The organism is Marinimicrobium koreense (assembly GCF_003762925.1).
Lineage (GTDB): Bacteria > Pseudomonadota > Gammaproteobacteria > Pseudomonadales > Cellvibrionaceae > Marinimicrobium > Marinimicrobium koreense.
The window spans coordinates 631,910-747,252 of record NZ_RJUK01000001.1; the positions used below are offsets into that span (position 1 = coordinate 631,910).

Below are 115,343 nucleotides of genomic sequence, written 5' to 3' on the forward strand. Positions count from 1 at the left end.
AAGCAACCAATGAGCCTCCGGGGCCAAGGGTGTCCTTTTCAAACCGTCGCTTCATGGATGAAGCGATGGAGCCCCATGGATGGGTTCATGTGTTTTGAAAAGGACACCCTTGGCCCCGGAGGCGGACTTTCAGAACGGCACCCTCGAAGGGCGATTGATTGAACCAATGAACGAACTGGTATTGAGCGAACAACAACTGATGCAATTTATCGGTCAATACCTCTGGCCGATGCTGCGCATTGGTGGCCTCTTCCTCGCCATGCCCGTCATCGGCGCCCAGACCGTCACTGCAAGAGTACGCATCGTCCTCACCGCCTTCGTCACCCTACTGGTCGCGCCACTGCTACCGCCGCCACCCGACATCGACCTCGTCTCCATACAAGCCATGGCCATCGTCGCCAGAGAACTGCTCATCGGCATCGCCATGGGCTTCATGCTCCAGGTCTTTCTGCACATCTTCATATTGGCCGGCGAACTCATGGCCATGAAAATGGGCCTCGGCTTCGCCGCCATGAACGACCCATCCACCGGCGTCTCCACCACCGTACTGTCCCAATTCTACCTGCTGCTCGCGACCCTGCTGTTCCTCAGCTATAACGGCCATCTCATCATCATCGGCATGCTCGTGGACAGCTTCCAGAGCCTGCCCATCGGCGGCAGCGGCCTCGGCTCCGGCGCCTTCGCCACCATTGCCGGCATGGGCACCTGGCTGTTCAGCGCCGCCCTGGTGATCACCTTGCCGGTGTTCACCGCCGTCATGATCATCAACATGGCCTTCGGTGCCATGAACCGCTCCGCACCGCAGATGAACGTATTCACCGTCGGCTTTCCCATGACCCTCATCTTCGGAATCCTGGTCATGTGGTTTGCTTTGCCGGCACTGCTTCCCGTGTTCGAAGTCTTCACCCAGGAAGCCTTTGAACTGGTTCGACTGGTAATAGGACTGCCCTGATGGCCGAAGAAAACGACAGCAGTCAGGAAAAGACAGAAGAACCCACGGCGCGAAAACAGGAAAAAGCGCGCGAAGAAGGGCAGATCCCCCGATCCCGGGAACTGACCACCACCTTCATATTGCTTGCCGGTACCATAGGGCTGATGCTGTTCGGTCCCTTTATGGCGGGCAAACTCTCGGGGATCCTGAAATTCAATTTCTCGCTGGAGCGGGAAGTGGTGTTCAACACCGATGCCATGATCGAACACCTGACCGCGTCACTGTATCAGGGCACCCTCAGCATGATGCCCGTGTTCGCTCTGCTGCTGGTAGCTTCCATCGCCGGCCCCATCGGCCTGGGCGGCTGGCTGTTCAGTAGCAAATCCATGGCCCCCAAGGCCAGCCGGATGAACCCGCTGGCCGGTCTCAAGCGCATGTTCGCCCTAAAGGCGTTGATGGAGCTCGCCAAAGCGTTGGGGAAGGTAATGCTCATCATGGCGGTTGCGGTTGGTCTGTTGGTTGTACAGCAGCAGGACATGCTGCGGCTATCAGACCAGGAGCCGCTGACAGCGATCAAGAATTCGGTGTGGCTCAGTGGCGTTGCCGCTATCGCTCTGGCCGCGGTCACCATTGCCATTGCCGCGATTGATATTCCGTTCCAGATTTTTGAGAACAACAAGAAACTGAAAATGTCCCGGCAGGAAGTCAAGGATGAGATGAAGGACACCGAAGGTAAGCCGGAGGTCAAAAGCAAAATCCGTCAGTTGCAGAGAGAAATGGCTCAGCGTCGGATGATGTCGGAAGTCCCGAAAGCGGACGTGGTCATCACCAACCCCACGCACTATTCGGTGGCTCTGAAGTACGACCCAGATACCATGGCAACACCGATTCTGGTGGCCAAGGGGGCGGATCAGACAGCCATGAAAATCCGCGAAATCGCCCGCGCCCACAACATCGATATCATGGAATCTCCCGCCCTGACCCGGGCGATTTACCACACTACGGAAATCGATCAGGAAGTCCCGGCGGATCTGTACATGGCCGTTGCCCAGGTATTGGCCTATGTGTTCCAGCTACGCAATTTCCGCAAGGGCCGCGGCGAAAAACCCGCCTACCCAAGAAACATCCAGGTCCCCCGCGATATGCGCTTCGACTAGCTTAGGTTTTACTTGGAACGCCCGGCGGCTAAGGGGGTGATGCAAGGCGTAGGGTGGCATAAGGCCAAAGGCCGTCATCCACCGTTCTGTCGCGGTTTGTCTTGCAGTGGTGGAGGAGCTTCGTGGGGAATCCGGCGGCTACGGGGTATAGCCATTGGAGACCCGCCGTGAACCCATCCATGGGGGCTTCTCGTCGACATCCATGTCTCCGAGAGTCTCCAATGGCTATACCCCGCATCCGCCTCAGTGCCAGCCGAATACCATGGTCCGTGGAATTTCACTCGGAGGCGGATGCGGGGTGAAGCCTTCCGGGACCGTGGAGCGGGGGACCCGCGATGCGAGCCCCCAGGGATGGGTTTACGGCGTGTCCCGGAAGGCTTCACCCCGTAGCCGCCGGACTCTCAGATAACCACCAATCTCTCCACCGACTATCCTTCACCAATTGGTACGCTTCTTGCGATAAGACGGTCAACTAACGAAACCGTCAAAAAAGCGACCTACATGGCACTTCCCAGTTTCAGCCAACTGAACAACATCGACCGCCGCGCCGCCTTCAACCATATTCGCGGACTCGGTCGTGGCAACATCGGCATACCCGTGCTGCTGCTCATGCTGCTGGGCATGATGATCCTGCCCGTGCCGCCGATACTGCTCGACGCCTTCTTCTCCTTCAACATCGCCCTGTCCATCGTCGTGCTGCTGGTGGGCGTGTACGCCATGCGCCCGCTGGACTTCGCGGTGTTTCCCACCATCCTGCTGGTCGCGACCCTATTACGCCTGGCCCTGAATGTCGCCTCCACCCGGGTGGTGCTGCTCAACGGCCACGAGGGCGGTGATGCGGCCGGTAAAGTGATCGAGGCGTTCGGCGAAGTGGTTATTGGCGGCAACTACGCCGTGGGTCTGGTGGTGTTTCTGATTCTGATGATCATCAACTTCGTCGTAGTGACCAAAGGGGCGGGGCGGATTTCGGAAGTGAGTGCCCGGTTTACCCTGGACGCCATGCCCGGCAAGCAGATGGCCATTGATGCCGACCTGAATGCGGGGCTGATTGATCAGGATGAAGCCCGGACACGTCGAAAGGAAGTTGCCAGCGAGGCGGACTTCTACGGGGCCATGGACGGTGCCAGCAAATTCGTGCGCGGCGATGCCATCGCCGGTATTCTGATTCTGGTGATTAACATTATCGGTGGCCTGGGCATCGGGATGATTCAGCATGACCTGGATTTTTCCACGGCGCTGGAGAATTACATTCTGTTGACCATTGGTGATGGTCTCGTTGCCCAGATTCCCTCGCTGCTACTGTCTACCTCGGCGGCGATTCTGGTGACCCGGGTCAACAGCTCCGAGGACATGCGTGAACAGATCATGGGACAGATGTTTGCCACGCCCAAGGCGCTGGCCATCGCGTCGGGAGTTCTGTTGCTGATGGGTTCGATTCCCGGCATGCCTCATGTGGCGTTTCTGGGCCTGGGCTTTCTCTGTGGTGGCCTGGCCTACTTTATTCACTGGCGCAGTCAGCAGCCCGAGGCGGTGGAAGAAGATGACTATCGACCCGGTGGTGGGCGTCCCTCCGGGGGCGGTGGTAGCGGGCCGACGGTCACGCCGTCGGCACCGAACCCCGGACAGGCTTCTCTGCCGCCCGCCAAAGAATCGGCGGAACTGGACTGGGACGATGTCCAGCCGGTGGACATCATCGGGCTGGAGGTCGGTTATCGGCTGATTCCCCTGGTGGACCGGGGGCAGGGCGGGGAACTGCTCGGGCGGATCAAGGGAGTGCGGCGCAAGCTGTCCCAGGAAATGGGCTTTCTGATTCCCTCGGTTCACATTCGGGACAACCTGGATCTGCTGCCGAACAAGTACCGGATCAGCCTGATGGGCGTTTCGTTGGCCGAAGCCGAGGTCTATCCAGACCGGGAAATGGCGATCAACCCCGGCCAGGTCTTTGGCGAGCTCGACGGTACCAAAACCAAGGATCCAGCCTTTGGGCTGGACGCCGTCTGGATTGATGCCAGTCAGAAAGAGAAGGCCCAGACCCTGGGTTATACCGTCGTGGATGCCAGCACTGTCGTCGCCACCCACCTGAATCAGATTCTGCAGAAACATACCTGGGAGCTGCTCGGCCATGAAGATGTGCAGAAGCTGCTGGATATGCTGGCGAAAAACTCGCCCAAGCTGGTGGAGGAACTGGTGCCCAACACCATCAGCCTGAATGTGCTGCTCAAGGTGTTGCAGAATCTGCTACGCGAGCGGGTGCCGATTCGTGATATGCGCTCGATCGCCGAAGCATTGGCGGCCAATGGCAGCAAGAGTCAAGATCCCGCCGCTTTGACCAACGTCGCCCGGGTTGCGCTCTCGCGCCAGATCGTCCAGAACATCGTGGGTTCAGAGCCGGAGATGCCGGTCATCACCCTGGAGCCAGAGTTGGAACAGTTGTTGCTAAATACCCTACAGCAGGCACAAAAATCTGGCGCTGATGACAGTGCCTTTATCGAGCCGAGCCTGGCGGAGCGACTGCAGCGCTCACTCATGGAGGCGGCCCAGAAGCAGGAAGTGGCCGGCAAGCCCCTGATCCTGCTGGTCGCCGCGCCGCTGCGCAATATGCTGGCCCGGTTTGCGCGCAACAGCGTGCCGGATATGAACGTTCTGGCCTACACCGAAGTGCCGGAAAACAAGCAGATTTCCATTGATGCCACGGTGGGTGCCGGCCAGACCAACAACCGGTAACCCGGATGAGAGCCCGGGCCCGGATGATCCCGGCCCGAGTCCAAAGACTAACAGGCCCGTTTTTTGACGAGGAGTACAACGATGCAGGTCAAACGATTTCTCGCGGCGGACATGCGACGCGCCCTGGAAATGGTTCGTCAGGAGATGGGTCCCGATGCGGTCATCCTCTCCAGCAACCGCACGAAAGACGGGGTGGAGCTGTTGACCACCCAAGCCTCGGTGTCCCTCCCGAAAGCGGCCGAGAAGTCTGTGCCGGCCGCAAATTCCGAATCAGGCGAGTCACTCTCGACCGGACGCGCGTCGGAAACCGGGCAGCAGCGGGCCGATGCCATTGAGCGCGCCCGCCAGCGGCAACTGGCTCAGCGCGAGCTGGATGCCTCGGCGCGCGAGTTCCTTCAACCGAATCAGCGCGTCAATGCGGGTATTCGGGTGGAGCGCTCTTTGCTTGAATCCGCCGGGACTGACCGGGAGCCGGTCAGCGCGAGCAAGTCTGAGCTGAACACATCACGAGCGGCCGGCTTTGTCAGTGCCGCCGAGCGTTACCCTCTGCGGGATGATGAGCCGCCCGCGGGTCCGGTGAGTGCGGCGGGCGCGGAAGCGAGCGATCCACGGCTGGATAGCCTCCAGGCCGAGCTGGCCGAAATGCGCTATCTGCTCGAAGAACAGCTCTCACAGATGCTCGGCCCGAAGCCGGCGGCCCGGGCACCGGGGCTGGCGAGCATTGGCCGGCGCCTGGAGCGGATGGGATTGTCCCCGGAGGTCTCTGAAGCCATTCTCAACGACACTCCGGCCGGTCAGCCACTGGCGCAAGCCTGGACGGGTGCGTTGGCGCAGTTGGCGCGCAAGTTGCCGGCTGACGGCGCCGACCCGGTCTCCCGGGGTGGCGTCTACGCTCTGGTGGGCCCCACCGGGGCCGGTAAAACCACTACTATCGGCAAACTCGCCGCCCGTTATGTCATGGACCACGGTGCCCGGGATGTGGCCCTGGTGACCCTGGATACCCACCGAATTGGCGGCCATGATCAGCTTCGCTCCCTGGCGCGTATCCTCGGTGTGACCCTGCGGGTGGTGGACGATCAGTCCAGTCTGGAGTCGGTGCTGTACAGTCTGCGCCGTCATGCACTGGTGCTGATTGATACCGCGGGATTCCGTCAGGGCGACCCCCGGCTGACCGAGCAGTTAGAAACACTCCGTCGCCTGCCTCAGGTCAAACCACTGATGGTGCTGCCCAGCACCAGTCAGGCGGCGATGCTCAAGGCCTCAGTGCACGCCTACGGTGGTCAGGGGCTGACCGGCTGCATTCTCAGTAAGCTCGATGAGAGCGCGAGCCTGGGTGAGGCGCTGGGTGTGGTCATGCAGGCGGGGGTGCCAATCGTCTATACTACCGACGGTCAGGATATTCCCCGGGATATTCAGGTGGCTCGCCCGCACCAGTTGGTGACCCGAGCGGCCAGCCTGGTCGGTCGGCGTGATGACGCCGCGCGCCGCCCCCAGGGTGCCTCGGCCCCAGTCGCCCGCCGGGCCCTATAATCGACCTTGTCAGGGTCAGTCGAAGAACGTGAGGAGTAGAACGGCAGATGAGTCAAATGCGTCCGGTTCAAGTCATAGCAGTGTCCGGCGGCAAGGGCGGTGTGGGAAAGAGTAATATTTCCGTCAATCTCAGTATCGCTTTGGCCGAGCTTCGCCGCCGCGTGGTGCTGCTGGATGCGGACCTGGGGCTCGCCAACGTCGATGTGCTGCTCGGTCTCAAGGCCAAACATACCCTGTCCGATGTGCTCAACGGCGAAATGGGGCTTCGGGATGTGCTGGTCAACGGCCCCTCCGGTTTGAAAATTGTCCCCGCCGCCTCCGGCGTCCAACGCATGACCATGCTCGGGCCCCGTGAGCATGCGGGTCTGATCAACGCCTTCAGTGAACTGAGCGATCAGGTGGATATTCTCGTGGTGGATACCGCCGCCGGAATTTCCGATACCGTGGTGAGCTTCGTCCGGGCCGCCAATGAAGTGCTGGTGGTGGTATGCGACGAACCCTCGTCAATTACCGATGCTTACGCCCTGATCAAGGTTCTCAACCGGGACCACGGCCTGCAGCGTTTCCGGGTGGTTGCGAATATGACCCGCACCAGTCGCGAAGGGCAGATGATGTTCAACAAGCTCAACAGCGTGTGTGAGCGGTTTCTGGATGTGACCCTTCAATACGTGGGCCATGTTCCCTTTGATGAAAATGTGCGTAAAGCCGTGCAGAAACAAAAGTCACTGCTGGAGTTCGCCCCCCAAAGCAAGGCGGCGCAAGCGATTCGTACGCTCGCCAAAGAGGTGGATCAGTGGCCTCTGCCCAGTGCGCCCACTGGGCGGCTGGAATTTTTTGTCGAGCGTCTGCTCCAGGTCGCCAACAGTCGCTAGACGGTGTGAGGTAGCTGACAATGGCCGCAGCCGATGGATTAGCCATGTACGATAAAACCCGACAACTTGGCAACCAGATCCGGGTCGAGGACTACGCGCCCCTGGTGAAGCGCATTGCCCATCACATGATGTTGCGTATGCCCGCCTGCGTCCAGGTTGACGATTTGATTCAGGCGGGAATGATTGGCCTGATTGAAGCCTCCCAGAAGTACGATGCTTCCAAGGGTGCCAGCTTTGAAACTTATGCCGGTATCCGAATTCGTGGCGCCATTGTGGACGAAATGCGCCGGGGTGACTGGGCGCCGCGCTCGGTTCACCGTAACGCCCGGCGGATCAGCGAGGCCATCGGAGTTGTGGAAGCGCGCACCGGCCGGGATGCCCAGGATGCCGAAGTGGCCGACGAGCTGGGCATCGAGCTGGATGAGTATTTCGATATGCTGCGCGATGCCAGTGCCAGCCGGTTGTTCAGCTACGAAGAGACGTTCGGCGATGACGATACCAGCCAGCATATGGCGGGTCCCGGGTCCGAGCACGCCAGTCCTCTGGATGGAATTCAGCGCGCGGCGCTAAAGCAATCCCTTGCGCAGGCGATAACCCAACTACCGGAGCGGGAAAAACTGGTGTTGGCGCTCTATTACGATGAAGAACTTAACCTGAAAGAGATCGGGCAGGTCCTCGGGGTCAGCGAATCCCGGGTCAGCCAGATCCATAGCCAGGCGGCCCTACGCCTGAGGACCCGGCTGGCCGACTGGCAGGGTAATGATTGACGCGCCAGAGGTTTGTGGGTACTTTGCCGGGCCCGGCCTTGCTAGAATACCAATATCACCGGTGTGGTGGGCGCCCTGTGGCGCTGCTTCCCATTCTTGAAACCAGACTCCCGCCAGAGTAGACGGAGGTTGCATTGGATAAAAACATGAAAATCCTGATTGTCGACGATTTCTCGACAATGCGACGGATTATTAAGAACCTGCTCAGAGACCTGGGGTTCAGCAATACCCACGAGGCTGACGACGGGGTAACCGCCTTGCCCATGCTGCGCAGCGGCGACTTTGACTTCTTGGTGACCGATTGGAACATGCCTGGCATGACCGGTATCGATCTGCTGCGCGCAGTGCGCGAGGACGAGAAGCTGCATGCATTGCCGGTTCTGATGGTGACCGCTGAAGCCAAGCGCGATCAGATTATCGAAGCCGCTCAGGCCGGAGTGAACGGGTACGTCGTCAAACCGTTTACCGCCGCGGCGCTCAAGGAAAAGATCGAGAAAATTTTTGAACGCGTCGGTTAAACCGCGCGCCGTCGGTGTCTTGGGGCGCCGGCCCATAGCGACAATAAGGCTTATTCATGGCTTCAACATCCCAGTTGCATGAAAACGAGGAGTTCATCTCCGAGCTGAAAGAGTGCGCCAAGCTGCTGGTCGACAAGCTTCAGGGAGACCAGTATGAAGAGGCCTCCCAGCTGATCCACGCAATCACCGAAGTGCGCGACCGGCATATTTTCCAGTCCGTCGGACGTCTGACGCGCGGGCTGCACGATGCCATCGTCAACTTCAATGTTGATGGTGACCTCAGCTCCGAACCGCCCGATATCAAAAACTCCGAAATTCGGGACGCCTCCAACCGTCTGAACTACGTCATCGACCTGACTCAGCAGGCCGCCGAAAAAACCATGGATATGGTGGACGAGTCGGCGCCCATCGCCACCAATCTCGGGCAGGAAGCCGGCTCTTTGAAAGAGGAGTGGGCCCGGCTGAAACGCCGCGAAATGAGCCCGGATGAGTTTCGCGAGCTGTACCACCGGATGGACGATTTTCTGGGGCAGATGGTGACCGGTACCGAGACCATCGGTCGTAACCTGCAGGAGATTGTGCTCGAACAGGGATTTCAGGACTTGACCGGTCAGGTGCTCAAGCGGGTGATCGGGCTGATCAATGATGTGGAGCAGGACCTGGTCAGCCTGGTCCGGATTGCCGCCCAAGTGGAAGATGTTACAGGTTTTGTGCCCGAGGCCGATAGTGAAGAAACGGCAGTGAAAAAACGTGAACAGAGCTCCGGAGAGGGGCCGCAGATGAACGCCAGCGAACGGGCTGACGTGGTATCCAGTCAGGACGAAGTGGACGATTTGCTGTCGAGCCTGGGTTTCTGACCTGGATCGGAACAGGGTTCACCCGCAGGCGCACTGCGCGCCAGGGTGGTCAGCCAGGGGCGACCACCCGATGACAATAACCGGTGAGATAGGTTTGATAGGAGCGCTGAATGGGGTTCGGTGACGACGAAGAAATTCTCCAGGACTTCCTGGTCGAAGCAGGCGAAATACTGGAGAAGCTCTCCGAGCAGCTGGTCGAGCTGGAGCAGCGCCCCGACGACGCTGATTTGCTCAACGCGATTTTCCGTGGTTTTCATACCGTCAAGGGTGGGGCTGGGTTTCTCCAGCTCGATCCCATGGTGGAGTGTTGCCATGTGACAGAGAACCTGTTCGATGTGTTGCGCAACGGCCAGCGCCAGGTGACTTCCGAGTTGATGGACGTGGTGCTGCAGTCGCTCGATACCATCAACCAGCAGTTTGCGGAAGTGTCGCAACGGGAAGATATGTCGTCGGCCGATCCTCAGTTGATCGACACCCTGCAGCGCCTGGTGAACGGCGAGCCGATTGACGGTGGCGCCGATACCACCTCCGAAAGTGATCAGAGCCACGGGTCCGGTGAGCCGGTGGGTAACGACACACCCAAAGCCCAGGGTGATATTACCGACGACGAGTTTGAGCAGCTGCTGGATGCCATTGCCGATGAGCCCGGTGCGGCGCCCGCCAAAAGCGGATCCGACTCGAAGCCGTCGCCAGAGCAGGGTGATGTCATTCAGGAAGACGAGTTTGAAGCCTTGCTGGATGAGCTGCACGGTAAAGGCAAAGGCCCGGGTGCGAGTCAGCCGGCCAAACCATCCTCCGAAGCCCCCGCTTCAGAGAGCGATGAAATCGATGACGATGAATTCGAAGCGCTGTTGGATCAGTTACACGGTAAGGGCAAGGGCCCGGGGACCGGTACGCCGGCAAAGTCTGCAGCGCCAGAGCCGTCTGCACCAGCCCAAGCTCCCGCAGAAAGTGGTAAATCCGCATCGGGCAATTCGTCCAACAATGATCTGATCAGTGACGATGAGTTCGAGTCGCTGCTCGATGAGCTCCATGGCAAAGGGCAGGGGCCAACCCGCAAGCAACCTGACGCCTCCGGAAAGCCGGATACCAGTGCTGCGGCAAAACCCGATAGCGCCCCGTCGGCTCCAAAAGCCGCTTCACCCGCTCCCGCCGCACCGGCCGGAGGTGGCGCGGGCGATGGCAAGAAGCCGCCGGCGTCTCGACCCGCCGGCAAGCCGGCCGATCGGGACGGTGGTCCGGCGCCGGCCGAAACTACCGTGAGGGTCGATACCCAGCGTCTCGACGAAATCATGAACATGGTGGGCGAGCTGGTATTGGTGCGCAATCGCCTGGTGCGGTTGGGTGACGATATTGAAAACGAATCCCTGGCCAAAGCGGTCTCCAATCTCGACGTGGTAACCGCCGACCTGCAGACCTCCGTGATGAAAACCCGGATGCAGCCGATCAAAAAAGTGTTCGGCCGCTTCCCTCGGGTAGTGCGGGATCTGGCGCGCAACCTGAAAAAAGAAGTGAATCTGGAGCTGGTGGGGGAGGACACCGACCTGGATAAAAACCTGGTTGAGGCGCTGTCCGATCCTCTGGTTCACCTGGTGCGCAACTCAGTGGACCACGGTATCGAATTGCCCGACCTGCGCGAGGCGAATGGAAAACCACGCACTGGTAAAGTCGTTCTGGCGGCCGAGCAGGAGGGCGATCACATCCTGCTGTCGATCACCGACGACGGCGCGGGCATGGACCCTGACAAACTGCGGGACATCGCCGTGGAGAAGGGAGTCATGGATCGGGACAGCGCCAATCGCCTCTCGGACACCGAAGCATTCAACCTCATTTTTGCCCCCGGGTTCTCTACCAAGAAAGAAATTTCCGATGTGTCCGGTCGGGGTGTGGGGATGGATGTGGTCAAGACCAAGATCACCCAGCTTAACGGCACCATCGAAATCCAGTCTACCAAGGGTGAGGGCACCCGACTGAACATCAAAGTGCCGCTGACCCTGGCGATCATGCCGACGCTGATGGTGATGCTGGCAGAGCAGGCCTTCGCTTTACCGCTGGCCAGCGTGCAGGAAATTTTTCACATGGATATGTCCAAAACCCACACCGTGGACGGCCAGGAGTGCGTGACCATCCGCGATCGGGCCATTCCGGTTTTCTACCTGAAAGACTGGCTGATCACCGGACCGCGTAAGGCCCGGGAGCGTGAGGCACATGTGGTCATAGTTGCGATTGGTACCCGCATGGTGGGCTTTGTGGTGGATCAACTGATCGGGCAGGAAGAGGTGGTGATCAAACCCCTGGGCAAAATGCTTCAGGGCACCCCCGGAATGGCCGGCGCCACCATCACTGGCGATGGCACCATGGCATTGATCCTCGATATCCCGGGGTTGCTCAAGCGCTACGCGGGCGGCGTATAATCCCGATTGAACTCTGTGCTCCCCGACGAAGAGGAGCGGACGTACTGAACAGGCTGGAGTAAGCAACAATGCCATTGAGGGTGTTAATCGTAGATGATTCGAACTTCTTTCGTCAGCGACTGAAAGAAATGATCGATCAACACCCGGATCTCTCGGTCGTGGGAACCGCGACCAACGGCCGTGAGGCGGTGGAGCAGGCCCGCTCCCTGCGCCCGGACCTGGTCACTATGGATTTCGAAATGCCGGAGATGGACGGCATTACCGCCGTGCGCCATATCATGGCGGACCGGCCCGTCCCGATTCTGATGTTCTCGTCCCTCACCTATGAGGGAGCGCGCATTACCCTGGACGCGCTGGCGGCCGGGGCCATGGACTTTATGCCCAAGGATTTTGGGGAAGTGTCCCGCAATGCCCAGGGGCTGCGGGATAAATTGCACGAACGCCTGCTGACCCTCGGTCGGCAGGCCCGCGCCTCCGCGTCCGCCTCGCGCGAGGCAACTCGCCTGCAACCCGCCAGACCGGTGAAAAAACCCACGGAAAAACCGGTTGCCCGGGAGCCGCAGACGCCGGCACGCCCTCGTGGTAGCTATAAGTTGTTGGTTATCGGCGCCTCCACCGGTGGGCCGGTGGCGCTCACCGATGTATTGGTCAACCTGCCCGCCACTTTCCCGCTGCCCATTGTTCTGGTGCAGCATATGCCGGAGAACTTTACCCGCGCCTTCGCCGAACGGCTGAATCGCCAATGTCAGATTCAGGTGCGCGAGGCGCAAGAAGGGGATACCTTGCAACCGGGGGTAGCGTTGCTGGCACCCGGAGGAAAGCAGATGATGCTGGATGCCCGGGGCGGGCTACGCATCGTCGAAGACGAGCGCATGACCTACAAACCCTCACTGGATATCACCTTCGGCTCGGCCGCCAAGCACTACGGGAACAAAGTGCTGGGCGTGGTCCTGACCGGGATGGGGGCCGATGGTCGGGAGGGTGGTCGCATGCTCAAAAATGCCGGCTCGAGCATCTGGTCACAGGATGAAGCCAGTTGCGTGATTTACGGTATGCCCATGGCAGTAGCTAAAGCGGGATTGTCGGATAAAGTGCTCAGCCTGAAAGACATTGGCCCCAGACTCGTGCGTGAGGTCTGCTGACATGGATATCCTCAGCATACTCGGTGTCATCATTGGCTTCGCTGCGCTGATTGGCGGCAACTTTGCTGAGGGCGGCAGCCTCTCTTCTCTACTCAATGGCCCCGCTGCCGTGATCGTGATGGGTGGCACTCTGGGGGCGGCCATGCTCCAGACCCCCAAAGTCCATCTCAAGCGCGCGCTGCAGATTTTCCCGTGGATTTTTCGGCCTCCGGTCAATGCGTTTCGCGGTGGTATTGACCAGATTGTGCGCTGGTCGATAACAGCTCGCAAACAGGGCCTGCTCGGACTGGAGGAAATCGCCGACCGCGAAAAAGATCCCTTTGCGCGCAAGGGCCTGCAACTGATGGTCGATGGCAGCGAGCCGGACGTGATCCGCCGGGTCATGGAAAACGAACTGGTGCTCAGCGAGCAGCGCGATCAGGACGCCGTGCGCTTCTATGAAAGTATGGGTGGCTATTCGCCCACGATTGGCATCATCGGCGCGGTCATGGGGTTGATCCATGTGATGCGCAACCTCGCCGATCCCGAACAGCTCGGTCCGGGTATCGCCGTGGCGTTTGTGGCGACCATCTACGGGGTCGCGCTCGCCAATCTGTTTTTGTTGCCCATCGCCAACAAACTCAAGATGTGTATCAATGAGCGCTCCCATTACCGGGAACTGATGATCGAGGGCATCATTGCCATTGCTGATGGCGAGAACCCGCGCTCCATTGAAATGAAACTCAACGGCTACCTGCACAAGTAGAGGTTGCCCATGCCGCGCCGTCGCCCCACAGAACTGCACGTGAATCACGAGCGCTGGCTGGTGTCCTACGCGGATTTCATTACGCTGCTGTTTGCGTTTTTTGTGGTGATGTACTCCATCTCTCAGGTCAATGAGAGTAAATACCGGGTGCTGTCAGATACACTGATGGAGGCCTTTGAGCCGGCCCGCGCGGTCCAGCCCATTCAGGTGGGCCAGCCTTCGCGCTCACCGTCAGCCAGTGCTATCGATATTCGGGGCGACGATCGCGGAGATACCGAACACCCAATGCTGGGCGAATCCGGGGGCCTTGCGGGCGAAGAGGGCCTGGGTGAGCTGGGAGAACTGGCGGAACGTATCAGCGAGCGTTTTTCCGATCTGATTGGCGATGACCTGCTGGAAGTGTATGCCAATGAATACTGGCTGCAGGTCGAGCTGCGAGACAGTATTCTGTTTGAGTCGGGCAGCGCCGAGCTCAGTGGCCAGGCTCGGGATATTTTCGCGGAAATGGCCCGTCTGTTGGCCGAGTATGACAACCCGATTCAGGTGGAGGGACATACGGACAACCAGCCCATCCGCAATCTTCGCTACCCCAGTAACTGGGAGTTGTCCGCCGCGCGGGCCAGTGCCATTGTCAAATTGCTGTCTGGAGCCGGTGTCTCGGCGCAGCGTTTGTCGGCCGTGGGGTACGGGGAGCACCAGCCCAGTGCGGACAACGACACACCGCAAGGGCGAGCCCAGAACCGCCGGGTTGCCTTGATGATTGCCCGCGAAGCGATGCCGCGCCCGAGTGCAGCGCTGGATGGAAACGGGGCGGAAAGCGGAATCCTGCCGCCGCGCGAGGCCGGCCCGGAGGGTGCACCTCAAGAATCCGCTCCGGAGGCCGATAGCTCTTCGGGCGACAGTGGGGAATCCGCCGCACCGGTCGAGCCGGTGCAGTTGGAGGGCGGGGGGCTGCTCTTCAGTAGTGACCCGGATTTGCCACGGCAGCGATAGCCCAGTTTGAATGGATAATGCCAGCTCGAATGGTATGTCTGTTGCTTAATCCTGGTTCAACGTAACGTAAACCGGATTGGCCTGCGGAATTTTGGCGCTTTGCGCTGTTAACCGATCAGGCCATCGATAACGAGGATCGCATCTGTTGCGCGTCTGGAGCATTGCCAATCAGAAAGGCGGGGTCGGCAAGACCACCACCACCGTGGCCCTTGGCGGCCTTGCCGCCGAGCAGGGGCGGCGTGTATTGCTGCTGGACCTGGATCCGCACGGTTCTCTGAGCACCTACTTCCGTCAAGATCCTGACACGGCGCGTAGCAGCGTATTTACACTGTTCGAAGAGCGTAAACAGTTGTATCCCGAGCGGGTCAAACAGCTGATTCAGAAAACTGATTTCGATAACCTGGACCTGTTGCCCTCGGCTACGGCACTGGCGACACTGGAGCGCCATGCGGTTGGACAGGAGGGTATGGGGCTGGTGCTGACCCGCGCTCTGGCTCAGGTGTATGACGACTATGACCTGGTGCTGGTGGACACGCCACCGTTGCTCGGGGTGCTGATGATCAACGCGCTTGCCGCGGCTCACCGCCTGGTAATGCCGGTGCAGACCGAGTTTCTGGCGCTGAAAGGGTTGGAGCGGATGGTGAATACCCTGGAGATGATGAGTAAGTCCCGCAAGCGTCCCCTGGAATACCATGTGGTGCCGGTGATGTTCGATCGCCGTACTCAGGCGTCGGTCAGCAGTTTGCTGACCATCCGCAATACCTACCCGACTCAGGTCTGGCCCGGAATGATTCCGGTCGACACCAAGTTTCGGGACGCCAGCAAGGCGGGCGTGCCGCCACACCTGTTCGAGCCGGACAGTCGGGGTGTGGACGCTTATCGGTCCCTGTACAAGTGGTTGTTGAAGAAAGAACCCTCGACGGCCAGTGTTGCCGCAGGGAGTGCGACATGAGCCGGATGTCAAAGGATCCGCAGGGGCTTTTGCAGGCCTATTTAGATGATCTGCTGACGGTGCCGGAAGAGCCTCCCTATGCCGATCCGGTGGAGGAGCAGCGCGAGCGGCTGCAGAAGTTGCTATACAGCGCTGCCACGCCCCTGAAAGCCAGCAGCACAGCCTCTGTGCAAACGCCGACCCGGCCCGCTCAATCGCACAGTATTGCGCAGCCGGTCGTGGTCGAGCCCAAACTCAAGCCCGAGGTGTCCGCGCCGACCATCGAACCTACAACCGACGCCCCAGAGGCGAGGACGACGCCAGAACCTCGGGTCAAGTTGGCCGAACCGCTGGTTCCCAAAGCTGATACTGCTGAAACGGTGCCATCCTCTGCAGCACCGGACTTGATGCCCGAGCCGGAAGTCGGACAATTCCGCTTGAAAGACGTCGAATGGCTGGCCAACGGACGTCCCGCCTGGGCTCAGGAGCGGTTCGATGTGCTGTTGTTCAAAGTGTCGGGTTTGACCCTGGCGGTGCCGCTGATCGCCCTGGGACAGATTCAGCCGCTGACCGATGAACTGACACCGCTGTTCGGACAGGCGGACTGGTTTATGGGGCTGCTGCCGACTCCGACCGGCAAAATACGTACGGTTAACACCGCGCGGTTTGTCATGCCGGAGCGCTATGACGAGCGGTTTGTTGAAACTGCCGAGTATGTGATCTCTATCGACGGAGTGCCTTGGGGGTTGGCCGTGGATTCGGTCAACCAGCCCATCAGCCTGGACCCAGAAGATGTCAAATGGCGCACCGAACGCAGCCGGCGTCCCTGGTTGGCGGGAACGGTTAAAGAACACATGTGCGCGCTACTGGATATTCCGCGTATCGGGCAGTTGCTGATGGAGGCGGACCGCAAACGGGCCTGAGGTAGGCATGGCGAGCGTCGGAAACGCGCAGCGAACCGCCGTGATATCAGCTATAGTGCGTATCAATGCATAATGACGAACAGCAAGAGCGATTGAGGATTTGATGTATGGCGACTGAGACCAAAAACAGCAAGAAGAACAAAGACGGGGACGACCAGGTTCTGCAGTGGGTGACCTTCCGGTTGGAGGGTGAGACGTACGGTATTAACGTCATGCAGGTGCAGGAAGTGCTCCGCTATTCGGAAATTGCGCCGGTGCCTGGTGCGCCCCCCTATGTGCTTGGCATCATCAATTTGCGCGGCAACGTGGTCACGGTGATCGATACCCGTCACCGGTTCGGTCTGGCCGACGGGGAAGTCACGGACAATACCCGCATTGTGATTATCGAAACGGACAACCACGTGATCGGCATCATGGTCGATAGTGTGGCGGAAGTGGTGTATCTGAATCAGTCCGAGATTGAAACCGCGCCGAACGTCGGCAATGAAGAGAGTGCCAAGTTTATTCAGGGCGTGTGCCACAAGAACGACGAACTGTTGATCTTGATTGACCTGAACAAGTTGCTCACCAACGAAGAGTGGGCCGAGTTGGACGAGATTTAACGGATGAACTGGATGCTGCTGGCCATTGGTTTGAGTCTGGTGTTGAGCGTTGTGGCGATGGCGGTCGCCCTGGTGGCGCTGCGGGCCAGCCACCGCCAGTTGGATCAGGTACGCTCCAGTCATCGTCGTCTGGAAAGTGAGTTGGCGGTGTCCAACAGCGCCGCCATTGGCATGGGCAATCGCCTGATCGCCATGGAAAAGCGCCTGGCCCAGGGCGCGGGCGGATCGCCCGACGCACCAACGGAGCAGCCCTACACCGAAGCCAATCAATTGTTCCGCATGGGTGTCAGCGTCGAAGAAGTGGCCCGCCGCTGTGGCCTGTCCCGGGCCGAAGCCTCACTCCTGCAAGCCATGCAGGAACACCGATAAAGCTGTCGCGCGCTATCTGTAGGGCGGATCGGTCCGACGCTTCGGAGGGCGAAGCCCGCATCCGCCGTAACACCCCTTCGCTCCACCTACGGCGTAAAAATCTCCCCATTCACGCCCACAGAATCCTCTCCCATCAGATACAGATACAACGGCATATGCGATTCAGGTGTCGGCAGGGTGCGCGGATCTTCGGCCGGGTAGGCCGCCGCCCGCATCCGTGTGCGGGTGGCGCCGGGGTTGATGCTGTTGGCCCGGATCGGCAAGGCACCGTCGAGCTCTTCCGACAGGGTCTGCATCAGGTTGTCCTGAGCCGCCTTGGAAGCCGCGTAGGCCCCCCAGTAAGCGCGGCCTTTCCGGGCGACGCCGGAGCTGGTAAACACAATACTGGCGTTTCCGGATTGCTCCAGCAGCGGCAATAGCGCCTGAGTCAGCATGAAAGGCGCGTTGACATTGATCTGCATCACCCGCAGCCAGGTGTCGGTGGCGTAATTGGCAATGGGCGTTCGCTCACCCAGGTCGCTAGCGTTGTGCAGAATCCCGTCGAGCTTGCCGAACTCCTGATACAGGGTGTCGGACAGATCGCGATAGTCTTTTTCGGTGGCACCTTCGAGGTTCATGGGGTAAATCGCGGGCTGGGGACCACCGGCCTGTTCAATTTCATCGTAGACTTTTTCCAGCTTGGCCATGGTGCGCCCGAGTAATACCACCGTGGCCCGATGTTCGGCGAAGGTTTTCGCCGCGACCCGTCCTATACCGTCCCCGGCGCCGGTGACCAGAATGATTTTATCCTTGAGCAGGCTGGGGGCAGGTTGGTAATTGTCCGGTAGTGTCATAGTTCAACTCTTTTCGGTGTAACGCTCGGTGTTGATCGGTTGGGTGTTGACCGATAGCGCCAATGCTTATCGGAGCAGCGTGTCCAGAATGGGCAGAATCTCCTGGCCGTGGTCCACGCGGTAGTCCGCGCCCCAGGCATCGACATCGTCCCCGTCCTCAATGTAGCCATAGGCGGCGGCAATGGTGATGGCGCCGGCCTGTCGGCCGCATTCGATATCGCGCCGATGATCGCCAACATAAAGAATATGCTCGGGTTCACAACCCAGATGCTTGGCGGCCAGGAACAGTGACTCCGGGTGTGGTTTGCGCTCGGTAACGTGGTCCGGGCAGATGATGCTCTGGGGGGCGGGTTGTAGATCCATCTGCTCCATGAGGGGCAGGGTGTAGGCCGCCGGTTTGTTGGTCGCTACTCCCCAGGGAATCTGCCGTTCACCGAGGGCGTGCAACAGGGTTTGCAGGCCGGGGAACAGCGCGGTGTGCACCGCCAGGTGATCGCCGTAAAGCGCCAGAAGCCGGGTCCGGAGGATCTCGAAATCCGGGTGACCCGGCTCGACGCCAAAGGCGAGTTCAACCAGGGCCCGGGCGCCGTTGGACACGCTGCGCCGGATGGTGGAGTCGGCCAGGGGCGGGCGGTCATATTCAGCCAGGAGCCGATTCACTACAACCACAAAGTCGGGCGCGGTATCCAATAGAGTGCCATCCAGATCGAACATCACGGCTCGAATGGGAAGGTGATCAATCGTCGAGATTTTCTCGGGCTTCTCGGTCATCGGTCAGCCCACCTGACGGGCGTGCAGCAGGTAGTTGACGCTGACATCGTTCGGGTCCAGCTTGTAGGTCTTGGTCAGCGGGTTGTAAGTCATGCCGGTCAGGGTTTTCAATTCGAGGCTGGCCGCCCTCATCCAGCGCGACAGCTCGGATGGGCGGATGAATTTGCGGTAGTCGTGGGTGCCTTTAGGCAACAGCTTGAGCAGGTACTCGGCGCCCACAATGGCAAAAACATAGGCTTTGGGGTTGCGGTTGATGGTCGAGAAATACACGTGGCCACCAGGCTTGACCAGAGTGGCGCAGGCGCGGATCACCGAGGCCGGGTCCGGTACATGCTCGAGCATCTCCAGGCAGGTGACGATATCGTATTGACCGGCTTCCTGTTCGGCGAGAGCCTCGGCGGTGATCTGGCGGTAATCGATGGTCAGGCCTGACTCCTGAGCATGCAGCCGGGCGACCCCCAGGGGTGCCTCCCCCATATCAACGCCAGTCACCTCAGCGCCGCGCTGGGCCAGTGCCTCGCTCAGGATGCCACCACCGCAGCCCACGTCCAGCACCTTGCGGCCGGCGACCGGAGAGTGTTCGTCGATAAAGTTGGCGCGCAGCGGATTGATGTCGTGCAGAGGTTTGAATTCGCTCTCGCGATCCCACCAGCGGCTGGCCAGGGCCTCAAATTTGGCGACTTCAGCCGCGTCGACATTACTCATGTTTGATCTCCGCTTAATGTTGTCCCTTGATCTGCTTGGCCCACCAGCGGGCCTTGCCGATCAATTCGCGTTCATTCAGGGTCTGCAACTGGCGACTGAGCAGCAGGGCCTTGCCGGCCACCCAGACATGGCTGACCTTGTGGCCGCAGTTGGTGTATACCAGTTGCGATACCGGGTGATATACGGGTTGCGAGGGCAAATCGCTCAACTCGATAGCGGTGATATCCGCCGACTTGCCCACCTCCAGGCTGCCAATGTGCTCGTCCAGGCCCAGGGCGCGCGCGCCATTGAGAGTGGCCATACGCAGAGCGCTGTGGGCATCCAGGGCGTCGGCCCGACCGGCCACCGCTTTGGCCAGCAGGGCGGCGGTCTTCATTTCGCTCAGCAGGTCCAGGTCATTGTTGCTGGCGGCTCCGTCGGTGCCCAGCGCCACGTTGATGCCCTCGTCCAGAAACCGCTGTGTGGGGCAGAACCCGCTGGCCAGTTTGAGGTTGGATTCGGGGCAGTGAACCACCTGTGCGCCGCTGTCCCGGATCAGCTCGATATCGCCCTCGTCCACTTGGGTCATGTGCACGCATTGGGTCAGAGGCGACAAGAGCCCGAGCTCGGCCAGTCGTTGGATGGGGCGCTTACCGTGCTGCTCAATAGATTCACTGACTTCCTGGGCGGTCTCGTGCAGATGGATATGGATCGGGGCATCCAGTTCCTGTGCCAGGGTGGCGATGCGGGTCAGCGGTTCGTCCGAGAGGGTGTAGGGGGCGTGGGGCCCAAAACCGATCCGGACCAGTTCGCTGGCGCGAAAGTCGTCGTGCAGGGCCAGCCCCTTGCGGAAATAGTCCTCCGGGCCCTGGCCCCAGGCGCTGGGGGCGTCAAACACCGGAAAATTGACTTGGGCGCGCATGTGGGCCTGTTGGGCTGCCTGCGCCACCTGTTCGGGGAAAAAGTACATGTCGTTGAAGCAGGTGGTGCCGGAGCGGATCATCTCGGCCATGGCCAGTTCCGTGCCGTCGCGCACCATATCCTCGCTGAGCCACTGGTCCTCGGCGGGCCAGATATGGCCCTCCAGCCACTGTTTCAGGGGCAGATCGTCGGCATAGCCCCGCAGCAGGCTCATGGCCGCGTGGCCGTGGGCATTGACCAGGCCGGGGATCAGGAGGTGGTTGCCCAGGAAGATTTCCTGTTGGGCGTCGTAGCGTTTGTCGGCTTCTTCCTGGGGTACCAGGGCCTGAATGACGCCTTTATCGACGACCAGGGCACAGTGCTCAAACACCCGGTTTTCCGGCACCACGGGCGCAATCCAGCGGGCTTTGATGATCAGGCTGACGGTTTGCGGGGCTGACATAAAAGGAATCCTGAATACAACTTTGTCCAAAGGCCGCCAGTATACTCTTATTGGCCCCTGGCATGCAGGCCCTCTTCGCTCGAAAAACGCCCTGAAATCACCCCCTTAGCCGGTTTTTATGGTAGTATTCCGCCCTTTGTGCGGCAGCCTGGATACTGCCCCGACAGGCCCCAGAGGGCCCGTTGGGCACGGCTCAGGGGGCTTTATCGGCCTCTCTGGTAAGGGTTGCTTCTCCGACGTTTGATAATAAGGAACTCAGCGAGTCCATGGGCGAATTAGCGAAAGAAGTTTCACCCGTCAACATCGAAGACGAACTCAAACAGTCCTATCTCGACTACGCCATGAGCGTAATTGTGGGGCGGGCCCTGCCGGATGTGCGCGATGGCCTCAAGCCGGTGCACCGGCGCGTTCTGTTCGCCATGAGCGAGCTCAAGAACGACTGGAACAAGCCCTACCTCAAGTCGGCCCGTGTGGTCGGTGACGTCATCGGTAAATACCACCCGCACGGCGACTCGGCGGTGTACGACACCGTGGTGCGTATGGCTCAGCCGTTCTCCCTGCGCTATATGCTGGTGGACGGGCAGGGCAACTTCGGTTCCATCGACGGCGACAGCGCCGCCGCCATGCGTTATACCGAAGTGCGCATGGCCAAAATCGCCCACGACCTGCTGGCGGACCTGGACAAGGAAACCGTCGATTACGTCGACAACTATGATGGCACCGAGCGCATCCCCGATGTGCTGCCCACCCGTATTCCCAACCTGTTGGTCAACGGCTCCTCCGGCATTGCTGTGGGCATGGCCACCAATATTCCGCCCCACAACCTGAAAGAAGTGGTCCGTGGTTGTCTGGCGCTGATAGACGACGAAGACATCAGTATTGATGACCTGATGGAGCACATCCCCGGGCCGGACTTCCCAACGGGGGCGATCATCAACGGCCGCGCCGGTATCGTACAGGCTTACCGCACCGGCCGTGGTCGTATCTACGTGCGCGCCAAAGCGGAAGTGGAAGAAGATCCGAAAACCGGTCGCGAGACCATCGTGGTGCACGAAATTCCCTACCAGGTGAACAAGGCGCGTCTGATCGAAAAGATCGCCGAGCTGGTCAAGGACAAAAAGATCGACGGCATCAGCGAGTTGCGAGATGAGTCGGACAAGGACGGCCTGCGCATCGTGATCGAGGTCAAGCGCAACGAGTCCGGCGAAGTCCTGCTCAACAACCTCTACGCCCAGACCCAGCTGCAGACCGTGTTCGGTATCAACATGGTGGCGCTGGTGGATGGCCAACCGAAGCTGTTGAACCTCAAGCAACTGCTCGAAGCCTTCGTCCGTCACCGCCGTGAAGTGGTGACCCGTCGGACCGTGTACCTGCTGCGCAAGGCGCGCGAGCGGGGGCATATTCTCGAAGGTCTGGCGATGGCTATCGCCAACATCGACCCGGTGATCGAGTTGATCAAAGCCTCGCCGTCACCGGCCGAAGCGAAAGAAGGGCTGATGGCCCGGGGTTGGGATATCAGTCAGATGTCCGCCTTCCTGGAACGGGCGGGCGACGACGCCTGCAAGCCGGAAGATCTGGGCAAAGAATTTGGCGTGCACGACGGCGCCTATTACCTGTCGGCCGCCCAGGCGCAAGCGATTCTGGATCTGCGCCTGCACCGCCTGACCGGCATGGAGCACGACAAGCTGCTGTCCGAATACGAAGAGAAGCTCGAGCAGATCGCCGGCTTCCTGGATATTCTGAACCGTCCCGAGCGTCTGCTGGAAGTCATCCGCGAAGAGCTTGAGCAGGTGATGACCGATTACGGCGACGACCGTCTGACCGAAATTACCGCCTCTACGTTGGATCTGACCACCGAAGACCTGATTGCCGAGGAAAACCGGGTGGTGACCATTTCCCATAATGGTTATGCCAAAACCCAGCCGCTGGACGATTACCAATCCCAGCGTCGAGGTGGTATGGGCAAATCGGCCACGGCGGTGAAGGATGAGGACTTTGTTGAACACCTGCTGATCGCCAGCACCCACGACACCATTTTGTGTTTCACCAATGCCGGTAAAGTCTACTGGCTCAAGGTGTACATGATTCCGGTGGCAGGGCGTCAGTCCCGTGGGCGTCCGGTGGTGAACCTGTTGCCGCTGGAAAGTGACGAGCGGATCACCTCGATTCTGCCGGTCAAGAATTACGACGCGGATCATTTCATCTTCATGGCCACCCGTCGCGGTACGGTCAAGAAAACGCCGCTGGATCAGTTCTCCCGTCAGCGCAGCGTCGGCCTGAAAGCCATCGAGCTGGATGAAGGTGATTCGCTGGCGTTTACCGCCATTACCAATGGTGACTGCGATGTGATGCTGTTCTCCAGTAGCGGTAAAACTGTGCGCTTCAAAGAGTCCACCGTACGCTCCATGGGCCGTGTGTCACGTGGTGTGCGCGGTATTCGTATGGACGACGAGTATCAGGTGGTTGGCATGGTGATTCCGCAGGAGGGCGGTAAAGTGCTGACGGTCAGTGAACACGGCTATGGTAAGCGCACCCCGGTGGAAGAGTTCCCCACCAAAGGGCGCGGTGCCCAGGGCGTGATCGGCATGCAGACCACCGATCGTAACGGCTCGGTAGTGGGCGCCGTGCAGGTGCTCGACGGCGAAGAGATCATGATGATCACCGACATGGGCACGCTGGTGCGCACGCGAGTGGACGAAGTTTCGGTATTGAGCCGAAACACCCAGGGTGTCCGTCTGATTCGCCTGAAAGAAGGTGAGCACGTCAAAGGCGTGGAGCGCATCGAAGAAGACGAAGAAAGCGGCGAGTCCCTGGTAGAGGACGACGCCGAAAACTGATGCACCTCCGGAGCTTGGCGTAGGGGCAGAGCGCAGCGATTGGGCTGCGCACCCGCCATCACCCCGGAACCCAGGCGACAATGCACAAACACTACGACAGGCACCCAACGGGTGCCTTCTCAATGGTAAACGATGCTTCTATGAACGAATCTGAACAACTGAAGGTGCTGCGCGATCGCATTGATTCGATCGACGATCAGATCGGCAAACTGATTTCCGAGCGGGCTCAGTGCGCCCAGGATGTGGCGGAAGTCAAAAAGAGCGCAAACCCGGAAGAGGCAGCGAAAAGTTTTTACCGTCCCGAGCGTGAGGCCCAGGTACTGCGCAAAGCCATGGAGCGCAATCAGGGGCCTTTGAGCAACGAGGAAATGGCGCGCCTGTTTCGGGAAATCATGTCGGCCTGCCTGGCCCTGGAACAGCCGATCAAAGTGGCGTTTCTGGGGCCGGAGGGCACCTTTACCCAGCAGGCGGCACTCAAGCATTTCGGTCATTCCGCCATTGCCATGCCGTTCTCGGCCATTGATGAAGTGTTCCGTGAAGTGGAAGCCGGAGCGGTCAATTACGGTGTGGTTCCGGTAGAGAACTCCACCGAGGGTGTGGTCAATCACACCCTCGATAATTTCATGACCTCCAACCTGAAAATTTGTGGGGAAGTGGAGCTGCGGATTCATCAGAATCTGTTGATATCCGATGTCACTCACGTGAAAAATATCAGCCGTATTTACTCCCACTCCCAGTCGTTGGCCCAGTGCCGAAAATGGTTGGATGCGCATTACCCGAACGCCGAACGCATTGCCGTAAGCAGTAACGCGGAAGCGGCCAAGCGTCTGAAAGGGGAGTGGAATGCCGCCGCCATTGCGGGCAGCATGGCCGCCGAGCTGTACGGGTTAAAAGTGTTGGCCGAGAAGATTGAAGATGAGCCGGATAACTCCACGCGGTTTTTAATCATCGGTACCGAGTCCGTTCCCGCCAGTGGTGACGACAAAACTTCCCTGGTGGTGGCTATGCGTAATGAGCCGGGCGCACTGCACAACCTGCTCGAGCCATTCCACCGTCATAATATCGATCTGACCCGGGTTGAGTCCCGCCCGGCGCGCACCGGTGCCTGGACCTACGTGTTCTTCATCGACTTCAGTGGTCATGCCCAGGACGCGGAAGTGAGCAAGGTGCTCAACGAAGTGTCGTCTCGGGCGGCGGACCTGAAGTTGCTCGGTTCCTATCCGAAAGCGGTTCTTTAAGGGCAGTCATGGCGGTCACTTCTGAGGAACACACAGCGTCTGATTCGATGCCGGTCATCGGCAAACTGGTGGTGGTCGGTCTGGGATTGATCGGCGGCAGTCTTGCCATGGGATTGCGCCAGCGGCACGCCTGTCGAGAGGCCATCGGCGTGGTTCGCCGCCCGGACGCGGGCCGCAAAGCCATTGAGCTGGGCGTAGTGGATCGGGTGGTGGATGATCTCAGTGCTGTCGCACCCGAATTGGGCGAGGGCGATGTCATTTTTATCGCCGTGCCGACCCTGGCGGTGGAATCGGTGCTGGCCGCCATTCGCGATCAGGTGTCGCCGGCGGTGACCATTACCGATGGCGCCAGTGTCAAAGGCAGTGTGCGCTCCGCCGCAGAATCGGTTTACGGGCAAAGCCCCGCCCAACTGGTGCTCGGCCATCCCATTGCTGGCTCCGAGCGCAGCGGAGTGACTGCATCCAACCCGGATCTGTATGAAAACCACCGCGTCATCCTGACGCCGCTGCCCGAGACCGGCGCCGTGCATCTGGAGCGGGTGCGGGCCCTGTGGCAGGCCGTCGGTGCCGAAGTGCTGGATATGTCCGTCGAAGAGCACGACCAGGTGCTCGGCGCCACCAGCCATTTACCTCATGCCATCGCCTACTCACTGGTTGATACCCTGGCAGAGGATATCGGTAACCCGAATATCTTCCGCTATGCCGCCGGCGGTTTTCGGGACTTTACCCGCATCGCCTCCAGTGACCCGGTGATGTGGCACGACATCATGAAAGCGAACCGGGGTGCGGTTCTGGATTCGCTGGATCTGTTTATCGACAACCTGACCCGGTTGCGCGCGGCCATCGACCGTGAAGACAGCGAGTATCTGCTGGGCGTCTTCACCCGTGCCAAAGCCGCCCGGGATCATTTCACCAATATTCTGGCCAAGAGAGCGTTCATACCAGCCATGACCACAGGAAAAATAGATTACCTATTGCAACCCGGCGGCGCCGTGACCGGTACCATTCGGGTGCCGGGCGACAAGTCGATTTCCCATCGTTCAATCATGCTCGGTTCGCTGGCCGATGGCGTGACCGAAGTGGAAGGCTTCCTGGAAGGGGAGGATGCTCTCGCGACGCTGCAGGCGTTTCGCGATATGGGTGTGGTGATTGAAGGGCCGAGCGAAGGTCGGGTCAAAATCCACGGCGTGGGCCTGCATGGCCTGAAAGCGCCCAAGAAGCCGCTGTATATCGGTAACTCCGGCACCACCATTCGCCTGATGTCGGGCATTCTCGCCGGGCAGGCGTTTGACAGCGAAATCAGTGGCGATGAATCCCTGGCCAAGCGTCCCATGGATCGCGTTGCCAACCCGCTGCGTGAGATGGGGGCCGTGGTTGATACCGCTGAAGGCGGTCGTCCGCCGCTTAAGATCAAAGGTGGGCAGGCGTTAAATGGTATTGACTACGAGCTGCCCATGGCCAGCGCTCAGGTGAAATCCTGCGTGCTGCTGGCCGGGCTGTACGCCCAGGGCACAACCCGGGTAACCGAACCGGCGCCGACTCGTGATCACACCGAGCGCATGTTGACCGGTTTCGGCTACGAGGTGAAAAAAGACGGCGCGGTGGCTGAGCTCACCGGCGGCGGTCATCTCACCGCCACCAAAATTGAAGTGCCGGCGGACATTTCTTCGGCCACCTTTTTCATGGTGGCGGCGAGTATTGCACCCGGGTCCGACCTGACGCTGACCCACGTCGGCATCAACCCCACGCGGGTGGGCGTGATCAATATCCTGAAGGCCATGGGGGCGGACCTGACCTTGAGCAACGAACGCACCGTCGGCGGTGAGCCCGTAGCCGATATTCGCGTTCGCTATGCGCCCCTGAAAGGTATTCACATTCCGGAAGATCAGGTGCCGCTGGCGATTGATGAGTTTCCGGCGCTGTTTATCGCCGCCGCCTGTGCAGAGGGTGAGACGGTACTGACCGGCGCGGAAGAGCTGCGGGTGAAAGAGAGTGACCGCATCCAGGCGATGGCGGACGGTCTGACCACCTTCGGTATCGCTGCCAAACCTACCCCCGATGGTATTGTGATTCAGGGCGGTACCATGGGCGGCGGTGAAGTGGAAACCCACCACGACCACCGCATTGCCATGTCCTTTGCCATCGCAGCGCTGCGGGCCACCCAGCCAATCCGGGTCAAGGACGCCACCAACGTGGCCACGTCATTCCCGACCTTCGTGGAACTGGCCAAACAGACCGGAATATCCTTAGAAGTAATCGATCATTAAAGGACGGGGCGCATTACTCTATAATGCGCCTTACTTCGAATCCCAGTCACCCAAGGGCGGGTGAGTCTCGTGCTTGTCCCGCCCCCAAACAGTGTTGAGCGGAATGTCAGACAAATACAATCTTACCCACCTGAAACAACTGGAAGCGGAAAGCATCCATATCATTCGCGAAGTGGCGGCGGAGTTTGATAACCCCGTGATGCTGTACTCCATCGGCAAGGACTCGGCGGTCATGATGCACTTGGCCCAGAAAGCGTTCTACCCGGGCAAGCCGCCATTCCCGCTGATGCACGTCGACACCACCTGGAAGTTCAAGGAAATGATCGAGTTCCGCGAAAAGCGCGTGAAGGAACTCGGTTGGGATCTGATTGTGCACATCAACGAGGAAGGGGTGAAGATGGGCGTGGGCCCCTTTACTCACGGCAGCGCCAAGCACACCGACATCATGAAAACCCAGTCGCTCAAGCAGGCGCTGGACAAGTACAAGTTTGATGCCGCCTTTGGCGGCGCCCGTCGCGATGAAGAAAAGTCCCGGGCAAAAGAGCGCGTTTACTCCTTCCGCGACAAGCACCACCGCTGGGATCCCAAGAACCAGCGTCCAGAGCTGTGGAACATCTACAACGGTCGGGTGGACAAGGGCGAGAGCATTCGCGTGTTCCCGCTGTCGAACTGGACCGAGCTGGACATCTGGCAGTACATCCACCTTGAAAACATACCGCTGGTGCCCCTGTATTTCGCAGCCAAGCGTCCCGTGGTCGAGCGGGACGGCACCTGGATTATGGTGGACGATGAACGTATGCCGCTGGAGCCGGGCGAAGAGCCGGAAATGAAAATGGTGCGCTTCCGCACCCTGGGTTGCTACCCTCTGACCGGCGCGGTGGAATCCGAGGCGACCACGCTTCCGGAAATCATTCAGGAAATGCTGCTGACCAAAACCTCCGAGCGCCAGGGCCGCGTGATCGATCACGACAGCTCCGGCTCCATGGAAAAGAAAAAGCAGGAAGGGTACTTCTAGGCTGGGTTACGGCGGATGCGGCCTTCGGCCTCCGAAGCGTCGGACCGATCCGCCCTACGTTGGGCTGCGGGGTTGCGGCCTTCAGTTTTGTCCGTCCTAAGGAGGTTGCGTAGGGCGGATAAGCGAAGCGCATCCGCCGTTACCGTACGTAAAATCTTCGCCGTAATCCAACTGGACGGCCCCAAAAAAATCGACTTCAAGACCAAGGTAACTGAACACCATGAGTCACCAAAGCGAACTGATCGAAACTGATATCGACGCCTATCTCGAACAGCACGAAAACAAAGAGCTGCTGCGTTTTCTCACCTGTGGCAGCGTCGACGACGGCAAAAGCACGCTGATTGGCCGCCTGTTGCACGACTCCAAAATGATCTACGAAGATCAGCTGGAATCCATCAGCTCGGACAGCAGCAAGTACGGCACCACCGGTGAAAAAGTGGACCTGGCACTGCTGGTGGACGGACTGCAGGCCGAACGCGAACAGGGCATCACCATTGATGTCGCTTACCGCTATTTCTCCACCGCCAAGCGCAAATTCATCATTGCCGACACACCGGGGCACGAGCAGTACACCCGGAACATGGCCACCGGTGCCTCCACCTGTGACCTGGCGGTGATTCTGATCGACGCGCGCCACGGTGTCATGACCCAGACCCGTCGCCACAGCTACATTGCGTCGCTCCTGGGCATCAAACACATCGTGGTGGCCGTGAACAAGATGGATCTCGAAGGCTTCAGCGAAGAGGTCTACAACCACATCAAATCGGATTATCTCAACTTCGCTGAAAAGTTGGGAATGACCGACGTTCAGTTTGTACCCATGTCCGCCCTCGAGGGCGACAATGTGGTCAATCGCAGCGAACGTTGCGACTGGTACACCGGCCCGACATTGATGGAAATCCTGGAAAACGCGCCAGTCATGGCCGAGCGCAACTTCGAGGACTTCCGCTTCCCGGTCCAGTACGTGAATCGTCCCCACCTGAACTTCCGCGGTTTCTGCGGCACCATCGTTTCAGGAATCGTGAAGGTGGGTGATGAAGTCAAAGTGTTGCCGTCGGGCAAGAAGAGCAAGATCAAATCCATCGTGACATTCGATGGTGATCTGCAGGAAGCCTTTGTCGGGCAGGCCGTGACCATCACCCTGGAAGACGAGATCGATGTCAGCCGTGGCGATATGATCGTGCACTCGGCGGACAAGGTGGAGCAGACCAATCATCTCAAGGCACACCTGGTCTGGATGAACGAAGATGCGGGCGAGCCGGGCAAAGAGTATCTGTTCAAATTCGCCAGCAAACTCGTCTCGGGGCATATCGATAACCTGGAATACCGGGTTGATGTGAACACCCAGGAGCACAAGCCGGCGGACAAACTGCAGTTGAACGACATTGCCGTATCCGAGTTGTCTTTCAGTCAGCCGGTGGTCGTGGATGCCTATCCGAATCACCGGATGAGCGGCTCGTTCATCGTGATTGACCGACTGACCAACCTCACGGTCGGTGCCGGCATGGTCATCGAAGGCCTGCGCCGCACCAAAACCAGCCACCACCAGTTCAGCGAATTCGAACTGGAGTTGAACGCCCTGGTCCGCAAGCACTTCCCTCACTGGGATGCCAAGGATCTTTCCAAGCTCTAGGGCGGAATAGCGTTGTAGAAAGTGCTGCGGTTGGGCATACCCTTGTGAGACACGCCGTAAATACATCCTTGTAGGCTCATCACCCGCCGTCCAGGCGGGTGATGGTCTCACAAGGGTATGCCCAACCTCCGCTGTGCCAGATTGACGTTTCGGGAAATAGCGCCTACAAGATGTTTACGGAGCAGAAGAGTGTTTCGTAGGGTGGATAAAGGGCGCAGCCCTGTCATCCACCATTTTACAGTTGCCGCTATAGTCCCGTAGGTCGGATTAGCGCGTAGCGCGTAATCCGACATCTTTTGCCAAAGTCAACGTCGGATTACGCTCCGCTAATCCGACCTACGCAATTATTTCCCGAAACGTGAATCTGGCACAGCGGAGGCTGGGTGTACGGTTGTGAGACCGTAAACGGAGGGACTCCGCGCGTCGAGCCTACATGGATGTATTTACGGCGTGTCTCACAACCGTACACCCAGCCGTAGCTTTAGCTACGAAGCCCATCAACACCCAAAATCCAATCACACCCATAATGTGATCCCTATCAAATCTCAGAATTTTGTCGGCAATTTCCTACAAAACGCCGCGCACATTTCCCCTACGCGCCATGCTCCTCGCTGAATAATCTGGCTCCCACGTCGTCGGACGACGTTTACTGTTTACTCAACAAACCAAGCAAAAGGAGTTCATCATGAAACTGATCTCATCCTTCCTGTGTTCCATCGCCCTGCTGTTCAGCGTTGCGGCTTATGCTGCACCCGAGGCGCCCGTCAACATCAATACCGCCGATGTGGAAACCCTTGCACAGCTCGATGGTATCGGCCCCAAAAAAGCCGAGGCCATCGTCGCCTGGCGCGACGCCAACGGCGAGTTTGTCAGCCTGGACCAGTTGGTGGAAGTGCGGGGCATTGGCGAAGCGACCATCGAGTCCAATCGCGACCATATGACCCTGAACTGACCACGGGATGACCTGCGACGGTCACCCAGGCACCTCCCTCAGCAACGATTAGACGCTGCAATTTGATGCCAAATTTGCTTTAATGGCAGCCCGGATTCACTGAATTCGGGCTTTTTTTGTGCATAGGGGGAAAACATGCCCAATCCCGAGGCTCCACGCATTGTCGTTGCCATGGATTACGACAACGCTGACGACTGCCTGACCATGGCGCGTCGGCTCTCACCGGAGAACTGTCGGCTCAAGGTCGGCAAGGAACTTTTTACCCGTAGCGGTCCCGCCGTGATCGAGCAACTCCAGGGGCTCGGGTTCGATATTTTTCTGGATCTGAAATTCCACGACATACCCAACACGACGGCGGGCGCGGTGCGTGCGGCGGCCGACCTCGGCGTATGGATGGTCAATGTTCACGCCAGTGGCGGAGAGCGCATGATGAGCGCCGCCCGCGAGGCTCTGGACAAAGTCTCCGGTCGCCGCCCCCTGCTGATTGGGGTCACTGTGCTGACCAGCATGACCGAAGCGGATCTGCGCTCTACCGGCGTCGCCCGGACTCCGATGGAACAGGTCCTGCATCTCGCGGACCTGAGTCATAAAAGTGGTCTGGATGGTGTGGTATGCTCGGCTCAGGAAGCCCGGGCATTAAGCGAGCGGCATGGTCCGGATTTTTGTCTGGTCACCCCCGGCATTCGTCCCGCCGACAGTGCGGCGGATGATCAGCGTCGGACCCTGACGCCGCAGGAAGCCATTGCCGCCGGGAGCCATTACCTGGTGATTGGTCGACCGATTACCCGGGCCGCCGATCCCATTGCTCGCTGTCGGGAGATCGCCCAGAGCATTGCCCCCTGAGGCACGGCTCGAGCGCGCCGCCCCGAGCTTTGAGATCCGGGTCGGCGAGTAACCCCAAATCTGAATGTTCAAGACCGCTAAGGAACCCCTGTGACCGAAAACAGTCCCATCCCGGTAATTGCGATTGACGGCCCCAGTGGGGCGGGCAAGGGCACGCTGAGTCGGCTGGTGGCCAATCGTCTCGGGTATCATCTGCTCGACAGTGGCGCCCTCTACCGGCTGACCGCGCTGGCCGCCATGAACGCCGGCGTTGACCTGGATAATCCCGATGCGGTGGCCGCGGTGGCCCGGCATCTGGCGGTGCGGTTTGACGCGGCCGGTGAGGACACGCGCATTTTGCTGCACGAGCAGGATGTGTCCCGGGAAATTCGTACCGAGGCCGTCAGCATGAACGCCTCTCGGGTGGCGGCTTATCCGCCGGTCCGGGAGGCTCTGTTGCAGCGCCAGCGGGACTTCCGGCAGGCACCGGGCCTGGTCGCCGACGGGCGCGATATGGGAACCACCGTATTTCCCGATGCTGGCGTCAAAATCTTCTTGACCGCCAGTCCAGAGGCGCGTGCCGAACGCCGCTACTTGCAGTTATTGGAAAAAGGCGAGAAAGTGGATATGGACGCCTTGGTGGCGGATATCCGCGAGCGGGACAAGCGGGACAGCGAACGCGCCGTGTCACCCCTGAAGCCCGCCGATGACGCCCACCTGGTGGACAGTACCGAGCTGACCATCGAGCAGGTGCTCGAGAGAATTTTAAGCTATACCCGCTAGCCGGGTGGGGCTGGCACCCATGGGGTGCCGGAGCAACGATGACAAATAACACAAACCGGACGGAACGAAGATGAAACTGACCTGTTTTAAAGCCTACGATATTCGCGGCAAGTTGGGTGAAGAACTCAATGAAGACATCGTCTACCGCATCGGCCGCGCCTTTGCGGAATACCTCAAGCCCAAAACCGTCGTGGTGGGTGGCGACGTGCGAGAGACCAGTGAGTCCTTGAAGCTTGCCTGCGCCCGCGGCCTGCAGGACGGCGGTGCGGACGTGATCGATATCGGTCTGTGCGGCACTGAAGAGATCTACTTCGCTACCAGCCATCTGAAAACCGATGGCGGCATCGTGATCACCGCCAGTCACAACCCGATTGACTATAACGGCATGAAGATGGTGCGTGAGGGTTCTCGTCCCATCAGTGGTGATACCGGGCTGAACGATATTCAGGCCATGGCCGAAGCCAATGATTTCCCGGCCGTGGACGAATCCAAGAGAGGTGCCTACCGAAAGGGTTCAGTGCTGGAGGACTACATCCAGCACCTGCTGAGCTACGTCGATAAGGACAAACTCAAGCCCATGAAGCTTGTGGTCAACGCCGGTAACGGGGCCGCAGGCCACGTCATCGATGCGATCGAACCGCACCTGCCCATGATCGAATTTATCAAGGTCCACCACGAGCCGGACCCGACCTTTCCAAACGGTATTCCTAACCCGCTGCTGCGTGAAAATCGGGCCTCCACCAGCGAGGCGGTGATCAAGCACGGCGCGGACATGGGCATTGCCTGGGACGGCGACTTCGATCGCTGCTTCCTGTTCGATGAGAAGGGCGAGTTCACCGAGGGTTACTACATCGTCGGCCTGTTGGCCGAAGCCTTCCTGCTCAAGGTGCCGGGCAGTAAGATCATTCATGACCCACGCCTGACCTGGAACACCATCGACATCTGCGAAAAGCACGGCGGCACCGCCATTCAATCCAAAACCGGCCACTCCTTCATCAAGGAGCGGATGCGCAGCGAAGATGCCATCTACGGCGGTGAAATGAGCGCCCACCACTACTTCCGTGACTTCGCCTACTGCGACAGCGGCATGATCCCCTGGCTTCTGGTCGCAGAACTGATCGGTCGCAAGGGGCAGAGCCTGTCCGAGTTGCTACAAGATTGCATCGATCGCTTCCCGTCCCCGGGCGAAATCAACAGCAAAGTGGACGATGCCGCCGCAGCCATTGACCGGGTATTCGAGCACTACAAGAACCAGGCCAAAGCCATCGACCGTGCCGACGGTATCACCATGGAATTTGACGACTGGCGCTTCAACCTGCGCATGTCCAACACCGAGCCGGTGGTACGCCTGAACGCCGAGAGCCGCGGCGACAAGAAACTGGTACAGGAAAAAACCGACGAAGTGTTGGCGCTGCTGAATCAGTAAGTTACGAGTGAAAGGGTGGGGTTCCCTCTGAGGGCGCGGTGTCGGGTGAACTCTTTTCAAACCCTCTCTTCAGGGAAGAAGAGAGGGAGCTACAGGGATGTATTTATCGCGTTTTGAAAAGGGTTCACCCGATGCCGCGACCGGACAACTCTAACCCTCCACTCTAAAAATCAACCGGACACAACACTCTGGGAACGACCCCCAACACTCAAGGAGACCACACATGCAGATCAAAAAAGCCGTCATCCCCGTCGCCGGTCTGGGCACCCGTATGCTGCCTGCCACCAAAGCCATCCCCAAAGAGATGCTGCCCGTGGTCGACCGGCCCCTCATCCAATACGTAATTGAGGAAGCGGCCGCAGCCGGCATCAAGGAAATCGTCCTGGTCACCCACGCCAGTAAAAACTCCATCGAAAACCACTTCGATACCAGCTTTGAGCTGGAAGCCCAGCTCGAAGCGCGTCTCAAGCGCTCACTGCTGGAAGAAGTCCGGTCCATCACGCCGCCGGGACTGACGGTCATCTCCGTGCGTCAGGCCGAAGCCAAAGGCCTGGGCCACGCCATTTTGTGCGCCCGCCCGGTGGTGGGAGAAGAGCCTTTTGCGGTAATGCTGCCCGACGTGCTGATCGACAAGCACCACTGCAACCTACGCAAAGACAATCTGGCGGCCATGACTCGCCGCTTTGACGAAACCGGCAGCAGCCAGATTCTGGTGGAGGAGGTACCCTGGGAACAGGTGCACAAATACGGCGTGGTCGACTGTGACGGTGCCCAAGTGGAAGAGGGCGAGTGCGCCGCCGTTAAAGGCATGGTGGAAAAACCCGAGCGCGACGCGGCTCCGTCCAACATGGCCATTGTCGGGCGCTACGTCCTGTCCAAGTCCACCTGGGATCTGCTGGCCAAAACCCAACCGGGCGCCGGTGGTGAAATCCAGCTGACCGACTCGCTGGACGCCCTGGTGACTGACGAGACCGTCGAAGCCTATCGCCTGGCCGGCAAGAGTCACGACTGCGGCTCCAAGCTGGGCTACATGATGGCGAACATCGAATACGGCGTGCGTCACCACGAAATTGGCGCACAGTTCGATGAATTTCTCAAAAGCCGGCAGGGCTGATCGATGATTGTTCCCGTTATCCTGGCGGGCGGCTCCGGGTCACGCTTGTGGCCGCTGTCGCGCAAACACTACCCGAAACAGCTGCTCAAGCTGTTTGGTGAAACCACCATGTTACAGCAGACTCTGCTGCGTCTGGACGGGGTGCCCGACTTGGGTGACCCGATTGTGGTGTGCAATGAAGAGCACCGCTTCATGGTGGCCGAGCAACTTCAGGAAATCGGTCAGAGCCGCGCGTCGATCCTGCTTGAGCCGCTGGCGCGTAATACCGCGCCAGCCTTGGCGTTGGCGGCGGTTAAAGCGCTGACCCAGGAGGATGATCCGACGTTGCTCGTGCTTGCCGCTGACCATATGATCCAGGGGATTGAGGCCTTTCAGAAGGCTATCGCCCAGGCGGCCGACGCGGCAGACAGTGACAAACTGGTGACCTTTGGCATCCAGCCAACCCGCCCCGAAACCGGCTACGGTTATATCAAAACCCGCCGGGAAGGGCAGGGTAGCCATCCCGTCGAGCGGTTCGTGGAAAAGCCGGACCTGGCCACCGCTGAGCAGTATCTCGCTGAGGGCGATTATTACTGGAACAGCGGCATGTTCGTGTTCCGTGCCAGTGCATTCTTGTCCGAGCTGGAGCGCTGCTCCCCGGAGGTACTCAGTGCCGCCCAACGGGCCTACGACAGAGCCAGCACAGACCTGGATTTTGTTCGCATCGACCGGGACGACTTTGCCGAGGCGCCGGATATCTCCATTGATTATGCGGTCATGGAGAAAAGCCAGGCGGTGGTTTGCGTCCCGCTGGATGCGGGCTGGAGCGATGTGGGTTGCTGGCAGTCCTTTTGGGAGCTGTCCGAGAAAGACGCCAATGGCAACAGCTTTGTGGGCGATGCCATTGATGTGGATTCACACGACACTCTGGTCTTCACTCAAGACAAGCTGGTGGCGACCATCGGCGTCAATAACCTGATGATCATCAATACCCCGGACGCGGTTCTGGTGGCAGACAAGAGTCAGGCTCAGCAGGTGAAGAAGGTGATTGCCCGGATCGAGCAGGGTAACCGCACCGAGCATCTCCAGCACCGGGAGGTCTATCGTCCCTGGGGTTGCTACGATTCGGTAGATCAGGGCACCCGCTACCAGGTAAAGCGCATTCGGGTAAAACCCGGCGCCAGCCTGTCCTTACAGATGCATTATCACCGCGCCGAGCACTGGGTGGTGGTCAAGGGCACCGCCCAGGTGGAATTGGACGACCAGACGCTGCTGCTGTCCGAGAATGAGTCGACCTATATACCGGTCGGTACCCGCCACCGCCTGAGCAACCCGGGCAAAATCCCCCTGGAAATCATCGAAGTCCAGTCCGGCCCCTATCTGGGCGAAGACGACATCCAGCGTTTCGACGACAACTACGGGCGGACTTAATAGAAGGGGTGTAGAAGCATCTCGTAGAACATCCGGGTGCTTTGTCGTGTAGTGCTCCGGTTGGGTATACCGTTGCGAGACACGCCATGAATACATCCCTGTAGGCTCTGCACCCGCCGGCCCCCTTCGCGCTCCCGGCGCTTCGGGACACTTCCCACATCCCTGTGGGGCGTCCAAGGCGGGTGACGGTCTCGCAACGGTATACCCAACCTCCGCGCTGCCAGCGTAACGTTCCGGGAACTAGCACCTTTTCTTTTTTTACCCCGGGAAACGGCGGATGCGCTTCGCTTATCCGCCCTACGCCACCTCCGTGCTATGCGTAGGGCGGATAAGGCCAAAGGCCGCATCCGCCGTTACATATGCCTCCATTGTTCGCTATTGGCACCGAGGTCTGCCGTGGGGTATGCCAGTTCGAGACTCTCTGAGGCATGGATGCCGATGAGAAGCCTCCATGGATGGATTTACGGCGGGTCTCGAACTGGCATACCCCGCGGCAGACCGGGCGTGATGCCAAGAACCCCGCCTGAGTCACCAATCCTTGCCATATCCCCCAAGATCTGCTAGCCTGCCGCGCTTGCTAGAGCGTGTATCCAGACCAATGTGTACAAACCCTGGCATGGGCAGCCCGGCTGGCGCCAGCTTTGAAAGCCGGATCCTGTCTCTTTCATAAACTGACCCGTACCACTGGCAGTACGGTAAACCCGTGACACCGCACCACAGACAAGCGGATCGATCGGGTACTAAAAGGTAGCATGAATGTCCATGAGCGAAAGTTTTGCTGAACTGTTTGAAGAGAGCCTGAAATCCGTCGATATGCAGCCGGGTACCATCGTGACCGGTGTTGTCATCGACGTCGACAAAGACTGGGTAACGGTACACGCCGGCCTCAAGTCTGAAGGCGTAATCCCGGCCAGCCAATTCCTGAACGAAGACGGCGAGCTGGAACTGCAAATCGGCGACGAAGTACAGGTCGCACTGGAAACCGTAGAAGACGGTTTCGGTGAAACCCGCCTGTCTCGCGAAAAAGCCAAGCGCGCTGAAGCCTGGAAAGTGCTGGAAGCCGCTCACTCTGCTGACGAAGTGGTCAAAGGCGTTATCAACGGTAAGGTCAAAGGTGGCTTCACCGTGGATGTATCCAGCATCCGTGCCTTCCTGCCGGGCTCTCTGGTAGACGTTCGCCCCGTGCGCGACACCACCCACCTCGAAGGTAAAGAGCTGGAATTCAAGGTCATCAAGCTGGACCAGCGTCGCAACAACGTTGTGGTGTCTCGTCGTGCCGTTCTGGAGCAAGCCAACTCCGAAGAGCGCGAAGAGCTGCTGGCTACCCTGCAAGAGGGTATGACCATCAAAGGTATCGTCAAGAACCTGACCGACTACGGTGCTTTCGTAGATCTGGGCGGTGTTGACGGCCTGCTGCACATTACCGATATGGCCTGGAAGCGCATCAAGCATCCGAGCGAAATCGTCAATGTCGGCGACGATATTGAAGTCAAAGTTCTGAAATTCGACCGCGAGCGCAACCGCGTTTCTCTGGGTCTGAAGCAACTGGGTGAAGATCCCTGGGTCAACATCACCGGTCGCTACCCGGAAGGCGTCAAGGTCAAGGCTGTGGTTACCAACCTGACCGATTACGGCTGCTTTGCCGAGCTGGAAGAGGGTGTGGAAGGTCTGGTTCACGTCTCCGAAATGGATTGGACCAACAAGAACATCCACCCGTCTAAAGTCGTGAATGTGGGCGACGAAGTGGAAGTCATGATCCTGGACATCGACGAAGAGCGTCGTCGTATCTCCCTGGGCATGAAGCAGTGCCAGGAAAACCCCTGGGACGTCTTCGCTCGTACTTACGCCAAGGGCGACAAGATCAGCGGCAAGATCAAGTCCATCACCGATTTCGGTATCTTCATCGGTCTGGACGGTGGTATCGACGGTCTGGTTCACCTGTCCGACATCTCCTGGCACGAAGCCGGCGAAGAAGCGGTACGCAAGTACAAGAAGGGCGACGAGCTGGAAACTGTGGTTCTGGCCATTGACCCGGAGCGCGAGCGTATTTCTCTGGGCATCAAGCAGCTGGAGACCGACCCCTTCTCTGAGTACCTGGCCGAGAACGACAAAGGTTCCGTCATCAAGGGTACTGTGAAGGAAGTTGAAGCCAAGGGTGCGACCGTGACTCTGGCGGAAGACGTTGAAGCCTACCTGAAGGCCTCTGAACTGAGCCGCGAGAAAGTGGAAGATGCGCGCAACGTGCTGAAAGAAGGCGAAGAAGTCGAAGCCAAGATCATCAGCGTTGACCGCAAAAACCGCACCATCAACTTGTCTGTGAAGTCCAAAGACGTCGCTGACGAGAAGGCTGCTGTTAAAGAGCACAGCGCCAAAACTGCTGAACAGGCTTCGCCCACCACTCTGGGTGACCTGATCAAGGCGCAGATGAAGAACCAGGACTGATTCGTCAGTCAGGTTGTTCTGAAAAAGGCCGGCATTTGCCGGCCTTTTTTATGGGCTGGTGCGTCTGGCATCCCGGGTTACGGATACCACTTCAGTTCGCGTAGGGCGGATAAGCGTCGCAGGCGCGCATCCGCCGTCACCAAACTCGGAAATCAGCCCTCCCTCCATATAACTATAAAGTCTATCGATACCATGCGTGTCCCGGACCTTATGGCTGGTACAGTGCAAGCCTCTTGTCTATGTTTATAGATGGGCCCGTGCGATAGCGCTCGGGGTTGTACCACTGCCACGTCTGGAGAGTCCCACCATGAGTTCCAAGCACACTTTCAATCCTGAAAAAGGTTACGTCGCATTGTTGGGCTGGGCCCTGGGTGCCATTGAAGCGGCCGACAAATTCGATCGTCGCTACGTGGTGGTGGCTCCAGAGTGGGCCGAAGCTTACTGCAAAGAGCATGATATCCCCTACGTGCCCTGGAACTTTGAGCGGCTGAACGATCGTTCCATGGAAATTGCCCAGACCCTGAAGGATATGGGCGTGGATGTGGCGATTCCTCTGTTTGAAGAAACCGTGGAGTGGGCCGGTGCAATCAACTCGGTCCTGCTGGATAACCCGCGCCTGTTTGGTCAGGCCATGCTGTTGCGGGACAAGGCGCTGATGAAGCGTCGTGCCCAGCTGGGCGGCATTCGCGTGGGAATTTTCGAAGAAGCACACGACAAGGAAGACGTCGTGCGCTTTTTGAAACGGGTCAATCAGACCTTGTTGAAACTGGACGGGGACCCCAATGACCCCATTCACCTGAAGGCTTTTGATAAAGCCGGTTGTCTGGGGCATCGGGTCATCCGAACGCCGGATGAAGTGGACACCATTCCCGACGAGGAATTTCCCGTGTTGATGGAGTCCCATCTTGATGGCTGGGAATTCGCCGTCGAGGCCTGGATTCACAACGGAAAGATTTGCTTTCTGAACATTTCCGAGTATGTCACGCTCGGCTACTCCGTGTTCGTGCCGGCGACGCCCGAGCTCGAGAAATACCGGCCCCAGATTACTCAACAAATCGAAAAACTGATCAAAACCTTTGATATTGATTTCGGATTTGTGCATCCTGAATATTTCGTCACCAGCGATGGTGAAATGTACTTTGGTGAGGTGGCCTATCGTCCGCCCGGTTTCAAAGTGTTCGAGTTGTTGGAGCGTGCTTACGGGTTCAATGCTTACCAGGGTCTGATTCTTTCGTTCGATCCCAAAACCACTGACGAGGAGATCAAGGCATTCTTTCCCAAAGAAGTGGTTGATGCAAAGGGGCATGCTGGCTGTTTCGGTGTGTACCCGCGCCGTCGGGTCGTCAGCAAACTGGAAATTCCCGCGGAGACGGAAGATCACCCTTACTTTGATTTCCATGAGCTTACCCCGCCGGTTGAGGAGACGGTCACCAAACGTACCGCCTTTGGCACCCATTGGGGCCTGGTTTACTTTTTTGGTGAAGACCCCTACACCATGCGGGATTTGCTCAAACACCAGGAAGAGCTGGATTTCTATGTATAATCAACTCCATTGCATGAGTTGAGGAGGCCGGCTTGAGCCTAACGGAAACGAACCACAGTGCCGAGGCGGACAAATTGGTCCGCCTGGGAAACCAGCTGGACGAAGCGATTGAACAACTGGCCGACAGCCGTGAGTTTGCCAAGATCACCAAGCTCCAGCGCCTGCTGGATATTGCCCGGCGAGTGCTATTGCTTGATGGCGGTTGTGCCTTCCTGGAGGCCCGCGCTCAACGGCTGGAAGAGGCGGGCGTTTTTGAAGGGTCGGATTGGGCGCAGCCGCAGATCCTGATTCCGTCACTGACCACGTACTCGCTGAAAAGTCCGGATGCCTCGACGGTGGTGATTGAGGCCATCAGCGAGCTGCGTCTGCTCGCCATTGCCCTGGGTGATTATCAGCACCCGGGTATGTCCTCTGAGCAGGCCCATCATTACCTGACCCAGGTACTGGCCATCAACCTGGAGCTGCTCTTCGGGACGCCCAGCGAGGCGGAGAGGGAGCAGCAAGGCCGCCTCGCGCTGATTACCCGGTCCTTGTACCGACACTTGGCGGAGCGGATTGGCTACGAACACGTCATCGACAAGCTGATTGAGGAAATCTGGCGCATCTTGCAGCAGCGGCCCATTCAGGTCGACAGCGTCAAACGCATGATCACCCAGATTGCGGTCTGTCAGATCAATCCGACCATCGAGTTGGGTATCAGCGGGCAGGGCGCCGACCGATTGATCAGCAGCCTGTTTGGTCCCACCCAGGCCTGCCGCGAGGATCCGGGCCTGGAGGTGTATCAGGAGCGCCTTCAGGCGATGGACGCCGGCGCATTGCAATACGAGGCGACGGGTTTTGCCCGAGCCATGCACGATACCGGTCTGGTTTCTCCCTATCACCCGGTGTTGTTACGTCATCTGTTGGAGCACGGGGACCACTTGCTTTCCGAAGCTTTGGGGCTCTCCAGTACCGGTCGGGATTGTTTGCTGTGTTACGGTGAGCTGGCTCGGGCGATCATCGCCCAAGCCATCCATCCTGAAACCGCTCAGGGCGTCTATGGTCTGGCTTTGATGCTCGAACGGGGCATTCTCTACCAACCGGCGGTCGCACCGGCACTCTGGCGGCAGCTGGCGCTGCCCGTCTCGCCCTATTGTACCCAACGGCTGGAAATGATTTTCGGCGCACAGCCGTCGGCCACCGCCTGGCTGATGCAGGGCGTGTTGTGCATGCTGGGGCAACCGCTGGGCGTGGGGCAGGGCAATAACCCCACCTGTCAGTCGGCCCGGGCGCTGTCCATGTGGGCTTATAACGATCCGGATTATCTGTTGCAGATGGTGGTCTGGGCGGCGCGTGATGATGAAATCATCATTCATTTTGAGGGCCAACCGATTTCCTCGAGAGAAAGTGAAGCCGGGGTTGCCGCCGATATCCCCATGGATCTTGATCCGGTCTCACTTCTGGTGGTGCCACACCTGGACCGTATCTACGCCGAAATGGGGCGCCGTTGTATCGGGCGTGAAGGTGATCCACACCGTTGGGTGAACCCCGAGTTTCACGGCTGGTGGTCCGGTCGAGGGTTCCGCATCAACGTGGATGTCGCTACAGGAAACCTCTGGGAGCTGGATGATTTTCTGCGTCACTTCTACGCGAGCTACCATCCATACTACAACGGCAATCAACCGCTGATCCATCCGCAACCGGCGGGCATCGCTGTCACTGACAGCGCCGCCCGATTTGTGGGGTGGCATGCGATCACCATTTTGCGGGTAGCGCTCGACCCGAAAGAGGTGATGCGGGTGTACTTCTTCAACCCCAACAATGACAGTGGTCAGCACTGGGGAGATGATGTATTGGTCAGTACCGCGGGCAACGGCGAGCGCTTTGGCGAGTCTTCATTGCCGTTTGAGCAGTTCGCCTCGCGCCTGTACATTTTCCATTACGACCCGCTCGAACGAGGCGAACTCGCCAATATTACCGACGAAGAACTCAGCCGCGTCAAAGACCGCATCCACCGCAGTTGGGGCGCCGACCGACAGCCCTCATAAAGGTCACATGGCCCGGATTACGGCGGATCGCGGTCCAATCGCTGCGCGCATCCGCCGTTTCCCCACCCGCGGTAATCGTATGACAGATCGGTCCGACGCATCGGAGCCTTCGGCGCATCCACCAAATAATCCCCCAAGCGTGACCAACACCTCAATTTCCACGTCCCCCTCATCGAACCCCTTGACGATATTTCCCCGCCTTCGGTATCTTTCCTGAATCCAACGGAAATGCTTCACCGGTACAAAGGATGGCCCCATGATTCGACCTCGAATACTCCCCTCCGTACTGCTCGGCATCGCCGTATTCTTTTTGATCTGTTCACCGCAAGGAGCTGCCATGGCGTTTTTTTCAAAGAAGGAAGTGGTGCTCAGCTCACCCTTCGCTGCTCAGATTACCTATGAAGGAAAGCCGGCTTCCGGTGCCAGGATAAAACGCATCATCAAATGGCAGAGTCAGGTTGGCGAAGAGGACGTTGCCGAGGCGGATGATCAAGGTCACTTTTCGTTTCCGGCCGTAAGAGATAGTTGGCGTCAGTTGCTTCCCGCTGAATTTGTGGTTTATCAGGATATTGTTGTTCAGTACCAAGGTCAGGAATTCAAGATCTGGATCGGAAGCAAGCGTGAAGAGCATGAATGGTCAGAGCTCGGAGGAAGGCCGATCAATATGCAGTGCGAGCTGACCGATGAGATTCGCCGAGTTGATGTTAAGCGGGGACTTTTAGGTACGAATTGTCACTGGGAAGGTATAGAGGTTCGTTAATTACAAGGAGGAACAGAAAATGGAATTGACTCCACTGCAAGCGTCAGAGTTGGCTGATGGCATATATGACGTTCAAGACCGTGAACGCTTGAGGCTCTTCTTACTGCGACCCGAGTTTTCAGGTACAGGGAGTGGTTTACTCTCCGCAGAGGTGGGTACCCGGTTAATCAATACGGAAGATGCGTTTGGCCTGTGCGCTCAGGGGCGCGGACAACGAAAAAACGAACTCTTTTTCGTCTTCCGCGGCTCCACTTGGGCCAATTACGGTGCCGATTGGGCCAGCAACGCCAGGATCGGTCTGGAGCGGGGCAGAACTGGCACCTTGGTTCATATCGGTTTTAACCAGATCTTCAGCAGCCTCCTGCCACAACTGAAAGATTTCCTCGATAAACATCCGCATATTTCCGGTCCCATTCACTGCATCGGTCACAGTCTGGGCGGGGCAGTGGCGTCGTTGGTGGCAGACTGGCTCAAAGGCCAACGTCGCAACCCGGTCAAACTCTACACCTTTGGCGCACCCCGTGTCGGGCTGGAAGGCTTTGCTCGGCATCTGACGAACAGGGCTCTCTCGAGCAATATTTACCGTGTCTACCATAAAACCGATCCCGTCCCGATGATTCCGGTTTACCCCTACCGCCACCCGCCATCACCCGGTGATGGCTATCACATTCCCTGGGGCCGAGGCGCCATTTCCTTCGCCGCCCACCGTATCGGTCACTATGTGGACAGCACTCGTCAGTGCAGTTGGTTAGCGTTGAAAGGACGTCCCAATCCCGAGCTGGGAGAAGAGGCGCTCAAACAATGGTTGTCTCGAGACACTCTGGATAATCCCGCGGATCCGTCGGTTTGGGAGCGGGTCAATAGTGCGATGGCGTGGGTGCTGAGGAAAATCAGCGTGGTGTTTGTGGCGCCGATTCAGGCGGCATTGATGGGCGGGCTGACCTTGGCGGACCGAATTGCGCTGGCCTTGCGGCAGGGCGTTGATGCGTCCAAAGACGCCGGGTTTTGGGTGTTGCGGTTGATGCGACGGATTATGAAGCTCTTGGGCTTTGGGGCGATTGCGGAGACGACGGCGGAGCTCACCAGAGAGCTCATGCGTTGGGTGCTGATCCGGTTGATCGATCGAATGACCCAGATGGCGCAACGGGCTTTGCGGCAGTTGCGGGGTGGGTGATAGGTCTGGTGCGGCTTTACGGTTTGCCGTTGGTTCGTAACGGCGGATGCGGGCTTCGCCCTTATCCGCCCTACGCGAGCTGCCGTGGTATCCGTAGGGGCCGAGCGCAGCGATTAAACCCCGCATCCGCCGTAAAGTCACTTGAAAGTGAATATTTTGGTGATCACTCGGTCCCCGGCTCATACCCAAGCACCGGGCTCAACCAGCGCTCCATTTCGGTCAGGCTCATGCCTTTGCGCTTGGCCAGGCTTTCCACCTGATCCTTCTGGATTTTCCCCACATTGAAATACTTGGATTTCGGGTGGGAGAAATACCAGCCGGAGACTGCGGCGGTGGGATACATGGCAAAGCTGTCGGTCAGTTCGAGGCCGGAGTTCTTCTCCGCATTCAACACCCGGAACAGTGTCGCTTTCTCGGTGTGGTCCGGGCATGCCGGGTAACCCGGGGCAGGGCGGATGCCCTGGTATTTCTCCCGGATCAATTCATCGTTACTCAACGCTTCATCCGGCTGATAGCCCCAGAACTCGGTCCGCACCCGGCGGTGCATATGCTCGGCAAACGCTTCGGCCAGACGGTCGGCCAAGGCTTTGACCATGATCGCGTTGTAATCGTCTCCGGCCGCTTCGTATTCCTTCGCCAACTCCTCCGCACCAATACCGGCGGTCACGGCAAAACCGCCTACGTAATCCCGCTTACCGCTGTCCTTGGGCGCCACGAAGTCCGCCAGTGAATAGTTGGCGGGATCATTACCCGGCTTCTGGTTCTGCTGGCGAATGTGATGCAGGGTATCGATCACCTTGCCCTGGTCGTCATAAATTTCGATATCGTCGTGGTTGACTGTGTTGGCGGGCCAGAGGCCGATGACACCGCGTGCCTTCAGGCGTTTCTCGTCGATCAGCTTGCGCAGCATTTTCTGGGCGTCGTCAAACAGGTTTCTGGCCGCCTCGCCGACCACCTCATCGTCCAGAATTTTCGGGTACTTGCCGGCCAGATCCCAGGACATGAAGAAGGGCGTCCAGTCGACGGTATCCAGCAGATCTTCCAGTGGGTAATCATCGAAGACTTTCAAACCGGTGAAGGTTGGGGCGGGGGGCGTGTAACCGTCCCAGTCCATCGCCGGTGCATTCTCGATCGCTTTCGGGTAGGTGCGCAGAGTGCCGCGGGGTTTGCGGTTGGCGTTGCGCTCGCGCACCTTGTCGTATTCGGCCTGCAGGTCGGCAACGAACTTCGGGCGGTTGGCATCGGAGAGCAGGCTGCCTGCCACGCCAACCGCGCGGGACGCGTCAGCCACATAGACCACCTGGTTCAGGTTGAACGCCGGGTCGATTTTGACCGCTGTGTGGGCTTTCGACGTGGTGGCGCCACCGATCATCAATGGTTTATCAATACCCTGCCGCTGCATCTCCCGGGCGACATTCACCATTTCATCCAGCGACGGAGTAATCAGACCGGACAGGCCGATGATGTCGCAGTTCTCCTCTACGGCCACCTTGAGGATTTTTTCGGTCGGAACCATCACACCCAAATCGACCACTTCGTAGTTGTTACATTGCAATACGACCCCGACAATGTTCTTGCCGATATCGTGCACATCCCCTTTGACCGTGGCCATCAGAATTTTGCCGTTGGGTTTGCTGGCCTCGGTTTTCTCCGCTTCGATAAAGGGCTGAAGGTAAGCCACAGACTGTTTCATCACCCGGGCGGACTTGACCACCTGGGGCAGGAACATCTTGCCCGCACCGAACAGATCGCCGACCACGTTCATGCCGTCCATCAATGGGCCCTCGATCACATCCAGTGGCTTGTCGGCGCGCTGACGGGCTTCTTCGGTGTCTTCGATGATGTAGGCGGTGATGCCCTTGACCAGTGAGTGCTCAATGCGCTTTTCCACGGCCCAACTACGCCACTCGAGATCTTCCTTTTTTTCGCCGCCACTGCCGTCGCCTTTGTACTTTTCGGCAATTTCAAGCAGGGTTTCCGTCGCGTCATCTTTGCGGTTGAGCACCACATCTTCGACTTTCTCTTTCAGCTCTTCGGGCAGGTCGTCGTACACCGCCAACTGGCTGGCGTTGACGATACCCATGTTCAAGCCGGCCTTGATGGCGTGGTACAGAAACACCGAGTGAATCGCTTCGCGCACCGGATTGTTGCCCCGGAAGGAGAAAGACACGTTGGATACACCACCGCTCACCCCGGCGTGGGGCAGGTTTTCCCGAATCCAGCGGGTGGCTTCGATGAAATCCACCGCGTAGTTGTTGTGCTCGTCAATGCCGGTGGCAATGGCAAAAATATTCGGGTCAAAAATAATGTCCTGGGGCGGGAAGCCCACCTTGTCGACCAGAACGCGATAGGAGCGTTCACAGATCTCTTTCTTGCGCGCCGCGGTATCGGCCTGACCGTCTTCGTCAAACGCCATCACCACCACGGCGGCACCGTACTTGCGGCAAAGTCGGGCGCGCTCAATGAACTCTTCTTCGCCTTCCTTCAGACTGATGGAGTTGACGATCGGCTTGCCCTGAATGCATTTCAGCCCGGCTTCAATCACGGTCCACTTGGAGGAGTCGACCATCACCGGCACCCGAGCAATATCGGGTTCTCCGGCAATCAGATTGAGAAAGCGCACCATGGCTTTCTCGGAGTCCAGCATCGCCTCATCCATATTGACGTCGATCACCTGGGCGCCGCCCTCGACCTGCTCCAGGGCGACTTCGAGTGCAGTGGTGTAATCCTCTTCCACGATCAGACGCTTGAACTTGGCCGAGCCGGTAACGTTACAGCGCTCACCCACGTTGACGAACAGGGAGTCCTTGGTGATGTTGAAGGGTTCCAGGCCAGACAGGCGACAGGCCGGCGCAATGTCGGGCAGCGGCCGCGGGGCGTGCGTGGCCACGGCATCGGCAATCGCTTTGATGTGCTCCGGTGTGGTACCACAGCAACCACCGATAATGTTCACCAGACCGCTGGCCGCAAACTCTTCGACCACGGCAACCATTTCCTCGGGGGACTGATCGTATTCGCCGAACTCATTGGGCAGGCCGGCGTTCGGGTGCGCTGACACCCAGCAGTTGGCCACCCGGGACATTTCCTGCACGTAGGGGCGCAGTTCCTCGGCGCCCAGGGCGCAGTTCAGGCCCATGGAGAAGGGGCTTGAGTGGGCCAGGGAGTTGTAAAAGGCTTCGGTGGTCTGCCCGGAAAGGGTGCGTCCGGAAGCATCGGTAATGGTGCCGGAAATCATCAGCGGCAGCTCAACACCGTTCTGCTCAAAATAGGTCTGTACCGCGAACGTGGCGGCCTTGGCGTTGAGGGTATCGAATACGGTTTCGATCAGAATCAGGTCCGAGCCACCCTTGACCAGCCCGTCGAGGGCTTCCATATAGTTCTCGACCAACTCATCGAAGGTAATGTTGCGCGCACCGGGGTCGTTCACATCTGGAGAGATGGAGCAGGTGCGACTGGTGGGCCCAAGCACCCCGGCGACAAAGCGGGGTTTATCCGGATTGTCGGCGGTGTACTCATCGGCGATTTCCCGGGCCAACCGCGCCGCGGCCAGGTTCAGCTCCGGCACCAGGTCTTCCATGTCGTAGTCCGCCATGGAGACGCGGGTGGAGTTGAAGGTGTTGGTTTCGACGATATCTGCCCCTGCGTCGAGGTAGCCCTTATAGATGTCTTTGAGCATGGCCGGTTGGGTAATGGCCAGCAGGTCGTTGTTACCCGCGACGTCCTGGTGGTAATCCGCAAAGCGCTCGCCCCGGTAGTCGGCTTCGGACAGCTTGAGGTTCTGGATCATGGTGCCCATGCCGCCATCGAGGATCAGGATGCGCTCGCGCACCAGGCGATGGAGGGCGTCAATACGGGCTTGGCGATCGTCGGTCAGGCTCATGGATTACCTATCAGAGGGGATTGATTTGATTCGAAAGGGCGTGGATTTTACCAGAAATGGTGGCAGGCCGCAGGTTCTGAGAGCTGGGGTAGGTTTTCTTTGCGCTATCGGGACGCATCACGTCCGAGACGCTGAGGGGCTACCCCGCAGCGTCTCTCAGTGCCATTAGCCATCCTAGTGGCGAAATCCGCAGATCATTACCGCTATTCTCCTCACCTAAGGAAGAGGCAGTTTGGCCGTGGGTTGCGGCGGATGCGGCCTCCGGCCTTATCCGCCCTACGGCTGAGCGCAGCGGTATAGTCACGCGTAGGGCGGATAAGCCAAAGGCGCATCCGCCGTAGTTTAAGCACCGAAGTTGGCACATCGGACCGGACGTGAAGTAAGGTTAAGCGCCTCTGAAGGCACCCCCTTTGTCTCCAAGCCCAATATCCCGTAAAATACCCGAGTAAATCAATCAGGTATACGCCTGTCCCAGTATTGGAGGCCCGCACGCCACTATGGTCAATGTACAGATCACCGAATCCGCCCAGCAGTACCTCAAAGAGCTTCTGGACAAACAGAAGGACAGCGAGGGCGTCGGAATTCGCATGTTTGTTGCCAGCCCGGGAACCCCCCAGGCCGAGACCTGCATTGCCTACTGCCGCCCCGGCGAAGAAAAGGAAGACGACGAAATCGTCGAACTGACCGGCTTCAAAGCCTACTTTGAAGGCCGCAGCCTGCCATACCTGGAAGACGCCAAGGTCGATTACTCCCCGGACCGCATGGGTGGGCAGCTCACCATCCGGGCGCCAAATGCCAAAATGCCCCAGGTCAATGACGACAGTCCGCTCGAAGACCGCATCAACTACGTCCTGTACAACGAAATCAACCCGGGCCTCGCCTCTCATGGGGGTAACGTCAGCCTGGTGGAGATCACCGAGGACAACTACGCCGTATTGCGTTTCGGCGGCGGTTGCCAGGGCTGTGGGGCCGTGGAAGTGACCCTGAAAAACGGCGTTGAAGCGACGCTGAAAGAGAAGCTGCCCGAGTTGGCGGGTGTTCGGGATGTGACCGACCACACCGACCGCACCAACGCTTATATCTGACGCGATCCTCCGTAACCCGGCTTTACATCCGTGTTAACGGATGTAAAGCCGGGTTAAAGCCCGGTAAAACCGCTGCCAACCACGTCGTAACTGCCGCACAATAGCCGCTCCAATAAATACAGGCAGGAGCGATAACAACGGATGGTGGTTTCCCGGCAACTTTTCAAAAAAGCGGTGCTTGTCGCCGCGCTCGTTCTGATCACCTTGGCCGTGTTTCAATTCTGGCCGAGCGGTTCTAACGAAGAGGCGCTCGCCAGCGTCGAAGTCCGCCGTGGCAATATCGAGGCATTGGTTACCGCGACCGGCGTGCTGCAACCCCGCACCTATGTGGATGTCGGTGCTCAGGTGTCCGGCCAGTTGGAAACCCTGCACGTGCAGGTGGGTGATGAGGTCAAACAGGGGGATCTGCTGGCGGAAATTGACCCCACGGTGTACCTCGCCCGCGTCGATGGCACCCGAGCGCAGTTGCGCAACCAGCAGGCGCAACTGAAGGACCGCAAGGCGCAACTGACACTGGCCGAAATTCAGCTCCAGCGCCAGAAAAACCTCTTCGCCGAAGATGCGACCACCCGCGAAGCACTGCAAAGTGCGGAAGCGTCATTGCGTTCCGCCGAGGCACAGATCGAAGCACTGAGTGCCCAGATCGAGCAGACACAATCCACGTTGCGTGCCGAGGAAGCCAACCTCGAGTACGCCAAAATCTATGCCCCCATGGACGGCACCATCGTGACCATCGACGCCCGCCAAGGGCAGACGCTGAACGCCTCCCAAACGACCCCGATACTGATGCGCATTGCCGACCTGGACACCATGAGTGTCCAGGCCCAGGTGTCGGAGGCGGATATCGGCCAGTTGGAGGCCGGAATGCCGGTTTACTTCACCACCCTGGGCAATCAGGGGCGACGCTGGGAAGGGCAGTTGTCCCGGATTGAACCGACTCCCCTGGTCGAAAACAATGTGGTGCTCTATTACGCCCTGTTTGATGTGCCAAATCCCGGTGGACGCTTGCTGCCCCAGATGACGGCTCAGGTGTTTTTTGTCGCCGGAGCCGCTGACGATGCCCTGATCGTCCCGGTATCCGCATTGCGCTACGGAGAGCGGACTCAACGTAACACTGAAGCAGCTTCCGGGAGCGGACGATCGGCAACGGTTTCTGTGGTGAGCCCCGGCGCTGAGCCGGCGTTACGGGAGGTGCGCGTCGGTGTCACCGATCGGGTGCACGCGGAAATCCTGTCCGGGTTGAGTGAGGGCGAACGGGTTCTGCTTAGTGGACCGGAAAGCCGCAACCGGCGCGAGCAGGGTAGTGGCATTCCACGGATGTTTCGCTGATGTCGAGCACCCCCATCCTGAGCTTGTCCGGTGTTACCAAGAGCTACCACAACGGCGAGCTTGAAACCCGGGTACTGCACGGTATTGACCTGACGGTTTACCCCGGGGAGTTTGTCGCCATCATGGGCGCCTCCGGCTCGGGTAAATCGACCCTGATGAATATCATCGGTTGCCTGGACAAACCCACTGAAGGCCAGTATTGCTTCAACGGGCGCGACGTTGCCAATCTCTCGCCGGATGAGTTGGCCCAGTTGCGTCGGGAGTCTTTCGGCTTTGTCTTCCAGAGCTACAACCTCCTGCCCGGCGCCAGTGCACTGGAGAATGTCGAAATGCCGGCAATCTACTCCGCGCTCACACCGGCCCAGCGGCGCGAGCGGGCCCGGGAATTGCTGTCCACACTTGGACTGGCTGATCGGCTCGACCACAAACCCAGCCAATTATCCGGTGGTCAACAGCAGCGGGTTTCGATTGCCCGGGCGCTGATGAACGGTGGCCAGATCATTCTGGCAGACGAGCCCACTGGCGCACTGGACAGTCACAGCGGACGGGAAGTGATGGCGTTGTTGCAGTCCCTGTCTGCACAGGGCCACACCATTGTACTGATCACTCATGATCCGGAAGTAGCCAAACACGCCCATCGGCGTATCGATATCAGTGATGGTCGGATTGTCGCCGATCCGGGCGCGGCTGAGCCGGTATCGGACGCGGAGCAGCTGTCCGACCAGCCCGCTCCTGATTGGCACCGCGACCCGCCGTTTGCCAACGAGCTGACCGAAGGCACCAAAACCGCCCTTCGCTCATTGGGCAGTAACCTGTTCCGAACGGCACTGACCCTGTTGGGTATTGTGATTGGGGTGGCCTCGGTCATCACCATGCTTGCCATCGGCGACGGCGCGCGCCAGGACGTGGTGGACCGGATCAGCTCCATGGGCAGCAATCTGTTGCTGGTCCGACCCGGCGGGCCAGACCAGCGCGGAGGGCGCTGGAGTGTGACCACTCTGGTACCGGAAGACATGGACGCGATCAACCAGACCGTACCCAATATCATTGCGGCCATTCCCGAGCTGACCGGCGGCCAGACACTGCGCTACGGCAATTCGGATCACCGCGCCGAGATCAACGCGACCTCCTACGCGTTTCCGGCAGCGCGCCAGTGGTCGGTGGCGACCGGCAACTTTTTTACTCTGGAGCAGCAGAACAACTACACCTCGGTGGCGGTTCTGGGGCAGACCGTCGCGGATTCGTTGTTCGGCGAAAAAAATCCGCTGGGTGAGTACATCATGATTCACAATGTGCTCTTTCAGGTCATTGGGGTCATGGAAGAACGGGGCGCTTCGCCCATGGGGCAGGATCAGGATGACGTGGTGCTGGTGCCATACACCACCGGCAGCCTGCGTCTGTTTGGCCAGCAACACCTGCGCAATATTACCGTTGCGGTTGCGGATACAGACCGGATGAATGCCACCCAGGATGCGGTACACCAATTGCTGCTGCAACGCCACGGCACCGAGGACTTCCAGATTCGCAACATGGCGTCATTGATTGAGGCGATCTCCGAAACCCAGGACACCCTGACCTGGCTGCTCGGCTCCATTGCCGCCATTTCCCTGTTGGTTGGGGGGATCGGTGTAATGAATATCATGTTGGTCAGTGTCACCGAGCGTACCCGGGAAATCGGTATCCGCATGGCAACCGGCGCGCGAACACGACATATTCTGCAACAGTTTCTGATTGAGGCGCTGGTGGTGTCAGCCCTGGGTGGCTTGATTGGCGTCGTGTTGGGGCTGTCCGTGGCAGCGGCACTGAGCTATTTCGGCACGCCCATTTACTACTCCCTGTTGCCGGTGGTGCTGGCGTTCAGTTGCGCCTTTGCCACCGGCCTGATTTTTGGTTATCTGCCCGCGCGCAAGGCCTCCCGGTTGAATCCGGTCAACGCCTTGGCCACGGAGTGAACGCGATGAAATGCAACGTTTTTGCGGCCTGCTGCAGCCTGAGTGTTCTGGTGGGCTGTGCGAACATCGACCCTGTGCCGCGCCCCGAGATTGATCCCGACCTGACCTGGAACAGTGTTCTGGCAACATCCGGCGCGCGAGAGGACTCGAGTTCCTCAGCGAGCTGGTGGCAGGCGTTCGGCGCTGAACCGCTCGACGCCCTGATGCAGCAGGCCTTACAGAACAGCCCGGACCTGATGGCCGCCGAGCAGCGCCTGCGCCAGGCGGATTGGCAGATGCGTGCGACGGGCGCCTCGGTCTATCCAGGCCTCAATGCCGGCGCCGGAACCAGCGTGCGCAGTGACCAGGACGTCGAGGGCGATAGCCGCTCTTCGGAGTCGACCTCCGCCAACCTCGGGTTGAGTTATGAATTGGACCTGTGGGGCAGGGTGGCGGCGGAACGAGCGTCCGCCCGCGCCGGTTTTCGTGCCAGTGAGCAGGATTACCGCGCCGCTTACCTTAGCCTGACCGGCGCCATTGCCAACACCTGGTTTGAATATCAGGCGCTGCACGCTCGCATTCAGATAGCCCAAGACAATATGGCGCTGAGCGAGCAGGTGATGACCGTCGTCGAGGTGCGCTATCGAAACGGCGTAGCCAGTGCGGCAGACGTCGCCCGCCAACGCACAAGCCTGTTGTCTCAGCGTGCACAGCTTCCGCCGTTGCAATTTCAGGCGCAACAGACGCGCCGTGCCCTGGCGGTATTGCTGGGAGCCATGCCCCAAACACTATCGGTTGAACCGCAGGCACTCAGCGACATCCGCTTGCCGGATCTGAAGGCCCAGCCGCCCGCGGAAGCCATTTTCGCACGACCGGATGTGGCACGCGCCGAAGCGCAACTGCAAGCCGCCGATGCGGACGTGGTGGTGGCACGTCGGGCTTTTCTACCCTCCCTGAGTCTGAGTGCCGGTTTCAGCCTATCAACGGCGGAACTGTTTTCGTTGAGCGATGCGCGGGAATCCGACAATGCCGGCCTGTCCCTCAGTCAGTTGATTTTCGATGGCGGACGCACGCGTGCCCAGAGCCGTCGGACGGAGGCGAGACGCCAGGAACTATTGGCTCAGTACCGGAATACACTTCTGGTGGCGTTACAGGAAACCGATGATGCGTTGGGACGTGTGACTCTGGAGGCCGGGCAGGAGACAAGCGATCAGGCGATTCTGGTGGAAGCGGAACGGGCGCTGCGGCTTACGGAAGTGCGGTATCGGGAGGGCAGTGATGACCTGTTGACCCTGATCGACGCTCAGCGGAACCTGTTTCAGGCGAGGGAGCGGATTGTCGAGCGGCGTTTGAGTCGGCTGTCAGCGACGGTGGCTCTGTATCAGGCGTTGGGTGGTGTTCAGTAGGAAAGAGCGGTGAGTGGGGTGACGGCGGATGCGGGCTTCGCCCTTATCCGCCCTACGCGGAGCTTGGTGGTGTTCATGGTGGTCGCATGTGGCTTGGTGTTGGTGCCACGTTACGTCGGGGATGCGACGGATACCACGGCAGGTTGCGTAGGGCGGAGCCGAGCGCAGCGGTATGACCCGCATCCGCCGTAACCCAACGTGCCGTTACTTCTTCACCCGCTCCTGAAGATGATCCTTGATCTTCTCCCGCATATCCTTCAGCGCCTGCACGGTGGTATCCCAATCGATACAGGCATCGGTAATCGACACCCCGTACTTCAGGTCCTTCAGGTTTTCCGGAATCGGCTGGTTACCCGCGCCGATATGGCTCTCCACCATCAGACCAATGATCGAATCATTGCCTTCCATGATCTGATTGGCCACGTTCTCCATCACCAACGGCTGAAGCTCGTGGTTTTTATTGGAGTTGGCGTGACTGCAGTCGACCATGATGTTGGGCGGATTGACTCCGGCCTTCTCCAGCTCCTGCTCGCACATGGCGACGCTCACCGAATCGTAATTCGGCTTGCCGTTGCCACCGCGCAGTACCACGTGGCCGTAGGGGTTGCCACGGGTGTGGACAATGGAAACCTGGCCTTCGGTGTTGATCCCCAGAAACCGGTGCGGTTTGGAAACCGACTTCAGGGCGTTGATCGCCACGGTCAGGCTGCCATCGGTACCGTTTTTGAAACCCACGGCGCCGGACAGGCCACTGGCCATTTCTCGGTGTGTCTGGGATTCGGTGGTGCGGGCGCCAATGGCGGACCAGCTGATCAGGTCCTGCATGTACTGGGGCGAGATCGGATCCAGCGCCTCGGTGGCGGAGGGCAGGCCCAGCTCGGCAATATCCAGCAGCAGCTTGCGGCCCATGTGCAGACCTTTCTCGATCTTGAACGAGTCGTTCAGATCGGGGTCGTTGATCAGGCCTTTCCAGCCGGTGGTGGTCCGGGGCTTCTCGAAATAGACGCGCATCACCACATAGATGGTATCGCTGACCTCGTCGGCCAGTTTCTTCAGACGCTGGGCATAATCCATCGCCGCGTCCACATCGTGGATGGAGCAGGGGCCAATTACCACAAAAATCCGCGGGTCTTTACGGTCGAGGATATTGCGAATGGTTTCCCGCCCCTGGGTGACAACCTCCCGGGCCTTGTCGGTCATCGGCAGCTCGCGCTTGAGGTCGGCCGGTGAGATCAACAGCTCCTGGGAGACAACGTTGAGATCGTCTATTTGCGTGTCGGTCATTAGGGTTAGTCCATAGAGTGTTTCGAGAATACGGCACCATTCTACTGAAAATGGGGCACTTTTTGGGAGAAATTTGCCGATGGGGTTGATAGTTTTTGGATAATTTGATCGGCTGCTTATTATCTCTGACAGTTGTCGCTAATTGCTTTACCGACATTAAGCCCAGATTGGCGGTGACGTCCGGGCCGGGAAGGGGAAGCCCTTTCAAGACACGCCGTAAACCCATCCCTGGGGGCTCGACGCGCGGAGTCCCTCCGCTTACGGTCTTGAAAGAGCTTCCCCTTCCCGGCCCTCAGTGCCAGCGTAACGTTTCGGGAACTAGCACCTGTATGATCTTCGCGTTGGGTTACGGCGGATGCGCGCTACGCGCTTATCCGCCCTACGGCCAAGCGCAGCGGTATAGACTCGCGTAGGGCGGAGCCGAGCGCAGCGGTATGACCCGCATCCGCCGTTACCCAAACCTGCCGCATCCGTTGGTTCGGGAAACGCTAGTTAGGCCCCTGGAGGGTAAGTCCTTTCAAGACCGTGGAGCGGGGGACCCGCGATGCGAGCCTACAGGGGCCGCTCTATGGCTCCTGCCATCGCGGCATTCGTGCATCCATGCACATTACGTATTCACGGCGTGTCTTGAAAGGACTTACCCTCCAGGGGCCGGACGTGACGCACTACCGTTCTCAGTAGGCACGATATGGTTGCCCTACGAGTTCACCTCCACTAACCGCTTTCCCGAGGCTAACAACGGAAAATACAGGGCAGTTTTGATGGGGCGGGTTTCGCCCAGGTCTTGCATCACCTTGGCGTAGCGCGCCAACTGCGGCGTATAGGTCGCCACCTCCTGCGTCACAAACGCCTCCGGCGACTGATCCGCCTCCGGTTGGCTGCTCTTGTAATCCACAATCCAGCGCACACCGCCATCCACAAACGTCCGGTCAATAACCGACTCGCGGACCTCAGCGCCCACAGCATGATGAATCGCCAGCTCACAGGCGCTCTCCTCATGGGCCGGGTCCAGCAGCCAGCGACCGTCCGGGTCGGTCAGCGTCTGATGCAGCCCCCAGCGAATCTTCTCCAGAGCCTCCGCAATCGTGTCCGGCTCCCAGCCGAACTGGCGCAGCTGCAAGGTCCAGAATGGGCGCTGCTCCTCCGCCCAGGCCTCGGACCAGGCATCCAACGGCTGCTCGCTCAACCGCTGTAGCTGGTTGTGCAATACGGTTCCGGTATGGCGGGCCAGGCGAGCGGCCGGGGCTTCCACTTCCGGAAGGTTCTCCTCGTCGCCAAACTCCCGCCCCCGGTATGCCTGTAACACGGTCACCTCGGAGGGTGCCGGCGCCTGCCAGTCTGGGGGCAGGCGCAGAATGTGTTGGAGTCCCTCGTAGGCGTGGTCACTGTTGGCGCTTGCTGAGGGCGATTGGGTGCCCGCCGGGGCGCTCAACATCTGCGCCTGTACGGGCTCCCAGATGGTGCGTAACAGGGAGCCCTGGCGGGGGGCGCGAGGCTTGCCGCTGCGCGCATCCAAACCCACGCAGGCCAATAAATGCAGGCGTTTGACCGCGCGGGTGCAGCCGACGTATAGCAGCCGGGTGGCCTCGAAGCTGTCCCGCAGCTTGGCTTCGTTGCGCATGAATTGGTAGAGCGGGTCGGTATCGGTGCCGGTGGGAGCCAGCGGTCCCAGCAGCAGTTGGCGTTCCCCGGCCTGATTGATCCGCTGTTGCCAGAGCAGCAGCTCTTTGTCGTCGTTACTGCTGGCCCGGTCCAGCCCCGGAATGATGACGGTGTCGAACTCCAGCCCTTTGGACTTGTGCAGGGTCATCACCTGCAGGCGCGGGTCGGCGTCGGCCCGGGGGGCAGCGAACAGGCTTTCGACGCCGCGCTCGAAGGTGTTCCAGTCCCGTAGGCCGCCGCCGTGCTGGTGCTTTTCCACCAGGTTGAAGTAGCTCGGAATATCCTGCACGTCGCCGGGCTCGGCCAGCAGAGCCGGGCCGCCCAGCGCCAACCAGACGCCCTCGATCCACTGGCGTAGGGGCTTGCGATGACGCTCCCGCCAGGCGGGCTCCAGCACGGACATCAGTCGATCCAGGCACCGCCGACCGGTGTCGCTGATTCCGGAGATTCGATCGCGTTCCTGCAGCTGCTGCCAGATCATCGGCCAGCCGTACTTGGGCCAGGGGTTCTGCGCACCGAGATCGGTGGTGACCAGTGCGTGCAGGTCGTTCAGGTCGAGACCACACCAGGGGGCGCGCAGAATCGAAAGCCAGGCAATGCGGTCGTCCAGGCTCAACAGGGCTCGCGTCAGGGACATCAGGTCGACAATCGCCATGCGACTGGCGAGTCGGTCGATTTCCGTGGCCTGCCAGTGCAGGCCGCGCCGGGCCAGGGCGGGGAGTATCCACTGCAGGTGCGGTCGGCTGCGCACCAGAATCGCCACCGAGTCTTCCTCATCGGCGGCCAGGGCCTGCTCGGCGAGCTCGGCGACCGACTCGGCTTCCTGCAGTTGCGCCAGGGTCTTGTCCGGGCTGGCCTCCGGGTTGACGGCTTCACTGTCGGCGTCGTCCGAGTCGTTCTGATGCAGACAACCGTAAAACTGGACGGCTTCATTCTCGAGTGGGGCATTGAAGGCGATGGACGGTGAATAGCGCACCGCACCCCGGCCAATATCGTCCCGGGCGGGAAAGGCCCGGGAAAAAATATCGTTGACCCAGCGAACCACGTTGGTCTGGGAGCGGAAGTTCACGGTCAGATCCAGCGCGGTCATGGGTACCTCGCCAATGCCGTGCTCACGGGCGTCCAGGAACAGGCCCACGTTGGCGTCGCGGAACCCGTAGCAGGACTGCATGCCATCACCGACGATAAACAGCGTGCGGCCGTCGTCGGGTTGCCAGCCGGCGGTCAGCTGCTCCAACAGCCGTAGCTGTGGGGCGGCGGTATCCTGAAATTCGTCCACCAGAATATGCTGAATACGGTAATCCAGTTTTAGGGCGATATCCGTGGGGTTTTCTTCATCCCCCAGAGCGAAGCTGGCCGCCTGGGCAATGGCGCTGTAGTCGGTGGCGCCCAATTGTTTGAATACCAGGGTCAGCTCGGCGCTGAGCAACGGCAGCAGACGGGTCAGGCTGTCGAGCAGTTGCCACTGGCTTTCGGTGTATTCCGCGGGTGGTAGCTGGCGCACGGCGTGCAGCTGCTCGGCCAGGTCCGGGGTTTCTTCCTGAATCTGTGCGACCCACTCGCCGTACTGCTCTTTCAGTGCAGCGCCGGGTTTGCCCGCGGGGAAGCCTTCCTTTTTGGTCAGCCGCTTGCGCCACTCCCCCTTGGCGGTGAGCATCAGTTCAGCGAGCGCCTGCCAGTCGGCCACCGTCGACGGGCTCGGATCGGGCAGGGCGGTGATGCCTTTTAGGCGTAGAATCGGGCTTTCCGGGTTGTCCTGCTCGACGTTCGTGGCGGCCTGATCGGCCAGGTGGCAGAGATCGCTGGCGTGGTAGCCGATGCCTTCGCTCACCCGGTTCAGTTGTTCTTCAATGACATCCTGCAGTACTGCCTCAAGGTAGGGGCGGGCGTGGGCCTGTTGAGCCTCGAGCATCACCCCCAGCCACTGGTCCCGCTTGGCCAGCAGACGCATCAGCAGCGTCTCGATGGCCGGCAGGTTGGTGTCCAGGTGACGCAGCAGGCGCTTCAGGTCCTCCCGGACGGTGTCGTCGGTTTCCAGGCGGGCCAGGAACTGATGTACGGCCTGGCGATAGGCGAGTTCCGGGGCGTCCAGGGTGTCCGGTTGCGCGCCGAGCTGGCTGTCCAGGGGCAGTTGCCGGGTGATGGCGCGACACAGACTGTCGATGGTCTGGATGCGCAGTCGCTGTGGACTCATCAGCAGTTGCCACTGGCACTCTTCGTCGCGCTGCAAGACCGCCTGAGCCAGACGCCAGGTGCGCCGGGCGTGGGGGTTGTCCGGCTCCGGCCGTTCGGCGGCCTCGCGCAGGGCCGCCATGATGCGGTCCTGCATTTCCCCGGCGGCTTTGCGGGTGAAGGTGATCGCCAGTACTTCTTCCGGAGCGTCGCAGCGGGCCAGCAAGGTCAGGACGCGCTGAGTCAGCAGCCCGGTTTTCCCGGACCCGGCGGGCGCCGCCACCGCAAAGGAGCGGGTCGGGTCCAGCGCCGCTTGCCGGGCGTCGAAGTCCGGGGGCGCATCGGGGCTGAAGGCGCCGTGGGGGAGGTTGTCCAGAGTTGTTGGGTCCATAAAAAGAACGTGTCAGGTTGGTCGAAAAGTTGGGTAACGGCGGATAGCACGGCAGGTGGCGTAGGGCGGAGCCGAGCGCAGCGGTATGACCCGCATCCGCCGTAACCGAACCCGGCCGCATCCTCCGTTGCTTTGGTTTACAAAATAAACCGCGCAATGGTATCGGCTTCCAACACCCGGTTTAACGGTACCAATTGCCCGCTGTACCGCTGCGCCTTGGCGTCCTTGAAATCCACCCGGGCATCGCCGGCCATGAAGGTCCGGGCCAGGTCGCTCAGTACCTCGCGCCACTCGGCCCGCTGAGCGTCCCAATCCTCGCTGGGCTTGACGCCGGGTGGGGGAGTACTCAGGGCTCCGAGGCCAATCCACTGCAGGGCTTTTGGGTTCAACTGCGCGAAGGCAATACCGCTGACCGGGTCTTCTTCGGTGACCGCGTATAGCGGCAACTGCGGCTCGTCGGGGCGCGGGCCCTGCCACTGATTGGCATTGAGGTCGGCGCCGGTTTTGTAATCAATCAACAGCCGCTCGCCGTTTTCCAGCTCGTCGATGCGGTCGATAAAAAGCGTCAGGTTCAGGCCATTGAATTCAATCAGCCGGCGCTGCTCGGTGGCCACGACGCGGAAGGGCGGGCGTTGTTTTTCCAGCATCAACCAGCGCTGTACCATCCGGCTCAATCGTTCCTGCTCCAGGGCACAATACTCCGGCCCCAGTTCCCTCGGTCGCCGCTGACGGATCGGCGCCAGGGTCTGTTCACAGGTGCGACTGATGAGGTCGTTCAGCGCCTCCTCTTCAATGGCGTGCAGTTGCGAGGAGTCCCTCAGGGTTTTCCACACGGTGGCTAGCACGCCGTGCAACACCGTACCGCGCTCGGCGGCGGAGAGGCCCAGTACCGGCGCATCCGGGAGCTGGGCCCCCAGACGCAGTTGGGCGAAGGCGTTGAACGGGCAGGCTGCCTGATGCTTGAAAAGCGAACTGCCGCCGGGCGCTTTGCTGCCGGCGGTGATGCCGGGTCCCTTGGCGCTGTGTACCGGTGTGAGTTCTCGGGCTTCCTCCAGAATGGCCTCGAAGGCCTGTCGGGCACTGATGGGCTCCGGCACCAGTTCGGCCAGTGGGGTCTCCGGCAGGGCGCGAATCAGCGGGCTGGGTGACAGGTCGCCCTGATCGTCGCTGTGGGGTGCGCTGAATACCACCTGTTCGGCGCATTGCCGATAGTGGTCGGTCAGGCTGCGGGCAAAGTGCAGTTCCCGCTCGGCGCTGGCGTGGGGCATCTGCCGGTCCCGCTGCAGTTCGAGCGGCAACAGGGGGTTCGGGGCGGGTACCGGGGGCCATTGGCGCTGATGCAGGCCCAGTACCCAGCAGTGGCTGAAGCGCAGCCCGGCGCCCTCCAGGGCCCCGAGAATCTGAATGGGGGAATCCGGAGTCTGGGCCTGAAACGGGGTCTGTTGGGCCAGCTGGTTCAGTTGGCTCAGGGCCTGGGTCAGGCTCAGGTCGGCGCCGGTGGCCTCCAGAGCGGCGAAGGTTTCCAGCAGCTCATGCCAAAGCCCCAGTTGCTGGAACTCCTGACTGTCCAGCCGGCGCGGGCCGGGCCAACCCAGGGTGTCCAGTTGCTGCCGGAAAAGCTGGGCCCACTGGCGCGCGCTGGTGGATCGGGGCATGCGTCGTCGCTGCTCGTCGAGTAGCTGCAGGCGCCGGTTCAGCGTCGGTGCCTGTGCGGTGGTGTCGGGCGAAAGCGCAGGGCTTGCTTGCGCCTCACTCAGCCAGTCGGTGATCACTTGGCCATGAAAGCGCAGGTCACTGCCGGTGAGTTCAAATTTGCCCTGTTCCCGCAGCCGGGTGACCCACTGTGCGCGCAGTACGGTCTCCGTATCCGGTTCCCCCCAAAACGGGTTCTGAAGCAGTTGGCACACCTCGTTCAGCGGCCACTGATCCCGCAGCAGGCCGAGCAGGTTCAGGGCGGCGTAAATCAGCGGCGTTGTGCCCAGCGGTACCCCGGCGGAGAAGTTGAATGGCAGGGTGTAACGGGGCGTTCCCGGCAGAGGTACAGTGGGCTCGAAGACCTCGGCGAAGATCCGCTCCACCTGATCCCGTCTCTGACCCAGGTCCGGCACGATAATGCCGATGACCACCTCCGGAGAGGCTTGTAGCTGGCGCAGGCTCCACAGGGCGGCGGCGCGCAGCTCGGTGTCCGCATCCGGGGCCGCGACGCGGTGTAGGTGGTTGTCGCGGGTGCCTTTGGGGGAGAGCGCGACGCGTTCGAGCGCCGCGGCTTCCAGAATCCGCTGATGCAGGGGAGGCAGGTCGTCAAAACCGAGTAGCCAGAGGCGGGGCTCGGGCTTCAGGGCACCGGTTTCATAGGCCTGGGCGACAATCTGCTGGCCGGCTTCCGGTGTCATCAATCGACGACTCGCCAGTCGCTGCTCAAAGTGCTCGGCCCAGCGCAGGAAGCTGCGGCTATTGCCGTTCAGATAAGGATCCTGCCGGAGCGTATCGGGCGCCACCTCCCACAGCGTGAGTGCGCGCAGCGCCGAGTCGGCCTGCTGGGCCAAGGGGTCCGCCTGCAGAAGGGTTTGGGCTTCATCCGACTGACCGATCACTTGCTCCCAGACCCATTGGCGTTGGTGGCGGCTGGCCAGTGCCCGGTCGCAACCGGGGTAGCCCCGGCTCACCAGTGTCTGCCACTGCTCATCCAGCCACCGGTTGAGAGGCCATACCCGTGGGGCGGCCCAGGCCTTTTTTCCCTGCTCGCGCTGATAGTGGCTCCAGGCCTTCAGCAGGTGGCGCCGCAGGCGATCGTTAGCAGTGATGATGGGTTCACCGCCGTCCAGGGCGGGTAGCAGGGGGCCGAGATCGAATAGGGAGGTTGCCATGGTGCTCCGGGGTTTTCGGTCGTTGGGGCAATGCGCGAAGAATAGCATGACCGGCGCGAGGCTTCAGGGGCGCTTGTTCCATTGAACGAATGATGCGCCAAATTCTGTGCTAGTCTTGAAGGAGCTGTCAGAAAAACGAAGGCAGGCGGTGCCCATGGAGCTTTTACGGGGTCACCATTGAGCGGGGCCGCCATTCAGGGGAATACAGATGCCGTTGATGACATCGATCAACACCAAACTGTTGGCGATCGTGGTCTTGTTCGCAGCGATCAGTGGGGTTTTGATCGGTTTGTGGCAGGGAGCAGAGGAGTCGCGCCGTCTGCAACAGGGGTACGACGAGCGCCTTCAAATGCTGGGCGAACGTTACCGGGATCGCCTGACTCAGGAGTTTGCCCGTCGCCAGAATCTGCTGGTGGCCACTCGTGATGCTCTGGCCGATTCACTGATCCGCACTGCCGGGGATACCGTGCCTCTGGACTTTGGGTTTCAGCGCGACCCCGATGGCGCGGTACGGGAGTACCTGGGGGAGTCCGGCCTATTCATTCACCGGGACTCTCCGATCACCGACGATATGCGCCGACTGGTGTACCACACCAACGGTACCTGGTTGAATATCGAGCCTCTGTTGAAGACTCAATTCAATGCCTTTTATCTGATCACCAAGGACCGGGTCAGTCGCATCTGGCCTGCCTCGCTGGTATCCGGGCACTTACCTGCCCACGATGTGACCCAGGAAATTTTCTACACGCTTGCCGCTCCCGTTGAAAATCCCCTGGGGAAACCACGCTGGACCCCTATTTATTTTGACTACTACCCTCAAGTCTGGACCACGTCGTTACTGGTGCCGCTTTACGTCAATGGTCAGTTTGAAGGTGTGGTAGGGGCGGACCTGGATATGTCGTTCCTGTTCAGTCAGATCAATCAGTTGGAGTCGGACTTCGAATCCCTCAACGGGTTTATTTTCAGTGCCGATGGCGAACTGATCCTGCACGGCGATCAGTCGCTCAGTGCACCGGCCCAGCAGCGCGGCGATTATGAGGTGTTCAACCAACGGGCCGAGTTGAGCCCGGGCATGCGTGAGTTCATCGACCGGTCCCGGTCGGGACAGTGGCCGCCCGGCGGAGTCTATAACCACGAGTTACGGGGGGATATACAGCGTATCAGTTACCAACCACTACCCGAACTCGACTGGTATATCGGGCTGCACTACCCCGAGTCGATGCTGGAGTCCCGGCATGCGGAAACCATGATGACGATTTACCAGAATATTGCGGGAATGTTGTTGTTCCTGTCGTTGGGGATGTATTACGGGTTGAAGTGGTTGGTAACGCGACGGATTCTGAAACTGGCGGATATGACCGAGCGCATTGGTGCCGACAATTGGTCGATCCGCCTGCCGGAGTCGGGCAACGATGAAATCAGTCAGTTGGCCCGGGGCATGAACCGCATGCTGGAAAAAATCAACGAGCTGTTTCGCGGACTGAATAACAGCATTCAGGATATGGAACGGCTGGCCTATTACGACCAGCTCACGGGCTTGGAGAATCGGCTCCTGTTCAAGGAGCAGTTGCGTACCGCACTGTACGCGATTCGGCGTGAAGATCAGAATCTTGCGTTGTTGTATCTCGACCTGGATCACTTCAAAGACATCAACGACAGTCTCGGTCATGAGGCCGGTGACCGTTTGTTGGTGAGTGTCTCCCAGCGCCTGCGGGCCTGCCTGAGAGAGGAGGACTCGGTGGCTCGTTTGGGCGGAGACGAGTTTGCAATATTATTGCGCAATGTCTCCGAGCCCCGCTATGCGTCGGTGGTGGCGGAAAAGATCATCGACGCCCTGGGATATCCGATCCGGCTGAACGCCCAGGAAGTGGTGGTAGGAACCAGTATTGGCATTACGCTCGCGCCGGATGACAGTCGGGATCTAGAATTGTTGATGCGCAATGCCGACTTGGCGATGTATCAGGCAAAATACCACGGACGCAATGTGTATCGCTTCTACACGCCGGATATGAACCGGGAAGTAGAGCAGCGTTTGCGCCTGGAGCGCGAATTGCGCCTGGCGTTGCAGAACCACGAGTTTGAGCTCTATTACCAGACCCAACTCGATATGCAGACCGGAAGGGTGGTCGGTATCGAGGCGTTGCTGCGTTGGAATCACCCGGAGCGCGGCCTGGTGCCGCCGAATGAATTTATTCCCGCAGCGGAGGACAGCGGCCTGATCGTGCCCATCGGACAGTGGGTCCTGCGTGCCGCCTGCCAGCAGGCCAAAAATCTCTACAAGGCTCAGTTCAAACACGTAAAAGTGTCGATCAACGTGTCAGCGAGGCAGCTCAGTGACCGGGACTTTGTATCGGACTTCAAAGCAGTGGTAAGAGACACTGGGGTGGAGCCGGAACAATTGGTGCTGGAGGTGACCGAGAGTACTTTGATGGCGGACACCCAAGTCGCATTGGCACATCTGCATGCACTGCGCACGTTGGGTGTGGGGCTGGCAATTGATGACTTTGGTACCGGCTACTCCTCCCTGAGCTATCTGAAACGCCTGCCCGTCACCTGTCTTAAAGTGGATCGCAGCTTTGTCCAGCATTTGCCGGCCGATGACGAGGACCGGGCCATTACCACCCTGATCGTCGCCATGGCCAACAGTCTGAACTATCGGGTGGTGGTCGAAGGGGTGGAGACTGAGCCGCAGTGGGCCTTTCTGCGCGAGTGTGGTTGTCACTTTGGTCAGGGCTATTACTTCAGTTACCCGGTGCCGGTGGAGCAGCTCATGGTGGGGTTGCTCGAAGCGCAGAAGCGCCATTGATGGTCGTCAGTTATTGGGTACGGCGACCACCTGAATATCGCTAATGCCGAACTCGGCCAGTGCCGGCCCGAGCCGCTCGACCTCGGGGCCATCGGCGGTAAAAAGTGCTTGGTGAACCGGGCTTTCACTGGCTGACTTCCTGCGACCGAGCTCGGTCAACCAGTAGGCCACTCGGCGGGCGATCGCCTCCCCGGAATCAATCAGTGCGACCTCGGGTCCGACAACGGCCTGCAACTCCTGCTTCAGGAGCGGAAAATGCGTGCAGGCAAGCACCAGAGTATCCATTTCCGGAGCGCGCGGATGGCTCAGCATGGGTGACAGCAGGTCCTGAAGCTGTGCCAGGGAAGGCGTCTGTCCGCGCAGGTGCGCCTCGGCCAGCCGGACCAGCTCGGAGCTTCCCAACGAAATGACCGTGCAGTCGGCGGCAAATTGCTGGATCAGGTCCCGTGTATAGGAGCGGGCAACCGTCCCCGGAGTGGCGAGCAAGCCTATGACTCTGGAGCGCGATTGATGGGCAGCGGGCTTGATCGCGGGGACCACGCCCACGATCGGCTCGCGAAAGTGCGCCCGGATGTGCGGCAGGGCCAGGGTGCTGGCACTGTTGCAGGCCACGACCACTACATCGGGGCGGCTGTGCTCGATCAGCCGGTGCAGGACCCGATCGACCCGCGCAACGAGGACCTCTTCGCTTTTCGTACCGTAGGGAAAGGCGGCATTATCCGACGCATAGCTCACCGAGCAGTGCGGAAGCAGTCGCTGAATGTCCGCCATAATACTCAGGCCGCCCACCCCGGAGTCGAATACCAACAGGCGAGGGGGGGGATCAGCGGGCATTGTACAGGTCCGTGGTCATTGGCTTCACAGTCGTTCTTGTGCTCCTGGAGTGACTATTGTTCCTGCCGATGGGCTCACGGTGTCGCCAACCGCGGCGAATGTGTCGTGGGCAGGGCCGGTCAGGCTTGGTAGAATCGCCGCGACGATTGTATTTTGCCCCCCGGTTCTGCACAAGGGAACCGACCAGATAACGGGAACGATCTTTGCCTCTGACCAATGTGACTTTACTGATGGCCGCCGCGGGTGGCCTGCTGAGCGGTCTGATACTGACTGTACTGTTCTACCACTGGCGGCTCAAGGACGCCGTAGCGGCCCGCACTCGGGAGTTGGAGCAGACCCTTCAGCAGGCGCAGAGCGACTGGGCGCTGGAGCAGGCCGATCATCGCCACGAGCGTGACCGACTGGAGCGGCAGTGGCTGGAGCTGCGCCGGCGTGAAGACGAGTTGCGCCAGCAGTGGCAGGAAAGTCAGCATCAACATGAGCAAACCCGACAGCGCCTGAACACGGCGCAGCAGGAGCTGGCGGCCGCCCGGGAGAAGCTCGAGTACCTGGGCGAAGCCCAGCGAGAGTTGCGCCAACGGGACCAGGCGCTTGCCGAGGCGCGACGGCAGGCGACTGAGCTGGAAACCCGGCTCGGTCAGGAGCGCGAGCAGTTTGAAGCCCAGGTGGCACTTTTGCAGGATGCCAAAAAGCAACTGACCAGTGAATTCGAAAATCTGGCCAACCGGATCTTTGAAAGTAAGCAACAGCAGTTCTCCCACAGCAGCAAATCCCTGCTGGAAACCGCCATCGATCCGCTGAAAACCCAACTTACGGACTTCCGCCGCAAAGTGGAGGACGTGTACGAAAAAGAAAATGCCGAGCGGAACAAGCTCGCCGGTCACATTGAGCAGTTGCACCGTCAGGCATTGAAAATCGGTGAGGATGCCGTCAACCTGACCCAGGCCCTCAAAGGGAATACCAAGTCCCAGGGCAATTGGGGCGAGGTGGTGTTGGAGCGGCTGCTGGAACAGTCCGGGCTGCAGAAAGGCCGGGAGTATGAAACCCAGGTCAGCTACGCGAGTGCGGATGGCGGGCGCCGCACGCCGGATGTCATCGTGCGCTTACCGGAAAACAAGGACATCATCATCGATGCCAAGGTTTCGCTGGTGGACTATGAGAAGTACTGCAACAGCGATGATCAGGACGAGCGAGACCGTTTTCTCGGGCAACACATTCAGTCATTACGCAACCATATCCGTGGTTTGAGCGTAAAAGACTACGAGCAGCTCGATGGTGTTCGGGCGCTGGACTTCGTGTTCATCTTTGTCCCGATCGAAGCCGCCTTCATGCTTGCGCTTCAGCAGGACCCGAAACTGTACAGTGACGCCTACGACAAACACATCATTCTGGCCAGTCCAACCACCTTGCTGGCCATTCTACGCACCGTCGAAAACATCTGGCGGTACGAAAAGCAGAACAAGAATGCCGAACGCATTGCCAGGGATGCCGGAGCGCTGCACGATCAGTTTGTGCTGCTATTGGATGCGCTGGATACCGTGGGCAATCACATCGGTAAGACCCAGGAGGCGTTCGATACCGCGCGCAAACGCCTGGCGACGGGTAAAGGCAACCTGTTGCGTCGGGTCGACAACATTCGCCGGTTGGGCGCCAAAACCAAAAAGAGCATCGCTCGGGACAAGCTGGAAGAGGCGGATGAGTCCGAGACTCTACTGGACGTTGATGAGCCAGTGGACGCCGATGAGGGGCTGGAGTATGCGGCAGACCAGGAAGACGAAAAAGCCACGGATTGAGCCTGTGCGGACGCGTCGAGCCGCCGATCGTAAATCTGAATTGTCTGAATTGATAGTTGACTGAAAGGATCAAACCATGAGCAGTACCTGGATTATTCTGAGCATCGTCGGAGCCGTCATTATTGTCGCTCTGGCCGTTGTGGCTGGCATCCTGCAGTACAAGGTGCACAAACTGAACCAGGCCCGCAAAGCCCAGGAGTCGGCGCTGCAGGCCGAGAGCGACGCCCAGCGCGAACGCATCAACAAAAGCATCCAGGTCATCGCTCACGCCGTCGGCTCCGACGATATTACCCTGACCGAGGCCAGCATCCGGATCAGCGTGTTGCTGGACAGTCTCGGTATCGAGGATGAAGTGCGGGAAGAATTCTCAGCCTTCTACGAACTGAAAGGGGCGACAGAGCATATCCCCTTCCTGGATGCCTGGAAGGCGCTCAGCAAAAAAGAAAAATTCCGTTATGACCGGGAGCGCACAACTCAGGAGCAGTTCCACGAAAAAGCCGTGGTGGACGCCGCCAAACGCATCCGCGGTCGCAACTTCTGATTGATTTATCGCTTGCGCAGTACCACCCCGCACTCGAGGTGATGGGTGTAGGGGAACTGATCAAACACCGCAAAATGTTCGATACGATGGGTCTGGGTCATAGTGTCCAGGTTGTGCTTTAACGTATCCGGGTTGCACGACACATACAGAATATTATCAAACCGCTGGGTAATGCGGGTGGTGTGGGGGTCCAGCCCCGCCCGGGGCGGATCGACAAAAATGGTGCTGAACGAGTAACTGTCCAGGTCCACATGGCGCAACCGGCGAAACGGCCGGACCTTGTCCAGTGCCTGGGCAAAATCCTCGCTGGACATCCGCACGAGAGTGACATTGTCCACGCCGTTCAGGCGCTGATTGTATTCGGCGGAGGCCAGCGAACTTTTGGCCAGCTCGGTGGCCAGCACGTGGCGGAAGTTCTGGGCCAGGGGCAACGTGAAATTGCCATTCCCACAGTACAGCTCCAGTAGATCATCACCGAACGGCCGGCTCTGCTCCACGGCCCAGGTCAGCATTTTTTCGCAGACGCGACCATTTGGCTGGGTGAATCCGGTTTCTACCTGTTGATACTGGAAAACCTTATCGGCCACCTGCAGGCGCTCAACCACAAAGTCCCGGTCCATCACCACTTTCTGTTTCCGGCTTCGACCAATCAGGTCCACGCCCAGCTGTTTTTTCAGGGCCCGGGCGGCCTCCTCCCAGGCTTCATCCAGACGCTTGTGGTAGAGCAGGGTGATCAGCGCTTCACCGGACAGGGTGGTCAGAAACTCCACCTGAAACAGCTTCAGCCGCAGTATGGGGTCGGCATTGATGGCGGCCAACAGTTCGGGCATCAACCGATTGATCTGTTCGGAGGCGACGGGAAAGTCATCGATCAAAAACGGCTTTTTGTATTCCCCCGGCTGATACATGGCGTAGTTCACTTGGCCATCGTCCTGCCACATCTTGAACTCGGCACGTAGCCGGTAGTGCTTTTCCGGGGAGCTGAAAACGTCAATTTCGGGCAGGTCGAAGCGCGCAAAATCCTCTTTCAGTCGCGCCACTTTCTGGTTCAATTGGGCGTCGTACTGATCGGGGAATACTTGATGAATGGCCATAACGTCGGGTCTGTGTGAAAAGCGGGGCATCCGCCCCGGAAAAAGGGCGGATTGTACCAGTTCAGAGGCGGTTTTTCAGGGCGCTTGGCACTCACCCCAATCACAGACGATAAAGCTCTGGCTCTGCTGGCCGCAGTAGATGCCATAGGCTTCGTGAGGCCACTCGTTGGCAATCACCACCAGTTCGGCGTTCGGGCAGGTATTCGCCATGCGCCGCTCGATTTCCCGGTAACTGCGGCCCGGAGCGAGGTTGCGCGGAATATCGAGGGCGAGGGTGGGCACCTCACTCAGGGCGACCGGCCGTTCGGCATCCGCCACCAGGGCGTCCCGCACCAGAATGTCCCGCTCGGAGTCGGGCGTCAGGTAAGGACGTTCGGTCAGGGTTGGCTCCAGCTCATCCAGGCGGCGCTTGCAGACAATCCGTTGGTTGTTGGCGCTGCGCTCGTTCAGTCGCAGCTCCTGCACTGCCCGGCCCCGATGCTCGTGCCGGAATCGCACCGCCGACAATGCCAGGGCATGGCCGGCATAGTCGCGGGTTTCGCCCGCCAGTTCCCGGTTCAATTGAGTGTCGGCACCGGCGAGCAGGTCGCCATGGGTCTCCATCCAGATGGTGCGCAAGTCCTGAGCGTATATCTTCAACTCCGGGCTTACCGCAGCGCACTCGGAGAGTAGCCCTTCGATGTAGATTGCCTCGGTCAGGAGCGCGCGGGCCATCTCGTTGCGCTCCTCCTCGGAAGGCGGTACCACTTTGGGTCCGGCGCAGGCGGTAAGGAACAGGGCAAGTGCCGCCAGCAAAGCGGGAATCACGGATCGGCCAGTGGTAGACGCTGGTGACCGGGTTGGAAGTGTTCGAATCATAAGGAAGACCCCGAAGAAAGCGAGTGAGATGTGCGATGATGTTCGGTGCGATCAGCCAGGGGCAGGCGAATGGTAAAGCAGGTCCCCTCGTCGGGCATTGAGTCCACTTCAATGGTACCCGAGTGGTGTTCGGTGATGATGAAGTAGGAGACCGACAATCCAAGCCCCGTGCCCTGACCGACCTCCTTGGTGGTGAAAAAGGGTTCAAAAATGTGGCGGCGCACATCCTCGGACATGCCCGGCCCGTTGTCCTCAATCTGCAGAACCGCCGCGCCGCGTTCCAGGTAGGCGCGCAGATGAATGACCGGCGCCGTGCTCTGTGCCTCGTCGCGCTCATCGCTCTGGAAAGCCTGGACGGCATTGCGCAGCAAATTCAGAATTACCTGCTGGATTTCCGCCGCGGAGCCCACCACCGGTGGCAGGTCCGGAGCCAGCTCGGTAATGATGTCCGGGCGCCGGTGCCCCTGGCTGCTTTGCAGATTGAGGGTGTTATCACTCAACTCCAGTGTGTGCTGGACGATGCGCACCAGGTCGAACTGCTCATGAGCCCGGTTATTGCCGCGGGAGAATTCCAGCATATTGCTGACAATGTGCATGGATCGCTCGCCGGCTTCGCGAATGTCCTCCAGAAAGTGGAATACCCGGCGCTTGTTCAGATACTGGTGAAGCTGCTCCAGGTCGACCCCCAACTCCCGGGCCACCTTGTGGTTCTGTTGAAGCTCAAGCGAGGTCCGCCGCTGAATGTTCTGTACGCCGTGCAGTACTGTGCTCAGGGGGTTGTTGATTTCGTGCGCCATCCCGGCGGCCAGTTCGCCGAGCGACATCATTTTTTCGTTCTGGATCATCATGTTTTCAATGCGCACACGCATGGTGATGTCATCCAGCCGGATGACCGCTCCAATCGCCTGAACCGCGATCAGCGGGTAGATACTCAGGTCGGTATAGCGCGCGTTGCTACCCTGGCCCTCCTGAATGTTTTCATTCACGAAGGGCACGCCGCTTTCGATGGTGCGGGTGATCGTTTCCATGGAAATGGGCAGGGCAGGGTACACCTCGGTCAGTGGTCGCCCCAGCGCCTGCTCCGGATTCAGGCCGGTTTCCAGTTCCGCCGCGCTGTTCCAGTGGGTCACGGTTCCGTCAGGGGTGACACCGATCAGCACCGACGGCATCGCATTGATGATGCTGTGGAGGTAGTCCTGGGTTTCCCGCAACAGAATCTCGGTGGCCTGGTGATGGGCGACTTCGTCCTGCAACTGTTGATTGGTCTGATTCAGACTCTCGGTGCGCTCAGCGATGCGGGCCTCAAGCTCCACCTTGTTCTGGCGCAGGGCATTGCGCGCCCGCTTGTTGTTCAGCCGGCTGCGCTGCAGCCCGATGATCAGTAGCGTCTGAAACACCAGCAGCAACCCGATCACCGCCCACAGCAGCGCGGCCGGCCACGCGGCCTCCTCCTGAGCCCAGACCGCTGGCGACCAGACCAGCCACAGACCCAGCCAGAGGAATCGAAAACCGTGTTTCAGCCGGCACGCGTTCAAAGGCGATATCACTCATGTTGTTATCAGTGGTGACAAACAACCATTCTAACCCCCCAACGACCTAACTTCTAACGAACTGCATCAAAATTCGGCGCCAAATCCTGAATGGGGAAAACAGCGCTGGGGAAAGGCGGTTTATAAGGGGCTGGAAAAGGTCAATCGCGGGCCGCAAAATGATCAAAAAATGCCCAACAATCAATATCTTGGCTTTTTTATCAATAATTCCCCAAAAGTGTTTGACACCGGTTCGGATTTCGGTAGAATGCGCAGCCCATGGCGAGGGTGGTTAGCTCAGTTGGTAGAGCGGCGCCCTTACAAGGCGTAGGTCACAGGTTCGACTCCTGTACCACCCACCACTTCGTTAAGTGCGTTCCCTTGCCATGACAGCGCGGACCGGTAGTTCAGTTGGTTAGAATGCCGGCCTGTCACGCCGGAGGTCGCGGGTTCGAGTCCCGTCCGGTCCGCCATACATACGAAAAAGGCCCACACGAAAGTGTGGGCCTTTTTCGTATGTATCGTGGAATGTGATGGGCGAGAACCCGCGCTCCGGGTTCGACAAAATGGCAGGATAGCCATTTTGCACAGCGCAAAGCGCTGCCCGAAGGGCGAGGGCCAAGGATGGCCCGAGTGAGTCCCGTCCGGGGACGTGATGCTACTCCACAGCTAACGGCGAACCCGCCCCAAAAAAAATCCCCACAATCACGAAACTGTCACACCCCCATCGTACTCTAACCCTGACGGATCGGCGCATGGAAAGGACTCCACCATTGAACAGGCGCCGCGAACGAAAGAGGATACGATTGTGGAAGACTACGTAGAAGACCTGCTGGACTATAGCTTTGACTACACCGATGATGACGGTGCAGAAGACTATTCCGACCTTTAATCCCTCCCTCATCGAGCCCGTCCGGGCCGATTAATCTGCCGACCACATCACAGAGTCATTGCCAATTGGCGGGCATAATGCGCCTGTCAACTTGAGTGTTGGCGGATTTTGACGTTAACTGTCAGTAGTGTCCCTGTCATCGATACCCGGTTTGCCTATGGCCCATTCCAACTCGGAACACACCGAAGCGGTGTTCTTTTTCTCTGGTGATCAGGTTGCCCGGGAGATGCTTTACACCGAGTTCGAGGCAATACTGGACGGTTTTGTGCCGGTGCCCGACTACGCTGGCCAGACCGCCAAAGCCGCCTATCTGACCATCAATCCCCAGTTACAGATCAGCGCCCTGGTATTCTTCGTCATCGCCTTCGATGGCCGGGGGATGGTGGATAATCGCTGGAATCTGCCGCTGCAGCAGTTGGTCGAGCAGGCCTCCCGCGGGCCGGACCTCGGTGCCGGGCCGATTCGTCTGGTGTGCTTCAGCCAGTGTCCAGTGGCCTGGCAGCAGCAGTATCTGTGGGACCCGCAGATGGAGCCGGGGCGGAACAGCTTTGTCTTGTTGCGCAAATCCGTGGCCCGGAATCGCCTGGGGCTGGTGAAATACGAACCGGAGCCCGAAGAGTCAAAGGACGAGGAGTCAATCGCACCTCGTGAGGCACAGAAACTCAGAAAGGCGTTACACGAACACTATTCCCAGGAGATGCGCGATCGCCTGGCCCGCATGCTCAAAGAGCAGCGGCTCCGTATCACCACGCTGAGTAATCGCCATGCCCGCAAGATTGATGGGCTCAATCAGGAGCACCAGCAGAGGCTGCAGGCCTATCGGGACAAGGTTCGCCAATTGCAGGAGCAAAATGGCGAGTTGACCCAGCGGCTGGAGACCCTGAAAGAAAATTTTGATGCCCAGGTCCAGAAGATCGAGGGCATGCGGGAGTACTTCAGTCATAAGCTCAAGGCCGCCCACGCGGATGAAAACCTGCAGCTTCAGACGCTGCAGGAAAACTATGAGATGGAGCTTGAAGCCCGAGTCCAGAACGCCACCGCCGAACTGGAAGAGCGGCTGGGGATGCGTGAAATGGAACTGTTCTACCGGCATCAGCAGGAAAACAACTTCAAGGAAGAAATCGCCCGACTGCGCCAGGAAAACCAGAGCCTGCTCGAGCAGGGCGGCGGGCAGTTGCTCGACCGGCTGGATCGGGCCGGCATCAGCTTTGTGGCGTTTCATGCGGGTGTTGGCCAGCTTACGGTGCCAGCCAGCGAGATGGCGGCCTACCTCGACGATCCGGATACCTTTGCGGCCCGGGCCGCCGGTGTGGTGCCGGCGCTGTACAAGGAGTGGCTGGCCCACTCCCGCGAACCGCTCTGTACCGCCAGAGACGACGCCGGCCACCGCTGTGGCAAGGCGGTGGCTCAGGTCGCCCGTCCCGCCGACTTCCACCCTGGAGAGAGCGATCGCTGTGCAGCACACCAGTTGGTGGTGGGCCAGCGCTTGGCACAGTAGGGAAAACGGCGCACAATAACGCTCAATTCCACTCGCTCAGCGAATCATGCGAAATCGGTAAGGAACGACCTATGCTGTCATCGCAGCCTCAGACGCCGACCACCGATCCGGCTTTTGATCTCTCTCTGACCCGCACCCTGGTGCCGCTCAAAGATATGAGCGAAAGCCACCTCCGGGACCTGCTCTCACACAGCCAGGCGGAAGTGGTATTTGCCGGGCAAACCCTGTTTCGTGCCGGAGAATACGACCGTCAGCACCTCTATCTGCTGCACGGTGATATCCTTTTGACCGACCGGCAGGGAACGCAGACCCGCATCAAGGGGCGTTCCACCCTCATGCCGCTGGCCCACCAGCAGCCCCGGCCGGTGACGGCGGTTGCCGAGACCGACTGCAGTATCCTGCGCATCGACAGTGAGCGCCTGGACCAACTGCTGACCTGGAGTCAGGTATCGGACTACCTGCAACTGAACGTAGCCCGCGAGCGAGACCTGGATGAAGACATCGAGTGGATGACCACGGTGTTGCGCTCCAACCTGTTCTTCAAGGTCCCGCCTCTGAATGTCGAGCAGATCTTCTACCGCCTGAAGCCCCGGGTGGTTCATACCGGTGAAACCATTATCCGCCAGGGTGAAATCGGTGACTGTTGCTATTTCATCAAGGAAGGGGAGGCGGAGGTTCATCGCCACGGCGAAGGAGGCTGGGTGCACCTGGCCGACATCGGTCCGGGACGCTGCTTTGGGGAAGATGCCCTGGTGAACGATGCCCCGCGTAACGCCCGGGTCCGGATGCTCAGCGACGGCGTGTTGATGGTGCTGGACAAGCAGGATTTCTACCGGTTGCTCAAAGCTCCTGACGTGCCGACGGTCCCGCTGGCCACCTTGCCCGAGGCACGCGCTCGAGGCGCTGTTTTGGTGGATACCCGAAGCGAAGAGGAGTACAGCGCGCAACACCTTTCCCAGGCGGTCAATATCCCTCTGAGCCTGCTGGCCATCAAATCCCGCCTGCTGGCCGAGGATGTGGAATACCTGTGCTACTGCGACACCGGTCGCCGCAGCCGGGCCACGGCTCACCTGCTGCGTCAGCAAGGGTATCGCGCCCAGGCTTTGAATGACGCTCCCGCGCTCTTTGGTGACCCTCAATGGGCGGAACAGTTCGAAGACCCGGCCCCTTATGTGTTAAAAGAGGGCAGGGCGTGTCGGGAACCCATCTGAAGCGCTGAGCGGCACCACTCGGCAGCCCCGCGAGCCCATCGAGAGCTCAACTGTGGCGCACCCATGTGGCGCCCAAATACCAATAACAGACCATTGCGACGAGAGAACCCGAATGTCCGAATTCACCACCATCGGCCTGATAGTGCGCCGCAACAGCGATCGGGCACTGTATTCCCTGAAGCGCCTGATCCGCTTCCTGCAGAGTCGGGGGCGGGCTTTTGTGCTCGAGCAGGAAACCGCCGAGCACCTGCCGGATCAGGAGTTGGTCAAGGATGCGACCCACACCGTCTCCCTGGAAGTGCTGGGTGCCCACTGTGATCTGGTGATCGTGGTCGGTGGCGACGGCAGCATGCTCAGCGGCGCGCGGGCACTGGTTGAAAGCGGCGTTCCCTTGCTGGGAGTCAACCGGGGTCGTCTGGGCTTCCTGACCGATATCACCCCGGAAGATATTGAAGAGAAAGTGGGCGAAGTGCTCGCCGGTGAATACGTTGAAGAACAGCGCTTTCTGCTGGATATGAGCGTTTATCATCGGGGTCAGCTGGTCAGCGCCGGCGATGCCCTCAATGATGTGGTGCTGCACCCGGGCGAGTTTATCCGGATGCTGGAGTTCGAGCTCTATGTGGATGGCCACTTCGTCACCAGCCAGCGCTCCGACGGCATGATCGTATCCACGCCCACCGGCTCCACCGCCTACGCGCTGAGCGGCGGTGGGCCGATTCTGCACCCCCGCCTGGATGCCATTGGCCTGGTGCCGATGAACCCGCACACGCTCAGCAGTCGGCCAATGGTGGTGCCGGGGGACAGTGAAATCAAAATTCTGGTGGGGGAGCACAACAACACCAATCCCCAGGTCACCTGTGACGGTCAGATACACTTTATGACCCATCCGGGCGATGAGGTGCTGATTCGAAAGAAGCCGCAACTGCTCAAACTGATTCACCCGGTCAACCACAACTTCTACGAACGCTGTCGCTCCAAGCTGGGGTGGGGTGGACACTTGCTGGATTGAGGTAGACATGGGCTCAGAGTTGGCCGGAGCGGGTTTATCGGGTGAGTGGCGGGGCTACGATGTGATCGGCGACGTGCATGGCTGCGCCGAGACTCTCGAGCGGCTTCTGCACAAGCTTGGCTACCGGCAAGGCCCAAGTGGCTACTACCATCACACCCGCCAGGCGATTTTCGTCGGCGATATCATTGATCGAGGGCCGAGAATCCGCGAGGCGCTCCAGCTGGTGCACGCCATGGTGACGGCCGGTGCCGCCCGCATGGTCCTGGGCAACCACGAGTTCAATGCGTTGGCCTATTGCACACCCAAAGCCGGGTGCGCTGCGGAGGCCCCGGTCGAGTACCTCCGCCCCCATACGCCCCGCAACTCCCGCCAGCTTGCCGAAACCCTCGAGCAGTTTGCCGATTACCCGGATGAGTGGAATGCGTACCTGGCCTGGTTCCGTCGCCAGCCATTGTTTCTGGAGTGGCCGGAATTTCGCGTCGTTCACGCTTGTTGGGATGCCGAGTTGATCGCCCGGCACCGGGCCCGCTTTGGTGATGGCAGGTTCGATGAAGCCTTTCTGCAGGAAACCGGCATTCCGGGCAGCGATGCCGCGCGCATCAAACAGCGCCTCACCAGCGGTGTGGACCTGCCTCTGCCCAAAGGCATGACCATCGTTTCCAGCGACGGGGTCGAGCGGACCCACTTTCGGACCAAATTCTGGGCGCCGGATGCGCAGACCTACGAAGAGCTCCTGTTTCAGCCCGATCCTCTCCCAGACGGCTTTGGTCAGCAACGGATCAGCCCCGAACACCGGCAACGGATGGTAACCTATGGCGCGGATGAAAAGCCCGTATTCGTCGGCCACTACTGGCTCAAAGGCCACCCGGAACCGATAGCATCCAACATTGGCTGCCTGGACTACAGCGCGGTCAAGTTCGGCCGACTGGTGGCCTACCGATTCGACGGAGAAACGCAACTGAACCCGAAAAAATTTGTCTGGGCCTACGTCGACCCCTGATAGATTATTTGATGTCCACCTGGATATTTGCGTAGGGCGGATCGGTCCGACGATTCGGAGCGAAGCGCATCCGCCGTTACCGAACGTGACGTACACTGAACATCACCGGGCAGGCCCCCAAAGGACCCCGCCCCCAAAATGTCAACCAACGAGACCACCCGTGACCTGGATCCCCGTCAAACAACTCCCCCTGACCCGCGACCTGACCGAACTCAGCCGCTTTCTCCACCAGAGAGGCCTGATCCACCGCATCACCGACGAAGGCAGCCACCAACAAATCTGGGTCCAGGATCCCGCCCTGGTAGACCCACTGGCGGACCTCACCGAACGATGGTTGCAGGGCGAGCTGGAGCTCCCCACCGACGATTCACCACGTCGCGAGGCACCCACCGGCCCCGGCCCCCGACAGTTCCCGGTTACCGTCGCGCTGCTGATACTCAGCGCCGCCGGTGCCCTGATTGGTATGAATATCCTCGGCGGCGCCCTGATTCCCTGGTTGACGTTCCAGCCTCTGAGCCTGACCGGCGCCGGCCCGGAATTTGGCAACTGGGGCGAGGCCATGGCTCGGGGCGAACTCTGGCGCCTGCTGACCCCCGCATTTCTGCACTTCAGCGCCTTCCACATCCTGTTCAACGGCCTCTGGATCTGGGAGCTGGGCCGTCGCCTGGAGGCGGTATTGGGGGTCGGTCATTACCTGCTGTTTTTCGTAGGCACCGCCGTTGCCGCCAACCTGGCCCAGTTTGCCGGTGGTCCGTCGGTCTTTGGTGGCATGTCGGGCGTCGTCTACGCCCTGATCGGATTCATCTGGATGCGCCAGAAGTTCAGCCCGCACCCGATACTGGCGGTCCCGCCGGGCATCATCGGCTTTATGCTGGTCTGGCTGGTGATCTGCTTCACTGGCATCGTCGACCGCTTCATCGGTGGCTCCATCGCCAACGGCGCCCACCTCGGCGGCCTCCTTGCCGGCATGGCCTGGGGTATCCTGACCAGCAAAACCGAGGCGGGTTGATTTGTTATACTCATCCAATACCTGAACACAGAGCGATCCCATGAACTACCAAGACCTGCTCAATTCACTGACCCCGGAAGTTTATGAAAACCTCAAGCGCGCGGTGGAACTGGGCAAATGGCCCGACGGCCGGGTGGTAACGCCGGAACAACGCCAGCATTGCATGGAGGCGGTCATCGCCTACGAACACAAACATCTACCCCCGGAGCAACACACCGGCTACATCCCACCCAAGCCCCACACCCACTGCGGCGGCGAGGGCGAAGTGGCCGAAGCCGAGCAGCCTCTCAAGTGGAAGTGACGCTTTGAGGTAAAACGGATCGTCCGGGCCGCTTCCGGGTGTAGGGTTCCCAGACACGCCGTAAACCCATCCCTGGGGGCTCGGATCGCCGATCCCCGGCTCTACGGTCTGGGAACCCTACACCCGGAATCGACCCTACGTGCGTTGTAGCTGTGTGAAGGGTTTTCTCCACGAAGGTGAAGTAAAAGGGTGGGGCGCTACAAACGGTAGTTGTGGCACGGAGGCCGGAGGTGGGGTATACCGTTCAAAGACTCTCTGAGGCATGGATGCCGATGAGAAGCCTACAGGGATGTATTCACGGCGGGTCTTTGAACGGTATACCCCACCTTCGGCCGGCCCCCATGCCGCAAATCAAGTTCAAGTAATACCAAACAAATCCGCTGGAGTTTCATATGTCCGCACGCGACGCACAACCGAAAGCCATTCAACTGAAAGACTACCGGCCGCCGGAATACCTGATCGACCGCACCGAACTGCACTTCGACCTCGGTGCCGACAAAACCCGCGTCACCAGCACACTGACACTGCGCCGCAACCCCGACGTGACCCCAACCGGCAAAGGCCTGACCCTGCACGGTCAGGAAATCGAACTCGTGTCCGTGTCCATTGACGGTCGAACGCTTAGCGACAATGACTACCGCCTCGACGACGAAACCCTGACATTGCCTGAGGCTCCCGAGCAATTTGAACTGACCACCGTCGGCGACATCGACCCCAAAAACAACACCTCCCTCGAAGGGCTCTACCGCTCCAGAACCATGTACTGCACCCAATGCGAAGCCGAAGGCTTCCGCAAGATTACCTGGTACCTGGATCGCCCCGACGTAATGAGCGAATTTTTTACCACCGTGGTGGCCGACGAAAAACAGTTCCCGGTGTTGCTCTCCAACGGCAATCTGATCGAGCAGGGCAGTGCCGATAATGGCCGCCACTTTGCCACCTGGCACGATCCACACAAAAAACCGGCTTACCTGTTTGCGTTGGTGGCGGGCAACCTCGAGCACATCGAAGACACCTTTACCACGATGTCCGGTCGCGACGTGACGCTGAAGATTTTTGTCGAAGCAAAAGACCTCGACAAATGCGGCCACGCCATGACGTCCCTGAAAAACGCCATGCGGTGGGACGAAGAGCAGTACGGGCGGGAATACGACCTGGATATTTTCATGATCGTTGCGGTAGACGATTTCAACATGGGCGCCATGGAGAACAAAGGCCTCAACATCTTCAACACCGCTTGCGTGTTGGCCAAGCCGGAAACCACCACCGACGCCGGTTTTCAACGCGTTGAAGGCGTCGTGGCCCACGAGTATTTTCACAACTGGTCCGGCAACCGCGTCACTTGCCGGGACTGGTTTCAGCTGAGTCTGAAAGAAGGCTTTACCGTCTATCGGGATGCGACTTTCTCTGCGGACATGGGCTCTCCCACATTCAAGCGGGTGGAAGATGTATCCATGCTGCGCACCCTGCAATTCGCCGAGGACGCCGGGCCCATGGCGCACCCGGTGCGGCCGGATTCCTACATCGAAATTTCCAACTTCTACACCCTGACCATTTACGAGAAGGGCAACGAAGTGGTGCGCATGCTGGCCAACCTGTTGGGGCCGGAGCTGTTCCGCAAAGGCACCGATCTGTACTTCGAGCGCCATGACGGCCAGGCGGTTACGACCGAGGATTTTGTGGCGGCCTTGGAAGCCGTATCCGGTCGCGACCTGACCCAATTCAAGCGCTGGTACGATCAGGCGGGCACGCCGAAGCTGACCGTGACGGATCGCTGGGACGAAGACGCGGGTGAATACCACCTGACCATTGCCCAGACGTGCCCGCCCACCCCGGGCCAACCCGAAAAGCAACCTTTTCACATTCCGGTGGCCATGGGGTTGTTGGGCAGCGCCGGTTCACTGCCGCTCAAAATCAAGGGGCAGGCTCCAAACCCGGAGACCGACGACAACACCCACACCGTATTGGAACTGACGGAAGCCGAGCACACCTTTGTGTTCGAGCAACTGCCCGAGAAACCGGTGCCGTCCCTGCTGCGCGGTTTTTCCGCACCGGTGAAGTTGTATTATGGCTATTCCCGCGATGACCTGATGCGCCTGATGAGTGGCGACAGCGACGGTTTCTGCCGCTGGGATGCCAGTCAGCAATTGGCCATTGAGGTGATCGAGGACGTGATGGTCGCCTATCAGAAGGGCGAAGATCTGAGTGGCATCACCATCGATGGGCGATTGATCGAGGCCAACCGCCTGTTGTTGCAGGATGACTCACTGGACAAAGCCATGGTGGCCTTGATGCTCAGCCTGCCGTCGGAGGCTTACTTGGGTGAACAACAGGACGAGATTCAGGTGGAGGCCATTCACCACAGCCGGGCCGCGGTCAAACGCGCGCTGGCCGAGGCGCTCAAGCCCGAGTTGACCCAGATTTACCGCGCCTACGATCACGGTAAACCATACCGACCCACCGCGGATGACATTGCCGAGCGCAGTCTGAAAAATGCCGCGCTCAGCTATCTGATGACCCTGAACGAACCGGAGATGATCGAGGCCTGCGAGCAACAGTACCGCCAGGCGAACAACATGACCGACGCGATCGCGGCGGTTGGTGAGCTGGTCAACAGTCAGGCATCCGGTGCCGAAACGGTTCGGGAACAGGTGTTGGCGGACTTTTACCAGACCTGGAAAGATGAGCCGTTGGTGGTGGATCAGTGGCTGCGGGTGCAGGCGACCAGCAGTCGGTCCAATACGCTGGATGTGGTCCACGAACTGGAGCAGCATCCGGCGTTCGAGCCTAACAACCCGAACAAGATCCGGGCACTGGTGGGGGCATTTACCAACGCCAATCCGATCAACTTCCACCGTGCCGACGGGGCAGGGTATCGCTTTCTGGGGGATCAGATTCTGCGCCTGAACAGCGTCAATCCGCAGATCGCCGCACGGCTGGTGACGCCCTTTACCCGTTGGAAGCGGTACCCGAAGGCGCAGCAGGAATTGATGCACGCCGAGCTGGAGCGCATTAAGGCCGAACCGAAGTTGTCCAAGGATGTGTACGAGGTGGTGAGCAAGAGTTTGGTGTGATGGTGGTGCGGTGAGCTCGGTAAGTGGGGCAACGGCGGATGCGCCTTCGGCTTATCCGCCCTACGCGAACTGCCGAGCTATCCGTAGGGCGGAGCCGAGCGCAGCGGTATGACCCGCATCCGCCGTTACCCAAATATCCGCCGTCACCTGACGCTATTACAGCTCCCAAGACTCCAACTGCAACACCCCCGGCTGCGCCACCAGACACCACCCCCGCTCGTGCCAATCCCCCAACACAATCCGCTCCCCCGGCTGGCCATTCAGGTCCAGCGGATGGCGGGCCGGCCGATGGGTGTGGCCATGAATCAAAAGGTCTGTCCGCTCTTTGCGCATGGCTTTTTCCACCTCTCGAGGGGTCACATCCATGATGTCCTGCGCTTTGTTGCTGTTCATGCTCTGGCTCTGCGAGCGCATATGGGCCGCCAGCTCTCGGCGCTTGTCCAGAGGTAAGGAGAGCACTTCCGCCTGCCATTGTGGCGAGCGCACCCGGCGGCGGAACGCCATATACTCCGCATCCCGGGTACACAGGCTGTCGCCGTGCATCAGCAAGGCGGGGCGCCCGTACAGATTGATGACACTCGGGTCTGGCAACAACTCCGCACCGCAGGCGCGGGCGAATTCGTTGCCAATCAGAAAGTCCCGGTTACCGTGCATCAGGTAGATGCGCGTTCCGGACTCGGCCAGCGCGCTCAGTGCCTGAGCAACCGCCGTCGACAGCTCGCTTCTGTCGTCGTCGCCAATCCAGGCATCAAAAAAATCACCGAGAATATAAAGCGCCTCCACGCCCTGGGCCCGGTCCCGCAGGAAGCGGAAAAAGCCTTCGGTAACGGTGGGTTGGCGCTCATTCAAATGCAGATCGGAAATAAACAACCGCGTCATGGGGAGAACTTACTCGCTGACGGTCGCTTTCTCGATCAAAACCGGTTCAACCGGAACGTCCTGATGCCCGGCCTTGCTGCCAGTCGGTACCGCCTTGATCTTGTTCACCACATCCATGCCTTCCACAACCTTACCAAACACGCAGTAGCCCCAGCCCTGCATGGACTTGTCGCGGTGATTCAGGAAAGTGTTGTCCTGTACGTTAATGAAGAACTGGGAGGAGGCACTGTGCGGGTCGTTGGTGCGCGCCATGGCGACACTGCCCACAGCATTGCCCAGGCCGTTGTCGGCTTCGTTCTCAATCGGCGCGCGCGTGGCCTTTTGCTGCATGTCGGGCGTCATGCCGCCGCCCTGAATCATGAAGTTGCTGATCACGCGGTGAAAGATGGTGCCATCGAAAAATCCGTCCTGCGCGTACTGGGCAAAGTTGGCCGCGGTTTTGGGCGCTTTTTCGTGGTTCAGTTCAATGGTGATATCGCCGTGCGAAGTGTGCAGAGTGACCTTGGACGCGGTGCTCATAATGGAACCCTTATGTTAGGACTAAAAGCCGGCATCTTACCACAAGGTCGCGCGCATCGAGGGAGCAATGCGAAGATGATCCCCGTTCAACCATGGTAAACTCCATCCCTGAAATGCCATCCAATAACCACAGGAACCCATCGCCCCGTGACCCCAGGCCGCTTTATTACCGTGGAAGGCACCGAAGGTGTCGGCAAGAGCACTAACCTCAACTTCATCCAACAGTGGCTGGAGGGGCAGGGCCATCGTGTGCTGGTCACCCGTGAACCGGGTGGCACGCCCCTGGCGGAAGAGTTACGCAGCCTGCTGCTGGCCCCCCGTGACGAGACCGTCGACCCGATGGCGGAATTGCTGATGGTGTTCGCGGCCCGGGCCCAACATCTGGAACAGGTAATCAAGCCGGCGCTGGCGGCCGGCACCTGGGTACTGTGCGATCGCTTCACGGACTCGACCTACGCCTATCAGGGCGGCGGTCGGGGCTTTGATCAGAGTGTCATCGCCCAGCTGGAAACCCTGGTGCAGGGCGAGCTGCGCCCGGACCTGACGGTCATTCTGGATATTGACGTAGAGAAAGGCCTGGCGCGCGCCAGCCAGCGCAGTGTGCCGGATCGGTTTGAGGGAGAAGCGGTGGCGTTTTTCGAGCGGGTGAGGGCGGTGTACCACGAATTGGCCGCCCGAGCACCGAACCGCTACGCGGTGGTCGATGCCGGACAACCCCTGGAGCAGGTCCAGCAGGCTATCAAACAGGTCTTGACCAACCTGTAAAATGTGCATGACAACGTAGGGTGGCATAAGGCCGAAGGCCGTCATCCACCGATGCCGAAGCTGGACTGATACCGGTGGATGACGCGCTTCGCGCTTATGCCACCCTACGAGGGGTGGCGTTCTGCGTTTTAGAACCGCAGGCCCAACTGCATGGAAGCACCGGCAGTATTGCCATCACCGGTAAAGCCGGCAATATCCACATTCACCACGTTGAAGGGCGAGAAGCCAATACCCACCGATACGGTATCTTCCACGTTATCTTCCAGATCACGCTGGAAGCCCACCCGCAACTGTGCCCAATCAAAGGCATTCAGCTCGGCGCCAGCGCGGACGAACTGAGTCTCCTGTCCGGTGGCGAAGTTGGGGCTGGTATTCAGGTCAGCAGCCACCTCGGCAGTAAACCAGCTACCCTCGTAACCGACAGCGGTAGTGGCACGCGGCTTAATTTCCAGCGTGTCGCCGGGCACAATGGTCTCGTACTCATTGCTGATCAGGTTTGATACCGTCAGAGCATAGCGCATGTCGCCGCACAGGTAAGTCGCGCCGAGGTCGATGTTCACATCGTCGGTTTCCACGGTGTACTCATCACCGTCGAAATCGTCTTCCTCAAAATCGTCCACGGTAGCGGAGTACACAAAGGTCATCACGTGCATCCACTTGGGCGTGGCACCCAGCAGCAGGCGGGAATCCTCACCGGTCTGCAGGCTTTTGGCCATCGCCAGGCCAACTTCGGAAACGGCCGCACCCCGTCCTACACCATAAGACTGCAGTCCTGCTGGATCGAAGTTGGTTTCGCCAACCGCGTCGCGGATATATTGGTAGTCTTCTTCGTTGACTACTGTCTGAACAGCGGCCTCAATGCGGGTCTTGCCGACCACGGAGAGTGACAGAAGATCATTGGGCAGGGCCAGAACAAAGCTGCCACCGGCACCAATATTGGCGGTCTTGTCCGCGATATTCTCCAGGCGACGAATGGCTTCTTCGGCTTCTTCTTCGATCAGCTGACGCGCTTCCTGCTCCGATGCCAGCGGGTCATTGGGGTCAAAACCACCAATTTCGTCGAAATAGTCGTAGGCGGTTTTCTCTTCCAGCTCATCCAGGTAATCTGCCAGATCCTCCAGGCCATCGATCAGGTCGTCTTCGTCTTCACCCAACACACCGCCGTTGAAAACCAGACCAAAATCGTCCTGCTCATCAAACTTGGCACCCAGGCTGGGGTTGTACACCACGCCGTCGGCGTAACCACCGGTGGCGTAACCCGCGCCGGACATGCCGGTCAGGCGACCGTTATAGTAATCACCGGCAACAGCGGCACCAGAAGCGGCCATCAAGGCCATGCTGAGAAGCGTTTTTTTCATTTTAAAAACCTGTGAAGGGAGAACTGGGTGAAACGTAAAAAAATGTTAGTGATTAAATTGTGGCCCATTATATAAGCAGGTGCAATAACCCATTTGGGTGTTATTAGAAAATGGTCTTGATTTTGCCTTGGGGAGAAGCTTTGGCAATAACACCGGCTAAAAAACGGGCGGTGACTCACAGTGCACGGGTGAACCGGTCTGCGGATGGGTAAATTCAATCGTGGTGGCGTGCAGCAGCAGGCGGTCCGACGCGGCCAGATACGCCGGCGTGGCGTAAAGATTATCCCCCAGAATGGGATGCCCCAGTGCCTGCATATGCACCCGAAGCTGATGCGACCGTCCCGTTACCGGCTCCAGCGCCACCCACGTGGCATCCGCGCTACGCTGCAGAACCCGATAGCGAGTCAACGCCGCCTTGCCGTCATTATAGTCAACTTTCTGGCGGGGTCGATTCGGCCAGTCGCAGATCAACGGCAAATCCACCTCGCCGGCCTCATCCGCCATGACCCCGCCAACCACCGCCGTATAACACTTATGCACCGAGCGCTGCTCAAACTGCCGCGCCAAATGCTTCTGCGCCTCATACCCCAACGGAATCACCACCAACCCCGACGTCGCCTGATCCAGCCGATGCACAATCCGGGCATTGGGGTAGGGGACCAACAACCGGTTGATCAGACAATCCTGCTTCTCCGGCCCACGCCCCGGCACCGTCAACAACCCAGCGGGTTTATTGACCACCAACAGCGTGTCATCGGCATAGACAATCTCAGGAAGCACAACCGTCCCCATCAAAAAACCGGCATTGTACCCTGTTGGCGGAATGGCGGTAGATCCATGTGTTTGGCGAGGCCTCATTGGCCGGCGGGTGCGCGCTTCGCGCTTACCACGCCCTACGCGCTGGGTAACGGCAATCCATTGAGGTACGTGCGGACAGATGGTACTCGTCAGGGGTGCTAGTTCCCGGAGCGTGATGAGCTGCTGCGGAGGATGGATAGCCCCTTGCGAGACCGTAAGCGGCGGGAATCCGCGCGTCGAGCCCCCAGGGATGGGTTTACGGCGTGTCTCGCAAGGGGCTATCCATCCGGAGCCCCAGACACAAAGTCCCCAAAAACCAACCGCTGGGCAACCACCAACCCGAACGCGTACAATACCGCCAAACTTCAACTGAAACCGACGCCCCATGTCCGAACACTTCCCGGCACTGCCATATCCCTGGCAAAAAGAACCCTGGCAACGCCTCAACCGCCAAATCAGCGAAGGCCAACTGCCACACGCCCTCATGTTCGCCGGCCCCCCAGGCATCGGCAAAGTACACCTGGCCACCGCACTGGCCCAGCGGCTCCTGTGCCAGACACCCCAGCAAGACACCGCCTGCGGCAAATGCCACAGCTGCGGCCTGCTCAAAGCCCAGACCCACCCCGACCTCACCGTGCTGCAGCCGGAAGAGCCGGGCAAAGCCATCAAAATCGACGCTATCCGCGAACTCACCCAGACCCTGGGCACCACCGCCCAACAGGGCGGCTACAAAGTCGTCATCCTAGAGCCGGCCGAAGCCATGAACGCCAACTCCGCCAACGCCCTGCTCAAAACCCTGGAAGAGCCCGCTGATGACACCGTGCTGATCCTCATCAGCCATACCCCCAGCGCCGTGCTGCCCACCATTCGCAGCCGCTGCCAACTGCGCAGCTTCGCCATCCCGCCCCAGGCCCAGGTCCTGAATTGGCTCAACCCCCTGGTCTCCGGCAGCGGCTTCGAACCCGAAGCCCTGCTCGAACTCGGCCGAGGTGCCCCCCTGCACGCCCTGGCCCTGCTCGAAGGCGACGCCCTCGAACAACGCCGACAGCGCGAAAAAGACTTCATCAGACTCTGCGACCAGCAGCTCACCGCAATCCAACTTGCCGACCAATGGCAAAAAGGCGACGTCGGCGAAGCCATCGAATGGCTTCTCATCTGGCTCTACGACCTGGCCCGATGGCAAGCCGGCGCCGACGTCTCCACCTTCAAACCGCTGCCGGATCACCTCCAACACCAATTCCAGCGCATCCCCCCGGCGCTTCTACACCGGTACCTGGAAAAACTCCTCACCGTCAAAAGCCAATGGCTCAGCGGCGCCAACCCCAACAAACAGCTACTATTGGAAGAGTTGTTGTTGGATTGGGGTGTCGTGATGCGGCAGGCGATGAAGGCGGCGTAGAGTTTGGGTTACGGCGGATGCGCTTCGCTTATCCGCCCTACGCCACCTAAGCAGATAACGTAACGTGTGGCGCTGAGGGCCTCGGAGGGGGAAGCCTTTTCAAGACCGTGGAGCGGGGGACCCGCGATCCGAGCCTACAGGGACGTATGTACGGCGTGTCTTGAAAAGGCTTCCCCCTCCGAGGCCCGGACCCGACGAAAACACCTTGTCTGGACACCCGGACCCGAATCCATTACTGTTTCACCAAAATCCAACACCGGAGCAGAGTATGCACGCACTTGGCGGTGCCCGAAACGGGATACTTTCTCTCACCATCAAAGACAAAGCCGTGCTCTACGCGGCCTACATGCCCTTCGTCAAAAACGGCGGCCTGTTCATCCCCACCGGCAAAAGCTACAAACTGGGCGATGAAGTCTTCATGCTCCTCAACCTAATGGACGAACCCGAAAAAATCCCCGTCGCCGGCAAAGTCGTCTGGGTCACCCCAAAAGGCGCCCAAGGCAATCGCGCCGCCGGCATAGGCGTCCAATTCAGCGACCAAGACAACACCGCCGTCAACAAAATCGAAACCTACCTCGCCGGCTCCCTCGAGTCCGAGAGGCCGACGCATACCATGTAGCGCGTCGTCCGGGTTGGGTTACGGCGGATGCGCGCTTCGCGCTTATCCGCCCTACGCAGATATGTGATTTCCAACCGAACTCGCCGCAATCGTTGGTGATGACGTGGCACTGAGGACCTGGAGGGGGTCAAGCCTTTCAAGACCGTGGAGCGGGGGACCCGCGATTCGAGCCTGCGTGGACGCCCCACATGGATGTGGGAAGTGTCCCGAAGCGCCGGGAGCGCGAAGGGGACCGTATTTACGGCGTGTCTTGAAAGGCTTTACCCCCTCCAGGTCCGGGCGTGATGACTTCTGACTAAACCCCGGCACGACATACGCACCCTTGGTATGCGACAATTCCCGCCCGAACGCCCATTCACCCGAATTTACGACCGACTGCAATGCTGACCGACTCCCACTGCCACCTCGACCGCATCGACCTCAAACCCTACAACGGCGACCTCAACGCCGCCCTCGACGCCGCCAGAGAGCGGGGCATCCGGCAATTCCTGTGCATCGGCGTCAGCCTCGAAAACCGCGAAACCGTCGTCGACATCGCCCGCCAATACCCCGACGTCTACGCCTCCGTCGGCGTCCACCCCTGCGACGTCGAATCCGGCACCGCCACCGTCGAACAGCTGGTAGAGTGGGGCGGGGCACCCGAAGTCATCGGCCTGGGCGAAACCGGGCTCGACTACCACTACGCCGAGCAGACCAAAGAACTCCAACAGGAAAGCTTCGCCCTGCACCTCAAAGCCGGTGCCCAAGCAGGACTGCCCATCATCGTCCACACCCGCGAAGCCCGGGAAGACACCCTGGCCCTCATCCGCGAACACGGCAGCACCGAACACGCCGGCGTCCTCCACTGCTTCACCGAAACCTGGGACATGGCCAGCCAGGCCCTCGACCTCGGCTACTACATCTCCCTGTCCGGCATCGTCACCTTCAACAGCGCCAAAGCCCTGCGCGAAGTGGCCAAACAGATCCCCCTCGACCGCCTGTTGGTCGAAACCGACTCCCCATACCTGGCGCCGGTCCCGCACCGGGGAAAATCCAACGAGCCCCAATACGTACGCGAAGTGGCAGAGTTTGTCGCCGATCTCCGGGGAATGCCCGTAGAAAAGCTCGCGGAGCAGACCACCGAGAATTTCCATCGGTTGTTTCCGAAGGCCCGGGGTTAGGCAGCGGCGGATGCGCCTTCGGCTCCGAGGCGTCGGACCGATCCGCCCTACGCAAACCACGGCAGGTCGTGTAGGGCGGATAAGCGCGAAGCGCGCATCCGCCGCTACCGGGCTCCGTCAACGCTCCAAACAATCAATGTATAATGCCGCCACAAAAACCAACCGGAGACACCTGATGCCCCGCACCCAACAACTGATGATCATGCTCGACCTGCAAGACAGCATGAACACCAAAGTCCACCCGGAATGGCGCTCCCAGCAATTCGAGTTCTACCGCGCCATCTGGATCGAATGCGCGGAGCTGCTCGAACACTACGGCTGGAAATGGTGGAAAAAACAGACCCCAGATACCGACCAGGTCGCCCTCGAACTCATCGACATCTGGCACTTCGGCCTCAGCATCCTCCTGCAGAACAGCGACGACCTCGATGCGCTGGCCTCCGATATCGACCAACAGCTCGACGTCACTACCGACGAGCCCGACTTCCGCCTCGACCTGGAAGCCTTCGCCGGCGCCACCCTGGCCGACCGCCAGTTCCACATCGGCAAATTCGGCCGCCTGATGGCGGGTGTCGATATGAGCTTTGAAGACCTCTATCGGGGCTATGTCGGTAAGAACGTCCTCAACTTCTTTCGCCAGGACCACGGGTACAAGGATGGCAGCTACCGCAAGCACTGGCAGGATGGCCGGGAAGATAATGAGCACCTGGTGGAAGTCGTGCGGGAACTGGATGCGGGGAGTCCCAGCTTCAAAGATGACCTCTATCAGGCACTGTCTGCGCGGTATCAGTAGTGGGAGCGGCGGATGCGGCCTTTGGCCTTATCCGCCCTACGGCCTAGCGCAGCGGTATAAACCTGCGTAGGGCGGATAAGGCCAAAGGCCGCATCCGCCGCTACCAAACCCCGCCGCATCCGCCGCTACCAAACCCACACATAGAAATACCCACCCAACCCCGTTATCATACGCCCCAACGAAATCCACTCTCTTTATGAAAGGGACCTTACCCGCATGAAAGTTACCGTATTTGGCACCGGCTACGTCGGTCTGGTGCAAGGCGCCATCCTCTCCGAAGTCGGCCATGACGTGGTCTGTGTTGATGTAGACGCCAAAAAGGTCGAGCGCCTTAAAAACGGTGAAATCCCGATTTACGAACCCGGCCTGGAGCCGCTGGTGACCGAAAACTACGCCGCTGGCCGCCTGCATTTCACCACTGACGCGGCCGAGGCCGTTAAACACGGTGACCTGCAATTCATCGCTGTAGGTACTCCGCCGGACGAAGACGGCTCCGCCGACCTCAAATACGTGCTGGCCGTGGCCGAGACCATTGCCACCCACATGGAAAAGCGCCAGGTCATTATCGACAAGTCCACCGTGCCCGTGGGCACTGCCGACAAGGTAAAAGCCAAAGTCGCGGAAACCCTGGAAAAGCGCGGCCGCACCGACCTCGAGTTCGCCGTGGTGTCCAACCCCGAATTCCTGAAAGAAGGCTCCGCCGTGGCCGACTGCATGAAGCCGGACCGCATTATCATCGGCACCGATGACGACTACGCCGAGGAAGTCATGCGCGAGCTGTACGCGCCGTTCAACCGTAACCATGACAAAGTCATGATCATGGACGTGCGCAGCGCCGAGCTGACCAAGTACGCCGCCAACTGCATGCTGGCCACCAAAATCAGCTTTATCAACGAAATTGCCAACCTGGCCGAATTGCTGGGTGCGGATATCGAAGCCGTGCGCCAGGGCATCGGCAGCGACCCGCGCATTGGCTACCAGTTTATCTACCCCGGCGTGGGCTACGGTGGCTCCTGCTTCCCGAAAGACGTCCAGGCCCTGATTCGCACCGCGGACGACATCAACTTTGACGCCAAAGTACTCAAGTCGGTAGAAGCGCGTAACAACGAACAGAAAACCACCCTGTTCCAGAAAATCAACAAACACTACGGCGGCGACCTGAAGGGCAAAACCTTCGCCGTCTGGGGCCTGTCGTTCAAGCCCAACACCGACGACATGCGCGAAGCCCCGGCCCGGGTGCTGATGGAAGCCCTCTGGGCCGCCGGCGCGACGGTGCAGGCTTATGATCCGGAAGCGATGGAAGAAACCCAGCGTATCTACGGCACCCGTGACGACCTGAGCCTGTGCGGCACCAAGGAAAGCACCCTCAAGGGCGCCGACGCCCTGGTGATCGTCACCGAATGGCAGGCCTTCCGCGCCCCGGATTTCGACCTCATCAAACAACAACTGGCTCAGCCGTTGGTGTTCGACGGCCGGAACCTGTTTGATCCCAAGCGGATGGTCAAAAAAGGGTTTACGTACTACTCCGTGGGCCGGCCATCGTAAAGGCTGGCAACGGCGGATGCGGGCTTTGCCCTTATCCGCCCTACGGATGGCTCGGCAGCTTGTGTAGGGCGGATAAGCGAAGCGCATCCGCCGTAACCAAACGTCATGCATCCGCCGTAACCCAACCCGACGCATCCGCCGAAACCAAATTCTGCGGATTCGCCAAACGATTGCCAACAACCCGGCTCGCAGAACGTGCCCGATGAAGATGTTATGACCCAACCCCAATGGTACCTGGTGCAATGCAAACCGCGGCACGCGTTTCGGGCCGAGGAGCACCTCGCCAACCAGGGCTTTGAGTGCTTTCTTCCGTCGCACCGGGTCAAACGCAAACACCGCGACAAATACCGGCTCGTTACCGAGCCGTTATTCCCGCACTACCTGTTCATTCGTCTGGACGACGAGAGCAACTGGGGCGTCATCCGCTCCACGCGCGGCGTCGCCCAGGTGGTGACCTTCAATGGCGTGCCCAAACCGGTACCCGACGATATCATCGAAGGCCTCCGGCAACACTGCGCGCTGCTAAATGGCGCCGAACCAGAACCTCTATTCAGGGCAGGAGACCGGGTGGTGATCACCAAGGGCGCCTTCCGCGAACTGGAAGCGGTGGTGCACGCCACCAAAGGAGAGGAGCGGGTGGTCCTGCTACTCAACCTCCTCAACCAGCCCCAACAAATAGAAGTCCCCACCCACGCCCTCAGTAGGTCGGATTAGCGCACAGCGCGTAATCCGACCCACGCGAGAGCAATGGGTGCCGTGCACGGCGGTGGATGGTACTATGGCTGCCTGAACCAATAACAACCGCACGGACGTTACTATGCTGATCACCACCTACGCATTCTGGCTATTGCTGGGCATCGCCCTACTGCTCTCCGAACTCTTCATTCCCGGACTGATCGCCGCCTTCTTCGGCATAGGCGCGCTACTGGTAGGCGTGCTCACACTACTGGGCATCATCGACACCCTGGCCGCCCAACTGGCCGTCTTCGCCGTGTTCAGCCTCGTGGCCCTGTTCGCCCTGCGAAAGCACTTCCACCGCTGGCTACGCGGCACCGAAGCCGACCCCTCCGCCAAAGATATGGACGACGCCGGCGTCATCGGCTCCCGAGTCAAAGTCCTGACCGACTTCACCGACGGCACCGGCACCGTGCAGCTCAACGGCGCCAAATGGGACGCCGAATCTCCCGACTCCCTGAAAATGGGCGACTCCGCGTGGGTCAGCGAACACAAAGGCATTATTTTGGTTGTTAGTGCCACCAAACCGTAACGGCGGATGCGTCGAGTCGGGTTACGGCGGATGCGCTTCGCTTATCCGCCCTACACATACCACGGCAACTCGCGTAGGGCGGATAAGCGCCGACGGCGCGCATCCGCCGTAACCGTGCGTGACGCGACTCTGCAATCTGATGGAACTGCATAATTCATTACCTTAACCCGGAGAACCACCAATGGAACTTGATATCCCCACAATCATCATGCTGGCCATCGTCGCGCTGGTCATCATCACCCTCGTCAAAACCGTCCGCATCGTCCCGCAGCGATCCGCCTTCATCGTCGAGCGCCTCGGCAAATACGCCAAAACCCTCGAAGCCGGCTTCCACATCCTGATCCCCTTCATCGACAAAGTGTCCTACCAACACACACTGAAAGAAGAAGCCATCGACGTCCCCAGCCAGGCCTGCGTAACCAAAGACAACATTCAGGTCGTCGTCAACGGCGTCATCTACCTGCAGGTCATCGACCCGAAACTTGCCAGCTACGGCATCAGCGACTACCGCTACGCCGGCATCCAGCTGGCGCAAACTACCCTGCGTTCTGTGGTGGGTAAAATCGATCTGGATAAAACTTTTGAAGAGCGAGAGTCGATCAACGTCCAGGTAGTGCAGGCGCTGGACGAAGCGGCCAAACCCTGGGGCGTGAAAGTCATGCGCTACGAAATTGCCGACATCGAACTGCCCGCCACCATTCTAGATGCGCTGGAAAAGCAAATGCGGGCCGAGCGTGAACGCCGCGCCACCGTCGCCGAATCCGAAGGCGAGCGTCAGGCAAAAATCAACGTATCCGAAGGGCAGAAGCAGGAAACCATCAACCTGTCCGAAGCCGAAAAGCTGCGCCAGATCAACGAAGCCGAAGGTAAAGCGCGGGAAATCGAAATGATCGCCACCGCCACCGCCGAAGGTATTCGCCGCGTCGCGGAAGCCATCAACCTGGAAGGCGGCAAGGATGCGGTGAACTTACGTGTAGCGGAACAGTACGTACGTGAGTTCGGCAAGTTGGCGAAAGAAAACAACACCATGATACTCCCCGCCGAATTCGCCGACATCGGCGGCGCCGTCGCCGCCATAACCCGTACATTGGATAGTGCCAAGAAGTAGGGCGGATAAGCGAAGCGCATCCGCCGTAAATACACGTCACGCGTGGTAACGGCGGATGCGGGCTGCGCCCTTATCCGCCCTACGCAACCTTCTCCCTACGTCAAATACCCCCGATCCGCCATAAACTGAATCACCCGCTCGGCGGCCTCATCGGCGGAAATATCCGTGGTATTCAACACACACTCCGGATTCACCGGCGGCTCATAAGGCGAATCGATCCCGGTAAAGTTCTTCAATTCACCCTTGCGCGCCTTGCGATACAAGCCTTTCACATCCCGCTGCTCAGCCACTTCCAGAGGCGTATCCACATACACCTCCACAAACTCATTGGCTTCCAACAGGTTGCGAGCCATATCCCGCTCCGAGCGGAAGGGCGAAATAAACGCGGTAATCACAATCAGCCCCGCGTCCACCATCAGCTTGGCCACTTCCGCAATCCGGCGGATGTTCTCCACCCGGTCCGCGTCGGTAAAGCCCAGGTCCTTGTTCAGACCGTGACGCACGTTATCGCCGTCCAGAAGGTAGGTGTGATGCCCCCGCGCATACAGCTTCTTCTCCACCAGGTTGGCAATGGTGGATTTGCCCGCGCCGGACAAACCGGTCAACCACAGGACGCAGGGCTTCTGGTTCTTCAACTGCTGACGCGCCTGCTTGTTCACATCCACGTGCTGAACGGTAATGTTCTGGCTGCGGCGCAGGGAGAAGTGGATCATGCCTGCGCCCATGGTGTTGTAAGTCAGGCGGTCAATAAGAATAAAACCACCGGTATCGTGGTTGTCTTTATAGGCATCAAAGGCGATGTCCTGGTCCAGATTGATGGTGCACACCCCGATGCCGTTCAGCGCCAGGTTTTTGGCCGCAGTGTGCTCCAGGGTGTTCACATTTACCTGATACTTGATGTCGGTGATAGTGGCCGACACGGTTTTGGCGCCGATCTTCATCAGGTAGGTGCGGCCCGGCAGCATCGGGTCGTCATTCATCCAGACGATGGTCACCTCGAACTGATTGGCGACGGAAGCCGGTGTGTCTGAGGCACAGAGCAGGTCACCCCGGGAGATATCGATCTCGTCAGTCAGGGTCAGGGTCACGGACTGCCCAGCGACGGCTTTGTCCAGATCACCGTCGAGCGTGTAAATGCGCTCCACGTAACTTTCTCGACCGGAGGGCAGGGTGCGTATTTTATCGCCCGGGTGAATGACCCCGCTGGCGAGCTGCCCGGAGAAGCCCCGAAAATCCAGATTGGGTCGGTTCACCCACTGCACCGCCATGCGGAAGGGCGATTCCTGCATCAGTTCATCATCCACCTCGACCGTTTCGAGGTAACCCATCAAAGTTGTACCCCGATACCAGGGCATGCGCTCGCTGCGCTCAATGATATTGTCGCCCCGGAGCGCGGACATCGGAATAAAGGTGATGTTCTCCAGGCCGATCTGCTTGGCGAACTCACGATATTCCTCAACGATGCGATTAAACGTTTTTTCCGAATAATCCATCAGGTCCATCTTGTTGATCGCCACCACCACGTGGCGAATGCCGATCAGTGCGGCGAGATAACTGTGGCGCTTGGTCTGGGTCAGGATGCCCTTGCGGGCATCGACCATCAGAATCGCCGCATCGGCGGTGGAGGCGCCGGTCACCATATTGCGGGTGTACTGCTCATGCCCCGGAGTATCGGCAACAATGAACTTACGACGGTCGGTGGAGAAAAACCGGTAGGCCACGTCGATGGTAATGCCTTGCTCGCGTTCGGCGGCCAGTCCATCCACCAGCAGGGCAAAGTCCATCTCCTCACCTTGGGTACCCCAACGGGCCGAATCCGCTTCCACGGCGGCGAGCTGGTCTTCAAACAGCATTTTGGATTCAAACAGCAAGCGCCCAATGAGGGTGCTCTTGCCATCGTCTACGCTACCGCAGGTAATAAAGCGCAACAGGCTCTTGTGCTCGTGCTGCTCCAGATATTCATTAATGTCTTCTGCAATCAATTCCGATTGGTGGCTCATAATCTTATCCTGTGAATCTCTTTTGGCATCGGCGGATGCGGGCTGCGCCCTTATCCGCCCTACGCAAATTTGGGTGCTGAGGTCCGGGAAGGGAAACCCCTTTCAAGACCGTAAGCGGCGGGAGTCCGCGAGGCGAGCCCCCAGGGATGGGTTTACGGCGTGTCTTGAAAGGGGTTTCCCTTCCCGGACCGGACGTGATGACACACCACTCTCGCCAAAACCCAACCCAAATATTGCTCAAAAATACCCTTCCTGCTTCTTCTTCTCCATCGACGCGGAAGAATCATGGTCAATCATCCGCCCCTGGCGCTCCGAAGTGCGGGTCAACAACATCTCCTGAATAATATCCGGCAGAGTATCCGCCTCGGACTCAACCGCGCCGGTCAACGGATAACAACCCAAGGTCCGGAAACGCACCTTCTTCATCATCGGCACCTCGCCGGGATTCAACGGCATCCGGTCATCGTCCACCATGATCAGCGTACCGTCGCGCTCCACCACCGGGCGCTCGGCGGAGTAATACAAAGGCACAATCGGAATCTGCTCCAGGTGGATGTACTGCCAGATATCCAACTCCGTCCAGTTCGACAGCGGGAACACACGAATGGACTCTTTCGGGTGTTTTCTGGCGTTGTACAGCTTCCAGATTTCCGGGCGCTGGTTCTTCGGGTCCCACCGGTGGTTGGCGGTACGGAAGGAAAAAATCCGCTCCTTCGCACGGGACTTCTCCTCATCCCGACGCGCGCCCCCAAAAGCCGCATCGAACCCGTACTTGGTCAACGCCTGCTTGAGCGCCTCGGTTTTCATGATGTCGGTATGAATGGCCGAGCCATGCGTAAAGGGGTTGATGCCCTGGGCGCGGCCTTCTTCATTGACGTGGACAATCAGCTTCATGCCGGTTTCCTTCGCCATGCGCGCGCGGAACTTATACATCTCCTGAAACTTCCAGGTGGTATCCACGTGCAGCAGAGGGAAGGGCGGAACGGACGGCGCGAAGGCCTTCATCGCCAGGTGCAGCATCACGGCACTGTCTTTACCGATGGAGTACAGCATCACCGGATTCTCCGTTTCCGCGACCACTTCGCGCATAATCTGAATGCTCTCGGCTTCCAGCCGCTGGAGGTGTGTGAGTGCCATAGGATTCCTCTTCTGTGGATTGCGCAATGCCGAGGGGTCGGCATCGGGTTGTGATTGTTTGGCCTTTGGGTGTGACGGGTTGGGACTATTCAATGGTGGATGACGGCCGTCGGCCTTATGCCACCCTACGGTTGGGGAGGGCGTCTGGGGATCGGTTGGCCAGTGGGGTATCGTCAAAAGCTGAATCGGTTTGTCGCCGGCCAACCAAGGTCGCAGCAGCTCATGCCGGCTTAAATCCACCGACTGAAACACCAGAACCGCCTCGTCGCCCAGGGTTTGTTCCAGGCGTTCAAGAAACGCGGCGATATCGTCCGCACGAGGCGGGGTAGGGAAGGCCGACCACAATAACTGGCCTCGACCGTCCCGGGCAAAGAGCTGATAGCCGCGCAGCGGCTCACCCTCAAACTCACCATTGATAGAGCGAACACCCCCGGTAAGCACCTTCCGTCGCCCAGGCTCCTCCGCACGTTCGGCAAACACCTGATCCAGCACCTCACGGGAAGGCCCATCAGCGACGTTCAACCCCCACCGCTCCATATACCGCCCGGCACTCCGCCCAGTAACCTCAATCCCCCGAGTCTCCAGAAACCCGCTCACAGCCCGAAGACTCCAAAGCTCACCCTCAAAGCTCGGCGCGGCTGGTGTAGGGCGGATAAGCACAGAGTGCGCATCCGCCGTTGTCACACCCTCTGCATCTGCCGCTCGCAATTGGGTTGCACTCGTCGTCGCGTATTCACGGGTATTAGACGCTTCGCGCCCCCGACGCCCCCGAGCCTTAGTCTCCACCGCCGCCCAACCCCCGGCCACAAACCGCTTGTAAGCGTCCGTAATAGTCGGTCGAGTTAACCCCGTTAACTCACTGATTTCCTTATAGGTTTTCTGCTCAATCCGCAGCCGCACCGCCTGCTTACGCAGCCGGTTCAAGTCATCCGCAGAGAGCTTTTTACCACCCATAACCCATCCATCAGTGATCAGAAAACACCCAGATTACCCAACAAACAACTCAATGTAAAACATTTAATGTCGCAGTTTCACGCCCGGCTTCCCGTAGTCCAGTAGGTCGGCTTAGGCCAAGGGCCGTAAGCCGACGCCAACCCCCGAGTTACATTGTCGGTTTACGGCGTTTGGCCTAAACCGACCTACGGGGCTCCCGTGCGTAGGCATGGTTTCGGCGGATGCGCTTCGCTTATCCGCCCTACGGGTAGCACGGCAGGCGGCGTAGGGCGGATCGGTCCGACGCATCGGAGCGAAGCGCATCCGCCGTTACCATTCGGCCAAACACTCACAGCCGTTGATTGACCCTGAAAACGTGACCCAAATCACACCCTCCCAGCTTTGTAGTCAATCTCCTACAAAACCCACCCACAATCTCCTATTTCCCGCGCCATCTGCCCCATGGACAATACACATCACAGGGAAGCGAAAGGAAACACACCCCGCCAGGAACGGCAAAGGAACCTCAGGCAGGACGCCAATAGGACGAGCACTGACAAGACGTCACAGGAAGCAGCTCAAGAGGTAGGGGAATCAGGACGTGCAGCCCGCCTGCACAGCTCAGGACGAGCAAACGCACGGTCCGTCGCGTCAGGCATCAGACCGTCACTATCAAGGGCCAGCGCCTCGCGCTGGCCCTTGTCTTATATGGATTAGAGAGACAGTCGGGAGTAAAAAACGGAATGTTTTGCCACCGCTTTAATGCCCAAGTCCAAATAAGTCGGCACGCCTACACTAGAATGGCTCAGCGGCATATAACTGAAGAGCTTTTGATCGAACTCCTTGAGTCTGGAGAGGTTCGTTATAAGGATGAAAAGCGGTTTTGGACAGCCCTTGAGGTACCTGGCAGGCAGGATAATCTGCTTTGCGCGGCAGTTGTTCTGGAAGAGCAGCTTGTGGTAAAAACCGTCATGCATCACTTTGAATGGGAGGAAGGCAATGCGAACAACTTATGATGAAGTAGACGACATTTTGGTGTTGCACCTCTCAGATAAAGAAATTTCAAGAGAAACCTCTCAGGATTGGAATACTCACATCAGTTACGCTGAAGATGGAACTATTGTGGAAGTGGTTGTTTTGGAGGCCTCGAAACAGGGTGCTTGGCCATTGCTGAAAGATCATGCAGCATAGTGCGTTTGGTTGAGGTTACGGCGGATGCGCCTTCGGCTCCGAGGCGTCGGACCGATCCGCCCAACGCCAACTGCCGTGGTCTGCGTGGGGCGGATAAGCGAAGCGCATCCGCCGTCACCAAGCCTGGCCGCATCCGCCGTCACCACCTGACAAAACACCCGCTCGCATTAATTCAACCCCCACAAGCGTGACCGAATTCACACAACCCCACCTTTGTAGTCAATCTCCTACAAAACCCACCCACAATCTCGTATTTCCCACACCCCGGTATCCGTGGAGAATACACATCACAGGGAAGCGAAAGGAGAAACACCCCGCCAGGAACGGCAAAGGAACCTCAGGCAGGATGCCAACAGGACGAGCACTGACAAGACGTCACAGGAAGCAGCTCAAGAGGTAGGGGAACCAGGAAGTGCAGCCCGCCTGCACAGCTCAGGACGAGCAAACGCACGGTCCGTCGCGTCAGGCATCAGACCGTCACTATCAAGGGCCAGCGCCCCGCGCTGGCCCTTGTCTTATATGGCTAGAATGTGTGTTATAGCTACTGAGCAAAATGTTTACCACGGAGGGGCGTGACGGGGAGACCCTTTCAAGACCGTAGAGCGGGGGACCCGCGATCCGAGCCTACGTGGACGCCCCACAGGGATGTGGGAAGTGTCCGTAAGCGCCAGGAGCGCGTAGGACCGTATGTACGGCGTGTCTTGAAAGGGTCTCCCCGTCACGCCCTGGGAGTTCTACGAAGAGAACGGGAAAACACCAATGGACTACCCAAAATTCCAACACCACGGCGGCGCCGATGGCGTCACCGGCAGCTGCCACCGCTACATCGCCAGCCCCGACCACGCCGTACTCGTAGACTGTGGCCTCTTCCAGGGCCAGGACGCCGACCACCTCGACAGCCTCGAACAACACCAGATCCACTTCGACCTCAGCGCCGTCTTCGCCCTGATCGTCACCCACGTCCATATCGACCACATCGGAAGACTGCCATACCTCATGGCCGCCGGATTCAAAGGCCCCATCTACTGCTCAGAGCCCTCCGCCAAACTGCTCCCACTGGTCATCGAAGACGCCCTCAAAATCGGCTTCACCCGGGACGCGCGGCTGATCAACCAATTCCTCGACACCGTCAGCCAGCAGCTCAAACCGCTGCCATACCGGCAATGGCACACCATTCTGGACGACGACCAACGAAAAATCCGCATCAAACTCCAGCGCGCCGGCCACATCCTCGGCTCCGCCTACGTTGAAGTGGACCTGCTCAACAAAACCACCGGGCAAAGCCACCGCACTGTCTTCTCCGGAGACCTGGGCGCACCCTATGCGCCGCTGTTGCCCGCGCCCAAATCACCCTACAAAGCCGACACTCTGATCATCGAAAGCACCTACGGTAACCGCACCCACGAAAGCCGAAAGGACCGGCGCCTCAAACTCAAAGCCGCCATCGAGCACGCCCTGAAAAACGACGGCACCGTGATCATCCCCGCCTTCAGCATCGGCCGGACCCAGGAGCTGCTGTATGAACTGGAAGACCTGATCTACCGGGGCGGGGAAACCTGGCAAAAGATGGAAATCATCGTCGACTCACCCCTGGCCGCCAAATTCACCCAGGTGTATCGGGAGCTTAAACCCTTCTGGGACGCCGAAGCCCAGAAACGGCTCAAGGCCGGTCGGCACCCACTGAGCTTTGACAACCTCTACACCGTCAACAGCCACGAAGAACACCTGCAGACCGTGGACTACCTCGCCAAGACCGGCCGCCCGGCCATCGTCCTGGCGGCGAGCGGCATGGCCGCCGGGGGCAGGGTGGTGAATTACCTCAAAGCCATGCTCGAAGATGAACGCCATCAAGTCCTGTTCGTCGGCTACCAGGCTCAGGGCACCCCCGGTCGCGCCATTCAGCAATACGGCCCCAGCCACGGCTGGGTCGAACTCGACGGCGAGCGCCGCACCATCCGGGCGGGTGTCACCACCATCGGCGGCTACTCCGCCCACGCGGATCAGAATGACCTGGTGCATTTTGTAAAACGAATGAAGCAATGGCCCTGCACCATCCGCCTTGTCCATGGCGACCGGGACGCAAGACAGGCTCTGAAGGAAAAGTACCACGCGCTGGGCGATTCTCGTCATCACCACTTCAACGTCCTTCTGCCCAGCAATCAGTGAGTCGGCTTACGGCCTGCGGCCTAAGCCGACCTACGAGAAAGTACCGAGCCGCCACTACCCACAGTAGGTCGGCTTAGGCCGAAGGCCGTAAGCCGACAACTTCCTCCAGACCAGAAACCTACACACAAACCCCCGTTTCCTCCTGACTCAACTCTTCCAGCGTCTCGATCGTCCCGTCGGGCGAGACCTGAATCAGATTCTCTCCGCGAACCAGGCACAAGGAATCCCACGCCACATGAACCCGGTAGCCCTCCGTGTTGGCCTCAAATGCCAGCGGCCTCACCTGCTCTTTATAGTTCTGTGCGTAGGTTAAATACACCAACAGCTCCGCCTCGGTATCAATATCGCCGAAAAATTCCAATAACAGCGCGTCGGAATCAATAACGGCCGCATCAAAACCGGTTAAAAATACCGCATAAACCGGGCAGTACAAGGGTCGACACTGAGCACCAAAACCGGTATCAAGAACCGTGGTCTCCTCAAGAATGGCTTTCTGAGTATCATCCAGAGCCTCATAGGTTGACGCATCAAAGGTCATCAACCGCTCAAATTCATCGCTACCCAGCCCGGGAATCGCGCCCAGACGAATCTCCCAATAGTCTACAGGTTGGGCGAGATCGAAATCCTCGGCCGAGTACTCCCCGGAGAAGGTGGTTTCCGGAATTGAAAGCGTTTGTCGAGGGTTCTCCGGTGAAGGATGGTCATCGCCGGAGCAGGCGGCCAGGGATAGGCTGATGGCGAGCAGTAATGTACGAGTCATGGGCACTTCCCTATAGTAGTGAGTGAACACAGGTGCTCGGGTAGCGTAGCCAAGGAAAATGTAGGGGTGTGTAAGGTTTTGTGCGGAAACTGTGTGCCAACAGGCTCGCTGGTCTGCTCAGGCCGCAGACGTAAGCCGCCAGAACCACCATGAACAAGACGAGCCCGGGTAAGGCAAGCGGTGAAATTGCAGGATGCGTGAATGCCTACTCGTGAAAACGAGTAATTGAGAACCGGGTACGATAAATGAACCTGCTATTCAAATACCTCGGCTAGCGTCTCGGCATCCAACACACGGTCACTCCAGGCTTCGAGTTGCTCGATGGAGGCGTTATTCACGCGTTCCTGTGTCACATCGTCCAGAGGCCCGAAGCGTTTAGTGAGGAATCGGGTTAACATAGTGACAGCCTCTTGGCGGCGACCTTCCTCTCGACCTTCTTCTCGGCCTTTCTCAAGACCTCTCTCAAGCCCAATATTGGTAAAACGCTCAGCAAATCCGGCCATTTCGTCGTTCTCCCGTTGATATTCTTGCTCATAGTGCTGACGTTCATTATCCGTCAGGTCAGTATAAATGTCGACAAAGTCCACGTACTTGCGGCGTCGGTTCCAGTCTGGCTCCAAAGACAGCAGTCCCTGAATGGCTTTGGCATATATTTCAACCTTTGAAGCCTTAGGCCAGCGCATATTCGGCAAGTTCAATCGAGCCACAATGTTGTCGCTATCCTGCCAGAGCTCATAGGGCAGGGCGCTTAACTCACATTTGACGTACCTGAAGCTCAGATAAGTGTGCTGATCGCTCCCCAGCCGCAACCGCTCAGGAATTCGGCCGGCCTTATTCAGGAAAATGACCACCGGCACCACTCGGTCCGTATCATACAGCTCTGCGAGATCCAGGCAGTAATGCGCAAGACGCCCGATGGAAAACCGGCCAGGGCTCGACTCCTCTTCCAGCACAAACAGAAGCGCTTCTTGCCTCCCGTCTGGCCACTCGACCAGCAGTGGCACATCCAACTCCCGAAATCGGTCACCAAGCCGTTCTTTGAGCTGCTCCTGCCTTATGGGCACGACTTTAACGCCCGGTCCCAATGCCGCATGCTCCTCAGGAGCGAACAGCTCCAAAGCTTGTCGAGGGTAGTCCAATATTAGATTTTTGAAATTTTGGTCGTGGCTGGCAGGCATGAGCACTCCCTGGCTTTTTGGTCTGTATATCCAAACAGTATTCCGTCGGCGCCGGGTTGTCAACGCTGTATAGAACGCCACAAGAGGCGACTGTCGGCTTACGTCCTCAATCAAACGACTCTGACCCCTCTGATCCCGAGAACTGGATCTCGTAGGGCACCACGAAACCGCACTCTTGAACATCTGGCCGAGCCAAACCAAAAAGGGTATTATCGACCATAAGGCGGCCATCAAGTAGTTCCGACGGACTCAGCCATAACAACGACAATAAATCGCCAGAGCGCGCCATGGACAAACTAATCCCCAGCTCCCTGTTCGTTTTGCTGCTCATTCTCGTCGGCTGCGGGGGTGGCGGAGGCAGTGATGGCGTTGGCCCGCAGCCTCCAGAAGCACAGCCGGAAACGCCAGCATTACCACCAGCACCGCCGGATCTCAGCCACTTGCCCGCTGAAGTCACCGCGCTGGCATCGCTTCAGGACTTCCAGCCCAAGCATTCTCGGCCCGACCATGATGTTCCCGCCGAAGTCTATCCGCCCATCGAGCTGCCGCACATTTACCCACGCATGCTCGCCACACTGCATACCCTGGAAGCCGTGTATGCCGCGGGCAGAGACCACTTCGCGCATCGGCCTCCGATGCTGCTTGAAGCCAGCGAACACAGCCTGGCGCGATTTGCCTTTAGCGGTACCGAGTGCCAGACGGGTGCCGCAGAGCAGACCGCGTTCGAACACCTGACCGACGATTACCTGATCCTCACCTACACCGACTGCCTGACCCCTCAGGGCCTTGAAATCCACGGCCAGATCATCACCGAAAGCGATTACGACTTTCGCGACAATCTGTCGGGTGTGGAGATCACGTATCGGGACCTCAACCTGAAGCAGGGCGAGCACCACGTCATCTACAATGGGCAAGTCAACATCAACAGCGTCGAAATCAGGGCCGACAACTTCGCCGTGTTCGACCTACGCCTCGACGAGATCTATCACGCCCACTACATCAGAATACAGCCTGGAAACTCGTACGGCACTGTCGGAAGTCCGGGCAAGGGGCGCTTTGATTTTTACACCTGGGCCAATGAAGCGGCCTTTACCCTCAAAAATGGTCAGCTTCACACAGTACTGGATATCACTTATCTGAGCGAAAGCAACGAGTACGATATCGACTACCGCATACAGTCTCCCCTGGAGAGGGCACAAGGTCATACCCGCGTACCGGAGTCGACGGTTTTCTTCCGGAACACCATGGGCAACGCGCCGCCATCAGTTCAATTCACCGGTCCCTCGCAACCGGAGAAAAGAGTGATGGCTGATGTCGTCGCCAACGCCGAGGATACCGAGCAAGATCTGCTCCTTTACGAATGGACGCTTCGCGACCACCCGGACGGCTGCCCGCCCGACTACTTCAGTCCTCAAGAGACCATCACCCTGCGCCTACGCCCACTTTGTCAGGGTATCCACAGCCTCGGGCTAACGATTCGTGATGCCTACAGCACAACCACCACACACTACGACCTGGACGTGCTGCCGTACTACCCCGAGCTGGCCCACCAGCAACTGTCCGGTGGTAGAGCGGGGGAGGGTGTGCAGGCACAGCTCCAGCCCCTCAACCCGGACACCGAGGGCCCTTTCACCTTCCAACTGACCTATGCGCCCAACGGCATTGTGATTGATGATCAAGGGCAAATTACCGGAACCCCAACGAAACGCTTCACGGGCGGTGGCATTATCGGCTTGGGTGTGGAAACTACCAATCGCCGCTCAACCCATGCAGGTGTTGCATTGCACCTCAGGAGCCAGGAAGCCTCCATCACCGCCACCAGCAACATCACCGACCCGAAACGATGGCCCAAAGTATGGGGAGACCTGAATGGTAATGGCGCACCCGATACCCTTTATCCATGGGGGAATACCTTCGCCGTGCTGGAGCTGACCGAAACCGGGGCGCGCTACACCCATTTGGAAACCAGGGAGTTTTCCCAGACGGGGCTGCTCGATATGGGGTTGGCCGACATCGACAACGATGGCGAGCCGGAAGTGATGCTGATATATGAGGACCGCTATATCGCGCTGTCTACCGACCACTATCAGCTCGAGCGGGACGTCGCTTTCCCGGGCACGGACGTGAACGGCATGCTCATTGCCGAAGCCTACTTGTTTCCGGGCCCCAATCCGTCGATTACCCTGGAACAAAGAGGTGGGGATGAAACCGGCTGGTTCAGCTACCAGCTTCACGACGGTAGTCGATACCCCGTGACCAACCCTCACATAACGTCAGAGCATCAGCGCTATCAAATAGACGCCAGCGGGGAGACGGCCATATTGCTGCCATACTCCATGCGACACTATGGGCCGGCCGTGCGGTTCTCCGATGGTCGAGAGCAACCACTTCCACAAGGACAATACTGGATGGCCGACGTTGAGGGTGACGGGCGGTCGGACCTGTTGAACATCGACCTACAGAATACCGAAACCGGCGAAATCGTATTAAACCAATACGATGGTGAAACAGGCGAATTTGCGGCCGAGCTCCGGGTTGTTTTGCACCAGGGGCTACTGGATGCGCCCAGCTACCTCCTTATCCCCGCATTCCTGCAACTAAATGACCAGAGTGGCGTGGAGCTCGCGTTCAGAACCGAGGGCCTGGAGGCTGAGGTTCACATTTACACCCGCCAGGCCGACAACACTTACCAGCATACCCGGTCAATTCCCGTGCCCGGGGAACATTACTCCACCATCCCACTGCTACAGCTGAACGATACCAGTGGCGCTGTAATCACAAATAATGTTACCGGAGCAATGCTGGAATTTTCTCTCGATCGAGAACCCCAGCTTCATGCCAGTGCGTTCGTTGAGGCGCAGCCCGACCTGCCAATCGACAACAGCACAATAAAAACCGTCCAGCAAGACGTTACCGGAGACGGGGACCCGGAGTGGATCGTTTGGCAAACCGATATCCCGACCGGTTTTCATGCGGAAGTTTATGATCAAGAGATGAGCCTGCTTGCCACCCTCAATCTTCCAGACGAATACAGGCTGAGTATTCCAGACCTGACCGGAGTAACCTCCGACCATATGCTGGGCACAAGCCGTGCCGTGAAGTTCAGCAAGTACCCCGGTACCCGTCTGGTACTGATTGACTGGAAAAAAAGCGTGATGCTCGAAAAGTCCGAGTACTTGCCTGGTGACCTGATGCCCGACAGCGTTGAGTGCCTGGGGGAGAGGTTGGAAACCTGTGCTCTGAAAACCGATACCACCCTCGGTCAATTCACCATACCGTAAGCCGACTAAGACATATGGACATGACAAGTCCGGCGGGTAGGGCACCTATGCGGTGCCCAGAATCAAAGAGGCCTGCGGGCCTTAGAATCGATGGCTGGCGCCAATGCTGAACTCGGTGGCATTACCGCCGTACCATTCCGCTGAGTCCGTTTTGAAATAGTGAGCAGAGATGCTCCAGCTGTCAGTCAGAAACTTTCTGGCTCTAACCTCCAAGTCTGTGGTATTGAGCCAGTTCTCTTGAGCTTCAACGCCAATGCTCAAGGTCCGGTCAACGTAGTAGTTTACGCCAAAGGTTAGATACTCTTCCCGCTGTAGGTGGCGAATGTTCGCGCTGATGGCGAACGTTGGCCCCAGCCTGTCAGTCACATACTTGACGCCAACATTCCAGTCGTTATCCAGCTCCTGATCCTCATAAAAATCAGTGGAAATTAACAGTCCCTCAGCAGGTGTTATGCCCAGAGAAGCATTCCATTGGATATCGTTATCAGGTCTGTTCGGAAAATCCTGTCCGTACCGGTCCAGTCCCAGTCCTAAATAGAGAAACTCTCCAGCCAAGTACCACTCTCCCTTGAGACTCAACTTGGTGTCGCTGACAGTGGTGCCCGGGAAAGTTTCCGAGTACGAATAATTAAATTCGTTCGGGTCCGAATTGGTATCTTCGAAGTATACGGTGTAGCTGGGTTGTTTGTATTCGGTTCGATCTAAATCGATATGGATACTGTTTGCACGCTCCAGAAACGCGGCTTCACCCAGAACGTGATGTTTGATCTGAACTGGACTGAAGTAGTACGTACCCTCAAGGACTAAACTATTGGCGTCCCGGTTCTCGTCGAGTTCTTTTTGTTGAAAGTGGCCCGCAATCTCCAGTTGATAACCAGAGGCTGCCGTGCTGGTCGCCATCAGGGCCAGTGTCGCGAAAAAAGGGTGTTTGGGCATAAACTATCTATTCCTTGTCGTTGTTGATGTCAGCCTGACTGTATTCTTTAGGCAGGGTCCTGGGGTTCACCAGCCCGCACAACTTGTCTCGCTACGAAGCATCTGTGTGGAAGCCATGTTGCGGAGGTCGGTAAAAAACGGCGAAATCTTATCGGATACAGTTGTAGTAATCCAGTCATCTTTTCGGCGCTGTCAGAGTCAAAGGAAGGCATCGGGTTGCGGCCTGTTTGACCAAGAGTATTCCACGGACTCACCTTTCTCTCGTTTTGGTGTGGACTTCACGCTAAGTCCGGACGATAGGTACATAAAGTCGTGTGAGTGACAATGTGAATCGAGCCGCCTGGTAAGCATAAAATATAGTTATTTGCTATAAAAAATATCTAGCCAATAGATTTTGAGTTCTGAAGCAGGGGCGTATCGTTTGCCGCTGCGCTTTCCCTGCCTATTGAGAGCGGACGCACTCTAACGGAAATCAATAGTCGTTTATGTTGACCATCGCGCACTCAGACACCGATATCTTGCCTGGCGGCGTGCCGTTCTTGTAATAAAGAGTGCCTGAATACCCACAGCCCTCTGACTGGGCAGCGTAACCGGAACATAAATTATCCCCAATAATTGCAAAATGACCGTCCAGTCTCTACCATCCGTTCATCCTGTGAACAATGCGCCCGGGATGGGCACTCAATTCAACCCTCTGGTGATGCCGTCATGACAAGGTAGGGCGGTAGCGTATCCGGGCTCAAAACTGTAAAATCTTGTAAATGAACCGGCCGCTACAGGGTAGTTTTGGCGAAAAGTCGATAAATTGCGCGAAAATGCCTGGAAATTTCCGCAAAACGTTGAATTCAACCGAGTAGCTCCCGGCTGCTCGGCCTATGACGAATACCCGGATAATCGCTATTTATGCCCAAGTTCCCTCATATCCTGAGCACCATCCTCCATATGGGTGCCGGCAACGCCAATGAATTGCCCGAATACCTGAACTCCAACGCCAAACGAATCCTGCTGGTCGAGCCAAACCCCAAGTTGGCCGAAAGCCTGCGTCGGCGGACGGCGGACGATGCACGCGTTGAGGTCCTTGAAGTCGCTGTATCCGACGACCCTCAGCGTAACTTGCTGACTGAATACAACATTCCGGAAGCGGCCAGCCTGTACAAGCCCGACGGGCTCTACAAGCTGTTCCCGGGGCTGAGAAGCATTGTCCAGCACTCTGTTGAGGTCCGTCACCCCGCTGCGCTGGTTGCGGATACGCTCCCGGCTGACGAACCTAACCTGCTGGTGATTCAGGCGCCGGGAGCCGAGCAGGCTATTATCGAGGCCCTGGCGGCGGAGAGCCTGCTGGAGCGTATCAGCCAGTTGGCGGTTACCTCCTCTGACGAGCCGCACTACACCTCGGGCAGTGCGGCGCCTGCCGTACTTAACGCCCTCAAGGGAAGCGGCTTTGAAGTGGCGGAAGAAGACCGCTCGAACCTCGATTGGCCCCAGTGGCACCTGACGTTCGACGCCCGCGCCCACAAGATCAAAGCGCTGGAAGCGGCACTAAATGAAAAACAGGCCCAAACCGAAGCTATTCGGCAACAGCTCTCCGCAAAAGAAGTTGAGCTAAGTGGGCTTGCGGAAGAGTTAACTGCTCGCGAATCGAAGATTAGGTCGCTGGATGAGCAATTATCTCAGGCAGAGAGGGGTAATGGAGAGTACAAGCAACGTATCGAGACTACTCAACAACAGCTCTCTGCCAAGGAGAACGAGCTAAAAGGCCTTAAGGAAGAACTGGCTGCGCGGGACTCTACAATTAAATCGCAGGATGACCGTCTGTCCCAGGCGGAAGACACTGCCAGGCAACTCGAAGACGAACTGAGGCAGAAAAAAGACCGCGTCAAAAGCCTGAAAGTTGAGTTGGAAGAGCGCGCCACCCAAATAAAGCAACAAGAACAAAAACTGAATGAGACGAGCGCCAAGCAAAGCAATCTCACAGAGCGCCTCCAGCAGCACGAAAAAACGATCAACACCCAAGAAGAGCAGCTCGATCGCGCCCAAAAGGCTCAGGTAACTGCCGAACAGAAGGCCACAGACCTGGCCAACAGAGTCCAGGCCTTGGAACAGCAGCTCAAGGCCCAGCACGCCGCACAGCAGCAGTCCGATAAACTGCTGCAACGCATGGAGTATCTGTTTGAGCAGCAAAGCCTGCAGCTTGAACAAGCCGCCAATGCGTTGGGTCGTCACGTCAGCGTGACTGCCAAAACCACCGCCAAAGAGCTGGAAGCCGGTATCCAGCTCCAGCAACAGTACGGCTCGCAGATGATTGGCCTGGAAGAGCAGGGCAAACGACTGCCGTCCACCGTGGCGCTTCAGTTATCACGTTTGCTGAAGTCCCAGCCATACGACGTCGTTATCGAAATGGGCAGCGGTGTCACCACCTCCTTTCTGGCGCACACACTGCGCAGTCGCCCTCAGGAGGGTGGAAGCAAGGCATCCGCCAATACCGATGTAGCCCACTATATCGACCCCAGCGATGAAGATCTCCCCAAGCGTATCGTCTGCTTTGAGCACAGTCGCGCCCGGTTCAATCACCTGCAGAGCACGCTGAAGCAAAGCGGCTTGGCACCGGTCGTCAATCTTCATTTTGCCCCCCTGGTTCCCTACCAGCATCAGGGCACGGAGTACCTGTACTATGATTGTGCAAACCGCCTGCAGCAACTGGCTAATCTGTTTGAAAATCGCCAGGCCAGAATCTTTGTCCTGCTCAACGAGAGCGCGGAAGAACAACAGCCGGACCGGGTCGCCGCTTTACCGCAACTGCTTCAATACCTTTCGGCGCATACCCTGGATGTAGTCGTAAACGATGTGGACAAGCACGCAGAGCTGATCGATCAATGGCAGGCACTGCTCAACACTCGCGGCCTTGAATGCCAGCCCGCCGTTGAGTTTGGCGCGCCCACCGCACAACGCCTGACTATTAACCCTTAAACCATGAAAGGATGCAGGAGCCGAAATGCCGCTGGATAAACCCTTAAACCTCGACTTCGACTCGTCCGGCTCCCCGTCGAACGGGCTGCCGGACCAACACTCGCCCAGCCCCAAATCGGGCGACCTGGCGACGCAAATAGAAGAACTGAAAAAAGAGCTGCAAGCCAAAAACCGAATATTGGATGCCAAAAACCAGGAAATCAGCGAGCTCAAAATCAAAAACCGGCAGCTGAATGACACCAACAACGACATTCAGGCCCGGCAAAAAATACTGGAAGAAGAGCTCGGCAAAGCCGAGGCTCAAATTGAACTGATTCAGGAACTGCTCCTGGAAGACGAATCGTCAGAAGCCAGCAAGAAAGAGGAAAGTGGTAAGCATGAGTAAAACGATTCTGGTCACTGGCGGCGCAGGCTTTATCGGCTCAGCCGTGGTACGAGAGCTGATCAATAACAGCGAGCACACTGTCATCAATCTGGACAAGCTCACCTACGCCGGTAACCTGGACTCGCTGACCAGCGTGGCGGACAGCCCGCGCTACCAGTTTGAGCAGGCGGACATCACCAATGCCGAGCAGATGGACCGCATATTGGCGGACACACAGCCAGATATCATTATGCATCTGGCTGCTGAAAGCCACGTAGACCGCTCCATCGACGGCCCGGCGGACTTTATCCAGACCAACATCGTCGGCACCTACACGCTGCTGGAAGCGGCCCGTAAATACTGGAGCAGCCTGAAAACCAGCGATGCCTCCAAAGCCGAAGGCTTCCGCTTCCATCATATCTCCACCGACGAAGTCTATGGCGACCTGGAAGGCACGGACGACCTGTTTACCGAAACTACTCCCTATGCCCCGAGCAGCCCCTACAGCGCCAGCAAGGCGAGCTCGGACCACCTCGTCCGCGCTTGGGGGCGCACTTTCGGCCTGCCGGTGGTCATCACCAACTGCAGTAACAACTACGGCCCGTACCACTTCCCGGAAAAACTCATCCCACTGATGATCCTCAACGCTCTGGCGGGCAAGCCGCTGCCGGTGTACGGCGACGGCCAACAGATCCGGGACTGGCTCTACGTGGAAGACCACGCCCGCGCCCTGATTCTGGTGGCCCAGAAGGGTAATCTGGGTGAAACCTACAATATCGGTGGCCACAACGAAAAGGCCAACCTGGAAGTCGTAAAAACCATCTGCGACCTGCTCCAGGAAGTGGTACCGCAGGACGCCAACTACCGTGACCTGATCACCTTCGTCACCGACCGCCCGGGCCACGACCATCGCTACGCCATCGACGCCAGCAAAATCGAAAAAGAGCTGGGCTGGACGCCACAAGAAACCTTCGAAACCGGCCTCCGCAAAACCGTCCAATGGTACCTGGACAACAAACCCTGGTGGCAAAAAGTTCAAGACGGCACTTACCGCGGCGAACGCCTCGGTGTTGGAGGCTAATACCGCACTTCCCGTAGGGCGGATAAGCCAAAGGCGCATTCGCCGTTACCAAACGTCACCCAAAGAACACACACGGCTCCTGACATATGAAAATCCTCCTCCTAGGCCAAACCGGCCAGGTCGGCTTCGAACTAAAACGCGTGTTTTCCCCGCTGGGCAACATCGTCGCCCCCACCCGCGACCAACTCGACCTCCTGAACAAACAGGCCGTAGCGGACTACCTGAGCGAACACAAGCCAAGCTTGATCCTGAACGCCGCCGCGTACACCGCCGTCGACAAAGCCGAAAGCGAGCACGAGCTTGCCAGTCGTTTGAACGGCGGGTTACCACAGCAGTTGGCGGACTATGCCAAACAAGCCAATGCCAGCTTGATTCACTACTCATCCGACTATGTGTACCCGGGGCAGGGCGACCAGCCCTTTGATGAGAGCGCACCCACAGGCCCCTTGAGTGTATACGGCAAAACCAAGCTGGAGGGAGACGACGCCGTCACCGCCAGCGGCTGCCAGCATTGGATATTTCGCACCAGTTGGGTCTACAGCGCCCGTGGTCATAACTTTATGAGAACCATGCTCCGCCTGGGCAAAGACAAAACCGAGCTCAAGGTGGTGGCAGACCAGATCGGCGCCCCCACACCGGCGCGGCTGATAGCCCAGGTATCATTGCTGGCCTACCTGCGGGATATTCCCGCGGGCACTTACCACCTGGCACCCAGAGGTAAAACCAGTTGGCAAGGGTTTGCCAAGGCTATTTTCAGCCTTTATCGCACTATGGGCCACCCCTTGGCCATCGAGTCTGAAGCGGTACATGCCATTCCCACCGCTGATTACCCAACCCCGGCTAAACGGCCGCTGAATTCAAGGTTGGCACTGACCAAGCTCGAAGCAGCGCTAGACATTGCGCTACCTCAATGGGAAAGCCAATTAGAACAAACCCTTGAAGAATCTATCGATCGGGAGACAGCATGAAAGGCATAGTACTGGCTGGAGGTTCCGGCACTCGTTTGCACCCCATTACCATGGGCGTTTCAAAACAGCTCCTGCCCATTTATGACAAGCCGATGGTGTACTACCCCATCTCCGTACTGATGCTGGCCGGTATTCGGGATATTCTGATTATCAGTACGCCGGACGATATGCCTCAGTACGAAAAGCTGCTGGGCACCGGCGAGCAATTCGGTGTCAACTTTACCTATAAGGTACAGCCAAAGCCCGAAGGCTTGGCCCAGGCCTTCATTATCGGTGAAGAGTTTATTGGCGACGATAACGTCTGCCTGGTACTGGGCGACAACATCTTCCATGGCCAACACTTCAGTGACCAACTGAAGCGTGCAGCAAAAAAAGAAAAAGGCGCTACAGTATTTGGCTACTGGGTAAAAGATCCGGAACGGTTCGGCGTCGTGGAATTTGATGATGACGGAAAAGCCATCAGCATCGAAGAAAAGCCCAAAGAACCCAAGTCCAGCTACGCAGTAACGGGCCTATACTTCTACGACAATGACGTGGTTGAGATTGCCAAATCCGTAAAGCCTTCCGAACGAGGAGAGCTGGAAATTACCTCTGTCAATAACGCCTACCTAGAGCGCGGTGACTTACGTGTAGAACGACTGGGGCGAGGATTTGCATGGCTTGATACAGGTACTCACGATAGCTTGTTGGAAGCCTCTCAGTATGTGCAGACCATTGAGCATCGTCAAGGGCTAAAAGTTGCATGTTTGCAAGAGATTGGATGGGGTAATGGCTGGTTAAACGATGAAGATCTAGCTGCTCAAGCTAAGATATTCAAGAAAACCCAGTATGGCAGGTACCTAAAGAGCCTCTTGATTGTTTAGAAGAGTAACTATTGAATGACATTTTTGGCTTAAAAGCGGGAAAGTTGGAGCACACATATGGAACGTCATTCAAATCTGAAGCTTGATCCTTTAGCGATGCTTTATCTTGCGGGCCAATGGAGGGAGCTGGTTAACTTGACTTCAGATATCAATTTTAAAGATTCTGATGGTAATCATTGCTATCGAATTGCAGCCCTTATGCAATTAGGGAAGTATAAAAAAGTCAAAAATGAGCTGCGTTCATCTAAATGCATTCTACAAGGAAATCGTAATCGCCTTTTACGAGTGCTGGCTTCCGGAGTGTTTTGCAGTATTTCAAAATCTTTAATGACATTGCAGTATATGTCTGAAGCAAGGAGGAGCTGTGATAGATCCTTAGATGTATTGGGGTTGCCAACAGTTCCTGATTTGGTGAAAGAGCTTAGATTCCAAGAGCAAAGGAGACAGCTAGGTCTTCCGCATATAGAAATGTATTCTGGGAGCAGAGATTGTAAGTTGGACATATCATCCTCCCTAGCCAAGCTTCGAAAACTAAGACCTGATTTGGTCTCGCTAGTTGTCGCATCTGCGGAGTATAATTACGAGATTGGTAATTATTCAGAATCATTAAAAGAATGGCAAGAAGTCGCTGCTTTAATGCCCGACGGAATGCCCTCGGAATATTATGCAAGGTCAAAGAAAGCTTACGTAGCGAATAAAGGGTTTTCTTCGTATAGGAAAAATTCTGAACTTACAAAAGGAGATGTAGACAAATATGCCATTTTGGAATGGCTTCACACCTCGCTAAATCCCTCATTCTATCTTGAGATAGGAGTACAAAGGGGGAAAAGTCTTGAAATTGCACGGTGCGAGGCTGTTGGCGTCGACCCAATGCCAATTTTGGATAAGGCGCTTTCGGGAAACGTTACTCTGATTGAGTCGACAAGTGACGCTTTTTTTGAGTCTCATGCTTATGAGCTGAAAGAGAAAGATGTTGATCTAATCTTTATTGATGGAATGCATTTGTTTGAATATGTTTTAAGGGATTTTATTAATGCGGAATCAGTTTCCAACGAGAATACAGTTATTGTTATAGATGACATCTTTCCTTGCAATTCAGATCAGGCTGCTCGTGCGCGAGCCACTAAGGTATGGACTGGTGATGTATGGAAAATTTACGATACGCTAAAACGCTATCGTAAGGATCTTAATCTCGTTGCAGTAGATGCTTATCCAACAGGTCTTCTTTGTATCTCGGGTTTGAAATGTAATGAATATAATTTAAAGAGTAGCTATGAGTCCAT

Annotated in this window: 87 protein-coding genes, 2 tRNA genes and 1 pseudogene (1 of these 90 cut by a window edge); 67 read left to right on the forward strand and 23 right to left on the reverse strand. The window is 58.7% G+C overall.

Going from position 1 to position 115,343, the window contains the following annotated elements; genetic code table 11:
- Positions 1 to 94: 94 nt before the first annotated feature.
- The 16 genes from fliR (at position 95) to EDC38_RS02800 (ending at position 17,475) form a co-directional block, all read left to right on the forward strand.
- Positions 95 to 952, forward strand: coding sequence for a flagellar biosynthetic protein FliR (fliR, locus tag EDC38_RS02725; RefSeq protein WP_246004319.1), 858 nt, complete (start codon positions 95 to 97; stop codon positions 950 to 952).
- Positions 952 to 2,088 carry a flagellar biosynthesis protein FlhB gene (flhB, locus tag EDC38_RS02730; protein WP_123637220.1) on the forward strand — a complete coding sequence of 379 codons (1,137 nt, stop codon included), beginning with the start codon at positions 952 to 954 and terminating at the stop codon, positions 2,086 to 2,088. The genes fliR and flhB overlap by 1 nt, the downstream gene beginning before the upstream one ends.
- Before the next feature lie 501 nt (positions 2,089 to 2,589).
- The gene (gene flhA / locus EDC38_RS02735; protein WP_123637221.1) at positions 2,590 to 4,812 is read left to right on the forward strand and encodes a flagellar biosynthesis protein FlhA; all 2,223 of its coding nucleotides are present in this window, start codon (positions 2,590 to 2,592) and stop codon (positions 4,810 to 4,812) included.
- A gap of 81 nt (positions 4,813 to 4,893) precedes the next feature.
- A complete protein-coding gene (flhF, locus tag EDC38_RS02740; protein WP_123637222.1) occupies positions 4,894 to 6,342 on the forward strand; it encodes a flagellar biosynthesis GTPase FlhF in 1,449 nt (482 codons plus the stop codon).
- A 47-nt stretch (positions 6,343 to 6,389) separates the two neighbouring features.
- A complete protein-coding gene (locus tag EDC38_RS02745) occupies positions 6,390 to 7,214 on the forward strand; it encodes a MinD/ParA family protein (protein ID WP_123637223.1) in 825 nt (274 codons plus the stop codon).
- Between the two features lie 44 nt (positions 7,215 to 7,258).
- On the forward strand, positions 7,259 to 7,981 hold the full coding sequence (locus EDC38_RS02750) for an RNA polymerase sigma factor FliA (protein ID WP_281273495.1): 723 nt from the start codon (positions 7,259 to 7,261) through the stop codon (positions 7,979 to 7,981).
- A gap of 134 nt (positions 7,982 to 8,115) precedes the next feature.
- Entirely contained in the window at positions 8,116 to 8,499 is a 384-nt protein-coding gene (cheY, locus tag EDC38_RS02755) for a chemotaxis response regulator CheY (RefSeq protein ID WP_024459986.1), read from the forward strand.
- Positions 8,500 to 8,555: 56 nt separating this feature from the next.
- Positions 8,556 to 9,356, forward strand: coding sequence for a protein phosphatase CheZ (locus EDC38_RS02760; RefSeq protein WP_123637225.1), 801 nt, complete (start codon positions 8,556 to 8,558; stop codon positions 9,354 to 9,356).
- Between the two features lie 110 nt (positions 9,357 to 9,466).
- The gene (locus EDC38_RS02765; RefSeq protein WP_123637226.1) at positions 9,467 to 11,770 is read left to right on the forward strand and encodes a chemotaxis protein CheA; all 2,304 of its coding nucleotides are present in this window, start codon (positions 9,467 to 9,469) and stop codon (positions 11,768 to 11,770) included.
- Positions 11,771 to 11,838: 68 nt separating this feature from the next.
- Positions 11,839 to 12,912, forward strand: a complete 1,074-nt coding sequence (locus EDC38_RS02770) for a protein-glutamate methylesterase/protein-glutamine glutaminase (protein WP_123637227.1) — start codon at positions 11,839 to 11,841, stop codon at positions 12,910 to 12,912.
- Between the two features lies 1 nt (position 12,913).
- Positions 12,914 to 13,657 (forward strand): flagellar motor protein, encoded by a 744-nt coding sequence (locus tag EDC38_RS02775; protein WP_123637228.1) that lies wholly within the window; start codon positions 12,914 to 12,916, stop codon positions 13,655 to 13,657.
- 9 nt (positions 13,658 to 13,666) lie between these two features.
- Positions 13,667 to 14,650, forward strand: a complete 984-nt coding sequence (gene motD, locus EDC38_RS02780; protein WP_123637229.1) for a flagellar motor protein MotD — start codon at positions 13,667 to 13,669, stop codon at positions 14,648 to 14,650.
- 145 nt (positions 14,651 to 14,795) lie between these two features.
- Entirely contained in the window at positions 14,796 to 15,602 is an 807-nt protein-coding gene (locus EDC38_RS02785) for a ParA family protein (protein ID WP_123637230.1), read from the forward strand.
- Entirely contained in the window at positions 15,599 to 16,504 is a 906-nt protein-coding gene (locus tag EDC38_RS02790) for a chemotaxis protein CheW (RefSeq protein ID WP_425462018.1), read from the forward strand. The genes EDC38_RS02785 and EDC38_RS02790 overlap by 4 nt, the downstream gene beginning before the upstream one ends.
- Positions 16,505 to 16,611: 107 nt before the next feature.
- On the forward strand, positions 16,612 to 17,106 hold the full coding sequence (locus EDC38_RS02795) for a chemotaxis protein CheW (RefSeq protein WP_123637231.1): 495 nt from the start codon (positions 16,612 to 16,614) through the stop codon (positions 17,104 to 17,106).
- Between the two features lie 3 nt (positions 17,107 to 17,109).
- Complete coding sequence (locus EDC38_RS02800; RefSeq protein WP_123637232.1) at positions 17,110 to 17,475, forward strand: DUF2802 domain-containing protein; 366 nt, start codon at positions 17,110 to 17,112, stop codon at positions 17,473 to 17,475.
- Between the two features lie 86 nt (positions 17,476 to 17,561).
- Here the strand turns inward: EDC38_RS02800 and EDC38_RS02805 are convergent, their stop codons facing one another.
- From EDC38_RS02805 to EDC38_RS02820, 4 genes are all read right to left on the reverse strand, one after another.
- On the reverse strand, positions 17,562 to 18,308 hold the full coding sequence (locus EDC38_RS02805) for a YciK family oxidoreductase (protein ID WP_123637233.1): 747 nt from the start codon (positions 18,306 to 18,308) through the stop codon (positions 17,562 to 17,564).
- A gap of 66 nt (positions 18,309 to 18,374) precedes the next feature.
- Positions 18,375 to 19,079 (reverse strand): HAD-IA family hydrolase, encoded by a 705-nt coding sequence (locus tag EDC38_RS02810; protein ID WP_246004320.1) that lies wholly within the window; start codon positions 19,077 to 19,079, stop codon positions 18,375 to 18,377.
- 3 nt (positions 19,080 to 19,082) lie between these two features.
- Positions 19,083 to 19,784, reverse strand: coding sequence for a bifunctional 2-polyprenyl-6-hydroxyphenol methylase/3-demethylubiquinol 3-O-methyltransferase UbiG (ubiG, locus tag EDC38_RS02815; RefSeq protein WP_123637234.1), 702 nt, complete (start codon positions 19,782 to 19,784; stop codon positions 19,083 to 19,085).
- Between the two features lie 13 nt (positions 19,785 to 19,797).
- Positions 19,798 to 21,126, reverse strand: coding sequence for a TRZ/ATZ family hydrolase (locus tag EDC38_RS02820; RefSeq protein WP_123637235.1), 1,329 nt, complete (start codon positions 21,124 to 21,126; stop codon positions 19,798 to 19,800).
- 266 nt (positions 21,127 to 21,392) lie between these two features.
- On the opposite strand from EDC38_RS02820, the gene gyrA reads away from it, so the two are divergent.
- From gyrA to EDC38_RS02895, 15 genes are all read left to right on the forward strand, one after another.
- Entirely contained in the window at positions 21,393 to 23,963 is a 2,571-nt protein-coding gene (gyrA, locus tag EDC38_RS02825) for a DNA gyrase subunit A (RefSeq protein ID WP_024460000.1), read from the forward strand.
- Between the two features lie 140 nt (positions 23,964 to 24,103).
- Entirely contained in the window at positions 24,104 to 25,201 is a 1,098-nt protein-coding gene (gene pheA / locus EDC38_RS02830; protein WP_024460001.1) for a prephenate dehydratase, read from the forward strand.
- 47 nt (positions 25,202 to 25,248) lie between these two features.
- A complete protein-coding gene (locus EDC38_RS02835) occupies positions 25,249 to 27,468 on the forward strand; it encodes a bifunctional prephenate dehydrogenase/3-phosphoshikimate 1-carboxyvinyltransferase (RefSeq protein ID WP_123638833.1) in 2,220 nt (739 codons plus the stop codon).
- Between the two features lie 103 nt (positions 27,469 to 27,571).
- Positions 27,572 to 28,483, forward strand: a complete 912-nt coding sequence (cysD, locus tag EDC38_RS02840) for a sulfate adenylyltransferase subunit CysD (protein WP_024460003.1) — start codon at positions 27,572 to 27,574, stop codon at positions 28,481 to 28,483.
- Between the two features lie 220 nt (positions 28,484 to 28,703).
- The gene (gene cysN, locus EDC38_RS02845; protein ID WP_123637236.1) at positions 28,704 to 30,116 is read left to right on the forward strand and encodes a sulfate adenylyltransferase subunit CysN; all 1,413 of its coding nucleotides are present in this window, start codon (positions 28,704 to 28,706) and stop codon (positions 30,114 to 30,116) included.
- A gap of 685 nt (positions 30,117 to 30,801) precedes the next feature.
- Positions 30,802 to 31,068, forward strand: a complete 267-nt coding sequence (locus EDC38_RS02850) for a ComEA family DNA-binding protein (protein ID WP_123637237.1) — start codon at positions 30,802 to 30,804, stop codon at positions 31,066 to 31,068.
- Positions 31,069 to 31,203: 135 nt separating this feature from the next.
- A complete protein-coding gene (pyrF, locus tag EDC38_RS02855; RefSeq protein WP_123637238.1) occupies positions 31,204 to 31,911 on the forward strand; it encodes an orotidine-5'-phosphate decarboxylase in 708 nt (235 codons plus the stop codon).
- Positions 31,912 to 32,001: 90 nt separating this feature from the next.
- Positions 32,002 to 32,673 carry a (d)CMP kinase gene (gene cmk, locus EDC38_RS02860; protein ID WP_123637239.1) on the forward strand — a complete coding sequence of 224 codons (672 nt, stop codon included), beginning with the start codon at positions 32,002 to 32,004 and terminating at the stop codon, positions 32,671 to 32,673.
- A gap of 70 nt (positions 32,674 to 32,743) precedes the next feature.
- Positions 32,744 to 34,099: a phosphohexomutase domain-containing protein gene (locus EDC38_RS02865; protein WP_123637240.1), complete on the forward strand. Its 1,356-nt coding sequence runs from the start codon at positions 32,744 to 32,746 to the stop codon at positions 34,097 to 34,099.
- A 223-nt stretch (positions 34,100 to 34,322) separates the two neighbouring features.
- Positions 34,323 to 35,213 carry a UTP--glucose-1-phosphate uridylyltransferase GalU gene (galU, locus tag EDC38_RS02870; protein WP_024460009.1) on the forward strand — a complete coding sequence of 297 codons (891 nt, stop codon included), beginning with the start codon at positions 34,323 to 34,325 and terminating at the stop codon, positions 35,211 to 35,213.
- A 3-nt stretch (positions 35,214 to 35,216) separates the two neighbouring features.
- The gene (locus EDC38_RS02875; protein WP_123637241.1) at positions 35,217 to 36,623 is read left to right on the forward strand and encodes a mannose-1-phosphate guanylyltransferase/mannose-6-phosphate isomerase; all 1,407 of its coding nucleotides are present in this window, start codon (positions 35,217 to 35,219) and stop codon (positions 36,621 to 36,623) included.
- 762 nt (positions 36,624 to 37,385) lie between these two features.
- On the forward strand, positions 37,386 to 39,065 hold the full coding sequence (gene rpsA, locus EDC38_RS02880) for a 30S ribosomal protein S1 (protein WP_024460011.1): 1,680 nt from the start codon (positions 37,386 to 37,388) through the stop codon (positions 39,063 to 39,065).
- Positions 39,066 to 39,372: 307 nt separating this feature from the next.
- A complete protein-coding gene (locus EDC38_RS02885) occupies positions 39,373 to 40,608 on the forward strand; it encodes an ATP-grasp domain-containing protein (RefSeq protein WP_123637242.1) in 1,236 nt (411 codons plus the stop codon).
- A 32-nt stretch (positions 40,609 to 40,640) separates the two neighbouring features.
- A complete protein-coding gene (locus EDC38_RS02890; protein WP_123637243.1) occupies positions 40,641 to 42,635 on the forward strand; it encodes a hypothetical protein in 1,995 nt (664 codons plus the stop codon).
- 256 nt (positions 42,636 to 42,891) lie between these two features.
- Positions 42,892 to 43,395 (forward strand): DUF6795 domain-containing protein, encoded by a 504-nt coding sequence (locus EDC38_RS02895; protein WP_123637244.1) that lies wholly within the window; start codon positions 42,892 to 42,894, stop codon positions 43,393 to 43,395.
- A 163-nt stretch (positions 43,396 to 43,558) separates the two neighbouring features.
- Here EDC38_RS02895 and EDC38_RS16465 read toward each other — a convergent pair whose 3' ends face one another.
- A complete protein-coding gene (locus EDC38_RS16465; RefSeq protein ID WP_246004437.1) occupies positions 43,559 to 43,789 on the reverse strand; it encodes a hypothetical protein in 231 nt (76 codons plus the stop codon).
- On the opposite strand from EDC38_RS16465, the gene EDC38_RS02900 reads away from it, so the two are divergent.
- Positions 43,688 to 44,569 (forward strand): lipase family protein, encoded by an 882-nt coding sequence (locus EDC38_RS02900; RefSeq protein WP_246004418.1) that lies wholly within the window; start codon positions 43,688 to 43,690, stop codon positions 44,567 to 44,569. The two genes, EDC38_RS16465 and EDC38_RS02900, sit on opposite strands and share 102 nt — an antisense overlap.
- A 163-nt stretch (positions 44,570 to 44,732) precedes the next feature.
- On the opposite strand, the gene metH is transcribed toward EDC38_RS02900, so the two are convergent.
- Positions 44,733 to 48,449, reverse strand: coding sequence for a methionine synthase (gene metH, locus EDC38_RS02905; protein ID WP_123637246.1), 3,717 nt, complete (start codon positions 48,447 to 48,449; stop codon positions 44,733 to 44,735).
- A 497-nt stretch (positions 48,450 to 48,946) separates the two neighbouring features.
- On the opposite strand from metH, the gene nfuA reads away from it, so the two are divergent.
- The 4 genes from nfuA to EDC38_RS02925 all read left to right on the forward strand — a co-directional run bounded on the left by nfuA (position 48,947) and on the right by EDC38_RS02925 (position 54,200).
- On the forward strand, positions 48,947 to 49,534 hold the full coding sequence (gene nfuA / locus EDC38_RS02910; protein WP_123637247.1) for a Fe-S biogenesis protein NfuA: 588 nt from the start codon (positions 48,947 to 48,949) through the stop codon (positions 49,532 to 49,534).
- Between the two features lie 141 nt (positions 49,535 to 49,675).
- A complete protein-coding gene (locus EDC38_RS02915; RefSeq protein ID WP_123637248.1) occupies positions 49,676 to 50,863 on the forward strand; it encodes an efflux RND transporter periplasmic adaptor subunit in 1,188 nt (395 codons plus the stop codon).
- Positions 50,863 to 52,815, forward strand: a complete 1,953-nt coding sequence (locus EDC38_RS02920) for a MacB family efflux pump subunit (protein ID WP_123637249.1) — start codon at positions 50,863 to 50,865, stop codon at positions 52,813 to 52,815. The genes EDC38_RS02915 and EDC38_RS02920 overlap by 1 nt, the downstream gene beginning before the upstream one ends.
- Before the next feature lie 5 nt (positions 52,816 to 52,820).
- Complete coding sequence (locus EDC38_RS02925) at positions 52,821 to 54,200, forward strand: efflux transporter outer membrane subunit (RefSeq protein WP_123637250.1); 1,380 nt, start codon at positions 52,821 to 52,823, stop codon at positions 54,198 to 54,200.
- A 204-nt stretch (positions 54,201 to 54,404) separates the two neighbouring features.
- Here EDC38_RS02925 and EDC38_RS02930 read toward each other — a convergent pair whose 3' ends face one another.
- From EDC38_RS02930 to EDC38_RS02940, 3 genes are all read right to left on the reverse strand, one after another.
- Positions 54,405 to 55,484, reverse strand: coding sequence for a 3-deoxy-7-phosphoheptulonate synthase (locus tag EDC38_RS02930; RefSeq protein ID WP_024460021.1), 1,080 nt, complete (start codon positions 55,482 to 55,484; stop codon positions 54,405 to 54,407).
- A gap of 697 nt (positions 55,485 to 56,181) precedes the next feature.
- Entirely contained in the window at positions 56,182 to 59,709 is a 3,528-nt protein-coding gene (locus EDC38_RS02935; RefSeq protein WP_123637251.1) for a UvrD-helicase domain-containing protein, read from the reverse strand.
- A gap of 137 nt (positions 59,710 to 59,846) precedes the next feature.
- On the reverse strand, positions 59,847 to 62,576 hold the full coding sequence (locus EDC38_RS02940; RefSeq protein WP_123637252.1) for a PD-(D/E)XK nuclease family protein: 2,730 nt from the start codon (positions 62,574 to 62,576) through the stop codon (positions 59,847 to 59,849).
- 217 nt (positions 62,577 to 62,793) lie between these two features.
- On the opposite strand from EDC38_RS02940, the gene EDC38_RS02945 reads away from it, so the two are divergent.
- Positions 62,794 to 65,382, forward strand: a complete 2,589-nt coding sequence (locus EDC38_RS02945) for a bifunctional diguanylate cyclase/phosphodiesterase (RefSeq protein ID WP_170162838.1) — start codon at positions 62,794 to 62,796, stop codon at positions 65,380 to 65,382.
- Positions 65,383 to 65,388: 6 nt separating this feature from the next.
- On the opposite strand, the gene murI is transcribed toward EDC38_RS02945, so the two are convergent.
- Positions 65,389 to 66,216 (reverse strand): glutamate racemase, encoded by an 828-nt coding sequence (murI, locus tag EDC38_RS02950; RefSeq protein ID WP_123637254.1) that lies wholly within the window; start codon positions 66,214 to 66,216, stop codon positions 65,389 to 65,391.
- 203 nt (positions 66,217 to 66,419) lie between these two features.
- On the opposite strand from murI, the gene EDC38_RS02955 reads away from it, so the two are divergent.
- The gene (locus tag EDC38_RS02955) at positions 66,420 to 68,009 is read left to right on the forward strand and encodes a DNA recombination protein RmuC (RefSeq protein WP_246004322.1); all 1,590 of its coding nucleotides are present in this window, start codon (positions 66,420 to 66,422) and stop codon (positions 68,007 to 68,009) included.
- 76 nt (positions 68,010 to 68,085) lie between these two features.
- Complete coding sequence (locus tag EDC38_RS02960) at positions 68,086 to 68,550, forward strand: DUF2489 domain-containing protein (protein ID WP_123637255.1); 465 nt, start codon at positions 68,086 to 68,088, stop codon at positions 68,548 to 68,550.
- Positions 68,551 to 68,555: 5 nt separating this feature from the next.
- On the opposite strand, the gene trmA is transcribed toward EDC38_RS02960, so the two are convergent.
- The 3 genes from trmA to EDC38_RS02975 all read right to left on the reverse strand — a co-directional run bounded on the left by trmA (position 68,556) and on the right by EDC38_RS02975 (position 72,037).
- Positions 68,556 to 69,644, reverse strand: a complete 1,089-nt coding sequence (gene trmA / locus EDC38_RS02965) for a tRNA (uridine(54)-C5)-methyltransferase TrmA (RefSeq protein WP_123637256.1) — start codon at positions 69,642 to 69,644, stop codon at positions 68,556 to 68,558.
- Positions 69,645 to 69,719: 75 nt separating this feature from the next.
- Entirely contained in the window at positions 69,720 to 70,502 is a 783-nt protein-coding gene (locus EDC38_RS02970; RefSeq protein WP_123637257.1) for a hypothetical protein, read from the reverse strand.
- Positions 70,499 to 72,037: a two-component system sensor histidine kinase NtrB gene (locus EDC38_RS02975; protein ID WP_123637258.1), complete on the reverse strand. Its 1,539-nt coding sequence runs from the start codon at positions 72,035 to 72,037 to the stop codon at positions 70,499 to 70,501. The genes EDC38_RS02970 and EDC38_RS02975 overlap by 4 nt, the downstream gene beginning before the upstream one ends.
- Positions 72,038 to 72,317: 280 nt before the next feature.
- Between EDC38_RS02975 and EDC38_RS02980 the strand changes: the two genes are divergently transcribed.
- The 9 genes from EDC38_RS02980 (at position 72,318) to pepN (ending at position 82,025) form a co-directional block, all read left to right on the forward strand.
- A tRNA-Val gene (locus EDC38_RS02980) sits at positions 72,318 to 72,393 on the forward strand.
- 34 nt (positions 72,394 to 72,427) lie between these two features.
- Positions 72,428 to 72,504: transfer RNA gene (locus tag EDC38_RS02985), tRNA-Asp, on the forward strand.
- Between the two features lie 576 nt (positions 72,505 to 73,080).
- Positions 73,081 to 74,421, forward strand: a complete 1,341-nt coding sequence (locus EDC38_RS02990; protein ID WP_123637259.1) for a hypothetical protein — start codon at positions 73,081 to 73,083, stop codon at positions 74,419 to 74,421.
- A gap of 71 nt (positions 74,422 to 74,492) precedes the next feature.
- Positions 74,493 to 75,632: a cyclic nucleotide-binding domain-containing protein gene (locus EDC38_RS02995; protein WP_123637260.1), complete on the forward strand. Its 1,140-nt coding sequence runs from the start codon at positions 74,493 to 74,495 to the stop codon at positions 75,630 to 75,632.
- Between the two features lie 112 nt (positions 75,633 to 75,744).
- Entirely contained in the window at positions 75,745 to 76,641 is an 897-nt protein-coding gene (locus EDC38_RS03000; RefSeq protein WP_024460033.1) for an NAD(+) kinase, read from the forward strand.
- A 7-nt stretch (positions 76,642 to 76,648) separates the two neighbouring features.
- The gene (locus EDC38_RS03005; protein WP_123637261.1) at positions 76,649 to 77,641 is read left to right on the forward strand and encodes a metallophosphoesterase; all 993 of its coding nucleotides are present in this window, start codon (positions 76,649 to 76,651) and stop codon (positions 77,639 to 77,641) included.
- 160 nt (positions 77,642 to 77,801) lie between these two features.
- The gene (locus EDC38_RS03010; protein WP_123637262.1) at positions 77,802 to 78,650 is read left to right on the forward strand and encodes a rhomboid family intramembrane serine protease; all 849 of its coding nucleotides are present in this window, start codon (positions 77,802 to 77,804) and stop codon (positions 78,648 to 78,650) included.
- Between the two features lie 40 nt (positions 78,651 to 78,690).
- On the forward strand, positions 78,691 to 78,951 hold the full coding sequence (locus EDC38_RS03015; protein ID WP_123637263.1) for a YeaC family protein: 261 nt from the start codon (positions 78,691 to 78,693) through the stop codon (positions 78,949 to 78,951).
- Between the two features lie 392 nt (positions 78,952 to 79,343).
- Positions 79,344 to 82,025 carry an aminopeptidase N gene (pepN, locus tag EDC38_RS03020; protein WP_123637264.1) on the forward strand — a complete coding sequence of 894 codons (2,682 nt, stop codon included), beginning with the start codon at positions 79,344 to 79,346 and terminating at the stop codon, positions 82,023 to 82,025.
- A gap of 156 nt (positions 82,026 to 82,181) precedes the next feature.
- On the opposite strand, the gene lpxH is transcribed toward pepN, so the two are convergent.
- Together lpxH and EDC38_RS03030 are read right to left on the reverse strand one after the other, a co-directional pair.
- A complete protein-coding gene (gene lpxH / locus EDC38_RS03025; protein ID WP_123637265.1) occupies positions 82,182 to 82,904 on the reverse strand; it encodes a UDP-2,3-diacylglucosamine diphosphatase in 723 nt (240 codons plus the stop codon).
- Between the two features lie 9 nt (positions 82,905 to 82,913).
- Complete coding sequence (locus tag EDC38_RS03030) at positions 82,914 to 83,423, reverse strand: peptidylprolyl isomerase (RefSeq protein ID WP_123637266.1); 510 nt, start codon at positions 83,421 to 83,423, stop codon at positions 82,914 to 82,916.
- Between the two features lie 147 nt (positions 83,424 to 83,570).
- Between EDC38_RS03030 and tmk the strand changes: the two genes are divergently transcribed.
- Positions 83,571 to 84,188 carry a dTMP kinase gene (gene tmk / locus EDC38_RS03035; RefSeq protein WP_123637267.1) on the forward strand — a complete coding sequence of 206 codons (618 nt, stop codon included), beginning with the start codon at positions 83,571 to 83,573 and terminating at the stop codon, positions 84,186 to 84,188.
- Between the two features lie 128 nt (positions 84,189 to 84,316).
- Here tmk and traF read toward each other — a convergent pair whose 3' ends face one another.
- On the reverse strand, positions 84,317 to 85,546 hold the full coding sequence (gene traF, locus EDC38_RS03040) for a conjugal transfer protein TraF (protein ID WP_123637268.1): 1,230 nt from the start codon (positions 85,544 to 85,546) through the stop codon (positions 84,317 to 84,319).
- 156 nt (positions 85,547 to 85,702) lie between these two features.
- Positions 85,703 to 86,338, reverse strand: a complete 636-nt coding sequence (locus EDC38_RS03045) for an RluA family pseudouridine synthase (protein WP_123637269.1) — start codon at positions 86,336 to 86,338, stop codon at positions 85,703 to 85,705.
- Between the two features lie 391 nt (positions 86,339 to 86,729).
- Between EDC38_RS03045 and EDC38_RS03050 the strand changes: the two genes are divergently transcribed.
- From EDC38_RS03050 to EDC38_RS03085, 8 genes are all read left to right on the forward strand, one after another.
- Entirely contained in the window at positions 86,730 to 87,743 is a 1,014-nt protein-coding gene (locus tag EDC38_RS03050; RefSeq protein ID WP_123637270.1) for a DNA polymerase III subunit delta', read from the forward strand.
- A 268-nt stretch (positions 87,744 to 88,011) separates the two neighbouring features.
- Positions 88,012 to 88,362 carry a PilZ domain-containing protein gene (locus EDC38_RS03055; RefSeq protein WP_024460045.1) on the forward strand — a complete coding sequence of 117 codons (351 nt, stop codon included), beginning with the start codon at positions 88,012 to 88,014 and terminating at the stop codon, positions 88,360 to 88,362.
- A gap of 380 nt (positions 88,363 to 88,742) precedes the next feature.
- On the forward strand, positions 88,743 to 89,522 hold the full coding sequence (locus EDC38_RS03060) for a TatD family hydrolase (protein ID WP_123637271.1): 780 nt from the start codon (positions 88,743 to 88,745) through the stop codon (positions 89,520 to 89,522).
- A 175-nt stretch (positions 89,523 to 89,697) separates the two neighbouring features.
- Complete coding sequence (locus tag EDC38_RS03065; protein WP_211331028.1) at positions 89,698 to 90,315, forward strand: dUTP diphosphatase; 618 nt, start codon at positions 89,698 to 89,700, stop codon at positions 90,313 to 90,315.
- 216 nt (positions 90,316 to 90,531) lie between these two features.
- Entirely contained in the window at positions 90,532 to 91,860 is a 1,329-nt protein-coding gene (locus tag EDC38_RS03070) for a UDP-glucose dehydrogenase family protein (RefSeq protein ID WP_123637272.1), read from the forward strand.
- Positions 91,861 to 92,073: 213 nt separating this feature from the next.
- Positions 92,074 to 92,574: a transcription/translation regulatory transformer protein RfaH gene (rfaH, locus tag EDC38_RS03075; protein WP_123637273.1), complete on the forward strand. Its 501-nt coding sequence runs from the start codon at positions 92,074 to 92,076 to the stop codon at positions 92,572 to 92,574.
- A gap of 103 nt (positions 92,575 to 92,677) precedes the next feature.
- Positions 92,678 to 93,127 (forward strand): NfeD family protein, encoded by a 450-nt coding sequence (locus EDC38_RS03080; RefSeq protein ID WP_123637274.1) that lies wholly within the window; start codon positions 92,678 to 92,680, stop codon positions 93,125 to 93,127.
- Between the two features lie 181 nt (positions 93,128 to 93,308).
- Positions 93,309 to 94,235, forward strand: a complete 927-nt coding sequence (locus EDC38_RS03085) for an SPFH domain-containing protein (protein ID WP_123637275.1) — start codon at positions 93,309 to 93,311, stop codon at positions 94,233 to 94,235.
- Positions 94,236 to 94,330: 95 nt separating this feature from the next.
- Here EDC38_RS03085 and cysN (EDC38_RS03090) read toward each other — a convergent pair whose 3' ends face one another.
- The 3 genes and pseudogenes from cysN (EDC38_RS03090) to EDC38_RS16710 form a co-directional block, all read right to left on the reverse strand.
- Positions 94,331 to 96,235: a sulfate adenylyltransferase subunit CysN gene (gene cysN / locus EDC38_RS03090; protein ID WP_123637276.1), complete on the reverse strand. Its 1,905-nt coding sequence runs from the start codon at positions 96,233 to 96,235 to the stop codon at positions 94,331 to 94,333.
- Between the two features lie 237 nt (positions 96,236 to 96,472).
- The gene (gene cysD, locus EDC38_RS16635; RefSeq protein ID WP_281273532.1) at positions 96,473 to 97,909 is read right to left on the reverse strand and encodes a sulfate adenylyltransferase subunit CysD; all 1,437 of its coding nucleotides are present in this window, start codon (positions 97,907 to 97,909) and stop codon (positions 96,473 to 96,475) included.
- Positions 97,910 to 98,134: 225 nt separating this feature from the next.
- Positions 98,135 to 98,326 (reverse strand): annotated as a pseudogene (locus EDC38_RS16710) (helix-turn-helix domain-containing protein); the annotation flags it as partial.
- Between the two features lie 722 nt (positions 98,327 to 99,048).
- Between EDC38_RS16710 and EDC38_RS03100 the strand changes: the two are divergent.
- From EDC38_RS03100 to EDC38_RS03110, 3 genes are all read left to right on the forward strand, one after another.
- The gene (locus EDC38_RS03100; protein ID WP_123637278.1) at positions 99,049 to 99,321 is read left to right on the forward strand and encodes a DUF4258 domain-containing protein; all 273 of its coding nucleotides are present in this window, start codon (positions 99,049 to 99,051) and stop codon (positions 99,319 to 99,321) included.
- Complete coding sequence (locus EDC38_RS03105; protein ID WP_123637279.1) at positions 99,305 to 99,496, forward strand: DUF2283 domain-containing protein; 192 nt, start codon at positions 99,305 to 99,307, stop codon at positions 99,494 to 99,496. The genes EDC38_RS03100 and EDC38_RS03105 overlap by 17 nt, the downstream gene beginning before the upstream one ends.
- Before the next feature lie 759 nt (positions 99,497 to 100,255).
- A complete protein-coding gene (locus tag EDC38_RS03110; protein WP_123637280.1) occupies positions 100,256 to 101,662 on the forward strand; it encodes an MBL fold metallo-hydrolase RNA specificity domain-containing protein in 1,407 nt (468 codons plus the stop codon).
- Positions 101,663 to 101,780: 118 nt separating this feature from the next.
- Here EDC38_RS03110 and EDC38_RS03115 read toward each other — a convergent pair whose 3' ends face one another.
- Both EDC38_RS03115 and EDC38_RS03120 read right to left on the reverse strand, forming a co-directional pair.
- Positions 101,781 to 102,422, reverse strand: a complete 642-nt coding sequence (locus tag EDC38_RS03115) for a hypothetical protein (protein ID WP_123637281.1) — start codon at positions 102,420 to 102,422, stop codon at positions 101,781 to 101,783.
- A 254-nt stretch (positions 102,423 to 102,676) separates the two neighbouring features.
- Positions 102,677 to 103,600 carry a DUF4351 domain-containing protein gene (locus EDC38_RS03120; RefSeq protein WP_123637282.1) on the reverse strand — a complete coding sequence of 308 codons (924 nt, stop codon included), beginning with the start codon at positions 103,598 to 103,600 and terminating at the stop codon, positions 102,677 to 102,679.
- A gap of 287 nt (positions 103,601 to 103,887) precedes the next feature.
- Here EDC38_RS03120 and EDC38_RS03125 point away from each other — a divergent pair, with 287 nt between their 5' ends.
- Entirely contained in the window at positions 103,888 to 106,881 is a 2,994-nt protein-coding gene (locus tag EDC38_RS03125; RefSeq protein WP_123637283.1) for a hypothetical protein, read from the forward strand.
- 81 nt (positions 106,882 to 106,962) lie between these two features.
- On the opposite strand, the gene EDC38_RS03130 is transcribed toward EDC38_RS03125, so the two are convergent.
- Positions 106,963 to 107,817: a putative porin gene (locus tag EDC38_RS03130; RefSeq protein ID WP_123637284.1), complete on the reverse strand. Its 855-nt coding sequence runs from the start codon at positions 107,815 to 107,817 to the stop codon at positions 106,963 to 106,965.
- Between the two features lie 903 nt (positions 107,818 to 108,720).
- On the opposite strand from EDC38_RS03130, the gene EDC38_RS03135 reads away from it, so the two are divergent.
- The 6 genes from EDC38_RS03135 to EDC38_RS03160 all read left to right on the forward strand — a co-directional run.
- On the forward strand, positions 108,721 to 110,784 hold the full coding sequence (locus EDC38_RS03135) for a hypothetical protein (RefSeq protein WP_123637285.1): 2,064 nt from the start codon (positions 108,721 to 108,723) through the stop codon (positions 110,782 to 110,784).
- 25 nt (positions 110,785 to 110,809) lie between these two features.
- Positions 110,810 to 111,169, forward strand: a complete 360-nt coding sequence (locus tag EDC38_RS03140) for a hypothetical protein (RefSeq protein ID WP_123637286.1) — start codon at positions 110,810 to 110,812, stop codon at positions 111,167 to 111,169.
- Positions 111,162 to 112,229 (forward strand): dTDP-glucose 4,6-dehydratase, encoded by a 1,068-nt coding sequence (gene rfbB, locus EDC38_RS03145; RefSeq protein ID WP_123637287.1) that lies wholly within the window; start codon positions 111,162 to 111,164, stop codon positions 112,227 to 112,229. The genes EDC38_RS03140 and rfbB overlap by 8 nt, the downstream gene beginning before the upstream one ends.
- Positions 112,230 to 112,315: 86 nt before the next feature.
- The gene (gene rfbD, locus EDC38_RS03150; RefSeq protein ID WP_123637288.1) at positions 112,316 to 113,197 is read left to right on the forward strand and encodes a dTDP-4-dehydrorhamnose reductase; all 882 of its coding nucleotides are present in this window, start codon (positions 112,316 to 112,318) and stop codon (positions 113,195 to 113,197) included.
- Positions 113,194 to 114,060, forward strand: coding sequence for a glucose-1-phosphate thymidylyltransferase RfbA (gene rfbA, locus EDC38_RS03155; RefSeq protein ID WP_123637289.1), 867 nt, complete (start codon positions 113,194 to 113,196; stop codon positions 114,058 to 114,060). Before rfbD ends, rfbA begins: the two co-directional genes overlap by 4 nt.
- Positions 114,061 to 114,117: 57 nt before the next feature.
- A protein-coding gene (locus EDC38_RS03160; RefSeq protein ID WP_123637290.1) for a class I SAM-dependent methyltransferase crosses the window boundary here: on the forward strand, positions 114,118 to 115,343 show its 5' portion. The gene runs 133 nt beyond the window's last position; 1,226 of the gene's 1,359 nt are visible here — the first part of the coding sequence; it begins with the start codon at positions 114,118 to 114,120; its stop codon lies off the right edge, out of view.

Coding starts and splice junctions, on each gene's coding strand:
- flhB (WP_123637220.1), top strand. CDS start 952: ATGGCCGAAGAAAACGACAGCAGTCAGGAAAAGACAGAAGAACCCACG.
- flhA (WP_123637221.1), top strand. CDS start 2,590: ATGGCACTTCCCAGTTTCAGCCAACTGAACAACATCGACCGCCGCGCC.
- flhF (WP_123637222.1), top strand. CDS start 4,894: ATGCAGGTCAAACGATTTCTCGCGGCGGACATGCGACGCGCCCTGGAA.
- EDC38_RS02745 (WP_123637223.1), top strand. CDS start 6,390: ATGAGTCAAATGCGTCCGGTTCAAGTCATAGCAGTGTCCGGCGGCAAG.
- EDC38_RS02750 (WP_281273495.1), top strand. CDS start 7,259: ATGTACGATAAAACCCGACAACTTGGCAACCAGATCCGGGTCGAGGAC.
- EDC38_RS02760 (WP_123637225.1), top strand. CDS start 8,556: ATGGCTTCAACATCCCAGTTGCATGAAAACGAGGAGTTCATCTCCGAG.
- EDC38_RS02765 (WP_123637226.1), top strand. CDS start 9,467: ATGGGGTTCGGTGACGACGAAGAAATTCTCCAGGACTTCCTGGTCGAA.
- EDC38_RS02770 (WP_123637227.1), top strand. CDS start 11,839: ATGCCATTGAGGGTGTTAATCGTAGATGATTCGAACTTCTTTCGTCAG.
- EDC38_RS02775 (WP_123637228.1), top strand. CDS start 12,914: ATGGATATCCTCAGCATACTCGGTGTCATCATTGGCTTCGCTGCGCTG.
- motD (WP_123637229.1), top strand. CDS start 13,667: ATGCCGCGCCGTCGCCCCACAGAACTGCACGTGAATCACGAGCGCTGG.
- EDC38_RS02790 (WP_425462018.1), top strand. CDS start 15,599: ATGAGCCGGATGTCAAAGGATCCGCAGGGGCTTTTGCAGGCCTATTTA.
- EDC38_RS02795 (WP_123637231.1), top strand. CDS start 16,612: ATGGCGACTGAGACCAAAAACAGCAAGAAGAACAAAGACGGGGACGAC.
- EDC38_RS02800 (WP_123637232.1), top strand. CDS start 17,110: ATGAACTGGATGCTGCTGGCCATTGGTTTGAGTCTGGTGTTGAGCGTT.
- EDC38_RS02805 (WP_123637233.1), bottom strand. CDS start 18,308: ATGACACTACCGGACAATTACCAACCTGCCCCCAGCCTGCTCAAGGAT.
- EDC38_RS02810 (WP_246004320.1), bottom strand. CDS start 19,079: ATGACCGAGAAGCCCGAGAAAATCTCGACGATTGATCACCTTCCCATT.
- ubiG (WP_123637234.1), bottom strand. CDS start 19,784: ATGAGTAATGTCGACGCGGCTGAAGTCGCCAAATTTGAGGCCCTGGCC.
- EDC38_RS02820 (WP_123637235.1), bottom strand. CDS start 21,126: ATGTCAGCCCCGCAAACCGTCAGCCTGATCATCAAAGCCCGCTGGATT.
- gyrA (WP_024460000.1), top strand. CDS start 21,393: ATGGGCGAATTAGCGAAAGAAGTTTCACCCGTCAACATCGAAGACGAA.
- pheA (WP_024460001.1), top strand. CDS start 24,104: ATGAACGAATCTGAACAACTGAAGGTGCTGCGCGATCGCATTGATTCG.
- EDC38_RS02835 (WP_123638833.1), top strand. CDS start 25,249: ATGCCGGTCATCGGCAAACTGGTGGTGGTCGGTCTGGGATTGATCGGC.
- cysD (WP_024460003.1), top strand. CDS start 27,572: ATGTCAGACAAATACAATCTTACCCACCTGAAACAACTGGAAGCGGAA.
- cysN (WP_123637236.1), top strand. CDS start 28,704: ATGAGTCACCAAAGCGAACTGATCGAAACTGATATCGACGCCTATCTC.
- EDC38_RS02850 (WP_123637237.1), top strand. CDS start 30,802: ATGAAACTGATCTCATCCTTCCTGTGTTCCATCGCCCTGCTGTTCAGC.
- pyrF (WP_123637238.1), top strand. CDS start 31,204: ATGCCCAATCCCGAGGCTCCACGCATTGTCGTTGCCATGGATTACGAC.
- EDC38_RS02865 (WP_123637240.1), top strand. CDS start 32,744: ATGAAACTGACCTGTTTTAAAGCCTACGATATTCGCGGCAAGTTGGGT.
- galU (WP_024460009.1), top strand. CDS start 34,323: ATGCAGATCAAAAAAGCCGTCATCCCCGTCGCCGGTCTGGGCACCCGT.
- EDC38_RS02875 (WP_123637241.1), top strand. CDS start 35,217: ATGATTGTTCCCGTTATCCTGGCGGGCGGCTCCGGGTCACGCTTGTGG.
- rpsA (WP_024460011.1), top strand. CDS start 37,386: ATGAGCGAAAGTTTTGCTGAACTGTTTGAAGAGAGCCTGAAATCCGTC.
- EDC38_RS02885 (WP_123637242.1), top strand. CDS start 39,373: ATGAGTTCCAAGCACACTTTCAATCCTGAAAAAGGTTACGTCGCATTG.
- EDC38_RS02895 (WP_123637244.1), top strand. CDS start 42,892: ATGATTCGACCTCGAATACTCCCCTCCGTACTGCTCGGCATCGCCGTA.
- EDC38_RS16465 (WP_246004437.1), bottom strand. CDS start 43,789: ATGTTTATCGAGGAAATCTTTCAGTTGTGGCAGGAGGCTGCTGAAGAT.
- metH (WP_123637246.1), bottom strand. CDS start 48,449: ATGAGCCTGACCGACGATCGCCAAGCCCGTATTGACGCCCTCCATCGC.
- nfuA (WP_123637247.1), top strand. CDS start 48,947: ATGGTCAATGTACAGATCACCGAATCCGCCCAGCAGTACCTCAAAGAG.
- EDC38_RS02915 (WP_123637248.1), top strand. CDS start 49,676: ATGGTGGTTTCCCGGCAACTTTTCAAAAAAGCGGTGCTTGTCGCCGCG.
- EDC38_RS02920 (WP_123637249.1), top strand. CDS start 50,863: ATGTCGAGCACCCCCATCCTGAGCTTGTCCGGTGTTACCAAGAGCTAC.
- EDC38_RS02925 (WP_123637250.1), top strand. CDS start 52,821: ATGAAATGCAACGTTTTTGCGGCCTGCTGCAGCCTGAGTGTTCTGGTG.
- EDC38_RS02930 (WP_024460021.1), bottom strand. CDS start 55,484: ATGACCGACACGCAAATAGACGATCTCAACGTTGTCTCCCAGGAGCTG.
- EDC38_RS02935 (WP_123637251.1), bottom strand. CDS start 59,709: ATGGACCCAACAACTCTGGACAACCTCCCCCACGGCGCCTTCAGCCCC.
- EDC38_RS02940 (WP_123637252.1), bottom strand. CDS start 62,576: ATGGCAACCTCCCTATTCGATCTCGGCCCCCTGCTACCCGCCCTGGAC.
- EDC38_RS02945 (WP_170162838.1), top strand. CDS start 62,794: ATGACATCGATCAACACCAAACTGTTGGCGATCGTGGTCTTGTTCGCA.
- murI (WP_123637254.1), bottom strand. CDS start 66,216: ATGCCCGCTGATCCCCCCCCTCGCCTGTTGGTATTCGACTCCGGGGTG.
- EDC38_RS02960 (WP_123637255.1), top strand. CDS start 68,086: ATGAGCAGTACCTGGATTATTCTGAGCATCGTCGGAGCCGTCATTATT.
- trmA (WP_123637256.1), bottom strand. CDS start 69,644: ATGGCCATTCATCAAGTATTCCCCGATCAGTACGACGCCCAATTGAAC.
- EDC38_RS02970 (WP_123637257.1), bottom strand. CDS start 70,502: ATGATTCGAACACTTCCAACCCGGTCACCAGCGTCTACCACTGGCCGA.
- EDC38_RS02990 (WP_123637259.1), top strand. CDS start 73,081: ATGGCCCATTCCAACTCGGAACACACCGAAGCGGTGTTCTTTTTCTCT.
- EDC38_RS02995 (WP_123637260.1), top strand. CDS start 74,493: ATGCTGTCATCGCAGCCTCAGACGCCGACCACCGATCCGGCTTTTGAT.
- EDC38_RS03000 (WP_024460033.1), top strand. CDS start 75,745: ATGTCCGAATTCACCACCATCGGCCTGATAGTGCGCCGCAACAGCGAT.
- EDC38_RS03005 (WP_123637261.1), top strand. CDS start 76,649: ATGGGCTCAGAGTTGGCCGGAGCGGGTTTATCGGGTGAGTGGCGGGGC.
- EDC38_RS03015 (WP_123637263.1), top strand. CDS start 78,691: ATGAACTACCAAGACCTGCTCAATTCACTGACCCCGGAAGTTTATGAA.
- pepN (WP_123637264.1), top strand. CDS start 79,344: ATGTCCGCACGCGACGCACAACCGAAAGCCATTCAACTGAAAGACTAC.
- lpxH (WP_123637265.1), bottom strand. CDS start 82,904: ATGACGCGGTTGTTTATTTCCGATCTGCATTTGAATGAGCGCCAACCC.
- EDC38_RS03030 (WP_123637266.1), bottom strand. CDS start 83,423: ATGAGCACCGCGTCCAAGGTCACTCTGCACACTTCGCACGGCGATATC.
- traF (WP_123637268.1), bottom strand. CDS start 85,546: ATGAAAAAAACGCTTCTCAGCATGGCCTTGATGGCCGCTTCTGGTGCC.
- EDC38_RS03045 (WP_123637269.1), bottom strand. CDS start 86,338: ATGGGGACGGTTGTGCTTCCTGAGATTGTCTATGCCGATGACACGCTG.
- EDC38_RS03050 (WP_123637270.1), top strand. CDS start 86,730: ATGTCCGAACACTTCCCGGCACTGCCATATCCCTGGCAAAAAGAACCC.
- EDC38_RS03055 (WP_024460045.1), top strand. CDS start 88,012: ATGCACGCACTTGGCGGTGCCCGAAACGGGATACTTTCTCTCACCATC.
- EDC38_RS03060 (WP_123637271.1), top strand. CDS start 88,743: ATGCTGACCGACTCCCACTGCCACCTCGACCGCATCGACCTCAAACCC.
- EDC38_RS03065 (WP_211331028.1), top strand. CDS start 89,698: ATGCCCCGCACCCAACAACTGATGATCATGCTCGACCTGCAAGACAGC.
- EDC38_RS03070 (WP_123637272.1), top strand. CDS start 90,532: ATGAAAGTTACCGTATTTGGCACCGGCTACGTCGGTCTGGTGCAAGGC.
- rfaH (WP_123637273.1), top strand. CDS start 92,074: ATGACCCAACCCCAATGGTACCTGGTGCAATGCAAACCGCGGCACGCG.
- EDC38_RS03080 (WP_123637274.1), top strand. CDS start 92,678: ATGCTGATCACCACCTACGCATTCTGGCTATTGCTGGGCATCGCCCTA.
- EDC38_RS03085 (WP_123637275.1), top strand. CDS start 93,309: ATGGAACTTGATATCCCCACAATCATCATGCTGGCCATCGTCGCGCTG.
- cysN (WP_123637276.1), bottom strand. CDS start 96,235: ATGAGCCACCAATCGGAATTGATTGCAGAAGACATTAATGAATATCTG.
- cysD (WP_281273532.1), bottom strand. CDS start 97,909: ATGGAGCGGTGGGGGTTGAACGTCGCTGATGGGCCTTCCCGTGAGGTG.
- EDC38_RS03100 (WP_123637278.1), top strand. CDS start 99,049: ATGTTTTGCCACCGCTTTAATGCCCAAGTCCAAATAAGTCGGCACGCC.
- EDC38_RS03105 (WP_123637279.1), top strand. CDS start 99,305: ATGCGAACAACTTATGATGAAGTAGACGACATTTTGGTGTTGCACCTC.
- EDC38_RS03110 (WP_123637280.1), top strand. CDS start 100,256: ATGGACTACCCAAAATTCCAACACCACGGCGGCGCCGATGGCGTCACC.
- EDC38_RS03115 (WP_123637281.1), bottom strand. CDS start 102,422: ATGACTCGTACATTACTGCTCGCCATCAGCCTATCCCTGGCCGCCTGC.
- EDC38_RS03120 (WP_123637282.1), bottom strand. CDS start 103,600: ATGCCTGCCAGCCACGACCAAAATTTCAAAAATCTAATATTGGACTAC.
- EDC38_RS03125 (WP_123637283.1), top strand. CDS start 103,888: ATGGACAAACTAATCCCCAGCTCCCTGTTCGTTTTGCTGCTCATTCTC.
- EDC38_RS03130 (WP_123637284.1), bottom strand. CDS start 107,817: ATGCCCAAACACCCTTTTTTCGCGACACTGGCCCTGATGGCGACCAGC.
- EDC38_RS03135 (WP_123637285.1), top strand. CDS start 108,721: ATGCCCAAGTTCCCTCATATCCTGAGCACCATCCTCCATATGGGTGCC.
- EDC38_RS03140 (WP_123637286.1), top strand. CDS start 110,810: ATGCCGCTGGATAAACCCTTAAACCTCGACTTCGACTCGTCCGGCTCC.
- rfbB (WP_123637287.1), top strand. CDS start 111,162: ATGAGTAAAACGATTCTGGTCACTGGCGGCGCAGGCTTTATCGGCTCA.
- rfbD (WP_123637288.1), top strand. CDS start 112,316: ATGAAAATCCTCCTCCTAGGCCAAACCGGCCAGGTCGGCTTCGAACTA.
- rfbA (WP_123637289.1), top strand. CDS start 113,194: ATGAAAGGCATAGTACTGGCTGGAGGTTCCGGCACTCGTTTGCACCCC.